Here is an 81,703-nt window from a genome sequence, read left to right on the forward strand (position 1 = left end):
TGCGGGCGGCGCGAAGATTTGCTTGGCGATGTCGATATTCGCGGCGAGGTAATACTCGGTGTAGCCGACCGCGGCATCGAGGTCGGGGAGTGCGCGCGACTGAGCGGCGAAGTCGAGAAGCCGGAATTTCAGATCGCGCGGATTGCCGGCAATATCGTCCTGCGTGGCTTTCCACTTGTCCACGCCGGGCTTAAGGGTGATGAGTCCCGCTCGTTCGAGTAGAGATAGCCCCTGTGCCTCATTGGCCGGATCCGAATAGAGCGAAACCGTTGCGCCAGTAGGAAGTTGGTTGATATCTCGGTACTTTTCCGACCAGATGCCAAAGCCCCAGCGGAACACGGGGGTGGCAGCGACCTCCTGGAAATCAGGGTTCGCGGCGAGCACCTGCGACAGCCACAGTTTGTGCTGATACACGGTGCCGGCCACCTCGCCGTCGCTCACCGCACGGTTGAGGGTCGTCGAATCGGCAAGTCCTTTGAACGCGACCTTGATTCCGTGGCGAGGAGCTACTTCCTTGGCGATGTAGTTGACGAGGGCCTGTTCGGCCGCGTTTCCTTCGGCAGTCACGATGGTGAGGGTGGCGCCGGCGATCTCGTTGGAAGACTTGGTATCCGAACCTGATACCCGCCATCCGATGAGCGCAGCGACGAGTATGGCGACCACCGCGAGCCCGGCAACGATGGGCCATCGGCGCTTAGTCCTCAGCTCAATGTCGTTGCCGCCCGGTGGCGTCGAATCGCTGGTGTCTTGGTCGTCTGCGGTAGTTGTGGACATAAGGAAGCTCCTTGATAGTTGGGAAGAGTGTGGAGTGCGGTGACTTTCGTCAGCGCCGGGCGAAGGCCGACGAGCGCTGGGGCGTGAGACGGCGTACCAATGCGTCGCCCGCCACTTGAATAATGGCAACGGTGATCACCAATGCGACGATCGTCGCGATCATCACGCCGTGGTCGAAACGCTGGTAGCCATAGGTGACGGCGATGTAGCCGAGTCCGCCGGCGCCGATAGTCCCGGCTATCGTCGAGTACTCGATCATCGCGATGGTGTTGATGGTAAGTCCGCCAACGATATTCGGCAGTGCCTCGGGAATCTGGGCGGCGGTGATGATCTGATAGGGCGACCCACCGGACGCCTTCGCGACGTCAATCACTTCGGTCGGCACCGACCTCAGCGAGTTCTCAACGATACGGGTGAAGAACGCGATGCCGGCGATCGACATTGGCACCACCGCCGCTGCTATCCCGATATTCGTTCCGGTCAACAACCGGGTGAACGGGATGATGGCGGTCATCAGGACTAGAAACGGCAGGGAGCGTCCAATACTGATCACCCAGGACAGTGGCGTATGCAGGGCTCGATTCTCGAAGAGTCCGCCCGGGGCCAGGTTATGAACGAGTGCGCCCAGCGGCAGCCCGACAACGAGTACCAGTGCCATCACGATGCCGACCATGATGACGGTGTCGAAGAACGCGGGAATCAGTAGATCGGGTATCTCGTCGACAGGAACCGAGATAGCCAGGATCGTCGGGGCGGTCGCTGCACTCATGCGGACACCCGCGCCAGTGTGTCGTGCGGGAGGTCAGTCCGCGCCGACAACGACTGTGCTTCCAACCCAAGCGATTTCGCGGATCGGAGAAAGTCGGTCTCGTTGATGGCTGCTATGCCAATCGTGACCTCACCGACGGCGATGCCATTCACCGACTGCACATTTGCGCCCAAAATTGATATGGGAGTGGATAATTCGACCGATAGGCGGTTGATCCAGTCCGCCGGTACCGCTGGTGAAGCATAGGTCACCGTGATCGGGACGGTGTTATGAGCTGCGGCCGTGGCCCGTCCGGGTGATCGGAGTTGGGCGCCCAGTGTTGACCGAGCGTCGAGTGCGATATCCACAACGTCGCCCTGCTCGACGAGAGTGCCGTGCTCGAGTCGCCCGACCCGATCGGCAACCGTCACAACGGTCTCCATTTCGTGGGTGATGAGCACGACCGCCAGGTCGAGTTCGGTGCGCAATTCGGCCAGGAGTGACAGGTAACTATCGGTCGCTAACTGATCGAGTCCCGACGTCGCCTCGTCGCTCAGCAGCACAGACGGTTTGAGGGCGAGTGCTCGCGCGATGCCGACGCGTTGGCGTTGCCCGCCAGAAAGCTGATGGGGGTAGAGGTTGGCCTTGTCGGCGAGTCCTACGCGCTCAAGTAGCTCGGCAACCCGAGATTTCGTGGCTGCGGCGGTAGCGCCGAGATATTCAAGCGGCAGTGCGACATTCGCCGCGGCGGTTCGTCGCGATAGCAGACTTGAGGATTGAAATACGGTGCCGATGCGACGTCGTGCTTGACGAAGGCCGTCTGAGGTGAGTTGAGTCAGACTGTCTCCGTTGACAATTACCTCGCCGAACGTTGGTCGCTCCAGCAAATTGATGCAGCGGGCCAGAGTGGACTTACCCGCACCCGACGGCCCGACGACGGCGAAAATCTCGCCCGATTCGACGCTGAACGACACGTCATCGAGCACCGTGGACGAGGTGTCTTTAGTGCCGAATATCTTCGTGAGGTTCCGAACCGTGATCGTCATGAGCGCGCACCACTGTCGATCAGCTTGTGCCGGACGGAGTCGTCGATCGTCGAGCCAACGCCGCCGACCCGAAAACTCGCGCCGCGATGAGACTCCGGAAGGAGATCGCCCCGCCCAAAGAGTTTGTGCCGCAACGTTCCCGGCGTGTACCCGGTAGGGTAGGCGTCACGCTCCTGCAAAGCGGGTACGACGTAACGAACGATGTCTTCGAATGAGCCGGGAGTGACGGCGTAGGCGATGTTGAACCCGTCGACGTCGGTGTCGCTGACCCAGTCCTGCAGGGTGGTGGCGATATCCTCCCCGGAACCGATGAACACTGGGCCCATCCCGCCGATGCCGCCCCACTGAGCGATATCGGTTACGCGCCATGGCTTTCCGGACTCATCCGCCTGCGCGAAGGCTGCGACCGCGGATTGAATCGCGTTCGATTCGACGGCACCGATCGGATCGTCGAGATCGTAGGCGGCAAGATCAATTCCCATCCAGCCGGACATAAATACCAGTGCACCCTGCTCGCTTGCATAGCGCCGGTACTCGGCTGCCTTGGCGAGTGCGGCCTCGGTCGTCTCATCGGTGATGATGGTGATCAAGGTGTAGATCTTGGCGTCATAGGGATCTCGGCCCACGGCGACAAGCTCTTCTCTGGTTCGCGAAACAACCTCGCGCAGAATAGTTTTGGTTGGTGCGGCGACGAAGATCGCCTCGGCGTTCTCGGCAGCGAATCGCCGCCCGCGCGGCGAAGCGCCAGCCTGGTAGATGACCGGAGACCCTTGGGGCGAGGGCTCAGACAGATGGATGCCGGGTACCTGGAAGTGTTCTCCGGCGTGTCCGATGTGATGAACCTTGGCGGGGTCGGCGAAGATCCCCGCCGCACGGTCCCGGCGTACGGCGTCGCGTTCCCAGGAACCCTCCCATAGCTTGTAGAGCACGGTGAGGTATTCGTCGGCGTGGTCGTATCGGCTGTCGTGGGCGAGATGGGAATCGTCGCCCATATTGCGCGCCGCAGCCGGCAGATAGCCGGTGACTACATTCCAGCCGATGCGTCCTCGGGTGAGGTGATCGAGGGTCGACAGGCGGCGGGCAAACGGGTACGGGTGCTCGAATCCGGTTCCGGTGGTTATCCCGAAACCGAGGTTCTCGGTAGCGTGGGCCATTGCTGAAACCAGAAGAAGTGGATCATTGACCGGAATCTGCGCGCCTTCGCGAATGGCCGCCTCGTCGTTGCCGGCATATACGTCGTAGGTACCGAGAACATCGGCGATGAACAGGCCGTCGAAATGGCCCGATTCAAGTAGTTTGGCCAGATTTACCCAGTAGTCGAGAGTGTTGTAATCCCACGAACGGTCTTCTGGGTGACGCCACAATCCGGGGGATTGATGGGCCACACAGTTCATGTCAAATGCGTTGAATCGGATATATCGAGACATCCGATCATCATCGATTCAGTCGGCTTGGGAGGCCAGCATTGCGCCCATGCTGGGCGAAATCGCTTGGGGCTGAATGGCATACCGACCGAAAGCAGTGGGAGCACAAGTATAATGTGATGTGATCTCGGTTACAAATTGTAAATTGTAGTGCCTTCGAATTAGATTCGATGTATTTATTGACTAAGGCTAATGACTATTGTTTGAGTGGGTTGGATCGTAAGAAGTCGGACATACACTCAGTGCGATTGAATTGTTGACCGATATCTTTCCGAGATCTTCCACCTGGTGGTTTTCTGAATGTGTCGCTGAATAACCACTTTCGGTTACCGCCTGTTTCCCTTTTGTTTCAAATTACTCCAGTATCGTTCGCCCCGATGTCGTCGCAGACGGCAACGAGACAAACAGCCCTGGAGGGAATTCATGAGCACGATCAAATCGCCCGTTCGACGCGGCGCGTTCGCGGGCGTTCTGGCGGGCGTGGCCGCCGCTGGCATCGCCGTAACAGGTGTTGCCCCGGCGCATGCCGACGCATTCGTCCGCCTGCCGAGCGGTTCACAGTCCGGCGATGGACTACAGCTGATCCGCAACGGGGAGTCGGCTCGCATCTCGCCGTCGCTGGCCGCTAACGGAATGGGCCGCACCGCATGGGTGACCGGCAACGTCGTCTTGAAGGCGCCAAACTTGAAGTCGTCGGACCCGGGACCGTCCGGAGGGTCGGCTGGCGAGGCGGGTATCCCCGGCACCAATGGAACCTCGAATGATGGTGCGGCAGCGACTCTTTCGGTCGGGTACATCGTTGGTTGCCAGGTGCAGATCGGCAACTTGAGCGCGGGTATCAGCGGCTCGATCAATCCGACCAGTGGTACACCGTCCGCATCGGGCACCATCAGCCTCCCGATTCAGCCTGGACAGGTCGTGTTCGCGCAGCTCGATTCCAAGGACATTAAGAAGAAGGGCACCTACTACTTCAGCTGGAAGAACACGCAGCTGCAGATTCAGAACTGCGCGGGTTACGCCCAGGCCCGCTCCTTTGTGACCGTTGAGACCTCCGGTGAAAACCACCAGAAGGTCAACCTGTACGGCAAGCCCTTCTCCATCGGCTGACCGCCCCAGACAAGAATTTGAGACAAGGAATCTCCATGAAGAAGATTAGTTCTGTTGCTCTGGCTGTAGCCGGGCTGTCGGCCGCGGCAGTGGCGATCAGCACGCCCGCCGTCGCCGGCGCCGATGTCAAGGTTGTGCTGCCCTCCCAAACCGCGACACAAACGCTTGGTGACGGCACCAAGGTGACCCTGACGCGCAGCAATGAGCGAGCCAACATCAATCCGTCGCTCGGCGGGACCCCGCTGCACCGCAACGCCTGGGTGTCGGCTACTTACAATGTCAAGACCTCGAAGAAGGTCAGCTCGATCAAGCTTCAGGTCGGCTATGTCGTTGGCTGCCAGGTCAGCGTCGGGTCGCTGTCGGGCTCGGGCGGAGCCAAGGGCAACGACACCGGCCCGACCGAGTTGTCCGCTGGTTCGACAATCTCGCTCGGTCCCGGCCAAGCGGTCAACTACTACGTCTTCGACTACGAAAAGGCCGACGACTTCGGTAACCAGAAGCACGACACCAAGATCAGCTACAAGAAGACCGATCACGGCCGCTTGAGCTACACCAACCAGACCATGCAGGTCAACGGTTGCGGTGGCTACGCGCAGGCGCGATCGATCGCCAACGTGTTCGTCGACACCGACAACGCTCGGCAAATCCTGACCTTCTACGGTCGTCCCTTCAGTCTCGGCTGACCCCTCTCCCCAGCCGACCGCACGCGGTGTGTCTCCATACCTGGAGGCGCACCGCGTTTGCGTTGTGCGACCATGGGTAGGTGACTGAGCGCGACGATTCCGCCGGTGGCGATTCGATGCTTACCGTCGTCATCGCCTTCGCAGTGAATATCCTTGTGGCCGTTGCGAAGACAGTCGCGGCTGCGGTTACCGGGTCAGCGTCGATGGTTGCCGAAGCAGCACACTCATGGGCCGACGCGGGCAACGAGATATTTCTCTTGATCGCTGAGCGCCGGGGTGGCCGTGGGCGCGACAGGCGCCATCCGTTCGGTTACGGCCGCGAGACCTACATCTGGTCGATGTTCGCCGCGTTTGGGCTATTCACCGTTGGCGCGGTGGTGTCGGTGATGCACGGAATCTCGGCGCTGAGCGAACCCGAAGCCGAGTCGGAGTATCTGGTCGGTTACGTCGTGCTCGGCATCGCCTTTGTACTGGAGGGTATTTCGTTCCTCCAATCAGCTCGGCAGGCGCGTTTGGACGCGGCCCGATGGTCATTACATCCGCTGCGCTATGTGTTGAATACGTCGAAGGCGACGTTGCGCGCGGTCTTTGCCGAGGACGCCGCGGCGCTGATCGGTCTGCTGATCGCGGCACTGGGGATGGTGCTGCACCAGATCACCGGGTCGGCGGTGTGGGATGCGCTGGGATCGATCGGCGTTGGCGTGCTACTTGGCGTCATCGCAATCGTCTTGATTAAGCGTAACGGGGAGTTTCTGCTCGGGCAGGTGGCGCGACCGCAGACACGGTCGCTCATGCTCGAACATCTGTTGGCGCACAACGATGTTCAGCGAGTCACCTACCTGCACGCCGAATTCGTCGGACCGGCGCAGTACTACCTGGTCGCTGCGGTAGACCTCGTTGGTGATGCACCCGAACACGATGTGGCGCGCAGACTGCGGCGTCTTGAGGAAGAGGTGGAGAATCACGATGCCATTGTCGAGGCGGTGCTGACATTATCCACCGATGACGAGGTCAGTCTGACGCGCTGACTTTGCCATGCACAGTATGGGCGAAAGTTGGGTAGGGTCGGTGGGCGTGGACTTGAGAATCTTCACCGAGCCCCAGCAGGGCGCTACCTACGACGATCTTCTCCGCGTGGCCAAGGCCACCGAGGAGTTTGGTTTCGATGGGTTCTTCCGGTCGGATCACTATCTGGCGATGAACGTCGACGGCGCTCCCGGCCCGACGGACGCATGGCTGACCCTGGCCGCGTTGGGCCGCGAGACATCTCGAATCCGGCTGGGCACGCTTGTTACCTCGGCGACCTTCCGATTCCCCGGCGCACTGGCCATCGCCGTCGCACAGGCCGACCAGATGAGCGGCGGCCGAATCGAATTGGGTATCGGCGCTGGTTGGTTCGATGCCGAGCACAAGGCGTATGGAATTCCGTTCCCACCGCTCGGCGAGCGATTCGACCGTCTGGAGGAAAGCCTCGCCGTCATCACCGGCCTGTGGGACACGCCTAGAGGCCAAACTTTCGACTATGCCGGCACCCACTACCAATTGGCTGACTCACCGGCATTGCCCAAGCCCACACAGGCTCCGCGGCCGCCGATTATCGTCGGTGGCATGGGGCGCAAGCGAACTCCCGCGTTGGCGGCTGCCTACGCCGACGAGTTCAATGTCGCCTTCGTCCCCGTCGACGATGCCGAGGCGCAGATCGAGCGAGTTCGTCAGGCGTGCACGGCCGCCGGCCGAAACGCCGATGAGCTCGTGTTGTCGGCCGCTCTGGTGCTCTGTGCTGGCCGCACCGATGCGGAATTGGCTTCTCGTGCCGAGAGTATCGGCCGCGACGTCGAGGAGTTGCGCGCCAATGGCGCAGCGGGCACACCTGCGGAAGTGGTGGCCAAGATCGAACAGTATCGTGCGCTGGGCATCAGCCGAATCTATTTGCAGACATTGGATCTCAGTGATCTCGACCATCTTGAGTTAGTGGCGTCGGAGGTCGCGCCGCAGTTGTGAGGTCATCGAGAATCCCTGTGGTACAGCATGATCGGCGGTGTCTGGGGTCTCGATACACCCGGCTCGGCTAGCGCCTCGCCGGGCACTCGACCATCGGGGTGGCGACCCCCCCACCGCTGGTCGAGGTCCACCACAGCTGGTCGAGTGCCGGGGAGCAGTAGCGACGAGGTCCACCACTGCTGGTCGAGTGCCGAGGAGCGCTAGCGACGAGGTGTATCGAGACCCGGTGAGACGTGAAACCTACTGTCCCACAACAACTACACGTCGAAACCGGCGTGCATCTCCCAGAATAGAATCTCGCTGTCATCGACGGCCTTGACTTCGATCGATCCGGCGTCGCGGAATCGTGCCGCGTCGCCTTCGGTCAATGCCGCTCCGTCAACACGGACTTCCCCGCGCGCGACGTAGAGATGCCCGAAGGGCGCGGGCGGCAGGCTAGTCGATCTGCCCGCCGGGAGTGCCGCGATATGCAGTGCCGCAAAGCGATTGGCGATACGCACCGCCGACGTCGAACGATCGCGGACCATCCCCGATGCCGCGACGAACAATTCGCCACTGCCAAGTTCGGCAGTGAAATCACGCTCTTCGTAGCTGGGCTCCAGATCGTCGGTGTCGGGGGCCACCCACATCTGGATCACGCGCAGCGCTACGTTGTCCGCGCGTGAGGATCCGTTGCGCTCGGAATGTGTGATGCCGCGCCCCGCGGTCATGCGCTGGATTACTCCACGCGTGATTTCTCCCTCGGTGCCCTGTGAATCGCTGTGCACCACAGAGCCATTGAGCACCCAGGTCAGTAATTCAGCGTTGTGATGCTGGTGGCGGTCGAGACCTTCACCGGCGAGCATCGTGTCGTCGTTATGCACCATCAACACGCCGTGAGCGTTCTCGTACAAGTTGAAGTTGCCCGTCGCGGGAAAGGATTGGCGTGAATCAAGCCATTCGTTGTTCCACTGGTGTCGATCGGCAGATCTAATGATGGTGGTAGTCATGACTCTTCCAATGCGGATGCGATACGACGTAGGGCTGTGGCTAATGCTTGACCGTCGTCGACGTCGAGTACGTCGACGAAAAGGCGTTTGACTGAACGCAGATGGACCTTGCCAGCGTCGGCGAGCGCCCGCAGCCCAGACGGCGACAACACGGCATAGCTGCCTCGCCGATCGGTTGGGACGGCCTCGCGTGTCACCCAGCCCTTCTTTCCCAACGAATCGATCTGATAAGACAGTCGCGACGATGAGAACACCATCGACCGCGACAGCTCATTCATACGCAGTCGGTGCGCGGGCGCCTTGGCCAGCAAGAGCATGACGTGATAGTCGGCCAAGCTCATTCCCGATGTTGTACGCAGCTCGTCGTCGAGAAGGGTTTGCAGATGGACGCTCGTTTCGATGAACGGTTGCCATGCGGCCCAGCGCGGGTCGACAATTTCGTCGATGGGCAGCGTCGCGCGCGCCGACGTCGTGCTGGTATTCATCAGCGGCTCGACGTATGCGGCATCAGCGCATCCGGTGGGATAACGCCGAGGCGTCCGGCATTGAAATCTTCGATCGCCTCGATGAGTTGCTGTTTGGTGTTCATGACGAACGGTCCATATTGCACTATCGGTTCGCGAATAGGTTTGCCGCCCAACAGGAGAACTTCTAAAGCCGGGCTATTGGCGTCCTGAGTCACGTCGGCGGAGACGGTCAGCGCGTCGCCCTTGCCGAAGACGACGAGGTTGCCCTGGCTGATCGGCCGACCTTCGGCGCCGACGCTGCCGTGGCCGGATAGCACGTATGCCAGTGCGTTGAAGTCAGCTCGCCACGGCATCGACAATCGACCGCCGGCCGCAATAGTCGCGTGCGCGAACGTAATTGGGGTATGGGTGGCACCTGGGCCGCCGTGACCGTCGATTTCGCCGGCGATGATGCGCACTAACGCGCCGCCGTCGGCGGATGCGACTAATGTCGACTGTTGCGCTTCGAGATTCTGGTATTTGGGCGCGATGAATTTGTCCGACGCGGGCAGGTTGACCCACAGCTGAATACCGTGGAAGGTACCACCGGATTCGACTAGTTCGGCCGGCGGAGTTTCGATGTGCAGGATTCCGGCGCCGGCCGTCATCCATTGTGTGGCACCGTTTTCGATGATGCCGCCACCACCGGTGGAGTCTTGATGCTGGAAGCGTCCGTCGATCATGTAGGTGACGGTTTCGAAGCCGCGGTGCGGGTGCCACGACGTTCCTTTGGGTTCGCCGGGCTCGTATTCCACCTCACCCATCTGGTCCATATGAACGAATGGATCGAGATCGGCTGCGCTTGCGCCCGCGAAGGCGCGTACTACGGGGAAGCCTTCTCCTTCGAAGCCGCGGGGACCTCGGGTTACTGACTTCACCGGACGCTCGACGGCATCGAGTGCGGTGGTGGCGATCCGCGGCAGAGTGAGAGTGTCGGCGGTGATGGCGGGCATGATAACTCCTTCACACTAAGTTGCTCAGATTTGAGCAACTCTTGCCTGTGACAACCCCGCCTATCTACGAATTATTCCGATCCCCGGCAGTCGGTGGAGCGATAATCGACGGCATGGCAGAAACAGGCGCACGACCACCCGACCGTCAGCGACTGCGCAAACTCGCGCAAGCTGCCATGAACGCCGACATGACCGTCGAGCAGGTGCAGACCATCCTGGTCGACATGGGCGAAGTCCTCGGCGGCATGGACTCGACGATGGGTGCGCTCGACACGACTCTGGGGACCTTCGACGAGTCGTTGACTCGGTTGTCGACGACGATGGATCGCGTCGACGGGATGGCGGAACGTCTCGATGCCATCCTCGGGCGGATGGAGGGGATTGTTGAGCGCGCCGAAAAGTTGGTGGTGATTGTCGAGGTCGCGCTTTCGCCGATCGGCGTGCTCGAATCAGCCGGGCGGCAACTCGCGTCGCGACTCGGTATCGCCAGCCGGCATTAGGTAACCAGCGATCCCAATCGCGTGAGCGCCCGGTCAGCGTAACCGTTCCACAGTTTGCCGAATACCGGCAGGATCAGGCCGGACACAACGTTTTTCGCGTGGATCTCCCACTGCCACGTGACGGTGGTGCCCGCATTCGACGGCTCGAATCGCCACTCACCGTCGATCGACGCGGCCAACGGCGCGATCGCCCCGGTCACGTCACTGAGCTGATAGCGGAACCGTGTCGGTTCACTCACTTCGATGAGCCGTTCGGTCATCTGCCCGCCACCGGACAGCTTTATGGTGCGAGTCTGTCCCGCGTGCTGCCAGTCTCCGGTCTGGTCGACGACTTCCCTGATCGGCGGGATGGGCCCGAACCACGTGGAGAATAACGCGGGCAACGGCAAGACCAGGGTCGGCGTGAATACCTCAGCGGGAGTGCGGGTCAGAATCGTCGAGCGCGTGAGCAGAATAGAGCGCGGCATAGGTTTGAGACTAGGCCAGATCAGCCGACGGCGCCGCTGGGTTGACGCCGGCTGCCGGGCTCCTGTTTCGGCATTCTGTTGGGCGGCACCGGATATGGGGCGCCCTTGTTGATATAGCCAGCGGCGACGTTGGGTCCGCATTGTGCGATCGCGGCGTCGACCTTGGGCTTCGTGTCGTGCAGATGTGGACGACGGGCGTTAGGTTTCCTGGCGAAGTCGAAAGCCGTACTCATGTCGCCGGTTACCGATCTGCGCCACTTCGTCAGATTAGGAACTTCCACGCCGAACCGCTTCTCGATCAGTCGCAACTGTGACGTGTGGTCAAAGATCGTCGAATCGACCAGCCCACCTCGGCTGTACGGCGAAATCACAAGTCCCGGAACGCGATAGCCGAGTCCGATTGGACCGCGGATTCCCTCCGAAGACGACACCTTGCCGATATTGGGCACGGTGACGTATTCGCCCGGGGTGCCTTTCGGAGCGGTGGGCGGGGTGACGTGATCGAAGAAGCCGCCGTTCTCGTCGTAACTCACGATAAGTGCGGTCTTCTCCCACACCGCGGGATTAGAGGTCAGGATGTCGAGAATTTGGACCAGCCCGACCGCGCCGAGTGCCGCGGGCAGTGCCGGGTGCTCACATTCGATGAGCGACGGAATCACCCACGACACCTTGGGTAACCGGTTGTTTTTGACGTCGCTTCGGAAATCATTCGGGTACGTTGGGTCGATTCCGCGGCGGTGGAGTTCGGAGTTGGGGTTCTGGGCTTGTTTGAAGCAACCCATCATGCCGTCGAGCAGTACCGACGACAATGGTCCGACGTCGCGGTTGTTGTAAATCTTCCAGCTCACCCCGGCGTCGCGCAGATTCTCCGGCATGGTGCGCCACGAATAGACGAATTTCGGTATGAGCGTTGGTGTTTCGAGGAGCGGACCGCCGTGCGAACCGTCGGGGTCGATGCTGGCGCTCATCCAATACAGCCGGTTGGGATCGGTCGGCCCGAGGACCGAGCAATGGTAGTTGTCGCAGATGGTGAACGCGTCGGCAAGGTCGTAGTGGATGGGGATATCTTTCCGCGTGTAGTACCCCATTAACGCAGGTGCGTTGCCCGGTCCGACCGAGTCGATTGACATCGGTAGCCAACCGTCGTTCTTCCCGCCATTCCACGCTTTGTGCATACCGCCCCAGGAATGGTCAGGGTCGTTGATGCACTCACCGTCGAGCGAGGGGCCGCGGGTGGTGTCGAGGCGGAACGGGACCGTGTGGCCAGTCTTAGTAGGGCCGATCCGCGGCGCCCAGCCCTTCTGTTTCCAGGCCGCGGAATTGTCGTCGAAGCCGCGTACGCCCGACAACGTGCCGAAGTAATGGTCGAAGGACCGGTTCTCCTGCATCAAGAAGACGAAATGTTCGATGTCACTGAGGGATCCGGTCCCGGCAGGATCTGCGGCGTACGCGCGCGAGATGATCGGGTCGGCCCAGGAGGCTAGGTAGGCGGTCCCACCGACGGCAGCGACCTTGGCAAAGAATTCACGCCGGGAAAGGCCGGCGAAGGGGCTAGATGGCACATCTGTTGATACCACGGTCTCGTCCGCGGCGCCCCCGGAAACCGCACCAGACGAAGCTGCCGGGGGCGCAATGCCCCCGGCAGGTCCAGACGGTGCGGTTTTCGCGGATGGAGGTTACGTGATGGTGATGCCGCCGTCGACGGCGATGGTCTGGCCGGTGACATATCCGCTTGCCGCACTGGCCAACCAGATAGCCGTCGCGGCGAGTTCTGCTGGATCGCCGGTTCGGCCGGCCAGCATCCGGGGAGCCTGGCTGTCCAAGTAGCCGTCGTTATAGTTGTCGGTCATTTCCGATTTGAAGAAGCCGGGCGCAATCGCGTTGACACGGATGCCTTTTCGGCCGGTCCACTGCTGAGCGAGGTCGCGAGTAAGACCGATGATGCCTGCCTTGCTGGCCGCGTAGGCCGCCTGTGGCAATCCAGCGGTGGTGATGCCCAGAATGGAGGAGATATTGATGATCGAACTACCCGGTTGCATCACGCGTCCGGCGGCCTGGGCGATCCAATAGGAGCCGTTCAGATTGAGGTCGATGACACTGCGGAACTGGTCGGGGGTTTCGCGCGTCGCCGGGACAGCGGTGCCCACGCCGGCATTGTTAATGACGACATCGACGCGGCCGAACCGTTCCATCGCGGCGTCGATGACGGCTTGGCATTGGGCAGGATCGGTGACGTCGGTGACCACCGACAGCGAAGCACGCCCGGTCGGTTCGATGGCCGCCGCGGTCTCGGCGAGCCGATCCTCACGTCGGGCCGCGAGCACCACATCTGCGCCCGCTTCGGCGAATCCGGTGGCGAAAGCTACGCCCAGCCCCGATGACGCGCCGGTGACGACGACGACTTTGTCCTCGACTGAGAACAGATCCAGTACTGACATGTATATCTCCTTGATCTTCGAAATGTCTTGTCGCTTATAGCCACGCGGGATCGGTGTCTAGGGTAGTGCGATCCAGGCTGGTGAGAAGTTCGAACTGCGGCCCGGTCTTCGGCAACTCGAAGCGAAAGAAATAGCGTGCCGCCGCTCGTTTTCCGTCGTAGAAGTCGCCGGCGTTCGAGCCGACGGCCAATAATTGTTCCAACCAGATCCAACTCACTACGACATGGCCGGCGGCCTCCAGATACACCGCCGAATTAGCCAGTGCCACTGCGGGATCGAGGCCCTTCCACAGGGTTGCGGTGGTTTCGGTCAGTCGCTGCAGGGCGTCCGCCAGGCTGGTGGCATAGTCGGCTGCCTCGCCACCCGCGTCCCTGGCACGGGAAATGGTGGCATCGATTGTCTCGGCGAGAACGGCCAGCCCCGCGCCGCCGCCCTGTACGACCTTGCGTCCCAACAGGTCTAGTCCCTGAATGCCGTTGGTGCCTTCGTGAATCGGATTGAGTCGGTTGTCGCGATAGTACTGCTCGACGTCGAATTCAGTGGTGTACCCGTAACCGCCATGGACCTGTATCGCGAGATTGTTCGCCTCTAAACACCATTGCGACGGCCAGGCTTTGGCGATGGGAGTTAGCACCTCGAGTAGGGTGTGGGCACGCGCGGCCGCGTCGGGCTCTGCAGTATTCTCGTCGTCGACGAGCTTGGCGCAGTAGAGTCCCAGTGCGAGAGCCCCTTCGACATAAGCCTTCTGTGCCAACAGCATTCGCTTGACATCGGGATGCTCGATGATCGGGACCGGCGCCGCCGACGGATCTTTCGACGCCGCGCTGCGCCCTTGGGTACGAACCTTGGCGTACTCGAGTGACGCCAGGTATCCCGCATAGCCGATCGCCGTCGCCAGGAATCCCACGCCGATCCGCGCTTCGTTCATCATATGGAACATATAGGACAGGCCGCGATGTTCTTCGCCGACCAGATAGCCTGTGGCACCGTCGAACTCGAGAAGCGTGTTGGTTGTGCCGCGGTTACCCATCTTGTGATTGAGTCCGACCAATGACACGCCGTTGCGCTCTCCGTCGAGAATCTTCGGCACGATGAACAGCGAGATCCCTTTCACGCCGGGGCCGCCGCCGGGTGCCTTGGCCAGTACCAGGTGAACGATGTTCTCGGTCAATTCGTGTTCGCCGCCGGAGATCCACATCTTGGTGCCCGAGATGCGGTAGGTGCCGTCGGCGGCAGGCTCGGCCTTGGTGGTGATGTCGGCGAGTGACGACCCGGCATCCGGTTCGGACAGGCACATGGTGCCGTAGTAGCGCCCCTCGAGCATCGGTCGTACCCAGGTGTCGACTTGTTCCGGGGTGCCGTGCGTGACAAGGAGATTCGCGTTCCCGATGGTGAGGAACGGATACGACGAGGTGCTTGGATTGGCGGCCTGGAACCATGCCATTGCCGCGCGATTGACAACGGTCGGCAGAGCGATGCCGCCGAGCGATTCGTCGAATCCGCAGGCGATAAGTCCGGCCTTGGCGAACTCGTCCAGTGCGAGTTTGACGTCGTCAATCAGGACCACTTTGCCGTCGTCGCCGACGTAGGGCTGGTTCTGATCTGCCTTTTTATTATGTGGCGCAAAGAGTTTCACTGCCATATCCGCCGCGACGTCCATGATGCCGTCGAAGGTCTCGCGGGAATGGTCGGCGAAGTGCTCGCGCTCGGTGAGCGCGGTGATGTTCAGCCAGTCGTGGAGGAGGAAGTCGATGTCGCGGCGAGACAGGGGAGCGGCCATCGGGTGAAAGATCCTTTGCGTCGATGTCTACTAAGCACTCGCTAATTTTGTGAGCACTTGCTTACAATGCCTGGTGATGGTCAACACGTCAAGCGAACGAACGTCTTCATCAGCCGCGGCAGCACGTATTCGACGCGCGGCGATCGAGGCATTCGCCGAGACCGGGTACGCGGGCACATCGACACGGGCGATCACCGGGCATCTCGGTCTGTCGGCGACAGCGATGTACCCGCATTATCGATCGAAGGAGGAATTGCTGTTCGCGATCGCCTCCGAGGGGCACCGGCTGGTTCTTGAGGCTATGCGCGCGGCCGACGCGCAGGCGCGGACGGAACCCAGCGTCACGTGGACTGATCGACTGCGCGCGGTTGTTGCCGCTTTCGCGCAATGGCAGGCGCGGGAGAGTCGACTCGCGCGGGTGGTGCAATACGAAATGCGTTCGCTATCCCGAGAGCATTTCCACGAAATCGCGGCTGTCCGGGCGGAGACCACATCCCTTGTCACAGATCTTGTAGAAGGCGGCATTGTCGCAGGTGAATTCGGCATCAACGAGGGCGGCGACGCGGTGTTGGCGATCATGTCGTTATGCGTCGATGTGTGCCGGTGGTTTCCGGCCCGCGGGTATCGCGATCCCGACGCCGTTGGCGCGGTCTATGCCAATCTTGCTGCGAGTCTGGTGGAGTCGCGACTAAGGTGACATCCGTGAGTTCCGGGAGGCATGATCAGATGAAAGCGACCGACATACTGGCGGACGGCTTCAGTCGAATCCACGAAAATGTGCATGCTGTGGTCACTGGGCTCGACGCCGGTCAGCTGACGTATCAGCCTGGGCCGCAAGCGAATACGATCGCCTGGTTGGTGTGGCATCTGACCCGTGTGCAAGATGACCATGTGAGCGACCTGCCGTTGGCCGGTGAAAAGCGCGAACAGGTCTGGCGCACAGGGGGATTCGCTCGACGATTTGCGCTGCCGTTCGACGAGTCGGCCACCGGTTACGGACAGAGTATCGAGGAAATGTCGGCAGTGCGGGCTTCGGCGCGCGACCTCGTCGATTACTACGACGCCACACATGCCGCTACCCAGGATTTTCTGGCGTCGATCACCGACGACGATCTCAACACCGTGGTCGATACGCGGTGGAATCCGCCGGTCACCATGGGCGCGCGGCTGGTCAGCGTCGTCGACGATGATGCGCAGCACATCGGGCAGGCGGCCTATATCCGAGGTTTGCTCTAGCGTTTGTCGGGAACAACGCCGCATCCTGTGCGGTTGACTATTCTGTGTCGCGAGGACGCGGCAGATGAATCGCAGGAGAAGAGTCACCGTAATGCAGGTCGAAGTCTGGACCGACATCAACTGCCCGTTTTGTTATCTCGGCAAAGCGCGGTTTTCCGCCGCGTTGGACGAGTTCGCGCATCGCGACGACGTCGAGGTGATTCACCGGTCCTTCGAACTCGATCCGGACCTGCCGTCGGGCACCAGCGGGCCGGTCGTCGCGAAAATCGCTGCCAAGTACGGCATTAGCGAGGCGCAGGCGCAAGCCAACGAGCGCGGTATCGCTGCCCAGGCCGAAGATGCCGGCCTCACCTACCGGACGTCGGGGCGTGACTACGGAAATTCGTTCGATATGCACCGATTGCTGCATTACGCCCTCGAGCAGGGGAATCAAGAATCTCTGCTCGACGCCCTTTACGCGGCCAACTTCGCCGACGACGCACCATTGTTCGGTGACACCGAACGCCTTGTGGCGGTTGCGATTTCCGCCGGATTCGACGAAGCCGCGGTCCGCGCCGTCCTCGACGATCAGACCGCCTACGCTGATGCCGTGCGCGCCGACGAGGCCCAAGCAGCGGCGTTTGGCGCCAACGGTGTTCCGTTCTTCGTCTTCGATCGAAAGTATGGCGTGTCGGGGGCTCAGCCGCCCGAGACTTTCGCCGAGGTACTGGAGAAGGCATGGTCGGAACGTGAACCCGCTGTCCAGCTCGTCGGGTCCGGGGACGACCAGTCCTGCGGACCCGACGGCTGCGAGGTGCCAGCACCTAACCGTTAGGGCAGGATCTTGTTCTGGTCACGGGAGATGATGAACCCGGGGCCTTCGTAGCAGGTGATTCCCTCGGTAGTTGATGTGCACGAATCACCTTGCACCATAATGGTTTGGCCGTAGTTGAGGGTGCGTGGGTTCTGTGCGACGAAGATGCCCTGCGTCGTGCAGAACTGGATAACGCGGCCGTCTTGGATTTTCACCGCGTATTCGTGACTGTTCGTATTGCGGCAGGTGACGCCTGATGAGCCGGGTACCGACCTGCGCGCTTGGCAACCGAAACGAGTCTCGCCGGCGTTGGAGTTGGTGCGAATGGCACACCATACGTTGCCTGACGGCGAGATGAAGTTGTATTCCCCCGGCGCGGTTTGGAAATCGCGCGCATCCACATTCGCGTCGTCGCGGCTCGGCTTGGTGGGAATGCCAGCCGTGGGGGCGGTATTGGTCGACGTAGGGGTGCCAGCGGGTGCCGGTTGGTCGGCTGTTCCTGTGGCGTTTGCCCCTTGGGACTCAGTAACTGTCACCGTCTGTTGCGGCGACTGCGCCGCTGGCGTCGACTCGGTGTTGCCGCACGCGGCAGCGGTCAGGATGAGCGGTGTAAAGGCGATGGCAGCCAGAATTCGGCGGTAATTCACGGGTACCTCCACGATCGGTGAGTGTTTGTGTTGCTCACAACCTATGTCGGCAGAGGTTGCGCCAGCGTTAGGCGAGTCGGAGGCGAGTCATTTGGGTGGCGGACGCCTGTGTGCCGCGCTTGCCGGACGGAATCCGCGACATCGGGACGGGCGAGGGGAGGGCTCCCTTCGCTGGCGTACAGATGCAGAATCGATCCGCACATCGACCTATCGTCGTGCACCATCTCCTGCACAGTGCCGAATTCGTCATTTCGCGCTCCAAAAGAATTGCGCCACTTGGGTAACGGCCCGAACACGATCGGTTGATGAAGGCGAAAGTGAGGGGCCTTTCGGCGTTAAGTTCGATAACCATGGCGACGAAATCACACCGCACGATAACTACCTTTGCCATCGCAGTCCTCGCTGGCGGGCTCATGTCCGGCTTGCACGCGGCACCCGCGCAAGCCGCGGGACCGGAGCTCTCCGTGACGACAGTCGCATCGGGGCTCTCGGTTCCCTGGAATCTAGTGGTGGCGCCCGACGGGACCATCCTGACCGGTGAGCGGGCGGGTCGTTTCGTCGCGGTGAGACCAGGTGGCGCGGCAAATCCGGTCGCTGCGGACCTATCTCGGATCTTCGCTGTGAAGGAGGCCGGGTTGATGGGGTTAGCCATAGACCCCGGATTCGCGACGACAAGGCGGGTCTACTCGTGCCAGGCCGAGAAGACAGCGAGTGGCAACGGCTCGTCGGTTCCGCCAGATATCGCCAATCTGCCTGTGCCGCTGCCGAATACCGGTCAGGTGATCAACGTCGTGTCCTGGCTGGTCAGCGCGGACTGGAGTCGTATGGTCCGTGAGCGAACGGTTCTCACCGGAATTCCGGTCAACTCCGGTGGTCGTCATGCGGGCTGCGGAGTCACCGCGGCCTCCGACGGCACCCTGTGGATCGGCACCGGCGACAACGCGGTGCGATCGATGCCGCAGGATCGAAAAGCATTGGGTGGCAAAGTGCTTCATATCAACACCAATGGAACGCCGGCCCGCGGCAACCCGTTTCCGGGAAGTCCCATCTACACACTCGGCCATCGCAACGTGCAGAACGTGGCTATCGCCCCGTCGGGCCGGGTGTACGCGATCGAGCAGGGAACCTCCGTCGATGACGAACTGAATCTGCTCCGGGCCGGACGGAACTTCGGCTATCGCCCCGACCGAGCCCCGTTTATCTACGACGAATCGGTGCCGATGACCGATCCGATCCGAGTACCGGGCGCGGTCGGCGCCGTATGGCGCTCCGGCTCACCCACGCTTGCCACTCCCGGCCTCCGCTTCCTGCCGACGTCGGGCTGGGGTGAGTGGAGCGGTGCCGCCGTTATCTCGGCGCAGAAGGGCAAGCGTTTGGTGTTCGTCAAGCTGTCGGCCGATGGCAACCGAGTGGTGCGGACCAGCGAGGTTCTGCACGAAAAGTATGGCCGGCTGCGTGGTCTGGCTATCGATCGTGACGGGTCGTTGTTGGTGACCACCGACAATGGCAGCAACGATCAGATTCTGCGGGTGCGATTTGCCGGCTAGCTCGCCTTACCGGCTTCGGTCGCGGTCGGGACCTCGATGAGCTTGCCCGACGCGACGTCGTAGATGTATCCGTACACGGGAATACGGGCCGGGACTAACGGGTGCGCTTTGATCCGCGCGACGTCGGCGGTGACGCTGTCGGCTTGATCGCGGATGGTCAGCCAGTCCACGTAGTCGGCCTCCGGTGAGCCAGGTCCCGCACCGACGTCGTGGAAGCCGTCCTCGCGCAGTTCCGCGGTGTCCAGGCTGCTGGCCAGTAACCCGCGGATCACCTCGTCGGTGAAGAATTCCATGCCGCAATTGCTGTGGTGGATGACGAACCATTCTTTGGTTCCGAGCAGTTTGTAGGAGATCACCAGGGAGCGGATCGCGTCGTCGCTGGCGCGGCCACCCGCGTTTCGGATAACGTGCGCGTCGCCTTCGGCGAGGCCGGCGTACTTGGCGGGATCGAGGCGGGCGTCCATGCAGGTGAGGATCGCGAAACCGCGGGCGGGTGGAAGGGCGAGGGATCCTTTGTCGCCGAAGGAGGCTACATAGGCGTCGTTACTGGCGAGAACTTCGGGAAGTACGGACATCAGGCAGATCCTTCGGGTAGGTGCGATGCGTGTATTCGAATAGGCGCATATGTCGGTATTAACCTAGGCGTCTTCGGTTCTGGCACCTACGTTTTGACCCACCGGGAGCGCAACGGTTACGCGGACTCGATTGGCGGCCAGCGAACGCTCAGGAACGAAAAGTACACTGCGCCGAGGTAAACATCTGATACGGAACAAGTGGGTAAAGTTGCGCAACAGCACGGTGGAATTGGGCACAGTCGACGTCGCGGCTGAGCGTAGAACTTCGCAGCCGCCGCGCGTGCGTGCCCACACCGCGGACTTTGTCCGAGTCGTGCTTTTCACGTGGGTTGTGGTTGCACATTGCGTCAATGGCATCAGTACGCCCGACGCAGCCCAACCGGCCGGACTGGTCGGCACTCTTTGTCATCTGACTCGTTACGGTTTTGTCGCGGTGACGCTGTTCGTGCTGGTACTCAGCACGCAGAACAAGAATGTAACGCCGATCGTGTTCTGGCGTAGACGTTTTGGTCTTGTCGTTGGGCCGTATCTGGCATGGACTTTGATCTACTCGATCACCGACCACGTCGTCATCGGGGGCAATCCATTCACGGGCCCCCGCGAGTATTTCGGCACCCTGGGTGCGCATCTGCTCACCGGCGATGGGAAGTATCAGTTGTACTTCCTGCTGATCTCGATGCAGATTTACCTGGTATTCCCGGCGGTCGGATATGTGTTGCGCCGGAACCGAAATCGACCGTGGCGGTTGGTAGTTGCTGGCTTTGTGGTGCAAACGGTGATGTTCGTTGTCTATCAATACCTGCCGCGACCGCGCGGCGCGGTGTGGGACGCGGTTTATGAGCACGCGTGGAAGACCCTGCCGATGTATGCGTTGTTTATCGCAATCGGTGCCGTCGGAGCCCAGCATCTCGACACGGTGCAACGCTGGTTGAGTGATCATGCCGTCGCCGTCGTTGCGGCAGCAGTTGGCGCCACGGCAATTTCGGTGACTGCCTACCTGTTGGCGACATCGCCTGGTGAAGTACCCGGTTCGGCAACCACCCCATGGAACTTGACTCTATTGCCTTGGCTAGTAGGCGGTTTCGCGATGCTTTGGCTAGTAGCCATGGCATGGAACGATCGACGTGGCGACGGTCGTGGCATCGTCGGGCGTGTTGTTGCCTATGCGACTCCGCGCGCGTTCGGCGTCTTCGCGGTACATCCGCTCGTAATCGACATTCTGGGCCGTATCGGCTTCCTCGATGGATTGTTCAGCTGGTTTCCCCATGCGGGCGCCACTCGCGCGATCGTTCTGGTGCTGACGGTTTTGGCTGGGTCGTTGCTTATGGTCGATCTGTTGTTGCGCACATCGTTGAGCCAGATCTTGGTGGCGCGCAAGAGGATTCCATTCGGGTGGCGACGGTTCTTAGTACGGCGACCGGCGGTGGGAGCGCTTGGTAGGTGACGGGTCATGGTCGGTCGAGTGCCGTCGTGTGAGCTTGGTTGGCGACGGGTCATGGTCGGTCGAGTGCCGTCGTGTGAGCTTGCGAGCTCGCCGGTGTATCGAGACCCGGTGAGCCGAATACCGTTATGCGGTAGGGGTGCTGGGTAAAGGCGCGCCCTCCGGAAATTTCTGTCAATTAGCAATACTGCTGGGGCAGCCTGCCCCAGCAGTCTCACTATTGCCATGATTTTGGGGACAGTTCGACACTGTACGTCGCGACCCGCAGGTGGGCTCTGTCGTTGACGCCCAGCGGCGTGCCCTTTACTCCACCTACTGTTCGCGGCCGCGTCGTCGAATGGCCTGTCGGAGAAGAGGGTTGGATGGTGCCGACCAGGTCGCGACGAAGCGCATCGGCCGCATTTCGGCATGAAGTAGCCTTTCGGTTGTTAGGCAACGGCTTTCGCCGGTTTCGGCCGGACGGCCATCAGGATGCATCCCGCAAGCAGATATGGCGTGGCGAATAGCGCGAAGGCGACGCCGTGCGAGGAGATCGCGAACGCAGCCGCGTAAAGCGGATAGGCTGCGGTCGAGGTGACGTCGACGCCGAGTCCCGCAAGTGAGGTGACCGTGGCGCGGCTTGGGCCGGTTATCTTGTTTTGCAGCCTGGCGTCGGCGACCACGCTGGCCGCCTGGCATGCGCCGAAGCCGGCCCCCAGTAGTATCCAGCCGACGGGTCCACCAAAGGTCGCGCCGCCGCCGATCGCTAGTGCGGCCAACGCCAGAAGCGCACCGAATACGTTGCGCGACAGTCGTTCCGCCGCACCAGCGAGCAGCCCGCCGATGGTGACGCCTGCCCAAATCGCGGCGAGCACGAGCGGGACAGTTGCTGACGTGACGCCGTCGTCGGATACCAGCAGCGGGACATATTCATCGAGCACTCCCCAAAATGAGGTGACGACTATGAGCAGAATGACTGCTCGGCGGACCTGGCGGTTGCCGCGCGCTTCAGCGACGCCTGCACGTAGTGCTGCCCGGTATTCCGTTGGCGCAGAAGCATTGTCGGGGTGGCGGCACGGAGGTGTCGTCGCGCGATGCTCGGGCAATGCCAGTCCCGCTATGGAGCACAAGGCGCATGCCGCGACACTGGCGATACCAACGGCGTCGAAGCCGCCCCATGACATCACGGGCACCGCGACGAGTGTTGCGGCACCGACAGCACCGACACCTAGTGCGCGGGTTATACCCATGATTGTCGCGTATCGATGTGCGGCGCCCCGATGGCTAAGTTCGGTGTGCACGAGCGCTTCGAGCGCGCCGGATGTCAACGATTCGGCGAGACCCCAGAGTGCGAATCCCGCTGCGAAACAGGCGTATCCGGGAAAGGTGAGCCAAAGAGCGTACCCGCAGCCGGTCAGTAGTGGTGCTGTGGCGAGCAGATACCTGCGTGGCACAACGTCGGCGAGGGCGCCTGCGGGAACGGTAGCGATTAGGCCGATGGCCGACCACAGTATGAACAGCGAGCTGATTTGAGCGACCGACAACCCGTGGTCGGTGAACAGCAGTGCGTACACCGGGTAGAGGAGGACGAATTCCTCGGCTGCGGCGTAGGTGTAGAGCGGTCGGGTGAGGCGTGAAGTGCGCGCGTCACTCACGCGCGACGAGATGAACATGAATGTCTTCCGGGTCGACAGGACGGGGGCACGTACCGGGTTTGCCGGAGGTGCCCGCTGTCGGGCCGGAGGGCGTCGGGGGAGTCATCGTCGCTTGCGCATGTGTTCAGGGTACGAGGGTAGCGATGAGATTTCGTACGTTAGGGGGATTTCCTTAGAACGACCGGTGGGCGGTGGTAAAGACGGCTCCGGGTATCGACGAGTCCACTCATTGGGGGAGGTGTAGGGAAGAGGCGAGGCCACTGCGACGAGCGCAATCAGGGGCTTCATGGTGGATTCGCTGGCGATAGCCCCGCGGATCGCAGTGGCGGATACCCGGATACTGCTACATCGGCGCTATGCCAAGATGCTCCTGTACTGCGACTTCTCTGTGCCCCCAGTCGGACTCGAACCGACACTGGGCGGATTTTAAGTCCGCTGCCTCTGCCAATTGGGCTATAGGGGCTTGCGGGTAACGATAGCGCCCCGCTTCGACCGATAGGCTCGGCAGGTGGCCCGAGAACCGATGACCGAGCGTCTGCTGGCATCGCTGCGGTATGCGCCGGTTGTGCTGGTGCCCTGCTTGCTGCTCGCAAGTACCTTCCCTGGCCGCTACAGCGTGCCCGTCCACTACTGGCTACTTTCGGCGGGAGCCGTCGCAGCGTTCATCGTCGGAAAGTGGTGGCCGACTACGGCTTGCGCGCTGCTGGCGGTCCTGGCGGTTCCGATGTTTGCCACCGAGGCGTGGGGGCTCTCTCATCTGGTGCCGTATCTCGGTGCGATCGCCGTGGTCGATGTCATCATGCGTGTTCGAGTCTGGGCGCGAGCAGTGTTGGCTGTGCTGCTGTGGGCGGCAGCAGTGGTGGTTGATGTGGTGATCGACGAGTATTCGGAGCTGTTTTCGGTGGCGACCGGGGTGAAAATACTTGCCTATGTTGGACTTCCGGTACTCCTCGGCCTCTACCTGCGCGGCCAACGGGATTTGGCTGCTTCCTACCGCGAACGTGCCATCGACGCCGAAACGAGACGAGAACTGGTACAGCAACAGGCTCGCACCGATGAGCGGATCGCGCTTGCACGAGAATTGCACGATCTCGTGGCCCACCAACTCGCGTCCATCATTCTGAGAAGCAGTGTGGCCCAGCATGTTCTGAAACCTCAGGACCAGGCTGTCCGAACAGTTCTCGACGACGTCCACGAAACGGCATCAGACGCGTTGGCTGATATTCGCACCCTGCTTGACGCTTTGCGGGACCCCGATCTGGCCGACGTCGCGTTTGTTGAAGCCGACCAGATTCTTCCCGAGATCATCACCGCGATCGACCGAGTACGCGTAGCGGGTTTCACAGTTACGGCGAACCTGCCCGCAGACGCGACCGAATTCGTAGGAGTCGACGCGCTGGGGCGACTCGCGGCTCTTCGTGTAGTGCAGGAGTCCCTGACGAACGTCGTCAAGTACGCAGACCCGGGTCAACCAGTGCACGTTGCCGTCGACGGTGGCGCCGGTGGGCTTCGCATGGAGATCAGGAATCACAGCAAATCCAGCGGTGGCGGTGTCGGACACGGGATAGTGGGCATGCGTGAACGCGTCCAGTTGGTCGGTGGCACCCTGACAGCGGGTGCGAGTGGCCCAGGACGCTGGCAGGTTCAGGCCAATATTCCGTTGACTGACAAGGAGATTCGCCGATGATTGGTCTTCTGATCGCCGACGACCAGAAACTGGTGCGGGCTGGGCTGCGGATGCTCTGTGACTCCGCGCCAGATATCAACATCCTCGGCGAAGCGGCCAATGGAGTTGAGGCGGTCGCACGATCGGCCGAACTAGATCCAGATGTCATCCTGATGGACCTGCGCATGCCTGGGCTAGACGGCATCGGGGCCACGGAGCAGATCGCTCGGGCTGGGCGTCACGGTCGAATCCTGGTCCTGACGACGTTCGACGATGACGATCACCTCTACCCCGCGTTGGCGGCTGGCGCATCAGGATTCGTCGTCAAAGACAGCGAACCAGCCGATCTGTTGGCCGCCATCCGTCGAGTCGCGGACGGCGAAATGGTCTTCTCGCCGACGCTATTGCAACGGGTAGTAGACCGGGCGATAAGCACTGGCAGCGCGGAAACAGTTGCCGCGCAGCAGGTTTCGCTCACCGACCGCGAAGCTGAGGTACTCGGCCTCGTCGCAGAGGGAATGAGCAATGGCGAGGTCGCCGAACATCTCCACATATCAGTCACGACGGTGAAGACCCACGTCGCGAATCTGATGTCGAAGACTGATTGCGACAATCGGGTACGGCTGGCGATCTATTATCTGCGGAGTCGGCGAGCGACTTAGTGCGAGTGCTTCGCGCCCATCCCCGGCATCGCGTCCATCGGCTCGGCCTTTTGACCGGGCCGCAAGATGAGGAATTGGCCCATCATGCCCTGGTCCTCATGCATCAGCAGGTGGCAGTGAAACATGTAGGGATACACCGGATCTGCATGGTCTGACCAGCGCAGCGCTAGCTGGACGCGGCTGCCGGGCGGTATATAGACGGTGTCTTTGCGGCCGGCGAGGTGTGCTGGGGGAGGGCTGCCGTCTATCTCGACAATCCGAAATTGCGCGTCGTGGACGTGGAAATTGTGTGGCCAGTTGTCCCTGTTTCGCACAGTCCACAGTTCAGTCGTGCCAACGCGCGCCTCAAAGTCTATGCGGCTCATATCCATTCGTTTTCGATTGATCATGAACCACTGCAAATCAAAGGACCGGCGCACGGCACCAGCCGTGTCGAGGAGTGCGGCGGGAACAAGCACGGCTGGTGTCGGGACATCCCGCGTCAACGTGGGGCGTGCCCGCAAGTGCAGGATGTCGAACCTGTCCAACATCCCAAATTCTCCAGCGTCAGACTTCTTCACCCCACCGTGGTCGTCGATCGGATCTGAAGTGAGAGTGACGTTTTCACCCGATGATACGCGCACAACAATCTCGGCGCGCTCGGCGGGGCTCAGCTGGATTCGTCGCATTGCTACCGGCGCGGGCAGTAGTCCGCCGTCGGTGCTGACGACATCGAAGGTGCGATTATCCGACATTCCGAGGTTGTAGATGCGTCCGGAAGATCCGTTGAGGATTCGTATGCGAATGGCTTTGGTGCCCACCGACAGGTAGGCATTGGCGATTCCGTTGGTAATGATGGTGTTGCGGAGGCTGCCGACATCGGAGTTGTCGGCTTCGTCGATCGCGTCGTCGGTAGTGAATCTGCGGTCTTGAATAATCAGAGGGATGTCATCCACCCCATAGTTTTTGGGGAGTTTGAGGGAGTCGGAGTCCTCATCGTCGATCAGGAATAGGCCCGCGAGGCCGCGCATGACATGCCGTTGTGTGGTCCCGTGTGGGTGGGGGTGATACCAGAGGGTGGCAGCTTGCTGCTCGATCGTCCAGCGCGGCGCGATGGACACGCCGGACGCGATCATCTGGTGGGGCCCGCCGTCGAATTCGGCTGGGATCGACATTCCGTGCCAATGCACCGTGGTCGGCTCAGGCAGGTCGTTGGTGATGGCGACAGCGACGCGCTTGCCCAGACGTGCGCGCAATGTCGGCCCGAGGATCGCGCCGTTGTAACCCCAGGTGGCAGTGCGCTTTCCGGCGATCATCTCGGAGTCTCCGGCAGCCGCACGCAACGAGAACCTTCGTATCCCATCGCTTCCGACTGTCGACGGCGCGAGCGGGGGGATCGGCAGAGGTCGCGGTGTGTTGGCTCTGACGGTGCGCGGGGCGGACTGAGTGGAGCATGCTGCCGCGCCCAGGATCGGGGCCGCTGCGAGGGTCTTGAGCATCGTACGTCGGGAGAGCATGCCTCCAGTGTTGGGCGCGGATGAAGCCGCAGGGTCCTCCGTAAGGGCCCCATTTTCTCCTCCGAAGGGATGATGTGAGAGCGGGCTATGGGAGTACTGCGGGCTCTACGATGCCACCCATAGCCCGTCGACGAAGCCGGCGGATCGTGTCGGCCAGTGTGTCGTGCTCGAACATGCCCCAACCGTTTGGTTTCGCACCATCATTGGTGTGTGGATGGTGCGACCGCAATCGCGGCCAACGTGTAGGGGCATCTGCTGATTCGCTCGATCATCATCGAAGCTGTCAGACAGATGGACAACCGTCTGAGTCTCGCCGCAGCGCACGGCGAAGAGGGCGTCCCTCACGCCGAGGCTCGGGTAGTTGAGGCTAGCGATAATTAGCAGATCGCCAACGTTGTTGTGTGCGTTGGGCCGTATAAGTTTCGGACGACCCCGGTGGCGTAATTGGTTGGGCCACTTGATGAATGGAGACCTAATCCAGTGCGGTGATCATTTGACGTTCTCCCAGTAGGTGGCGGTTAGCATCACCTCGAGGTCGTCAACATCTGGCGTCGGAGAACGATGGGTCCGCGGAAGTGAAAGTACCGGCTCGCCGGCTACGGCGCTGACGAGGACTGGTGGGAACAGGGGGAGTCGGGGAGGTGGCGCTTACTGTCTCGCATCTCCGGTCGAAGAAACTCTATCGGTTCTCTTAGACATGAGAACCGACTTCGGTCCTACAGTCGGAAGCGTGATCACATTCCGAATTAGCAATGGTAAAGGAACCCTCAGGAACAATGAATGAGATTGTTGATATAGCGTTTTATACCGTACCTGTCTTCATTCTGCTGATCGCAATCGAAATATTTGCGCTCAGCCGTGAGCGTAACGAAGAGAAAATGAAGCATAAGGGATATTCTTGGCGAGACTCTGCCACCAGCGTGTCAATCTATGGCATCGGACGTGTCGTCAACCCGCTCGGTGGTAGATTCATTGCCCTGCCCATTGTTCTCATTTTCTCAATGCTGACACCGATGCACCTTTCGCCTTCATCGCCCTGGGTGTGGGTCCTAGCTATTGTCGGTGTCGATTTGTCGTATTACTGGCAGCATCGCTTACAGCATCGGGTGCGATTTCTTTGGGCCGCTCATAGTGTTCATCATTCCAGTCAACACTTTAATATGACTACCGCGATTCGACTGTCCTGGCTGATTCCGGGATCGTTCTTGGTAGCGGTTGTTGATATCCCATTGGCCTTAATTGGCATACCGGCGTGGATGATCTTTCTTAGTCACACGATCGTCCTGTTGTTTCAATTTCCCATTCACACGGAAAAGATCGGTAAACTACCCGATTTCATCGAGTTTATATTTAACACCCCTTCGCATCATCGGGTGCATCACGGCGTGAATAACCCGTATCTGGACAAAAACTACGCCGGTATCTTGATTGTCTGGGACCGTCTATTCGGTACCTATGCTCACGAAATCGAACCTGTTCGATATGGGCTGACACGCAATATAGATACCCATAACCCGATAAAAGCAAACTATCATGAATTTGTGGCTATGGTTCGTGATGTGCGGAAAGCTCGTTCGTGGCGGGGTCGTGTGGCTTATATTCTCGGCCCTCCCGGGTTTTCGGAAACTCAGTCAGAGGTCGCTGCGGACGCTCATATTCGCGGAAGTGACAAAGTGTTGCAAGACAGCTGATCTCCAACAGTTACTCGCAGCCCACATATCTAATATAAGTCGCACCCTCGATCGGCGGGGCCTGCCGCCCTGGCTATGGCCTCGCCGATCGCGCGGTCGATTTGCGAATCATTTCAATAGATGCTCCGCATATCCGGCACTGGGAGTCGGAGTCAGGTCCCTACTTGCCGGACCCAAGGCGGATCTCCAGGCGCACCCCGCCGTGTTCTGAGTTCAGAATCCGTGCAGATCCGCCGTGGGTCTCCGCAACCTGCTCCACCAGTGCGAGCCCGAGTCCCGCCCCGGGGTGGATGGCGTTGCTTCCTCGTGAAAATCTGCCGAATACGCTCTGCTGCTCCGCGGCTGGGATTCCTCTGCCGGAGTCCTCAACCACAATCATCACGCCGTTTAGCGTTGCTTCGGTTGTGATGTTCACCAGCTCAGAATTGCCGTGAACGACGGCATTCGTGACCGCATTCCGCACGGCGGTCCGCAAACCGGGAGCGAACGCACGGATCAGTACCTCATCGGGCACAGACAAAACAATTTGAACTTTGGGGTACTGTCCGCGCATATCGGAGACGAGGCGGTCGAGCAATTCAGTTAGGTCGACTTGATCGAAGTCCTGTCCCGTAACTGACTGTCCGACTGCCAGTGCCTCAAGAGCGGCGAGAGTGTCCGCAATTCTGTCCAGACCGCCGCGTATCTCCCCGTGCAACACTGAGCGCGTTACCTCATCGTTTGGAGCGCTGGTGAGCACATCAAGATTTGTACGCATGGCCGTTAGAGGGCTTCGAAGCTCATGCGCAGCGGAAGCCGCGAAATCTCTGGATGCCTCCAGTGCTCGTGCTCGGGCGGCCTGTGCGGAGTCGATACGGCCCAGCATGGTGTTGAGAGCTTGCGCTAGTTCAGCAACCTCGCCCGTTCCGGTGTTGGAGAACACCGGCGGATTTTCGGGCGTATAGCGTCGTACTGTAGCAACAAGCCGACGAATAGGTACCGCCGCGTAAGTGCCCAACAGCCAGGACAAAATAACCGAGAGCAGGATGGCGCTACCGGTAGCGCCGACGATCCGGATCTTCGTTCGCTCAATCTGTTTCTCCACTGGGTCGGTTGCGAAAGCAGCCGACATCTCGACGATAGTTTTGCCATTGCGCTTTAAGGATCGTTGGCGCACGCGGTATTCCGCCCCGTTGATGGTGACGAATCCACGCGGCCCAGCGATATGAGGGATGGTCGGCCCCACGCTTCGGACGTCATCGGGTCCGATCCGAACCGTGATGAGTAGACCGTCTTTTGGCTCGGCAGAGATAGCGGTGGTGAGCGCCGCGATAGTAGCCGATGCCGCATCGAGCCGGTCATCGAGATTTCGATAGCTGTTTGTGCGTACATTGGCGATCAAACTGCCCGCAACCAGGACCGCGAGTAGCGACATTCCGGCGACTGCAGCGAGCATTACCCGTACACGGAGCGTCATTGCGGCCGTATCACGAAACCTACCCCTCTCACCGTGTGAATAATCGGTGGTTTCGCACCGGACTGAGCTAGCTTTCGCCGTAAATACCCCACGAAAACGTCGACTACGTTGGTGTCTGTGGGGAAGTCGTAGCCCCAAACGAATCTCAGCAGATCGGCTCGACTCACTACCTCTCCCTGACGCTCAACCAAGGTCTGAAGCAATTCGTATTCGCGCCGAGTGAGTTCGACGAGTCGATCTGACACATGTACTTGCCTCCCCGCAACATCAACAACGAGCGGGCCGCACTCCAATCTGCTCCGCACCGTCCGATTAGTTTGCTGTGAACGGCGTATCAGAGCATGGAGCCGGGCAACCAATTCGCCAAGATCGAAGGGCTTCACCAGGTAGTCGTCGGCGCCCTTCTCCAGGCATTGGATACGATCATCGACCGCCATCCGCGCACTGAGCACGCAAATAGGCACTGTCGATCCGCTTGCGCGAAGCGAGGAGATTACTGAAATACCGCCAGTACCTGGCATATTCAAGTCGAGGACCACACCATCGAACTCGATGGATCGGGCGAGATCCAGCGCGGCGGTGCCTGATTTTGCGGTGTCGACCCGGAAACCGGAAATCGACAAACCGCGCATAAGCGCCACCAGGATCGTGGGGTCGTCATCGACAACGAGTACCTTGGGTTCCGAAGCGGCGCACACCCAATCGATTATGCCCAAAGTTGTGGCACTGGCGAATCTTTGGAATCGAGAGCGGGGTTGGCAGGGGGACTACCCGGTATAGGGAAGTGTCCCACAACACGACTCATCGCGATACTGACGGTGTGGCCTAATTAGGCGCCACCGAGAGCCAGTCGGCGAAGCCCGACGGATCGTGTCTCCCCAGTGCTCCGTGTTCAAACATGCCCCAACCCTCGTGCGTCGCACCGTCATTGGTGTGGCAGATGACGTGGCCAACGTGGTCGACCACTCCAAAAGTCGATCGGCCAACGACACCAGGATCGGTCATGTCATAGGTGACCCGCTCGACGAACTTGTCGCCCTTCCACAATCCGTGCGTCCAGTCCGGGTCGCCGCCGTAGCCGCAGCCAACGTGTAATGGCATGGCCAGCTTGGATTCCACCTCGAATCGAATCGAGCTGCCGTCGGCGGCGGTGGCATCGATCGTGGCGCCGGTTGGCATCCGCGTACCGGAAAGATAGTGGATCTTCACTCGCGGCCAGCCGAGTTGTTCCACCCGGCCGTCGGCCCACACTCTCGTGCAATCGTTGAGCGTGCGGAATCCGTCCGGTGACTCTTGAATGATCATGACCAGCGCGAAATCGTCGAAAGCTATTGGGAGATAGAGCCACCACATCCCCTCGAACGGCGGGTCCGCCGGTCGCCCAGCAGGTTCCGGCTCGCCGACCGGCCGGATACCCCACGACCGATCGCGGGATCCGATCCACACCGACGGCTCGACGGTGATCTCTTGGCCGTCGATGACGATGTTCCCCGTCCACGACCCGAGTTGTGCGAACCGCTGTGCGTCGAGGGTCACTTTCGCGCCTTGGCGCATCAGATGGCGCTGCTCCTGGACCACATCGAAGAGTCCAGCCCACGTCAAATCCGCTGCGATACCTTCGGTTTCATCAAGGATCAGACGAAGTGACCGCAGCGGCTCGGACACCTCAATACGAAACCCGCCGACTCGCTGGTTCACTCGATCGCCGTCTATGCCGTCGGAGAGGTGCACCGCGGTCTGCGTGTTCCCGCGACGTAATGCGAAGAAGGCATCCTTCACTCCGAGATTGGGGTAGTACCCAAGTCCGGCGATCACAAACAGCTCGCCGCTGCGGTCGTGTGCGTTCAGGTAGGACCGGTCGTAGAAGTTTCGGTCCGACGATCCGGGCCAGGCAATCGGTTGCGGCACTTGATGAATCGGGAACTCATCCATTGCGGTGATCATTTGATGTTCTCCCAGTAGGTTCCCGCTAGCATTGCTTCGAGAGTGGTGCGGTGCAAGATCATGTCGTCGGGATCCGATGGCGGCTCGGCCTGGCCGAAATCTATTGCACGACATTGGATTCGGAACATGACGACCGCGTGAATGAGTGCGGAATAGGTGATGTAGAAATCGAGGTCGCGCGGCTGGTGTCCACTGATCGTCGCGTATTCGTTTGCGACGTCGTCTCGGCGCAGGAATTCAGGTAGTCCGCGGATACCTGCCAGCTCGGAGAGATCCTGAAAGAACCTGTGCAAGAAGACGAGCCATGCGACATCGAGTTCGCGCGGGCCGTATGCGGCCATCTCCCAATCAAGGACGGCTCGTGGGCGGAAGTCGGCGTAGATGACATTGCCGACCCGGGCGTCGCCCCAGGTGAGTACGGCATCGGACTCGGTCGGCAGATTCTCGGTGACCCAAGACAATCCGCGGTCGATCAGTGGGGAACTGTTGCGGCCCTTGATCGTCCACTCGTAGAACTCACGCAGCCGTCGAATATGTGCCTGTAGCGGTGTCTCGTCACCATGTGGCATATCCAGTCGAGCGGGAACCGGGCACTCGTGGATCCGTGCGAGCACACCGATTGTCTCGGTCTGCAGCCGGGCGCGCTGGTCATCGGATGCATCGGACAACCACGATCCGAAGGTGTACGGCATAACGTCGGGTGGTATCTCACCGTCAACGCGGCCCATCACGAAGAAGGGTGCGCCGAGAACGGCGGGATCGGGTTCGGACCAGTACAGCGGGGGGAGCGGAACCTCGGTGGACGCGGCGACATGCGCAATGACGCGATACTGCCGATCGAGGTCGTAATAGGGAAATACCGGATCGCTGTCAGGTTGCGGCGCGACGCGCGCGACGAGCTGATGCGAACCTCCGGCCCAGTCGGCGTCGATGAGGATCGTCTCACTCGACATCCCGTTCGCCGAAGGCAACTCGACGCGCGTGATGCGCGGTTCTTCTCCGACCTTGGTCGCGAGCCAGGCGGTGATCGCCTCTCGGAGGAGTTCGGGATCGCGTCGCGACGACGTCGGTCGCGCGAGTTCGTCGGCATTGGCTACACCGGGATTTTCAGCATTTTCGGGCATGCGGGTTCACTCTCAGATCGGACTTCGTGCCCAAAAGTAGAACACGTTCCATCTGGGATTTGGGCCGAAATAGCCGATCTACCTGCGGACATTCGTCCAAGTCGATTGACCGAAAGCGATGCTAATGATCATTGACCAGGGAACTTACGGGTGTTAACTTAACGCTGATAATATAAGTTGCAGTCAGTCGACTGGGGGAGTTTCATGCTTGTCCGCCTTACGCGCGTAGTTATCGGCGCACCCAAGATCGTGCTCATCGGCGCTCTGATCGTGCTGGTCCTCGCCGGCGTTTTCGGGGCTGGTGCCGCGAAAGGGCTTCTCGCCGGTGGGTATAGCGACCCGCATTCGGAATCCGAGCGCGCCAACACGATCCTCGACGAGGAATTCGCTCGCGGCGGCCTGCAGGTGGTGGTCAAACTCGACGCCGCGCCCAACGTCGATATGGCTACGGACCCGACCGCGCGTCGCGTCGGCGAGCAAGTGATCGGCGAATTGAAGAAGCTTCCGTATGTGCAACAACCAATCCTGTCGGTGTGGCACAACCCCGCTGCCGCCGGCGCGCTGAAGAGCCGCGAGGGAAACTCGGCACTCGTCATCGCAACCCTCGCCGGTGGTGAAGGGGAGGCTCCGGCGCATGCGGAGGAGATCGCCGATCGACTGACTGGTGAACGAGAGGGGATCAAACTTACGGTCGGCGGTCAGGGCCTGGTTTTCGGTCAGGTCAATTCGCAGACGTCCCGCGATCTCCTCATCGCCGAGGCCATCGCCATCCCAATCAGCTTCATCGTGCTGATCGTCGTGTTCGGGGGCCTCGTGGCCGCCGGTTTGCCCATTCTCGTTGGTATCGCGTCGATTATCGGCACGTTCGCATTGCTGCGGACCATCTCGCTGTTCACCGACGTTTCGGTATTCGCACTCAATCTGACGACGGCGATGGGCCTCGCGCTGGCGATCGACTACACGCTGCTCATCATCTCTCGCTACCGCGAGGAAGTGGCCGCCGGGCGAGAACGGCCGGACGCCATCGTCGCCTCGATGGCGACCGCCGGTCGAACGGTCATGTTCTCCGCGGTGACGGTCGGTCTATCGTTGTCCGCCTTGGTGCTCTTCCCGATGTACTTCCTCAAGTCATTCGCGTATGCCGGCATCGGCGTCGTCGTGGTAGCGCTGGTGGCCGCGCTGATCCTGACACCCGCATTGCTGATGCTCCTCGGTGATCGCGTCGATTCCCTCGATTTGCGCCGTCCGATCCGACGACGACTCGGCCTCACGGCGCCGACAATCCGCAACGCGGAGGAGACGTGGTGGTATCGCGCCGTGCAATTCGTGCTGCGACACGCGGCGCCCATTGCCATCGTCGTGGTGATCTTCTTGCTGGTTCTCGGCGCACCGTTCCTGTCGATGAAATTCGGCTTCCCCGACGATCGTGTGTTGCCGACGTCAGCATCGGCTCGGTCGATACAGGACGAGATTCGTCGCGACTACGCCGAAGATCTGTCGTCGACGGTGACTGTCGTGGTGCGAGGTGCTGCGCCGCAAGAACTTTCGCGCTACACGGCGGATCTGTCAAAGGTGAGCGGTATCAACTCGGCGTCGTCGTCGAGTGGAAGTTTCGTCCGAGGTGAGCCGAAGGCGCCGGGGGCTCCGGGCGACACGAGGGATGCACTGAGCATTATCACGTTGTCCACCAAGGCGATTCCGACGAGCGAGGCAGGCGAGAAGCAGTTGACCGCGCTTCGCGACGTCGCGCGGCCGGGTACCGAGGTGTTGTTCACCGGTCTAGGGCAGCGGAATATCGACACGGTCGACTCGATTTACGGAGCCTTGCCGTGGGTGCTCGCGTGGATCGGCATCGCGACGTTCATCCTGTTGTTCCTCTTCACCGGCAGCGTGGTGCTACCGCTGAAAGCGTTGGTACTCAACGTACTTTCGCTGACCGCCACCTTTGGCGCGATGGTGTTCTTCTTCCAAGAGGGACATCTGGGCGGGTTGGGAACCACGTCGACCGGCTACCTCGTCTCGACCATGCCGGTGCTGATGTTCTGTGTCGCGTTCGGCCTGTCGATGGATTACGAGGTCTTCTTGCTTGGTCGGATTCGGGAAAAATGGCTGGCGTCAGATCGCACCCGCGATGACAGCGATCATGCCGTCGCGTTCGGCTTGGCGAGCACCGGCCGCGTCATCACCGCCGCCGCGCTACTGATGAGCATTGTGTTCGCCGGGATGATCGCGTCGCAGGTGTCGTTCATGCGTATGTTCGGAGTGGGGTTGACTCTCGCGGTACTGATGGACGCGACGTTGATCCGAATGCTGCTCGTACCGTCATTTATGAAACTCGCGGGCCGCGCCAACTGGTGGGCACCGGGCCCACTTCGCCGACTACACAACCGGATTGGGTTGTCCGAGGAGGGGGCGAAACAGTGACGGTAGGTCGCCGCGCGCGCTCACCACGCGGTTCGGGAGAGCAGCTACGTGGTGAAATCATCACTGCCGCAATGGAATTGCTCACAGAGCACGGGTCACCCGAAGCGGTGTCGGTGCGTGCGGTGGCCGCGCGGGTCGGGGTAACTCCGCCGTCGATCTATCTGCATTTCGCCGACAAGGACCAATTGCTCGACGCCGTCACGGCAGCGTCTTTTCAGCAACTCGATGACGTCCTTGCGACTGCGGGCGAGGGGATCGATGATCCGCTCGAGCGGGCGCTCGCTGAAGGCATGGCCTACGTCCGATTCGCGGTCGCTAATCCGGTGCTCTACGAGTTGGCATTCGCGCAACCCGCGACATTCGATAACGGCTCGATGGTGGACGAGGTTCTGGCGACAGCGGCATTTCTGCGTCTGTCCCGCACGGTTCAGGCGTTGATCGACGAAGGCTTCTACCCGCCCGGCGACGTGGTGGCAAGCGCGTTAGAACTCTGGTCGGCGTCGCACGGCGTTGCGTCGTTGATGATTAGCAAGCCGCATCTGCCCTGGGGTGATGATCTGACACTCGCGGAGAATGTGTTGCGGGCAGTGTGTTTCGGTCGTGCATCGATCGCGATCTTGGGAGATCGGCCCGGCCACGACGACGCGCGGGCCGCGCTCGACGCGCTACGTGACGTCGCTCGAATGACACTGGACGAGCCCAAATAGTCAAGAGAAGGTAAAGTCGGAACTCAACAGCGTAAGACACCGTTGTCTGAGTAAGTGTTCGCCCTCAAATTGAACCTGAGCATCTACACCTAAGGAGTCAAGGTGCGAGAAAGTAGCAACCCGGTTATGCGCGGCGTCGTCCGCGATAACCAGACCGGCTACCAGCAGCCTGGAATGAACCAGGGTGGTTACGCCGGATTCGGCGCTGGCATGGCAGGTGCCGGTGCGATGGCCAATCAGTACGGCCAGATGCAGCAGCCATATCCTCAACAGCAGGCGCCTGCCGTCGGTCGTCAGCTGACCATTGATGACGTCGTGACCAAGACCGCGATCACCCTGGTGGTGCTCACGCTGTCCGCGATTGCCTCGTATTTCGTCGTTGACTCGAACAATGCGCTGGCGATGCCGTTGACCTTGGTTGGCGGTCTGGTCGGCTTCGTGCTGGTGATGGTCGCGTCGTTCGGCCGCAAGCAGGACAACCCCGCGATCGTGCTCGCTTACGCGGCGTTCGAGGGACTGTTCGTCGGTGCGATCTCGTTCGTCTTCGCCAACTGGGCGGTGTCCGGCGATACCTCGGCCGGAGCGATGATCGGTCAGGCCATCTTGGGCACCTTCGGAGTGTTCTTCGGCATGCTGATCGTCTACAAGGTCGGCGCGATCCGCGTCACGCCACGGTTCACCCGCATGCTGCTTGCCGGGTTGGTCGGTGTGTTGGTGCTGATGGTCGGCAACTTGGTTATCGGGCTGTTCAACGGTGGCGAAGGCTTCGGCCTCCGCAGCGGTGGCCCGCTCGCGATCATCTTCTCTCTCGTCTGCATCGGACTGGCAGCGTTTAGCTTCCTGCTCGACTTCGACTCGGCCGACCGCCTCATCCGTGCGGGCGCACCGTCGAAGGCGGCCTGGGGCGTCGCACTTGGTTTGACCGTCACCCTGGTCTGGCTGTACGTCGAGATCCTGCGACTGCTCAGTTACTTCAACTCCGACTAGTCGGTTACTACTTCAATGCCCCCACTCGCCCCCGGCGAGTGGGGGCATTGTCGTATCAGCAGAAAACCGCACGCAATCGGGCTGGCGGGGGCGGGCTGCCCTCCGCTGGCCCGACAGGTGCGGTTTTCAGCGGTAAAGAGGTCAGCTCAAGCGTTCGAGCACCATCGCCATACCCTGGCCACCGCCGACACACATCGACTCGATGCCGAGTGTCTTGTCGTGGGTCTGCAGGTTGTTCAGCAGGGTGGTGGTGATGCGGGCGCCGGTCATACCGAACGGGTGACCCAGGGCGATCGCGCCGCCGGAGACATTCAACTTGTCGTGGTCGATGCCGAGTTCGGCGGCCGAGCCCAGAACCTGCACTGCGAATGCTTCGTTGATCTCGGTGAGATCGATGTCGTTGATCGACAGGCCGGCGATTCGTAGCACCTTGCGAATGGCCTCGATCGGGCCGAGACCCATGATCTCCGGTGACAGGCCGGTGGCCGCGGTCGCGACGACTCGGGCCAGCGGTGTGAGACCCAACTGCTTTGCCTTGGTGTCGCTCATGATGACCAGTGCCGCCGCACCGTCGTTGAGGGGGCAGGCGTTGCCGGCGGTGATGGTTCCGTCGGGTCGGAAAACCGGCTTGAGTTGGCTGATCTTCTCGTAGGTGGTGCCGGCGCGCGGGCCGTCGTCGGTGCTGATCTGGGTGCCATCGGCAAGGGTGACCGGCTCGATCTCGCGGGCAAAGAAACCGTCGGCGATCGCCTTCTCGGCGCGATTCTGGCTCAGTACGCCCCAGCGGTCCTGGTCTTCGCGCGAGATCCCGGTGAAGCTCGCGACGTTCTCGGCGGTTTGGCCCATCGCGATGTAGACGTCGGGAATCAGGCCGTCTTGGCGAGGATCGTGCCACGTTCCCGCGCCACCCTCGGTGGCCTTGGCGGTGCGTGCCTCGGCGTCGGCGAATACCGGATTCTTCGAATTGGGCTGGCCGTCGGCTGCGCCGGATATGCCGAAACTCGACACACTCTCGACGCCGCCGGAGATGATGACGTCCGCTTCACCGGCTTTGATCGCGTGCAGTGCCATTCGAGTGGTCTGCAGCGACGACGAGCAATAGCGGTTGACGGTCACACCGGGGATGTGGTCGTAACCGAGTTCGACGGCGATGACGCGTCCGATGTTGTAGCCACCCTGGCCGCCCGGCTGTCCGATGCCCCAGTGGATATCCTCGATATCTTTGGGGTCGAGTTCGGGAACTTTGGCAAGGGCCGCCGCGACCATCTGGCGCGACAACTCGTCGGGCCGGACGTCCTTGAGGGACCCCTTTCCGGCGCGACCAATAGGCGAACGGGCATGGGCGACAATCACTGCTTCTGGCATAGCGGCAACGTTACTCGCGACTGGTGAGCGTCTGTCCGTGGGTTGGGATTTACCGGAGAACCCGGCGAGCCAACCGATTGACGATCTTGTTCTCCTCGACGGCTTCGGACACGACCGGTGGCTGTGGCAGCGGGCCGGGCCCCCATTCACCTATCGCCGCCAGGACTTCGGGTAATAGGTTGTCGGCGGCGAGCGCGTACCCAGCGGCGGACGGGTGGTAACGGTCGGGCGAAAACATCGAATCGGGGCGGGAAAGGAATTCTTTGGCGAGAAGATCGGCCATCGGAACCGGACGGCCGCCGTTGCTGCGGACTTCGCTGCGCTGTGCCGCGGCAAGGCGGATGCCCAACCTACGCAGCACGCTGCGCAGTGGCTGAGGAATCGCGGTGATGACGCCGAAATCGGGACAGGTCCCGACGATCACCTTGGCGCCGACCTCGACGAGTTGCGCTACCGCATCGCCAAGTCTTTTCGCGGATGCTCCCGGGAAATTCTTCGCGGTGACGTCATTGGCGCCGATAAGGATAACGGCGACGTCGGGGCGTTCGCGGGCGATGATGGTGGCGTCGATCTGGGCGGCGAGACCTTTCGACGTCGCGCCGACGATGGCTTTGTTGCTGTAGCGCACCGTCTTTCCGGTTTCGTCGACGATCCGTCGGGCCAATTGCGCCCCGGGTGTTTCTGATGCGGTCTCGACGCCGAGTCCCGCGGCAGTTGAGTCGCCGAAGACCATCAGACGCAGATCGATATCCATCCCTCGCGTGTAGCGGATCGGTCCTGGTCCGCGCGGATCGTCATGCGGGAGGTAGACACCGTCGCCGTCCGGGGCGTTGTCGGTGCGATGCGGGATCACCCGACGTGCCGCGGCGGCCTGACTGTTGAGGTAGTTCCACGCTGCCCACCACGCCCCGGCGCTGGCTGCCGCAGCTACGGCGGTTGCGCCTACGTCGCGTAGGACCCGCGTCTGTACCCGGCTCTGCTCATGCCCGTCTGAATGCGACACGAGGTTCAGAGTAGTAGGTGTGGGCGCCGATGCTTGGGCGGTGGCCGGTCAATGAAACCGTGTTGCGGTGGGTGATGTTCGATATTGTCGAATCCAGGTGCACTATTCGGCGGAGGCGGGGACGAGGAGTCACAAGAACAGTGGCGAAGGCTGTGGACGCGATATGCGGCCGCGATTGCTCGACGTCAGCGCGTACCGGTCCCCGATTTTCAGCGCCTCGACGTTGATGGGACGATAGAGGCATGCGCATCGCCAATCACGTGATCGATTTGGTCGGCAACACCCCCCTGGTCAAACTCAACTCGGTGACCGAGCCCGGATCCGGTCTCGTGGCAGCCAAAGTCGAATACCTCAACCCCGGCGGCAGCTCAAAGGATCGCATCGCCGTGCGGATGATCGACGCCGCTGAGGCGTCGGGTGAACTTAAGCCGGGTGGCACCATCGTGGAGCCGACGTCGGGTAATACCGGCATCGGATTGGCGCTCGTTGCGCAACAGCGCGGCTATAAATGCGTCTTCGTGTGTCCCGACAAAGTCGGTGAGGACAAGCGCAATGTGTTGCGCGCATACGGTGCAGAAGTCGTCGTGTGCCCGACTGCGGTACCGCCGGAACACCCGGACAGTTATTACAACGTGTCCGATCGACTGGTGCGCGAGATCGAGGGCGCGTGGAAGCCGAATCAGTACGCGAACCCGGCTGGCCCGCAAAGTCATTACGAGACAACCGGACCCGAGATTTGGGCCGACACCGAGGGCAAAATAACGCATTTTGTGGCTGGCGTCGGCACGGGCGGCACCATCACCGGTACCGGTCGATATCTCAAAGAAGTGTCGGGCGGCAACGTCAAGGTGATCGGCGCCGACCCCGAAGGGTCGGTGTATTCCGGTGGCACTGGCCGCCCGTACCTCGTCGAAGGTGTTGGTGAGGATTTCTGGCCGGACGCGTACGACCCGTCGATTCCCGACGAGATCATCGCGGTTTCCGACGCTGATTCGTTCGAGATGACGCGGCGCCTCGCGCGCGAAGAGGGGCTGCTCGTCGGTGGTTCATGCGGCATGGCCGTGGTTGCCGCGTTGCAAGTCGCCAAACGTGAAGGTCCCGACGCCGTGGTGGTCGTCCTGCTGCCCGATGGTGGCCGGGGTTATATGGCCAAGATCTTCAACGACGAGTGGATGAGCAGCTACGGCTTCTTGCGCAGCACCCTCGACGGCAAGCAAAAGGGGGAACCGCTGGTCGGCGACGTGTTGCGCGGAAAGTCCGGCGCGCTACCGGATTTGGTGCACACCCATCCATCCGAGACCCTGCGTGACGCCATCGAGATTCTGCGTGAGTACGGCGTTTCGCAGATGCCGGTGGTCGGCGCCGAGCCGCCGATTATGGCGGGCGAGGTAGCCGGTGCGGTCACCGAGCGCGACCTTCTGTCGGCGGTGTTCGAAGGACGTGCCAGCCTCGCTGATCCGGTGTCGTCGCATATGGGCGAGCCGTTCCCGCTGATCGGTTCCGGTGAGCCGGTGTCGGTCGCGACCAAGGCCCTGAGCGAATCCGATGCATTGATGGTCGTCGAAGAAGGCAAGCCCATCGGTGTGATCACCCGGCACGACCTTCTTGCGTTTGTCACCAGTCACCCGACGCCCCGCGCGAATTAGGTCGATGAGTCAGTCAACACTGATCGCGACTCGCACGGCGCCGAACAGTATCCCAGTGCCGCATACCGGATATGCGTCCTGGGGGCGGAGAGCCGCCGCAGCGCTCATCGACGACGGTGTGTTCATCCTGATCAGCTGGATTGTGACGGTGCTCTGGGTGATCACCACGATCGAGTGGATCGCAGACCTCGCCGATCAGCCGTCGCATTCATCTAATACTCCGCTATGGCCGCCGACGATGTTCTGGGGTTGGCTCGCCATCCTGCTACTCATGCTTCCTATCCAGCTGGCCGTCAGCTATTGGAACTTCGGCAAGCTGCAGGGACGAACCGGTGCGTCGTGGGGAAAGCGGATCGTGGGCATCATGGTGGTCGATGAGGCCACAGGGGCGGTGCTTGGTATTGGAAAGTCCTTCGGCCGTGATCTGTTGCATGTCATCGACGCAACAGGCTTTTATCTCGGGTATCTCTGGCCGCTGTGGGACGAACGCAATCGAACTTTTACTGACATCGTGTTGAACACCATCGTCGTCAACCAACCTCCGAAAGGATCGAATATCCATGAGTGAGCAGCGCAGCGCAGCGGATTCTTCTCGCTGGCAAGGCTTTTCGACCAAGGCGATCCACGCGGGCTACGACCCGGACCCGGCAACCGGCGCGGTCAACGTGCCGATCTACGCGTCCTCGACCTTCGCGCAAGACGGCGTCGGCGGGCTGCGCGGCGGTTTCGAATACGCCCGCACCGGCAATCCGACTCGACAGGCGCTCGAAGCCAATATGGCTGCGCTCGAAGGCGGTACCTATGGTCGTGGCTTCGCTTCCGGCATGGCGGCAACGGATGCTCTGCTGCGTGCGAGTCTACGTCCGGGCGATCATCTGGTCATCCCCAATGACGCCTACGGCGGCACGTTCCGGCTGATCGACAAGGTCTTTAGCCAATGGGGCATCACGTATTCCGTGGCGCCGATCAGCGATGTCGATGCAGTGCGTGCCGCCGTCACCCCGGCGACCAAATTGGTCTGGATCGAAACGCCGACCAATCCGTTGCTCAACGTCGGCGACATTGAAGCGATCGCGGGCGTCGCGCATGGCGCTTGCGCGAAGCTGGTGGTGGACAACACCTTTGCATCGTCGTACCTGCAGCAGCCGCTGGCGCTTGGCGCCGACGTTGTACTGCATTCGACGACGAAATACCTTGGCGGACACTCGGATGTGGTCGGCGGAATGCTGGTCGTCGATGATGAACAACTCGACGCCGACATCGCCTTCCTGCAGAACGGCGCGGGCGGCGTACCCGGACCGTTCGACTCCTACCTGACACTGCGCGGCATCAAAACTCTTGCGGTACGGATGGATCGGCACTGCGACAACGCGGAGAAAGTCGTCGAGTTCCTGACCGGTCATCCCAAGATCGATTCGGTGCTCTACCCGGGCCTCGAGTCGCATCCCGGCCACGAGGTTGCCGCGCGGCAGATGAAGCGGTTCGGTGGCATGGTGTCGGTGCGGGTGGCCGGTGGTCTGGCGGCTGCGCAGGAATTCTGCTCGCGGACAGAGGTTTTCACGCTTGCCGAGTCGTTGGGTGGCATCGAATCGCTGATCGAGCATCCGGGTGCGATGACGCACGCGTCGACGGCAGGCTCATTGCTGGAGGTCCCCGACGATCTGGTGCGTTTGTCGGTCGGCATCGAAGACATCGCAGACATCCTCGGCGATCTGGAAAACGCACTGGGATAAGTCGTTCGGTCGAACGGGGCGTGGTCTCGATACACCCGGCTCGGCTGGCGCCTCGCCGGGCACTCGACCAGCAGTTACCGTCGATGGTCGAGTGCGCTCGCCGAGCGGAGCGAGACGCGCGTGTATCGAGACTCGGTGAGACGACCTCGGGTGGCGACGACGACCGACGTACCACCGATCGCCTATCCGCCTATCTTTTGGCGAAGTGCCGCAACGTATCCGTCTCTACCGTGCCGAATGCCCCGCTCGATATGGGCGACGAAAGCCACGACGGCAGCGAGGTGCCGCCCAATTCGATGCCGAACAGCCACACTAGGCGGCAACCGTGTTCTGCCGGTGAGACTTCGGTCAACTCGCCGAAACGTTTCAAACCGGGCATCGAACCACGCACGCCGTGAAATGCGTGGCGGTAGGTGTGCTCATCGGGATTCTCGTCCCAGATGAAGAAGATCTCCTCCATAGTCGCGAATCCGGGTGCCAGGGAGATCGAGCGAGTGGTGCCGACGCTGTACGGCCGCGCCGAGGTGTAGGTCACCGATTTCAGTGCGCGGCACCAGTCGAGCGTGTTCTGTCGGGTGAACTCCGACCAGGCGTATTCGGGACTGACCGGCAGGTTCACATCGATTCGGTAGCGCATCGGAGCGGTGTCGAAAAAGGTCTCGTCAGCGATCGGTTCGAGGGAGTGGCGGTTGCTCATGACGCTCGAGTCTATGCCGCATTAGGCTAGTCGAGTGCCCGACGACCCAATTACCGCCCAGCAGACCGTCATCGGTCTGTTGGGGCCCGTCACGGTCGCCGGTGTCGAGGTCGCCGGAGTCCGCGCGAAACGCCTGCTCGTGTCGTTGGCGCTGGCCGGTGGCCGGGCCAGGTCCGCGGACCGTCTCATCGACGACATTTGGGGAGATTTACCTCCGAAGTCGCCCCAGTCGGCATTGCATACTCAGATTTCGCGACTGCGGCATCTGCTCGACGACGGGTCCATCGCCGGGGTGGGCAGCGGATACCGGCTTGACGGTGTCACCACCGATTTGGATCTCGTGGAAAATGCCCTGGCAAAGGGAGATTCGCTCACGGTCGACGAGGCCGCGTCACTGTGGCGAGGCGCCCCGGGCGACGACCTGGGAGCCGATGACGAACTCGCACAGGAGCTTCGACGACGCGCGCACAATCTCGCGGGCAAGCTCGACGACGTGCGCGGCGCGAGTGCCCTCCGTGAGCGCGACTATGTCACGGCCCGAGAACTCGCGGAAAAACGTTGCACCGCAGATCCTCTCGACGAATCCGCACATATCTTGCTCATGAAAGCCCTCGCTGGTGAAGGACGGCGAGGCGAAGCTCTCGCGGTATTTTCCCGACTGCGTCGCGCGCTCGCAACAGAACTCGGTGTTGATCCAGGAAGCGAGGCGACGGCTCTCAACGCTGAATTGCTTTCGGATGCTGATTCGCCGAGTTCGATGGGTCTCGCTCGCCGTGGCAAGACTTCCGGACTCCGTGCTGAGTCGACTCCGCTGGTCGGACGTGACGACGATTTGCGCACCATCATCGACCTCCTTGACGCCAATCGTGTGGTCACCGTTCTCGGGCCGGGTGGCGTCGGCAAGACTCGTATTGCCAACGCGGTAGGCAACGAGTATGCGGCGCAAGGGAAAACGGTCCATTTCGTTCCCCTTGCCTCCGTGCGAGACGACGCCGACGTGGTGGCCGCGTTGGCTACCGCCCTCGGTGTCGGTGAAACCGACATGAGTGCCAGCGGTCGACCACGGCTGGCTGTCGGCGAACTCGCGGACCGGCTGGCCGACGCCGTGCGCGGTCGCCCGACACTGTTGATCCTCGACAACTGTGAGCAGGTTATCGACAGTGTCGCACGGGTTGTCGCCGATCTCATCGCCACCGAACCTGAGTTGTCGGTGGTGGCAACGAGTCGCTCACCGCTGCTGATCGCCGCCGAGCAGGTCTACCCCCTGCCGGTGCTGCGCGTCGACGGTGCCAACTCGTCCGCGGTGGAATTGTTTGTGATGCGGGCACGTTCGGTGCGACCAACAGCAGATCTGCCGACCGACAAAGTCGCCGAATTGTGTACTCATCTCGACGGACTGCCGCTGGCCATCGAACTCGCCGCGGCACGGATCCGCGCGATGACCGTCGATGAGATCACCCAGCGACTCGTCGCGCGCTTCGACCTGCTGCGGTCGGGCGACCGCACGGCGCCGGACCGGCATCGCACGCTGCATGCGGTCATCGAGTGGAGTTGGGACCTTCTCGACGATGCCGCGCGCGGTGCCCTGCGTCGAATGTGTCGCTTCCCAGCGGGTTTTGGCGTGGATGCCGCTGCGACGGTGCTTGGATGTGACGGAGCGGAGCTCGACGACACGCTCGACGCGTTAGTCAATCAATCATTGCTCGAAGTGACCGAATCCGGTGGGCGCGTGCGATATCGGATGCTGGAAATGGTGCGTGAGTTCGGCGAGGAGAAGCTCCAGCAGACCGGCGAAGGTGGCAATGTCGATGATGCGATGGCGCGGTGGGCGAGGGCGTATTCCCGTTCTGCGCGAGCTCATTACGACGAGTCGGCTGATCGGGCGCTCATCGCCTCGATGGAGGAGGAAGCCGAAAACCTCGTCTGGGTCTTGCGCCGAGCGTGCGAGCCAAGCGGTGCGCCGGACGAGGTGACCATTGTTACCGTGTTCCCGGCCGTCGCGGTGTTTTGGGCAATGCGCGGTCTACATGCCGAAGTTCGTTCATGGGGTCTGCGACTGACTGATCTGCTGCCCGTGCCGCGACGAGACTTGCCCGACGATCTGCGCGAACTCTGGCAACTCACCTTGACTGCGGCGTGCGTACACCTCCTGTTGCAGCCGATCATGCGACAACTTGCCAAAGCACGGTGGTACCTGCGTAGACTGCATCGTCCTGATCGTCAGCTCGACCAGCCGATGGAGTTCTTGTCATCGATCCTGTTGTCGCGCAGCACCTATGCCGGCCTTCGTGCGATCGTACTGGCGACCAGATCAGCGAACCCGGAGGTGCGCCGCGGCGCCCTGGCTCTCCGGATGAACCTCCGGGAGAACCTGGGGAACCTCGATGGTGCGCTACGCGACGGCGCGACGTTGCGCGAGATCTCAAATCCGGGCGATCCGTGGCAAGCGATGATCGATGTGTCTACAGCGAGTATCTATGGGCAGCAAGCACATTGGCAGACCGCGCTGGGCTTCTACCGAAAAGGTATCGCACAGCTGGAGGAGATCGGGGCCGAAGAGGACCAGATGCAGGCACGCGGTTACGTGGTGGTCACCCTGATTGCGATGGGCGATCTCATTGGCGCACAACGTGAACTGGATGTTCTCTCGCGCGGCTGGGGACCCGAGGACCCGGACCCGCAGGGCAATCCCGAAGTCATCGCGGGAATGATGGTGTGCCATGGGGAATTGGCACGCACACGTGGCGAGTCGGCCGCGCAATTGTACTGGCGGGCAGGAGATTTGCTGGTTCGTGAACACCCGCTGGTGGCATCCGATCCCGGGGCGGTGATGGTCCTCAGTGTCATTGTGATCGGATTGGTCCTTAGTGGGGACGGCCAGCGTGCGTGGGAGTTTCTGTCGACCGTCGCGGAGGGCGTCGAGGCGACGTTCGCGCAAACCGGGTGGCATGACATGCCCCAGGCCGGTGCGATGGCTTTGGCTGCGGGACTGGTGGTTTCGTCGCAACGTGGCATGCCGGAGGACGGCGCGGTGTTGATGCTTGTCGGAAAGCGGTTGATGGCCCGGCAAGACTACCCAGCGCTGTGTGAGGTGCGAGCTCGGATGCGAGAACTGTCGGGACTCGACGACGCGCGGTGGGAAGCTGAATCGGCGCGCGTCGATTCGATGTCCCGACGGATGGCCATAGCTGAGCTACGTCGGGTGCTCGCGAAACATACTGGCGGAAATCGCAAAACGTCCTGAGTCAGCGAACTGACCCAGGACGGTTTCGGGCGATCGACTACTTCGCGTTGCGGATGTAGGCGCGTACGGCCAACGGAGCGAAGATCACGGTGATAATCGCGGCGCCGACCAGACTCCACAGCACATGGGTGCCGACGTGGCCGCTGTTGCACAGTTCACGGACTGCGGAGACCAGGTGGCTGACGGGATTGACTTTCACGAATCCTTGTAACCAGCCGGGCATGGTCTCAACCGGGACGAAAGCGTTGGACATGAACGTCAAGGGGAACATGATGAGCATCGAAATGCCCTGTACCGCAGAAGCTTTACTCATCAAGCAGCCCATTAGCGCGAAGATCCAGGACACGGCGAAGCTGCAGACCAACACCAACAGTGTGGAGCCGATGACGCCGATCGGGTCTGGGCGCCAGCCCATCGCGATACCGACGGTGAAGGTAATCAGCGTGGCGATCAGATAGCGCACAACATCGGCGAGCAACGCGCCCGCCAGCGGCGAGATCCGGGCGATTGGCAGCGAGCGGAATCGGTCGAAGACACCTTTGTCCATATCTTCGCGTAACTGAGTACCGGTCACGATGGAGGTGACGATGACGGTCTGCACGAGGATGCCGGGGATGATCACCGGCAGGTAGGCGTTGATGTTGCCGCTGATCGCGCCACCGAAGATATAGGTGAACATCAGTGTGAAGATGATCGGTTGCAGCACAACGTCGAAGAGCTGTTCGGGGTTGTGACGAATTTTCAGAAGGCCGCGATAGCCCATCGAAAATGATTGCCGCACAGTCTCGACAAGGCTGATCGATGTCTTCGCTTCGGCGCGAACGGCCGCGGTCGAGATGGAGGTGGTGGGAATCGGCTTATCCAGGGTGGTGGTCATGATTACTGCTCCTTGCCGGTGATGGTGAGGAAGACCTCGTCCAGGCTTGGCTTCTGGACGGATATCTCTTCGATGGCGATATCGTTGCCGCGCAACGCGATTAGCACATCGGGAACGAGGTCGGGACGATGAAGGTTGACGGTGACCCGAGATGCTTCCGGACTCAGGGCAGCCGTCTCGCCCAGAACCGACTCGGCGATACGCGCGACCTCGGCGGCATCGGCGCGGTCGGCCGGGGTTAATTGCAGTGTCGAGGATCCGACGGACTGCTTGAGCTCGTCGGCGGTGCCGTCGGCGATAACGATGCCGCGATCGATAACCGCGATACGGTCGGCGAGTTGGTCGGCTTCGTCGAGGTATTGCGTGGTGAGTAGAACCGTGGAGCCGTTCGCGACAAGTTTGCGGATGGTGTCCCACATCTGCGAACGAGTGCGCGGGTCCAGACCGGTGGTGGGTTCGTCGAGGAACAGCAGCGGCGGAGTGTCGATGAGACTGGCGGCCAGATCAAGTCGTCGGCGCATACCGCCGGAGAACTCCTTGAGGGGCCGACCGGCCGCTTCTTCGAGGCCGAAGTCGTGAAGTAGTTCTTCGGTGCGCTGGCGGCATTGTGCCCGTGACTTGCCGAGCAGACGACCGAACAGGTTGAGGTTCTGACTGGCGGTGAGGTCTTCATCGACCGACGCGTACTGCCCGGTGACGCCGACCAGTGAACGAACGGCGACAGCATCCTGGACGACGTCGTAGCCGAAGACCTTCGCTTCGCCGGCGTCGGGGCGTAGGAGGGTGGCGAGCATGCTGACCGTGGTGGTTTTGCCCGCGCCGTTCGGGCCGAGTACGCCGTAGACGGAACCGGTGGGCACCGCGAGGTCGACGCCATTGACGGCCTTGGTGTCGCCGAAGTGTTTGACCAGACCGCGCGCGTCGATGGCGAGGTCCGTCGATGGTGAATCGGAGTGAAAAGCGCTGTGGGCGCTATCGGTGACTGTCATGACGCACACTCTGCCGGGCCGCTCTTGCATGAGGCTGTCGTCGGCTTACGTGACGAGGTGACCAGGTTGATTCTGCTGTGAGCAGAGTGCCCGACCTGGCCATTCAACGATCGCTAGGCTGCCAAGTATGGAACCTGTGACGCGGGACTTGCCGGAAGTGCTGTGGCGTGAAGTGCTCGGTGACTATCTGCGGACCGAGCGCCGCAAGCAGCGCCGAATTCTGACCGAGGTCGCGGCCGTGGCTGGTGTGTCGCCGCAGTACTTGTCTGAGATCGAGCGGGGGCGCAAAGAACCATCGTCGGAGATTCTGGCCGCGGTGACAGGTGCGTTGGGGCTGACGTTATTCGATGTGACGGCGGCAATCGCCGCGACGCTGGCGGTCGCTGCGCGCGTGCCGACGCTGATATCGGCCGCTGACGCACCGGTGTCGCGCCCGGAGCCGTCGAGCGGTCGCGCTCAGTTGCACCTTGTCGCCTGACAGCCCGACCTATCTCGTCGTCATCACCTCGTCCGCCAATCCGTAGGCGACGGCAGCGTCAGCGGGCAGGATGAGGTCCCGATCGGTATCGCGTCGCAGGGTCCGCGGGTCCTTTCCGGTGTGTTTGGCCAGAATCTGCTCGAGCTGGCCGCGGATTCGCACCACTTCATCGGCGTGGATGATGAGTCCCGGGATTGTGCCTTGACCTTCCACCGACGGTTGATGCAAGACAACTCGGCCGTGCGCCAGGATCGATCGGCGACCAGTTGCGCCGCCGGCGAGCAGAACCGCCGCGGGACCGGCCGCCTGACCGACGCAGGTAGTCGTCACCTGAGCCCGCATGTACTGAATGGTGTCGTATACGGCGAGCATCGCAGACGGTGAACCACCCGGCGAGTTGATATACAGGTTGATCGGGAGGTCGGGGCTGTCTGATTCCAGATGAAGCATCTGGGCGATGAGCGCATTGGCAACACCATCGTCGATCTCGGTGCCGAGGTAGACGATGCGATCAGACAGCAGACGACTGTAGACGTCGAGCGAACGCTCGCCGTTGAGAGTGCGTTCGGTGACGTAAGGAATTGTGTAGCTGGTCATTTCGCAGGTCCCATCATGGCTGTCGGTCGGTGTGCGCGTGGATAGATTGCGTCGATGTCGGACACGATCTGATCGGCGAATCCGTAGTCGACTGCTTCGGTGGCGGTGTACCAGTGGTCGTGCTGCGAGTCGGTGATGATGCGGTCGAGTGGCTGTCCGGTGAATCGTGCGATAAGTGCGAGAACGGTATCTCGCGTATGACGTAGATCGGCTGCCTGCACTTCGACGTCCACCGCGGTTCCGCCGATGCCGGCCGAGCCTTGATGCATGAGGATGCGCGCGTGCGGAAGGACGTAGCGTTTGCCCCTCGTGCCGGCCGAGAGTAGGAATTGTCCTGCGCTGGCAGCGGTTCCGAGCGCAACGGTAGCGACATCGTTGGGAATGAGGGCGATGACGTCGGCGATCGACAACATGGCGGCCACCGAGCCGCCGGGGGAGTTGATCCATAAGCTGATGTCCTTGCGCGGGTCCTGCGCGGACAGCAGCAATAGCTGGCTGGTGAGTCGGTTACCGAGATTCGTATCGAGTTGATCAGGGAGGACCACCACGCGTTGGTGGAAGAGGTTAACGCGCAAGTCGTCGTCGAGAGTTGTTCCGTCGTTTTGGCTCATGACCGCAGTCTGCCCGAAAAGTCTTGTGCGGCAAAGGTTTACTGCTGTCGGCGGATCTGCTCCCAGCAGCGGTGAATCAGCGTGCCAGAACGTGCGCGATCGGGTGGATCGTGACGGCGAAAGCGCCAGTGTCGACCCGTATCGGTCGAAGAGGAGTCCCGGCACCTGCGTGGTGACCATCGGTGAAGTCGCAGTGACCGTTGGGATTGATCACGACAATGCGCTTGCTGACCGGGTCGACGAAGGTTACGCGAGCCGCGCCCCGAAGTTCCAATGGCTGGCGCCCGATGGCGTTATGCAGCCAGGAAGCGAGATAGGGGTATGCCGTGTAAACGATTGTGCGACTGCGGCTGTCGGCAGGCGAGACCAGGGGTTTTGGTACCTGAATCGGTGAATAGGCCGGCGTGACGGTGTTGTCTGAACGGTATGCCGGGGCGGCGGCGCCGTTTGCTGGCTGGTGTGGATCAGGTTCGAGTGGCGTCGCGGCGGCATGGGCTGAGCTAGTCAGTACCACGGTTAGGGCGGCCGTCGCGACGACAGCGGCGCTGACGCCGCGGTGCGATTTCGTCATGCGCTGACTGTGGCAGTGTGCGTCGAGTGCCGACAGGTTCTGGCGCGGCCTGAGTATTAAGCCGCGCCGACGTTGAGGCTCGTCGATGCGTCGAGCAGTGCAGCTCTGTACATCAATCAGTATCGAATATGTTCTCCGTGAACCCCAACGTGTCCGCGTTCTCTCGGATGACGCGTTGCCGCGACCGATCGAATCCGTTGGGTGCGGTGGCACGTATCGCTACGCGAACCTCGACGGAGACGCCCGATGCGGATAAGTGTTGCAGCACTTCCCGCTGGATAGTGGAAAAGTCGCGAACAGGGAGGTCGGGGTTGAGCTCGACGGAGCCGAAGTATCGAGTCTGTGGAGTGAGCGTGGGTTCGGGCGGTCCGTCATCGGCCGCCCGGGTTGCGGCGCGGGGTTGACCAGTCGTGGCCAGTTCGTCGGCTAACCATTGTTGCTCAGCGAGCGCGACATCAGGTTTGACGATCAGCGCACTGTCGACCAGATAGGGATTCTCGGAGGCTCCGGGCAGAACGAGCCCGACATAGTGGCCGGTGGACTCGTCGTATGCGTCGGCGAACGCGAAACCGTTTGTGCTCCAGGCGGTGTCGTTGTAGACCGACAGGAGCCCATCGATCAAACTATCCCGATCGCGCAATCGGGTCAGGTAGGGATAGGTCGCGTAATAGGTATAGAGCTGGCCGACGGTGACGTGGCCGCTTTCCCAGGCCGGAGCGAGTGTGTTATCCAGGTCCATCCGAATGAGAGCGGCTGATCGGGACCGCGCGATCGCGTCGTCCAATTTGGTTGCCGTACGAGCGATAAGGTCGTCGGTGGTCCCCGCGGTGGAGGACATAGTCATCTCGTACGTCGCCTGTCCCGCTTGCTGTTTCGGATACACCGCCCAGACGAAGGTTTCCAGCAGACGAACATTCACGATTTCGTCGGCGCGTGCCATCCGGTTCTTCGCCTGCTTTGTTTGCTGGCTACTGAGATTCAAGTCTTCCGCGTTCTCGGACACATATCGCCACGCGATGAAATCGCGGACAGCCGAGCCCAATTCCGGTGCGCGCTTGTCATCGGCGGTAAGGAAGACGAGCGAGTTCTTGTAGGTACGGTTTATCGCGCCCCGATGTTCGACGACGTCGGCGGCCCAGGTTCGGGCGGTGCTGGCCCCACGCGCCGAATGTGTGTACTTCATCGGGACGATGACCAGACGCGTCAGTTGTTCGTCGGAAACCTCGGCGGATGAGGTCGGGAAGACATGAATGCCGCCGAAGGTGTTGTCGCGCGTGTGTTTTCGTGCCCGATTCAGACGGTCTTCGACCTCGGTCCAGACGTCGGCGTCGGGAAGGTTCGCCGCGTGATCGCGTGCGGTCCGCGTTGTGTTCGCGTGGGTGTCGTACCAGAAGCGCGATGCCTCGGTGTAGAGATATGTCGAGCGATTGGTGAGGTGATCGAGTGCGGAATGAAAGTTGCCGGGTACATCACCGGGAATGGCCGTTCCCAGGAAGATTCGCGGTTTGTCGACGCCCTTGTGCGCGGTGTGCAGGGCGGGCGTCGCGGCCATAAATATTGCGCGGGCTAGTCTTTCGGCTATTCCGCGTTTGCCGAATAGGTCGTGGTCTTTGTCGACCTGGCGCGGGATCGCCCGTTTGCCCGCGACGTCGGTGTCGATGATGGGACGCCACGGATCGTCGAGGTAGTGGGATATCTCGGTGACGAAGTCGGCGCTTTCCAACGGGATTCCGCCCGGCAGGATCAGTGGTGCCTTGTCTTGCTCCTGCCATAGCGTCCCGACGATCTGATTCATTACGCGCAGGACACCGCGAGTTCGCTGGAACCGGTCCAGCGTCGACCAATCCTCGTAGAGACGATCGAATAGCTCTGGATGAATCGGGTAACACTGCTTGATGCGGTCGATATAGGCGTTCTCGCGGACCTCGTTCGGGAATTCCGTTGCGTGCGAACGGTAAAACTCGACTACCGCCTTCGCGATCGCACTGATCGTGGTCATCGTTGTACCGTCCGGAGTAGCGAAGATCCGTCGTCGGACGATCTCGAAACTCTCCTGCGCGTTCGCGGGCTGCCACTGGTCGGCCGTGCGTCCGACGATCTGTCGCAATCGAGCGAGGGCTTCGCGGCCGTGCTCGCCGCCAACTTCCTCATCACTGATCGCGTCCTGGCCGTCGGCCGGATTCGATGACGCCGGGATGGAGATGACTACCTGAACTCCCGCAGTCGCGTTGGCCGCTTCGGTGAGTGTTTGGGCGAAGGTGAATTGGGTGTCGAAGTCGCCGGCGGGGAGGTTGTCGGCGTTGATCAGTTGACGTGCGTACGCGACCCATTCGTCGATCAGGATCACCGCGGGGGAGTACAGCGCGAGGAGGTCGCGTAACTCGGCGCCCGGACTTGTCGAGGTCCGGTCGGAATCAGCTACGAGGTCGAAGGCTTCCTTACCTCCGAGCTGCCATGCCAATTCGCCCCACACCGTGCGAATTCCCGGTCGGCCATCGCGGGTATCAGCCCTGGCCGGCACCAATTGGTTGCCGACGAGCGCTACCCGGCGAACGCCGTTGGTGAGTTGGTCGAGTGGTTTGGCAAGTGCGGCAACATCATCGGGATAGTGGTCGCTTGACGTGCCGCTCGCCAGATGCCACAGTGCGAGCATCGAGTGGGTCTTGCCGCCACCGAAGTTGGTTTGCAGATTCACCACCGGCGACGCGTTCATATCACCGGTTAGGCGCCGAACGTTCCGGTTGATCAAGTCTCGAAGGCCATGTGTGAGGTAGGTGCGCTCGAAGAAGGATGCGGGGTCGGAGTATTCGGTGTTTTTCTTGGTGTCGGACGTCGGATTGGCGACGGAGTAGAGGTCAGCGGCGAATTCCGCGGCGTTGAAATTGCCGCTCGCTACGTCGGGATGTGGGGATAACACCTCTCGCCACGGCGGGAGATTGTCCGAGCCGACGGCCAGGTTTGGATTCGATCGTGCGGCGCTGGCGTCTTCGCGGTCGTGCGCGATCCGTACGACGTCGTTGCGGAGAGTGCGGACTTCCTTGGCCTCGTCCGGGGCGCCGATGGCGTCGAGGAACCGCTCGGCGGTGTCGAGGGCGCGCTGGGCGTCTTCGTTCACGAATGCTTCGCCGTGAGCGAGGCTGTTACGCGCTTCGCGAAGTTCGACCGCCCAACTTAGCTGTACCCGTGACAGCCGTCCGTTGAATGGGTACCAGCCCTTCTTGGCCGCGTTGGGGATGTTCTCGGTGAGCATCCGCAGGCCGGTTTGCGGGTCGTCCGGGTTGTACTTCTTGTCCGGTGGAGCGCCTTTGCTGTTGTCGCGCAATCGGATCATGTCTACCCACGCAGTGTCGCCGATCTCTGGTGCGACGGCGACCGTGATGAAGCGATTGAGGGCAGGTCCAAGTAGATCCATCGCCTTATGGATGCGGTCCCGGTTGTTCATCGCCATGAGGGTCTCTTTCAATTGCACAACTAATTGGTTAGTCGTGAAGATGGTAGCCCGTCGGCGGTGCGTGATGTTCGGATGGATCAGAGTAGAGCGGTCTGGTGGCCCCCCGCACCTCGTGCGATGTCATTCCATGCTGCTCCGAGGGAGTTGAAAGTGATCGCGAGCTGGGTCATCTTCTGTTCTTCGGCGAGTTTGAACATGAGATGGGCGAGTTCCTTGCACAACTCGCGATCGACCGTCGAAGGGGCCTGTCCGAGGAGCGCTGAAGCGCTCGGGATTCCATGCCTGGTCAAGACCCGAGTGAGTTGCATGACCACTTCCCATTCACTGATCGCTCGGTCGACGGCCGGGTCATAGTCGCCGGGCATATCCTCGGGCGCGATGAGCGACACCTTTCCGCCGCCTTTGACCAGGATGCCGGCCCGTGCGAGGTGATCGAGCGAGACGCCGCGAGCATTGGCGATGGATTCGGCGTCGCTGAAAGTGCCGGTACTGAAGCCATTTTGACGGAACCAGGCCAGAGCGAAGCGGGTCTCGGTGTCGAAGTCATTTTCCAGCTCGGTCGTGACTTCATCGAGTATCGAGTTAATGCGTTGCAAGGCAGTGCGAACGGTCATTGTGGATCCATCGTCCTCTAGGACCGCGCTATAGCGGGAGAACACGGCCATCCCGGGGCCGATGGCGGCCTGCGGTAGGTCAACAGGGGCGATAGAGCCTTGCTGAAGCTCGCGAAGCTTCTGGGGGAGTTCGGATTTCAACACGGAGAGAAAGCCGCGACGATCGATGCGGGATGTCGTTTCCGGGCGTGGACGGAGCGCCAGAACTATCGAGGAGGCCAGAGCGTTCGTGCCGTGCGACAACATGCGATTACCTAGTTCCGAACGCATCGGCCAGGTGGCGGTGATCTGCCAGCCCGCGCGAATCATGCCTTCTAGCAAGGTTTCCCATCCGGTAGATGCTTGCCCGCCAACGGAAGAGTCTTGCTGCTTGAACGCGTAGTACACGGTGATTGGAAAGTCTGGCAGGGCGGTCTCGCGAGCACGGAGGAAAACTTCGTGAAAACCGTCTTCAAAGAATCGATGCGCTCCGTCTCTGCCTTGGTGCCGGTACGGATTGGCAACGAGTTCTTCGGCTTTCGGTACGAGCATGGTGGACATGATCGACGGGTGGACGTCGTGGAGTGCGCGTCGTAGCCAGATGTAGAAGAAGTCGGAGAGATCCGAATAGCCGATATTGTCGTAGTAGGGAGGATCGGTGGAGATAAGCAGCGACGCTGTGTCTCGGGCTGACGCGGATACCTGGTCGGCGAGTGCCGACGGATAGGCCCGCGAACGGTCGAGGCATTCCGCCGGCCAGTCGACTTGACCGACGAAACTCCCGGTCGAGTTCGAGAAGATATTGCTCTCGCAGAAGTCCCAGTTCATCGGGATCGCCTGCCGCCCAAAGGTATTCCGAATCTTCGACGCCGAACTGTCCCAGCTCGCGATCGCCGACGAGCGATCCGCCGTTCGGCTTACCGCCAATGCTAGATATGTGGCTATCGCATCCGCGTACGCCGCCGCGCCGTCACCGCCAGCGTCCAGGCGCTCACCCACTTCGATGCCGGCCGCCACGGCATCCCGGTGAACTCGATCACGCACCTCCCGCACCAGATCGGTCAATGTGATGAGGGCCATCAGTTGGCGTGGTGTGAAAAGCGATGCCCACGTTGCCATGCCGTAATTCGGAGTCTTGAAATCACGAGGATTGTCGGGCAGATCGCCTTCGGGCGAATTCACTGGCGGCGGTACATCCGCAGCTTTTGTGTGCTCTGCGGTGGGGGCCAGGTAAATCCGTTGCCGGTGGCCTTCGGCTACTGTCGCCATCAACTGAGTTCCGAGTCGACCGGCCTTGCCCTGCGCTCGAATGTACTTCAGCTCCACGGCCGTGCCGCATCGCAGACATGTCGCACCACTGCGTCCCACGGTCCCATCGGACTCGGCTGTTGGCGCAGAGGCCGCGTCACGTCCGATCTCGAACGTTACGGTTTTCCCATCGATCTTCGGCGTGACATACGCCCAGTTGCCCTTCTTCTTGCTGAGCCACCATGACCGCACCAGTGGCATTGCGATACGGCACTCAGGGTTGGGGCATGTCACCGTCCGCGTCCAGATCCACGCGATCGCAGTAGCTTTCGATCCCCCCTGGAGGGGAACTTGGGGATACAGGTGCCCGATCAGAGTCTCCGCTTCATCGCGCATCCATCGGCCGTAGCGTCGTACGTCTTCGGCGAGACCGGTTGCGCGAGGCCACGATTGGATCTTCTCCGCCGCAGCGTCGGGAAAAATCGGTGGGCGGCCCGCGAACTTCGGCGGGATCTCGATCAACGCCTTATTGATCAGGACCGCAACGGGATTCAGGTCCGAAGCCTGCGTATCGAGTCCGAGACGCTGTGCCTCCAATGGAATGGTACCGCCGCCCGCGAACGGGTCGAGAATGGCTGGCGGATGCCCATTTGTCGACTCCAGGATCTTCTGGTGGGCTTCGTGAAGCAACTGGTCATCGTTCGAGTTCTCCCACACGACGAGACGCTCGATCAGTTCAAACAAGCGCTTCCGTTCCAGATCTTGGTCTCCGTCGGTGGGATAGAGATCGGGCCGCGACGATGGATCGTCGACGAGCTGCGCGAACAACACCGCCCTGGCGGCCGCAAGCGGCCGCCGCGCCCACCACAGGTGAAGCGTCGACGGATGACCGTGGCGGATCGACTTCTCTCGTGCCGATTCTTCGTTGATCTTCTGCAGGGGAATGCTGACTTCGATCAGCTTCCGTCGAGGAAGAGTGGGCGATGCTGCATGCGTAGTCAATGAAACCCCGTCGTCGGCAGATGGAACGTCCAGAGTCTAACGCACAACGAGTTGTGTATAGCTGATCGAGAATGCCGGGCGGTGACCGGTCGTATGGGACTTTCCCCTCCGAAGCATGTGGTTCGTGATGATTGGCCGGGTAGGCAGCCGTGGTGTGCCCCCCGGGGCTGGCATAGCGTCTAGATGCCCGGTGGCGGCGAAGCCGCCGGCAGCCCAAGGTCAACTGTGCGATACCGAGATGAATTAGGTTGTGGCTCAGCCTAATTCATATTATCGCGTACGTAATGTGTTACTGCCCTATTAAGTTCGCGTTCGTCACCTAACGATTGGTCGTTGGCCGACGATGGAGATCGCATCATTCTTGGCCGCGAGGGCGTTTACTCGCAGGCGTCACGGTCGGCGGCATCAACAACAATCGGCACCGCGTGTGGTGATGGCCACAGTCGCCGCATGCGCCGCCGACGGCGGACTATCCGATCGTCCGACGTGAGGTGGGCGAATGCCGTCGGCATGGCGATTCTCCGGGGTCGTTTCTTGGCGTGGAGTCGAATGGCTTTATCTCACAGCACAACACGGTGGGCAGACAATTAGTTGTGGTTCAGAAAGATTGGTGTAATGCCCGACCGAGTCCGCGGATCCCTGGAGTGGGATACCTATGCGTTCTCGTTCGGTCATCGGCTGGCAACCGTCCGGCGCGAGCGGGGGCTGTCTCAGGAGGCATTAGCCTTCGCATCGGGAATGCATCGCAATCAGGTGTCGAATCTTGAACGGGGAGTTAGCAATCGGGAGCCTGGCATCTCAGATCCGTTGCTATCAACGGTTTATCGGCTGGCGCGCGCACTCAACGTGCCGCCGTCGTACCTGCTGCCCGACATCGACCAGGCGGTGCAGGAACGTTCGCCCGAGCAGGGGAGGATGTCGAGGTCTCGCGGGTAGAGACTGAGTTGAAGGCCCGGATAGCCGAGTTGTAGACGCCCGGTGTGCCGCCCTAGGCCGCGGTGTGTGTCCCATGTGGCAGGTCGGTCGAGTAGCGGACCACATTGTGAACGCGGCCGATCCTCTTCTCTATCAACACGATAGCTTCGGCGAGCTGTGCCGAGTCGTCGATGTCGGCGACCAATGCGACCGTGTGGCCGTTGTTACCCAGCATGAACGGGACAATGTCGGAGTAACTGTCGCTGACGACACCGAACGGGGTGCCGACGGCGAACAGATGGCGAGCGTAGTCCGCCACGGCAGGGTCTGAGCCGATAACGATCAGCGGCACTGGAGCGTCATGTGCATTGGAATGAATGGTGCGGTTGAGTCGAAGTTTCATAACTCATACGATGCTCGCCGAATCTGCTGTCCGACTTGCCAGAGTCTGTGAAGTTGATGAGTCCCGAGGCTATCGATTGGGCGGCTGATGAATACTTCGCCGCAAAACGACTTACGGCGACCTGCGCTTGCTCGACAATTCTTGAGCATGCACAGGCCGCCGCGCAACCGGGATTAGGGGTCAGTCGTGGTAGGGCTCCGCGCTCACCAGGGTCACCGAGAACTCATTCCCATTGGGGCCCTTGTATTTCCGCGTATCGCCGACCTTGGCGTCGATCAGCGCGCCGCCCAGCGGTGAGCTGGGGGAGTACACCGAAAGCTCGCCGTCCTGTGCGCCGGCCTCGCGAGTGGCGATAAGGAAAGTTTCGGTATCGGACTTGTCGCCGTCGAAATAGACCTTGACGACCGATCCGGGCAGCGCGACGCCCGACTGTGTGGGCGCTTCGCCGACCTTGGCGTTGTTCAACAGTTCTTGCAACTGACGGATGCGGGCTTCCTGCTGGCCCTGCTCTTCGCGTGCGGCGTGGTAGCCGCCGTTCTCCTTGAGGTCGCCTTCTTCGCGGCGCTCGTTGATCTCGGCGGCAATGACCGGGCGGTTGGCGATCAGCGAATCCAACTCGGTCTTGAGCCGGTCATGCGATTCCTGCGTCAGCCACGTCACCTGTGTGTCGGTCATCGGTACTCCTTTGCGGTTGAGCACGCTGTGAGTTAATCCAGCATGCGTCGGCGACCCGAAGAGTGCCCTTGCGGACCCCCGTCGGGTGCGCCCCAAATGCAGCAACACGACCCCGAGCGGAGTCGTGTTTCCGTCCAGGATACCAGTGCGTGTGCTTTAAGGCACATCCGTTACCGAGTCGTTGCCTGCGCGTAATGCTCTCTGGTAGGACGGCTCGGCACGTTTGAGCCAGCTGACGACGCGGTAGGTCAGTGGCATCACCATGAGTTCGACCAGGGTCTTCCAGACGAATCCGATAATCGTGTAATTCCAGAAGTCCGACCAGGTGGAAATGCCGAGTGCGGTAGCGGCGATGGAACAGAAGATGAGAGTGTCGGCGAACTCGCCGACGACAGTTGACGAAATCAACCGAGCCCACAAACGACGCTCGCCCGCCCGCTCCTTCATTTTCACCAAGACGTATGAATTGAGAAATTCGCCAACCATGTAGCCGGCTAGACCTGCGAGCAGGAACTGCGGAACGACGCCCGCAACGGTCCGGAAGGCCTCCTGGCCCTCGTAGAAGTCGGCTGCCGGCAACTCGATGGTCAGCCAAAAGCACAGGGACGCAAGGAGAAGCACCGCGAAGCCGGCAAAAATGGTGCGCCGCATCGCACGGAAACCGTAGACCTCGCTGATCACATCACCGAGGACGTAGGCGAGTGGGAACAGGTAGAAGGCGCCGTCGGTGACCAAGCCGTTGAGATGGAACGGACCGAAATCCAGGTGTAGCCAATTGTCGAAGAGCACGACACCCTTGGTGCCGGTGATATTGCTGATGAGCATGACTCCGACGAACAGTGCCATCAACATCGGGTAATAGCGGCCCGATGCGTCGGCGAATACTACGCGCGGCTTCGTCGGCGCGGCATTGTTATTGGTCCAGGACGTCATCGGGTCGGCTCTATCAGATAGGGCGGCACCGTCGTCGTGCAGCCGAAGACCTCGCCGATCACCGGCGGTCGTGACGTGATGACCTGACTCCCGGCGCCGACCTGCGTCGACTCGCCGGCCGGCACGAGCACTTCGCGCCGGCCGACCTCACTGCCGTCTTTAGCTCGCGCGCGCACGACGCACGCGACAGCGGTTCCCGGGTCTTGTCGGGTGACAGTGAACTGGACGTCGATGGAATTGCTGCTTTTGATCTGGTAGCCGGTTGCCTGTCCCGACACTGTGGGATCGCCGAACTGGCGATATCCGATAAACGCGATGGTCAGGCCGGCAGCGACCACCACAATCGACAACGCATAGAACCAGCGCTTGCGGCTCGACTGCGAACGCTCCACGGGGTAGGTGGCGCGGGGGCCGCTGCGCGGTTTGGAGTCCTCGGTGGCGGGCCGCTCGGTGCCCCCGTCTGAACTGTTCACGCGTCAATACCTACCATGAGGTGGTGAGATTGATGGCAGTGCATGCGCACCCGGACGACGAATCCAGCAAGGGTGCCGCAACGACGGCGCGATATGCCGCGGAAGGCCACGAAGTTCTGATCGTCACGCTGACCGGCGGCGAACGGGGCGACATCTTGAATCCGGCGATGGACCGGCCAGGTATCAAAGAGAACATCAGTCAGGTGCGCCGCGACGAGATGGCCGCCGCGGCCAAGGCGCTGGGCGTATCGCAGCGCTGGCTCGGGTTCGTCGATTCCGGCTTGCCCGAAGGAGATCCGCTGCCTCCATTGCCGGAGGGGTCCTTCGCCGCCATTCCGATCGAGGGCCCCAATCGCGCGCTGGTCGAGGTGGTCCGCGAGTTCAAACCTCACGTGATGATCACATACGACGAGCACGGCGGGTACCCGCATCCGGACCACATTCGATGCCATGAAGTGTCGATGGAGGCGTACGAGAAGGCCGGTGATCCTGACGCGTATCCAGGCACGGGCGAACCGTGGGATATCTCGAAGGTCTACTACACGCATGGCTTCATTCGGAACCGGATGCAATTGTTCTCCGACGAGTTCGAGAAGAACGGGATGGACAATCCATTCAAGGAGTGGCTCAGTCGCCTGGACGAGCGTGGTGCGTTCGGCGATCTGATGGGTCGGATCACCACCCAGGTCGAATGTGGCGATTATTTCGGCCAGCGTGACGACGCCTTGCGCGCGCACGCCACGCAGATAGATCCGAATGGTGTCTTCTTCGCAGTACCCTTGGAGTGGCAGCAACGACTGTGGCCCACCGAGGAGTTCGAGTTGGCGAAGACACGGGTGAAGACGTCGATCCCCGAGACCGACCTCTTCGCCGGGATCGAGGAGTAATGAACGGCACGCTCGAGACGGTGGCTGTGCTGGCGGTCGACCCGAAGGGACCAGAATTCGGCAAGGCATCGCCGCTGGGATTGCTGATCATCCTGCTGCTGCTCGCGGGTACCGCGTTCTTGATCTGGTCGATGAACAAACAACTCCGCAAGCTGCCCGAGACATTCGATACCGAACACCCCGAGGCTGATCAGGCATTCGACGAGGGCACAGATTCGGTGAGCGACGAGCCGCCGGCGTCGGTGCCGGATCTACATAAGAGACCGTCGGACTGACTCGGTCGCGCCGGTAGTCGGGCCGATCGCCCCGTGAGATGGTGGAGCGATGAATCGGCTGACTAATTCGACCAGTCCTTATCTTCGTCAGCACGCCGACAACCCGGTCCATTGGCGCGAATGGAGCAACGACGCCTTCGCCGAGGCGGTAGCACGCGATGTTCCAGTGCTTTTGTCGGTCGGGTATGCGGCCTGTCACTGGTGCCACGTGATGGCTCACGAATGTTTTGAGAATGAACAGATCGCGGCCCAGATGAACGCCGAGTTCGTCTGTATCAAGGTCGACCGGGAGGAACGTCCCGACATTGACGCGATCTACATGAATGCCACGGTCGCGATGACCGGCCAGGGCGGCTGGCCGATGACCTGTTTCCTCACTCCGGCGGGTGAGCCCTTCTACTGCGGAACCTACTTCCCGCCCAGCCCACGCAACGGCCAACCGGGTTTTACCGAGTTGATGAGTGCGATCACCGATACCTGGATCAATCGGCGCGATGAAGTGACGAGGGTCGGCAAGGAGTTGACCGGGCATCTGAGCGCCGCATCTGGTGGCCTGCCCGATGCCCAATTCGTTCTCGACGATGCGTTGGCGATCCACGCGTCGAACGAGCTAGTCGCGCAAGAGGACCGTGCCCACGGCGGATTCGGTGGCGCGCCCAAGTTTCCGCCGTCGGCTCAACTCGAAGCACTGTTGCGGCACTACGAACGGACCGGCGACAGGGAAGCGCTCGGGGTCGTCGAACGGACCGCGCAGGCGATGGCGCGCGGCGGTATTTACGACCAACTCGGCGGTGGGTTCTCGCGATATGCGGTCGACATCGCCTGGGCGATACCGCATTTCGAGAAGATGCTGTACGACAACGCGCAGTTGCTGCGCGTCTATGCACATCTAGCCTGTGTGGCCTCGGATGCTTCGGCTATGGCGGCTAGGGTCACGGCGGAGACTGTCGATTTCCTGGCCACCGACCTGCGCGTGGAGGGCGGTTTCGCATCGTCGTTGGATGCCGACACCGACGGGGTCGAAGGCGCGACCTATGTGTGGACTCGGCGTGAGTTCGACGAGTTGCTCGGGAGCGATTCCGATTGGGCCGCAGAACTTTTCACCGTCACCGAGACCGGGACCTTCGAACATGGCACCTCTACGTTGCAGCTGCCCGTAGATCCCGACAATGTGCAGCGGTTCGCGGCGGTCGTTGATCGGTTGCGTGCGGCCCGCGAAAAACGGCCACAACCGGGGCGCGACGGCAAGGTGGTTACCGCGTGGAACGGTATGACGATCACCGGACTAGTAGAGGCCGGGACCGCGCTGAACCGCCCCGAGTGGGTTGACCTGGCGGCGTGGTGCGCGGACGAACTTCTATCCCGGCACATCGTCGAAGGTGAGCTGCGTCGAACGTCGCTTGATGGCGTCGTCGGGACGACACCGGGCATGCTCGATGATCACGCTGCCTTGGTTACCGGCTTGCTCGGTTTGTTTGCCGCGACCGCGCAGGAGCGTTGGTTGGATGCGGCGATAGCATTGTTAGACAAGGCGATTGGACTATTTGGCGATCCGGATGCGCAAGGTTCCTGGTTCGACGCGCCTGCTGGAGCGACCGGACTGATCACGCGGCCGAGGGATCCCGCTGACGGCGCGACACCGTCGGGTGGATCGCTGATGGCTGAGGCGCTATTGACTGCTTCGATGTTGGCGGCGCCCGAGAAGGCCGGAAGCTACCTCGAACTCGCCGATGCGACGCTACGACGTGCCGCGGTACTAATGGCCAAGGCGCCACGCGCGGCTGGGCACTGGTTAACGGTGGCACAGGCTCGGCTCAGCGGTCCGATCCACGTGACAGCGACGTCGGGCGAACTACTTTCCGCGGCCAGATCGTTGGGTCGAGGCGGAATGCTGGTTACCGCCGCGGGCGCGGGGATCTCGGCCGATCAGCCGGACGGGACCGTGATGGTGTGTAAAGGCACAACATGCTCATTGCCAGTGAAGTCGATCGACGAGTTGGTGGCCTTGCTGTAGGCGTTCGGGCGTGGGCGGTCTCGATACACCCGGCTCGGCTGGCGCCTCGCCGGGCACTCGACCAGCGGTGGGTTGTGGCTGGTCGAGTGCGCTCGCCGAGATGAGCGGCACGTGATGTTTGCAGGTGGTCGAGTGCGCCCGCCGAGCGGAGCGAGACGTGCGTGTATCGAGACCCGGCGAGTCGAATGGTGTTGTGCGGTAGGGTAAACGGCACCACTACCCCGACAATTCGTCCAACGTGCGGTTGGGCTCGGCGTCGGAAAGTAGCGCGGTACCGGCCGGGGAAAACGTCAGACATGCGCCGAAACCTATTGGCTGACCGAGGAATCGGGCGATAAATGACCGCGAGAAGTGGCCGTGCGACACCACGATCACGTCGCGCTCTACCAATGCTTTGGTGATCCGGGTGATCGTGGCATCGACGCGAGAGGTCATGTCCGACAGTGATTCTCCGCCCGGCGCTCCGTGAGTCCAGATGGTCCACGACGGTTCCAACTCCGCCTGGATATGTAGGCGGGTGAGTCCTTCGTAATCGCCGTAATCCCACTCGGCGACCGATTCGGTGACCTCATCGACGCTCAGTCCCGCGAGTTCGGCGGTGCGCAGTGCGCGCAGTCGCGGCGAGCAGATGACGAGCGGGTGATCGAGTCCGTGCCGGGCGATCTTGGGACCCAGTGCGCGCGCTGCGGCTTCGCCGATAGGTGTGAGATCGATGTCGGTCCGGCCGGTATGCCGCCCGCTCAAGGCCCATTCGGTCTGTCCGTGGCGGATGAGCAGGATGCGACGACCGGTTCGAGACTCCATTCTGGTGATCGTAGTAGTGCGTGCTAGCATGTTCGGCGTGACCAGCACAGTGCGCGCGTATTGGCGCTTTATCGAGGCTCCGGGTGAGCCGACGATGAAGCGCTGACAGGCGTACACACAAACCCGGAGCCTCAAGCAGCGACCATTCGGTTGCTGCTTTCTTTGTTTCCGGGCTACCAGGGGAAGATTCTCGCGGTGACACCGGAAACCGACTCAAGATCCGGTACAACCACGAAAGGTTTTTCAGTGACCACCACCTCAGATGCATCCGGCAATTCGCCTGTGACGACCCTAGACGCGGCGTCGACCTCCGACCGGCGTATCCGCTCCTTCCGGGCGATACCGTCTCCCGACGCCCTTCGTAACGAACTTCCATTGACCGTGCGTCGAGCCCTGGCCGTCCAGCGTGACCGCGATGAGATCGCCGCGATCCTTGCCGGTCACGACGACAGGCTGCTTGTTGTCGTTGGACCGTGCTCGGTCCACGACCCGATTGCTGCCCTCGACTACGCGCGCCGCCTTGCCCCATTGGCTACCGAATACGCCGACAGCGTGAAGATCGTGATGCGCGTGTACTTCGAGAAGCCCCGCACGACTATTGGGTGGAAGGGGCTGATCAACGATCCCGGTATGGACGGAACCTTCGACGTCGAACGAGGTCTGCGTACCGCCCGCTCGCTACTGCTCGACATCATCGACCTTGGCCTGCCGGTCGGCTGCGAGTTCCTTGAGCCAACCAGTCCCCAGTACATCGCCGATGCCGTGGCCTGGGGAGCGATCGGCGCGCGTACCACTGAATCTCAGGTACATCGTCAACTCGCTTCTGGTCTGTCGATGCCGGTCGGCTTCAAAAATGGCACCGACGGAAATATCCAGGTTGCCGTCGACGGCGTGAATGCGGCTGCCGCACAACATGTCTTCTTCGGAGTTGACGACTTCGGCAAAGGTGCCGTCGTAGAGACCGCGGGCAACGAAGACTGCCACGTGATCCTTCGCGGCGGAACATCGGGCCCGAATTACGACGTGGAGTCCATCGCGCAGGCCGTCGCGGTGATTGCGAAAACCGATCTGCCGCAACGGGTTATGGTCGACTGCTCGCACGCCAACTCCGGCAAGGATCATCTCCGGCAGGCGGAAGTCGCCGGAGAAATCGCTGACATGCTCAGTGCCGGAACCACTTCGATCAGCGGCGTGATGTTGGAGAGCTTCCTTGAGGCGGGAGCGCAATCGCCGGACGCGCAGCCGCTGATCTACGGTAAGTCCGTTACCGACAAGTGCATGGACTGGGATGCGACGACCGTTGTGCTTCGAAAGCTGGCACGGGCGGCGAGTCGCTAGTTATCCACTCACGGTGCCGAAATGCCATTCGGAGAACCCTACACCGCTCGCCGAAACATTCACCCCCCTTTCCTCGCATTCACCTCATCCGCGGATGAGGTGAATGCGAGAAAAAGAGGTGAATTCGGCGGCGCCGCAATGGGACCCAGGCGGCTACATCACTCGTCGGGCCACGCGTGTTCCGGCGTCGAGTACCAGAAACGCTAGTAGCGAGATGCCGAGTAGAGGGATGAACCAGCCAACGAGCACGGCTATCCCGACAATGCCGATGACCGCCCACAATGGGGCGTCCCGCCAGGCTCCCGCGCTCGGAGGTGCGCCGACGGTGCCGCGAATTATGTTGTCAGCGTTAGCTTTCCCGGTCGGCCGACGTCGCCACCACATCACGTAGCCGCGGATGATCACCGTCAGCAATGCGATACACAGTGCGAACAACGCGAGTTGACTCGCCAGGCCGAACAGAATTCCCATATGCAGCTGAATTCCCCATTCAGCCAGTTTGGCGGCAAACGGCCAGTCCGCGAACCGAGAGATATCGGTGACGGTGTCCGTCGCTCCGTCGATCGCTACGACATCGCGCGAGAACACCCACGGAACCCGTGACTGCTTGACACTGAAAGCGGTTGTCGAGTCGGCGGGGATGGAGGACTCCACAACACCATCGAGGCCAGCCGCGCGTGCTGTAGCAAGAACTTCGTCGAGTCGGGAAATGTTGGTAGACAGCGTCTCCGACGACATCCTCGTTCCGTCCGGCATTGTCATTCCGCCGTGTTGATCGTGCGCGCTCGTCGACGGCGTCGCGGCACCGCTAAGGTCGGTCTCCACCGATGGGGCGGTCCAGCTCAACGAGGCTCGCATGTCGGAGACATTCTCGCCGGCGAATCGCGACCAGGTAAGGCCGGTGGCTGACAAGAAGACCAGTCCGACGACGAGCCAAATGCCAACGAAGCCATGCCAATCGAGGGTCCGTTTGCGCTTGGCGCCTGGCGTCGACGTCGACGCTGAGCGATCGATGGTGAGTAGTCGTGCAGCGGCGCCCGCACGTCGCTGTTTGCGGTATCGACTGACCCACAACGCCAAACCACCCAGCGCGATAACCCACAGCCAAGAGGCGGCTAGTTCGCTGTAAATGCGACCAGCCTCGCCGAGGTGCAGATTGCGATGCAACGTATCGATCCAGGCCCGTGTCGGCAGGGCGCCGGAGCTTCCGTACACCTGCAGCGTGCCTTGCGGTTTGGCGGTTGCCGGGTCGATGAATACCGACCAGCGAAACGATTCGCCGAGCGATGGATCGGTGAAGAGCACTCGGGTGGTGTGTCCGTCATTGCCAGGCTGAACCGCGGTCGGTGCGAGATGTGGCAGGACACTCTGCGCGGCCTGAACTTGGGCCGCAACAGATTTGGCCGGTCCGTCCGAGTCGGCCTGCAGATAACTTCGATAGGTCAGATTCTCCAGCGTCGGAGCAACCGCATATATCGCGCCGCTGATAGTCGCGACGACCAGAAACGGTGCTATCAGTATCCCGGCGTAGAAGTGGAGCCGGCGCAAGAGAGGCGTGAATGAACTTTTTCGCGACACTTGCGGCGGAGCTGAATCAGATTGCGTCGAACCGGTTTCCGGGGTCGACGGTGAAACAGGGGGTGAAGACATGGAGTAACTCATTTCGCGAATGGGCTGATAGCGCGCCGACGTATGCCGGGCGCGCAAGGGAATTCAGTGCGAGATGAGAGCTTGAGGTGGTCCGCGAGTGACACTCGCGGCGGCAATGAGCAGACCGTAGGCGGTCTGAGTGGGTGTGGAGGAGACCACCCACATCGGTGTGACTGTCTGCGTCGCGTCCACATCGTCGACAATCAATCGATGCAGAAGTGAAAGTGCCCAGGTGGCAGCCGATTCCGCCAACCAAATCAGGGCGATGTCGAGTATCGCGATGGCGCAGTGGAAAGCGAGCATGCCTGGAGTCAGGCTCTCGACCAACCCGGTGTGACTGTGCTCGGCGCCGAGCATCAAAGTAGTGTGGCCGATCGCTTGCCCAGCGAAGATAGTAGCCAGTAAGGGCGCAAGAGCGCCCCGGTCAACCTTCACCGCTGAAACGGTCGCGCCAAAAGCCGCACACGCCACTACGAGCAGTGCGATCGAGTTTCCTGATGGCGGCTCGCCGCCGCCAGCCAGACCGTGTGCGGTGATACTCGTGGCACCCGACAAACCGCCGGCAACGCAGCCGCGCACACGGCGCAGCGTCATTCCGGTTGAGGCGGGCACCGGGTAAGAATAACTGTCCGCTAGCCCATGACCTGCATCAGGTTTACGAGGCGATCAGGATCCAGGCCGCGATGTAATGCGTGACGGCGGCGATCGCGGTACATGCGTGGAACACCTCGTGATAGCCGAAAAATTCTGGCCAGGGATCCGGCCAACGCATCGCGTAGAGGATGCCGCCGACGCTATAGAAGACGCCACCGACCGCGAGTAGCACCAGCACGGCGACGCCACAATGCTCGATAAGCGCCGGTGCCGCGCCCACGATGACCCACCCGAGAACGATGTAGAGCGTGACGCCCAGCCAGCGTGGCGAGCCGGGCCAGACGACTTTCACCAACACGCCGGCGATCGCGCCGGACCAGACGATGCCAAGCACCCACCACCGTGTCGGGTCGGGCAATCCGACCACGCAAAATGGGGTGTAAGTGCCGGCGATGAAGACAAAGATCATGGAGTGATCGGCGCGCTTCATCATCGTGCGTGCTTTGACGGTCTTCCAGGTCACCCGGTGATACGTGGCGCTGACGGTGAACAGACCGACAACCGTTAGCGCGTAGACGCCGCATGCGAGTGCGGCTCCGGCACTGCGGAGTACCGCCGCGCCAATGACCAGCGCGATTCCCGCCGCGACCGCGACGAAAGCCGAGTAATGGTGGATGATCCCTCGTAATCGGGGTTTGACGAGCGTCGTCGATTCGTCCGGGGGAGTCAACACCATGAACCTACGGTACCGTAGGTTCATCCGCCGGGGCGGAAAAGCCGGTTGTCAGTCTGCTCTCAGCTTGGCGCGTAAGGTGTCCAAGGTGACAGTTACGCTGCGTTCGCGGGAGTTGAAGTAGGTGCAGATTCTTCCGACCCGGCTGCGGCGGCCGCTGTACCAGATTTATGAGCGGCGGCTCGTCCAACTGATGGACCCCACTCAAAACCCCCGACATGTCGCCATCATTTGCGATGGCAACCGCCGGTGGGCACGCGAGGCGGGGTTCGAGGACGTCAGCGCGGGACATCGTGTCGGTGCCGCACGAATCGCCGAGATGCTCGGCTGGTGTTCGGAGCTCGGGATCGAGACGGTCACCATCTATCTCCTATCCACTGAGAATCTGCAGCGGACATCGGACGAACTCGACGCGTTGCTGGAGATAGTCCCCGACATCATCGACGAGATATCCGGCCCGGAAGGCAACTGGCGGGTGCGAATCGTGGGCACGCTCGATGAGCTGCCTGACGTGGTGGCTGAACGGTTGCGTACGGCGTCGGCGCGTACCGACAGCCGCACGGGGATGAATGTCAATGTTGCGGTGGGGTATGGCGGCCGGCAAGAGATCGTCGATGCGGTGCGGTCGTTGCTTACCAAGGCTGCTGCCGAAGGTTCCTCGCCACAGGAGATGATCGAGGCGGTCACCGTCGATGCGATCGATCGCAATCTGTACACGCAAGGTCAGCCGGACCCCGATCTGGTGATCCGGACGTCGGGCGAGCAACGACTATCGGGTTTCTTGCTGTGGCAGAGCGCCTACTCGGAGATTTGGTTTACCGACGCTTACTGGCCGGAGTTTCGCCGCGTCGACTTCTTGCGAGCATTGCGCGACTACGCCGCTCGCAGTAGAAGATTCGGGAAGTAGCGCCAGCCCGCGACGCGGTATGCCAGCCCGGGACTTCATCTGAACCTGGCGAGCAGGTTGGCCAGCGCGTCGACGTCGGCGGCGAAATTCGAGTCGGTTGGTGAGCCGAAGCCGACGACGATGCCGCCGCGGCCGTCCGGTGATGCGGCGGGGTGACGAAATTGGCCGAGGCCAAAGACCAGAAATCCAGCCGACCACGCCGCGGCGAGGATCGACTCCTCGGCATCAGGCCGGCAGGGGAGAACGATATGAAGTCCGGCGGATACGCCACCGGCGTCCACACCGACGTCGCGTAACCGAGCCACCAGATGATCGCGCCGCTTGCGATAGAACTGGCGGCTACGACGGATATGCCGGTCATACGCGCCGGTTCGAATGAGCTGTGCCAGTACGAGTTGGTCGATAATGCTGGCGTCGGGTTCGCGTGGCCCTTTGGCGGCGACCAACGGCTCGACGACGGCGTCGGGCACCACCAACCACGCGATACGAACCGCGGGGGACAGGGATTTGCTGACCGAACCGGTGTAAATCACGCTGTCGGGCGCCAGTCCCTGCACCGCGCCGATCGGCTCACGGTCGTACCGAAGTTCGCCGTCGTAGTCATCTTCGATGATGTACCCGCCGCGCGACCGAATATCTGCGACGACGGCTGCACGGCGAGCCGGACTGAGTGCGACGCCGGTCGGGAACTGGTGGGATGGAGTCAGCAAGACGGCCTTGGCGTCGCCGTAGGCGTCGCTGGTGAGTGCGCCGACGTCGGCGCCGTTGTCGTCGATCGGAATTGGCAAGGTCAACGTGCCCGCCGCTTCGATGGAGGCGCGGTGAAACGGCAGACTAAAGGATTCGACTGCCAGCGCGCCGTCGAATGCGCGTCCGCACAATGACACCAGCGCCGTATGAACCGAGGTGGTTAGCACGATGTTGTCCGGCGTGGTGCGGACTCCGCGCACTCGTGCCAGATATCGCGAAAGTTCCTCGCGCAGTTCATAGTTGCCCTGCGGATCGCCGGGACCGAATGCGCTGTGCGGGGCTTCGGTGACCGCGACGCGCGTTGCCGCGATCCAGTCGGAGCGGGGAAACAGGGATGACGTTGGCGCGCCCAGACTGAAATCGTGTGTTGGTCCGCTGGGTTTATGTCGAGCGGTTACCGGAGCCGACGGCGTCGAGGTGTGGGCCACGACGGTACCCGAGCCCTGTCGTGCGGTGAGCCATCCTTCGGCGATGAGTTCGGAGTAGGCCGCCGATACCGTCCCGCGTGCCACGCCAAGGTCGGCGGCGAGTGATCGATAGGGAGGCAGTCTGGTCCCGGCCGGAAGTCTTCCATCGCTGATCGCTGTGCGTAATTCGGAAGTCAGGGACCGGCGCAGTTGCGCGCCCCGGCCGTGAGCCGACAGCGTCGGATCAGGTTGGAGGTCGAGAAACAAGTCGGTGCCCAGGCGTTGGGCGACGGCGGCCCAATGGTCGGTCGGTGTCACAGGTGCGCTCCAATTGGCCCAAGTTTCGGTCGTCAGATTGCACTGATAATACGTGCCAATCTGGCGTTACGGTGGCCTAGGAAGCGACAACAATCGAGAAGAAGGTCGGATATGAAAATCTTGGTGATCGGAGCCAGTGGCGGCATGGGGCGGTTGGTCGCCGACGAGCTGGAAGGTCGCGGCGTCGACGTCGTGCGGGCCCACCGGGCAGCAGGTGTTGACGCATACACCGGTGATGGGCTGGCAGAAGCCGCACGCGGTGTCGACGTCATCATCGAATGCGCGAATGTCGTCACGCAGAGCGCCGCCAAGTCGATCGACTTCTTCGGTACTGTCGCGCGCAACGTCAGCAAAGTCGCCATCGACGCCGGCGTGAAGCGCGTGGTGTGTTTGTCGATCGTCAACGCGGCTGATCCGGAAGTCAACGCGAAGATGGGCTACTACCAAGGCAAAGCCGAGCAGGAGAAGGTCTACCGGCGCGAACTCGGCGATCGTGCCATCCTGTTCCGCACCGGGCAATGGTTCGAGCTGGCGCGGACGCTGACCGAGGCGATGAGTGTCGGTCCGATCGGCATCTCAGCACGTATGCTCTCTCGCCCGCTGGCCGCCGCCGACGGAGCAAAACTGTTGGCGGACACGGCAATCAACCCGGCCGCGACCGAGATCGACGTCGCCGGTCCGGCAGATCTGGATATGCTCGACGTTGCTCGTGCGATCGCGAAACGCCGCGGCACACCGAAATGGGTTCTGGGAGTTAACTACGGCGGCAAGGCGATTCGTTCGGGGGCATTGACTCCACGTGGTGAATTCGAGCAGACACCGACGACGTTCGCGCAGTGGCTCAATGCGACTTATCCGGCCGGCTCAGCGAAGGGAGCACGCGCATGACCGCGGCGCCAGAGGGCACCCGGATGTGGATGCCGTCGTCGAATCCCGTCGTGTACAAGGCACTTGTCGCCCTGCAGCGCGCATCGTCGAAGGATCTTGACGCCGGGCTGGTGGCGTTGATCTACATTCGCGCCTCGCAGATCAACGGCTGTGCCTACTGCTTGCATATGCACACCAGCGACGCGCTGGAATCGGGCGCCGATCCGGTCAAACTCGGAGTGATCGCTGCGTGGCGTGAGTCGACCGGTATCTTCGATGACCGCGAGCGCGCCGCGTTGGCGTTGACCGACGAAGTGACTCTGATCGCCGAAAGTGGAATCGCAAGTGAGGTTTTCGAAGCGGCGCGCGCTGTCTTTGACGAATATGAACTCGGTCAGGTGCTGGCGAGTATCGCGATGATCAACACGTGGAATCGGATCGCCATCACCGGCGGTTACCCGACGTCCTTCGACGAACGCGCCTCCGGTTAGCCAGGCAACGCCGACTACAGCTTTCGCAGCCGCACCCGGTTGATCGAATGGTCAGAATCCTTGCGTAACACCAGGGTTGCCCGGGGGCGTGTCGGCAGGATGTTCTCGATGAGGTTGGGGCGGTTGATCGACGTCCAGATATCGCTGGCGGCGGCGGTGGCCTGTTCGTCGGTCAACCCCGCATACGAGTGGAAGTGTGAATTGGGATCAGCGAAGGAAGTGGTTCGCATCTGCAAAAACCTTGAGATGTACCACTTTTCGATATCACGGATCTTCGCGTCGACGTAGATGGAGAAGTCGAACAGATCAGACACCATCAGGGTCGGACCGGTCTGCAGCACGTTGAGGCCTTCGACGATGAGGATGTCGGGCTGACGGACGTAGTGCATGACGTCGGGCACCCGGTCGTAGGTCAGATGGGAGTAGACCGGAGCGGTTACTTCCCGCGCACCCGACTTAACCTCGGTGACAAAGCGCAGCAGCGCGCGCCGATCATAGGATTCGGGAAACCCCTTGCGGTGCATGATCCCTCGCCGCTGGAGTTCTCGAGTGGGCAACAGAAATCCGTCCGTGGTGATCAGATCCACCTTCGGATGCGAATCCCACCGCGCGAGGAGCGCGGCGAGCACACGCGCCGTCGTCGACTTACCGACCGCGACACTGCCGGCGATACCGATGACGAAGGGGACCTGGCGGCTGGTTTGTAGTTCACCGAGGAAGGTCGACGTCGCGGCATATAGCCGTTGCCGTGCGGCGACCCGTAAGTGAATCAGACGAGAGAGAGGTAGGTAGACGTCGGCGACTTCATCGAGGTCTATTTGCTCACCGAGTCCGACGAGGGAGTCGAGTTCAGTCTCATTGAGCACCATTGGCATCGCCTGGCGCAGATCACGCCACTGTTTGCGGTCGAGTTCGATGTAGAGGCTCGGGTCGCGCCCGGTGGCGTCGCGTGCCATCAGCGCATCCGCGGGGTCAGCGGACAGATCGTCGATGCGAACATCGTCCTAGCTTAGGCACGGGGAAGGTGAACTGACTCATCGGCGTCGCTATCGTGGTGAGCTTATGGAGGCATCTGTGGTGGAGGAGTACCTGCGTCTGGGCTTGGCATTCGACCGTCTGGAGCCGGGGTTCGTCGACGCGTACACCGGTGATCGGAGACTGCGAGCCGACGTCGAGTCGGGGCCACAGCCCGATCCGGCGGAACTGGCCGGTCGTGCCAGGACACTACGAAAACAGCTACCTGGTGAATTGTCTTCGGCGCGTGCGGCATTCATCGACTCGCACCTGGTGGCACTCGAGTGCTCGGCCCGCAAAATGGCCGGTGAGCAGATCAACTTCGTCGATGAGGTGCGTGCGTATTTCGACGTCGGCATCGAGATGGCCGATCCGCAGGGATATCGGGACGCCCAGACCGAACTCGCCCGCGTTCTCGGCGTGCCCGTGACCGGTGTCGCGGACGCATATGCCGACCACCGGCGTCGGGATGAGATTCCGGCCGACCGGGTCGACGAATGCGTACAGGCATTCGCCAGCGCCTTGCGCGACCGCGTGCGCAGTACATATCCGTTGCCCGACAACGAGATTGTGGACTTCGAGGTGGTGTCCGACCAGCCGTGGTCGGGTTTCAACTATTACTTGGGGAACTACTCGTCGCGGGTGGCAATCAACGGCGACCTCACGCAGTACATGTCGTCGTTGCCGCATCTCATCGCGCACGAGGCTTATCCGGGGCACCACACCGAGCATTGCCGGAAGGAGCAATTTCTGGTTGGAGCGGGCCAGCACGAGCAGTCCATCTTCGTGGTCAACACTCCGCAGTGCCTGATGGCCGAGGGACTGGCCGATCACGCGCTGGTCGCCGCCGTCGGGCCGCAGTGGGGCGTGTGGGCCCAGGAAATCTACGCCGACCTGGGACTACGATTCGACGGCGAGCGTGCTCAGCGTGTGGGGAGTGCGACTGCTGGACTGCTCTCGGTGCGGCAAGACGCGGCACTATTACTTCACGATCGGCACGCCGACGAGGACACCGTCGTGCAGTTTCTCCAGACGTGGCTGCTCGCACCACCGGCTCGCGCGCGACAGATGATTAGATTCCTGACGTCGCCGTTGTGGCGGGCCTACATCAGTACCTATGTCGAGGGTTACCGCTTGCTCGGGACGTGGCTCGATGCGGCTCCGACGTCGCAGCGGCTGGAGCGGTTCGGACGACTACTCGACGAGCCGTTGACGCCGGCCGTGCTGCGTGCCGAACTCGCCGGATGAGTCGCCCCCGATAGCAGTCACGATCATCGGCCACCATAAACTTGGGCCCATGAGTGACGCCGACTCCGCACAGTCCGTGAATTCCATCTCGCTGGCCGAGCTTGATCCCGACGTCGCGGCTGCGATGAACGGCGAATTGAGCCGTCAGCGCGACACGTTGGAAATGATCGCATCGGAGAATTTCGTTCCGCGCGCGGTCCTGCAAGCGCAAGGCAGCGTGCTGACCAACAAGTACGCCGAGGGCTATCCCGGCCGGCGGTATTACGGCGGTTGCGAGTACGTCGACGTCGTCGAAGACATCGCGCGGGATCGGGCCAAGGCACTATTCGGCGCGGATTTCGCTAACGTGCAACCACATTCGGGTGCGCAGGCCAATGCCGCGGTGTTGCAGGCATTGATGGAGCCGGGGGAGACGTTGCTCGGTCTGGACCTCGCGCACGGGGGGCACCTCACGCACGGCATGCGTCTGAACTTCTCCGGCAAACTCTACGAGAACGCTTTCTACGGAGTCAGCAAGGAAGACTTCCGTATCGACATGGACGAGGTGCGCAAGATCGCCCTCGACACCAAGCCGAAGGTTATCGTCGCCGGGTGGTCGGCGTATCCCCGCACCCTCGACTTCGAGGCGTTCCGCTCGATCGCCGACGAGGTCGGCGCGTACCTCTGGACCGACATGGCGCATTTCGCCGGTCTGGTCGCGGCGGGGTTGCATCCCAGCCCGGTTCCGCATTCCGACGTCGTGTCCTCGACCGTGCACAAGACTCTGGGGGGACCGCGATCGGGCATCATCCTGGCCAAGCAGGAATGGGCCAAGAAGCTCAACTCGGCGGTATTCCCGGGCCAGCAGGGCGGGCCGCTCATGCACGTCATCGCCGCGAAGGCCGTCGCGCTGAAGGTGGCGGGTACCGAGGAATTCGCCGACAAGCAGCGTCGCACCATCGAAGGCGCCAAGATTCTGGCCGACCGACTCACCGGCGCCGACGTCGAGAAGGCCGGTGTTTCGGTCCTGACCGGTGGCACCGATGTCCATCTGGTCCTGGTTGATCTGCGTAACAGTTCGCTCGATGGCCAGCAGGCCGAGGACCTGCTGCACCAGGTCGGCATCACGGTCAACCGCAATGCGGTGCCGTTTGACCCCCGCCCGCCGATGGTCACCTCCGGTCTGCGCATCGGCACGCCTGCCCTTGCGACGCGTGGTTTCGGCGCCGAACAGTTCACCGAGGTCGCCGACATTATTGGAACCGCGCTGGCCGCTGGGCAATCGGCGGATGTTTCGGGCTTACGTGCGCGGGTATCGCAGCTGGCATTGGACTTCCCGCTCTACGACGGGCTGGAGTCCTGGGGCCTGATGAGCCGTATCTGACTTTCGGCTGCGTACCTTCCGGCCAGACCTGGGTTGAATCCGCGGTTGGCCGGCTAGTTTCTGCGCGCTCAGGGCCAGCGAGGGCAATGTTCCCTCGGCGGCGGCCCAGGGGGCGGATTTCGGTACCCGGCGCGCTAAGGCGGTGGGGTCGTGCGCTCTCAGGTGTGAAATATCGTCCCCCTCAGCGGTATCGAAGGGCATATTGCCCTCCGAGCCCACTCACGGGGACGAGAATTTTCAGTCGCGGCGGATCACTCCTTATGTGACGAGTCGCATAGCTACACGTGCCTTCCCGCGGGAATAGTTGCGCTATGCAATCGGTTGCTTTCGTCAGGTAATTATCTAAAGAGGCGATTCGATGACACTCACTGATTCCTCAGTGGCGGCACTACTGGACGAACTTATGCTGCTCGGCCGTACGGTCCGCGCCGACGTCGCGCGAGCTGACGGTGCGGCCGATGGGCTGGCGGCTCCGCTCGTCGGCGTGCTGTGGGCATTGGATTCGGCCGGGCCGGTCCGGCAGAACTGCCTCGCCGACAAGCTCTTCGTCAGCGAGTCGGTGCTGAGCCGGCAGATATCCAAGCTCGTCGCCGCCGGTCTGCTGGAGCGCAGCCGCGACGGCCAGGACGGCCGCGCGACTCAGGTTGTCATCACCGACGCCGGGCGCGAGGCGCTCAGTGCTGCCATGAGGCGCCGGTTCGACTGCATCGCACCCAAGTTGACGCAGTGGTCCGATGCCGATGCGGCCGCTGCACTCGGCGCGCTCAGAAAACTGAGATCGTCACTGTCTCAATAGATTTCAACGTCGCCGCGAGATTATGCGGCGGCGTGACAACACTATTTCTTCAATCACGTAAGGAAGTCAGATGTCAGCTGCTCCAACCGAGGTGAGTGCGTCCAGCCCACCCGCGATGTCGCACCGCGAGGTGCTGCAGGCGATGACTGGCCTGCTGGCCGGCTTGTTCACGGCGTTGCTGTCGTCGACGATCGTGGCCACTGCTCTGCCAACCATCATCGCCGACCTCAAAGGCACTCAGACCGAATACGCCTGGGTCATCACGGTGGCGCTGCTGGCGAACGCGGCGTCGACGCCGATCTGGGGAAAACTCGCCGATCTCTTCAATAAGAAGCTGTTGGTACAACTGTCGCTGGTGATCTTTGTGGCCGGCTCGCTGATCGCGGGTATGGCGCATAACGTGCCGGTGCTGTTGGTTGGTCGTGTGGTCCAAGGCGTCGGCATGGGCGGTCTGACCGCGCTGGCCGTCGCGATCATTGGCTCTATCGTGTCGCCGCGCGACCGCGGCCGCTACTCCGGGTATATGGGTGCGGTGATGGCGGTGTCGATGTCGGGCGGCCCGATCCTGGGCGGCGTCATCGTCGACAGTCCACTCGGGTGGCGCTGGTGTTTCCTGGTTTGCGTTCCGCTGGCGCTCATCGCGCTGGTTCTATTGCAGAAGACGCTGCATATCGCGACCATCCGCAAGGAAGACGTGTCCATCGACTGGCTTGGAGCGATGCTACTGACGGCCGGTGTCAGCGTGTTGTTGATCTGGGTCTCGTTCGCCGGATCGAGCTATGACTGGATCTCGAAGGAAACCGCGATGTATGTGGGCGGTGGCGTCCTGCTACTTATCGCGACTGTATTCGTCGAGTCGCGGGCGGCATCGCCGATTATCCCGCTGCGCATTGTCTCCGAACGCACGACCGCGTTGGCAATCCTCGCGTCGGTAGCCGTTGGCGTCGGGATGTTCGGTGCCACGACGTTCCTCGGCCAATATTTCCAGACCGCACGTCACTACTCGCCGACCGAGGCCGGCGTTCTGACCATCCCGATGGTCGTAGGCATGTTCGGCGGCTCGGTCGTCTCGGGGCAGCTGATCACCCGGTTCGGCCGGTGGAAGCCCTTCTTGATCGGCGGCGCGACATTGTTGATCGCCGGATTCGGACTGCTGGGCACGATCGATCACCTCACGTCGCTGTGGCTCCTGGGCATATTTATGTTCCTCGTCGGCCTCGGTACGGGCATGCTCATGCAGAACCTCGTGCTCGCGGTGCAGAACACGGTCAGCGTGCAGAACATCGGCGCGGCGTCGGCGAATGTCGCCTTCTTCCGTACGTTCGGCGGTGCCATCGGTGTTTCGGTGATGGGATCCATCCTCGCGACTCGGGTCACCAATCTAACTACTGAAGGTTTGGCGAAGATCGGCATCACCGGAGCGCACGCGAGTGGTGACTCGCTCGACCTTTCAGCGTTACCCGCACCGGTGGTCGAGGTGGTTCGCGGGGCCTACGGTGATGCCACTGCTGCAATCTTCCTGATTGGCGCGGTGTGTGCTGTTGTCGCGCTGCTCGCGGTCGTTTTCATTCCCAACCGCCCGCTGCGCACGACCGTCGACATCGAAGAAGTGCCCTTTGCCGAAGAGGCAGCTGTCGAGGTGGAAGCGGCGGCCGCGAATACCGGCGCCGTCGCTCGTGCGCGCACCGCCGACAAGGCGGGGATTTAGGCAGCGAGGTGGTCGGCTTGTATTCTTTCGTGCGTGACTGTATTGCCGGAAGACGAGCTGATCATCGCACTGGAGAAAGCGCTCCCCGAGATTGCCGAGGAGCATGCGGAGATCGCGACCCCGTGGAATCCGCATGACTGGGTGCCGTGGGATTCGGGCCGCAACTTCGCTTTCCTCGGCGGTGAGGATTGGGATCCGTCGCAGGGCACCATGTCCGCGGAGGAGCGGGCGGCGACCCTCGCCCTGCTGTTGACCAAGGACAATCTGCCGTCGTACCACCGTGTTCTCGCGATCCATTTCCCGGCGTTCTCCGACTGGCGCCAGCTGGTCGGAGTGTGGACCGCCGAGGACAACCGGCACGCTATCGTCTTGCGCGACTACCTCGTAGTGACCCGCGCGATCGATCCGCTCGACGCCGAGGAACGTCGGCTGCACCACGTCACACAGGGCTACCGTCAGCGGACCGACAAGGTGACCGGCCTGAGTCCGCTAGACACCTTGGCACTGATGGCCGTGCACGAGAACCAGTGCGTCGCCTTCATTGAGCGCCTCTCGTCGGTGGCGACCGACGACGCCTACAAGCAGATCCTCGCCAAGATTGCCGGCGACGACGGTGCTCAGGCGACGACCTTCGGTTCATTCCTGGCTGCCGGTTTGGTAGCTGACCAGGAGGCAACGGTCATCGCCGTCGACAACGCACTGACAAAGCTCGAGCAGATCGGTGCTGATATCGCGGACTTCGACGACGAGTGGGCATTGATCGCCGACTACGAGAATGACGAAACCAAGGGCAAGATCGCCGCGACACTCGTTGATCAGCTCAAACTCAATTCGGTACACGGACTGTCCGACGATGCCGAGGCCGCGCGTCAGCGCATCCTCGCACTCGCCGCGCAGTAGTTGGGATTCGGTTAACCCAGATTTCACGCCGACACGCCCCCTACGAGGTCAACTCGTAGGGGGCGTCGGCGTACCTTGAGCCTTGATGGACTGCGGGGAAGCGGTCCATCCGGAAGGTTCGAATCGTGGTAGCGAAATGCGCAGCGAGAGGACCGGCCCCGGTCCTCGCCCTTCCCGCCTGGCGGTGGGAAAGAGCCAGAACCGACCGGTCACCGCAAAGCGTGTGTGCGGGTGCCGTACACACTAGGAGCCCTGACGTGACCATTCGCACCTATGTCCTCGACACCTCCGTGCTGCTGTCCGACCCTTGGGCCGTAACACGATTCGACGAGCACCACGTCGTTCTGCCGCTGGTAGTGATCAGCGAACTCGAGGGCAAACGCCATCACCACGAACTCGGCTGGTTCGCGCGTGAGGCCCTTCGTCTGCTCGATGATCTTCGCCTCGAACACGGTCGTCTCGACTTGCCGATTCCCATCGGTTCGGAAAACGGCACCCTGCAGGTGGAGCTCAATCACACTGATCCGTCCGTATTGCCCGCTGGCTTCCGGACCGACGACAACGATTCGCGAATCTTGGCCTGCGCGTTGAATCTTCGCGCCGAAGGCAAGGATGTGACGCTGGTGTCCAAGGACACGCCGTTGCGGGTCAAGGCGGGTGCGGTCGGGTTGGACGCTGACGAGTATCACGCGCAGGACGTCGTAGTGTCGGGATGGTCGGGGATGACCGAACTCGACGTCGAGCCGGCGGCGATCGATGCGCTTTTCTCCGACGGAGTGATCGACGTCGATGCCGCGCGAGAACTGCCGTGCCACACCGGGATTCGGTTGCTGGGTAATGGTTCGTCGGCCTTGGGGCGGGTGACTCCCACGAAACAGGTGCAACTGGTGCGCGGCGATCGCGAAGCTTTCGGGCTGCATGGGCGATCGGCCGAACAGCGCGTGGCGTTGGATCTACTGCTCGACGACAGCGTCGGCATCGTCTCCCTCGGCGGAAAGGCCGGTACCGGTAAGTCCGCGCTAGCGCTTTGTGCCGGACTGGAAGCGGTGCTGGAACGTCGAACACAACGCAAGGTGGTCGTGTTCCGGCCGCTGTATGCCGTTGGCGGACAACAGCTTGGCTATCTACCTGGCGGTGCCGACGAAAAGATGGGGCCGTGGGCGCAGGCCGTGTACGACACCTTGGAGGGACTTGCTTCGCCAGAAGTGATCGACGAGGTATTGAGCCGCGGGATGCTGGAAGTGTTGCCGCTCACGCATATTCGTGGTCGGTCGTTGCATGATTCGTTCGTCATCGTCGATGAGGCGCAATCCTTGGAGCGCAATGTGTTGCTGACGGTGTTGTCCCGCTTGGGAACTGGCTCGCGAGTGGTGCTCACGCACGACGTAGCGCAACGTGACAATTTGCGCGTCGGGCGGCACGATGGGGTGGCCGCGGTGATCGAAAAGCTTAAGGGCCATCCGCTATTCGCGCATGTGACGCTGACGCGAAGTGAGCGGTCGGCGATTGCGGCGCTGGTCACGGACATGCTGGAGGAATTCGCGCCGGGAGCATAGTTGCCGGTGTGGTGGCGGTCGTGGGCGTGGTGGTCTCGATACACCCGGCTCGGCTGGCGCCTCGCCGGGCACTCGACCAGCGGTGAGGGCTCAGTTGGTCGAGTGCGCTCGCCGAGCGGAGCGAGACGCGCGT

General features: G+C 61.7%; 74 protein-coding genes and 1 tRNA gene (1 of these 75 cut by a window edge). 35 read left to right on the forward strand and 40 right to left on the reverse strand.

Features of this window, described 5'->3' with window-relative positions; translation table 11 throughout:
* The 4 genes in view from GOEFS_RS19890 to GOEFS_RS19905 are tightly spaced (at most 49 nt apart) and all read right to left on the reverse strand, a layout consistent with a single transcriptional unit that may run on beyond the window.
* On the reverse strand, positions 1-774 hold the 5' portion of the coding sequence (locus tag GOEFS_RS19890; protein ID WP_007319751.1) for a MetQ/NlpA family ABC transporter substrate-binding protein. 150 nt of this gene lie to the left of the window's left edge; only the first 774 of its 924 coding nucleotides appear in the window; its start codon is at positions 772-774; its stop codon lies beyond the left edge, outside the window.
* Between the two features lie 49 nt (positions 775-823).
* Entirely contained in the window at positions 824-1,543 is a 720-nt protein-coding gene (locus tag GOEFS_RS19895; RefSeq protein WP_007319752.1) for a methionine ABC transporter permease, read from the reverse strand.
* Complete coding sequence (locus GOEFS_RS19900) at positions 1,540-2,568, reverse strand: methionine ABC transporter ATP-binding protein (protein ID WP_007319753.1); 1,029 nt, start codon at positions 2,566-2,568, stop codon at positions 1,540-1,542. Before GOEFS_RS19900 ends, GOEFS_RS19895 begins: the two co-directional genes overlap by 4 nt.
* On the reverse strand, positions 2,565-3,995 hold the full coding sequence (locus tag GOEFS_RS19905) for an LLM class flavin-dependent oxidoreductase (protein ID WP_007319754.1): 1,431 nt from the start codon (positions 3,993-3,995) through the stop codon (positions 2,565-2,567). Before GOEFS_RS19905 ends, GOEFS_RS19900 begins: the two co-directional genes overlap by 4 nt.
* Positions 3,996-4,415: 420 nt before the next feature.
* Between GOEFS_RS19905 and GOEFS_RS19910 the strand changes: the two genes are divergently transcribed.
* The 4 genes from GOEFS_RS19910 to GOEFS_RS19925 all read left to right on the forward strand — a co-directional run bounded on the left by GOEFS_RS19910 (position 4,416) and on the right by GOEFS_RS19925 (position 7,783).
* On the forward strand, positions 4,416-5,099 hold the full coding sequence (locus tag GOEFS_RS19910) for an MspA family porin (RefSeq protein WP_007319755.1): 684 nt from the start codon (positions 4,416-4,418) through the stop codon (positions 5,097-5,099).
* 35 nt (positions 5,100-5,134) lie between these two features.
* A complete protein-coding gene (locus GOEFS_RS19915; RefSeq protein WP_007319756.1) occupies positions 5,135-5,782 on the forward strand; it encodes an MspA family porin in 648 nt (215 codons plus the stop codon).
* A gap of 116 nt (positions 5,783-5,898) precedes the next feature.
* The gene (locus GOEFS_RS19920; RefSeq protein ID WP_007319757.1) at positions 5,899-6,810 is read left to right on the forward strand and encodes a cation diffusion facilitator family transporter; all 912 of its coding nucleotides are present in this window, start codon (positions 5,899-5,901) and stop codon (positions 6,808-6,810) included.
* Positions 6,811-6,856: 46 nt separating this feature from the next.
* Complete coding sequence (locus tag GOEFS_RS19925; protein ID WP_040525740.1) at positions 6,857-7,783, forward strand: LLM class F420-dependent oxidoreductase; 927 nt, start codon at positions 6,857-6,859, stop codon at positions 7,781-7,783.
* 257 nt (positions 7,784-8,040) lie between these two features.
* Here the strand turns inward: GOEFS_RS19925 and GOEFS_RS19930 are convergent, their stop codons facing one another.
* The 3 genes from GOEFS_RS19930 to GOEFS_RS19940 are packed head-to-tail and all read right to left on the reverse strand — an operon-like array spanning position 8,041 to position 10,231.
* Positions 8,041-8,772: a pirin family protein gene (locus GOEFS_RS19930; protein WP_007319759.1), complete on the reverse strand. Its 732-nt coding sequence runs from the start codon at positions 8,770-8,772 to the stop codon at positions 8,041-8,043.
* The gene (locus GOEFS_RS19935) at positions 8,769-9,257 is read right to left on the reverse strand and encodes a MarR family winged helix-turn-helix transcriptional regulator (protein WP_007319760.1); all 489 of its coding nucleotides are present in this window, start codon (positions 9,255-9,257) and stop codon (positions 8,769-8,771) included. The genes GOEFS_RS19930 and GOEFS_RS19935 overlap by 4 nt, the downstream gene beginning before the upstream one ends.
* The gene (locus GOEFS_RS19940) at positions 9,257-10,231 is read right to left on the reverse strand and encodes a pirin family protein (RefSeq protein ID WP_007319761.1); all 975 of its coding nucleotides are present in this window, start codon (positions 10,229-10,231) and stop codon (positions 9,257-9,259) included. Before GOEFS_RS19940 ends, GOEFS_RS19935 begins: the two co-directional genes overlap by 1 nt.
* A gap of 113 nt (positions 10,232-10,344) precedes the next feature.
* Here GOEFS_RS19940 and GOEFS_RS19945 point away from each other — a divergent pair, with 113 nt between their 5' ends.
* On the forward strand, positions 10,345-10,731 hold the full coding sequence (locus tag GOEFS_RS19945) for a hypothetical protein (protein ID WP_007319762.1): 387 nt from the start codon (positions 10,345-10,347) through the stop codon (positions 10,729-10,731).
* Here GOEFS_RS19945 and GOEFS_RS19950 read toward each other — a convergent pair.
* The 4 genes from GOEFS_RS19950 to GOEFS_RS19965 form a co-directional block, all read right to left on the reverse strand.
* Positions 10,728-11,198 (reverse strand): SRPBCC family protein, encoded by a 471-nt coding sequence (locus GOEFS_RS19950; protein ID WP_007319763.1) that lies wholly within the window; start codon positions 11,196-11,198, stop codon positions 10,728-10,730. The two genes, GOEFS_RS19945 and GOEFS_RS19950, sit on opposite strands and share 4 nt — an antisense overlap.
* 20 nt (positions 11,199-11,218) lie before the next feature.
* Positions 11,219-12,760, reverse strand: a complete 1,542-nt coding sequence (locus tag GOEFS_RS19955) for a phospholipase C (RefSeq protein ID WP_040525701.1) — start codon at positions 12,758-12,760, stop codon at positions 11,219-11,221.
* A gap of 114 nt (positions 12,761-12,874) precedes the next feature.
* The gene (locus GOEFS_RS19960) at positions 12,875-13,636 is read right to left on the reverse strand and encodes an SDR family NAD(P)-dependent oxidoreductase (protein ID WP_007319765.1); all 762 of its coding nucleotides are present in this window, start codon (positions 13,634-13,636) and stop codon (positions 12,875-12,877) included.
* 34 nt (positions 13,637-13,670) lie between these two features.
* Complete coding sequence (locus GOEFS_RS19965; RefSeq protein ID WP_007319766.1) at positions 13,671-15,416, reverse strand: acyl-CoA dehydrogenase; 1,746 nt, start codon at positions 15,414-15,416, stop codon at positions 13,671-13,673.
* A gap of 76 nt (positions 15,417-15,492) precedes the next feature.
* Here GOEFS_RS19965 and GOEFS_RS19970 point away from each other — a divergent pair, with 76 nt between their 5' ends.
* The 3 genes from GOEFS_RS19970 to GOEFS_RS19980 all read left to right on the forward strand — a co-directional run bounded on the left by GOEFS_RS19970 (position 15,493) and on the right by GOEFS_RS19980 (position 17,466).
* On the forward strand, positions 15,493-16,113 hold the full coding sequence (locus GOEFS_RS19970; protein WP_040525703.1) for a TetR/AcrR family transcriptional regulator: 621 nt from the start codon (positions 15,493-15,495) through the stop codon (positions 16,111-16,113).
* Between the two features lie 29 nt (positions 16,114-16,142).
* Positions 16,143-16,652: a mycothiol transferase gene (locus tag GOEFS_RS19975; RefSeq protein ID WP_007319768.1), complete on the forward strand. Its 510-nt coding sequence runs from the start codon at positions 16,143-16,145 to the stop codon at positions 16,650-16,652.
* 91 nt (positions 16,653-16,743) lie between these two features.
* Complete coding sequence (locus GOEFS_RS19980; protein ID WP_007319769.1) at positions 16,744-17,466, forward strand: DsbA family oxidoreductase; 723 nt, start codon at positions 16,744-16,746, stop codon at positions 17,464-17,466.
* Here the strand turns inward: GOEFS_RS19980 and GOEFS_RS19985 are convergent.
* Positions 17,463-18,104 carry a hypothetical protein gene (locus GOEFS_RS19985; protein WP_050949981.1) on the reverse strand — a complete coding sequence of 214 codons (642 nt, stop codon included), beginning with the start codon at positions 18,102-18,104 and terminating at the stop codon, positions 17,463-17,465. The two genes, GOEFS_RS19980 and GOEFS_RS19985, sit on opposite strands and share 4 nt — an antisense overlap.
* 338 nt (positions 18,105-18,442) lie before the next feature.
* Here GOEFS_RS19985 and GOEFS_RS19990 point away from each other — a divergent pair, with 338 nt between their 5' ends.
* Positions 18,443-19,639, forward strand: coding sequence for a PQQ-dependent sugar dehydrogenase (locus GOEFS_RS19990; protein WP_007319771.1), 1,197 nt, complete (start codon positions 18,443-18,445; stop codon positions 19,637-19,639).
* On the opposite strand, the gene GOEFS_RS19995 is transcribed toward GOEFS_RS19990, so the two are convergent.
* Positions 19,636-20,214: a beta-class carbonic anhydrase gene (locus GOEFS_RS19995; RefSeq protein ID WP_040525705.1), complete on the reverse strand. Its 579-nt coding sequence runs from the start codon at positions 20,212-20,214 to the stop codon at positions 19,636-19,638. The two genes, GOEFS_RS19990 and GOEFS_RS19995, sit on opposite strands and share 4 nt — an antisense overlap.
* 223 nt (positions 20,215-20,437) lie before the next feature.
* On the opposite strand from GOEFS_RS19995, the gene GOEFS_RS20000 reads away from it, so the two are divergent.
* Positions 20,438-21,658: an acyltransferase gene (locus GOEFS_RS20000; protein ID WP_245549917.1), complete on the forward strand. Its 1,221-nt coding sequence runs from the start codon at positions 20,438-20,440 to the stop codon at positions 21,656-21,658.
* 425 nt (positions 21,659-22,083) lie between these two features.
* On the opposite strand, the gene GOEFS_RS20005 is transcribed toward GOEFS_RS20000, so the two are convergent.
* Both GOEFS_RS20005 and GOEFS_RS20010 read right to left on the reverse strand, forming a co-directional pair.
* A complete protein-coding gene (locus tag GOEFS_RS20005; protein WP_245549918.1) occupies positions 22,084-23,289 on the reverse strand; it encodes an MFS transporter in 1,206 nt (401 codons plus the stop codon).
* A 389-nt stretch (positions 23,290-23,678) separates the two neighbouring features.
* Positions 23,679-23,752: transfer RNA gene (locus GOEFS_RS20010), tRNA-Leu, on the reverse strand.
* Positions 23,753-23,797: 45 nt separating this feature from the next.
* Here GOEFS_RS20010 and GOEFS_RS20015 point away from each other — a divergent pair.
* Both GOEFS_RS20015 and GOEFS_RS20020 read left to right on the forward strand, forming a co-directional pair.
* Positions 23,798-24,976 carry a sensor histidine kinase gene (locus GOEFS_RS20015; RefSeq protein ID WP_007319776.1) on the forward strand — a complete coding sequence of 393 codons (1,179 nt, stop codon included), beginning with the start codon at positions 23,798-23,800 and terminating at the stop codon, positions 24,974-24,976.
* On the forward strand, positions 24,973-25,617 hold the full coding sequence (locus tag GOEFS_RS20020; protein WP_007319777.1) for a response regulator: 645 nt from the start codon (positions 24,973-24,975) through the stop codon (positions 25,615-25,617). Before GOEFS_RS20015 ends, GOEFS_RS20020 begins: the two co-directional genes overlap by 4 nt.
* Here GOEFS_RS20020 and GOEFS_RS20025 read toward each other — a convergent pair.
* The gene (locus GOEFS_RS20025) at positions 25,614-27,113 is read right to left on the reverse strand and encodes a multicopper oxidase family protein (protein ID WP_007319778.1); all 1,500 of its coding nucleotides are present in this window, start codon (positions 27,111-27,113) and stop codon (positions 25,614-25,616) included. The genes GOEFS_RS20020 and GOEFS_RS20025 overlap by 4 nt on opposite strands.
* A 776-nt stretch (positions 27,114-27,889) precedes the next feature.
* Here GOEFS_RS20025 and GOEFS_RS20030 point away from each other — a divergent pair.
* Positions 27,890-28,804, forward strand: a complete 915-nt coding sequence (locus GOEFS_RS20030) for a sterol desaturase family protein (RefSeq protein WP_007319779.1) — start codon at positions 27,890-27,892, stop codon at positions 28,802-28,804.
* 160 nt (positions 28,805-28,964) lie between these two features.
* Here the strand turns inward: GOEFS_RS20030 and GOEFS_RS20035 are convergent, their stop codons facing one another.
* The 4 genes from GOEFS_RS20035 to GOEFS_RS20050 form a co-directional block, all read right to left on the reverse strand.
* On the reverse strand, positions 28,965-30,260 hold the full coding sequence (locus GOEFS_RS20035) for a sensor histidine kinase (protein ID WP_007319780.1): 1,296 nt from the start codon (positions 30,258-30,260) through the stop codon (positions 28,965-28,967).
* On the reverse strand, positions 30,257-30,958 hold the full coding sequence (locus GOEFS_RS20040) for a response regulator transcription factor (protein ID WP_007319781.1): 702 nt from the start codon (positions 30,956-30,958) through the stop codon (positions 30,257-30,259). The genes GOEFS_RS20035 and GOEFS_RS20040 overlap by 4 nt, the downstream gene beginning before the upstream one ends.
* A 127-nt stretch (positions 30,959-31,085) precedes the next feature.
* Positions 31,086-32,204 carry an Rv3169 family protein gene (locus GOEFS_RS20045; protein ID WP_007319782.1) on the reverse strand — a complete coding sequence of 373 codons (1,119 nt, stop codon included), beginning with the start codon at positions 32,202-32,204 and terminating at the stop codon, positions 31,086-31,088.
* On the reverse strand, positions 32,201-33,328 hold the full coding sequence (locus tag GOEFS_RS20050; protein WP_007319783.1) for a phosphotransferase family protein: 1,128 nt from the start codon (positions 33,326-33,328) through the stop codon (positions 32,201-32,203). The genes GOEFS_RS20045 and GOEFS_RS20050 overlap by 4 nt, the downstream gene beginning before the upstream one ends.
* 204 nt (positions 33,329-33,532) lie before the next feature.
* On the opposite strand from GOEFS_RS20050, the gene GOEFS_RS20055 reads away from it, so the two are divergent.
* From GOEFS_RS20055 to GOEFS_RS20065, 3 genes are all read left to right on the forward strand, one after another.
* Positions 33,533-35,752, forward strand: coding sequence for an MMPL family transporter (locus tag GOEFS_RS20055; RefSeq protein WP_007319784.1), 2,220 nt, complete (start codon positions 33,533-33,535; stop codon positions 35,750-35,752).
* Positions 35,749-36,459: a TetR/AcrR family transcriptional regulator gene (locus GOEFS_RS20060; protein WP_007319785.1), complete on the forward strand. Its 711-nt coding sequence runs from the start codon at positions 35,749-35,751 to the stop codon at positions 36,457-36,459. Before GOEFS_RS20055 ends, GOEFS_RS20060 begins: the two co-directional genes overlap by 4 nt.
* 102 nt (positions 36,460-36,561) lie before the next feature.
* Positions 36,562-37,446, forward strand: coding sequence for a Bax inhibitor-1/YccA family protein (locus tag GOEFS_RS20065; RefSeq protein WP_007319786.1), 885 nt, complete (start codon positions 36,562-36,564; stop codon positions 37,444-37,446).
* A 141-nt stretch (positions 37,447-37,587) separates the two neighbouring features.
* Here GOEFS_RS20065 and GOEFS_RS20070 read toward each other — a convergent pair whose 3' ends face one another.
* Together GOEFS_RS20070 and GOEFS_RS20075 are read right to left on the reverse strand one after the other, a co-directional pair.
* The gene (locus GOEFS_RS20070) at positions 37,588-38,811 is read right to left on the reverse strand and encodes an acetyl-CoA C-acetyltransferase (RefSeq protein ID WP_007319787.1); all 1,224 of its coding nucleotides are present in this window, start codon (positions 38,809-38,811) and stop codon (positions 37,588-37,590) included.
* A 49-nt stretch (positions 38,812-38,860) separates the two neighbouring features.
* Positions 38,861-39,814 carry an SGNH/GDSL hydrolase family protein gene (locus tag GOEFS_RS20075; protein ID WP_007319788.1) on the reverse strand — a complete coding sequence of 318 codons (954 nt, stop codon included), beginning with the start codon at positions 39,812-39,814 and terminating at the stop codon, positions 38,861-38,863.
* 242 nt (positions 39,815-40,056) lie between these two features.
* Between GOEFS_RS20075 and GOEFS_RS20080 the strand changes: the two genes are divergently transcribed.
* From GOEFS_RS20080 to GOEFS_RS20090, 3 genes are read left to right on the forward strand one after another with little or no spacing between them, the layout of a single operon-like run.
* Entirely contained in the window at positions 40,057-41,460 is a 1,404-nt protein-coding gene (locus tag GOEFS_RS20080; protein WP_007319789.1) for a cystathionine beta-synthase, read from the forward strand.
* Positions 41,461-41,464: 4 nt separating this feature from the next.
* Entirely contained in the window at positions 41,465-42,028 is a 564-nt protein-coding gene (locus tag GOEFS_RS20085) for an RDD family protein (RefSeq protein WP_007319790.1), read from the forward strand.
* Complete coding sequence (locus tag GOEFS_RS20090; RefSeq protein WP_007319791.1) at positions 42,021-43,193, forward strand: cystathionine gamma-synthase; 1,173 nt, start codon at positions 42,021-42,023, stop codon at positions 43,191-43,193. The genes GOEFS_RS20085 and GOEFS_RS20090 overlap by 8 nt, the downstream gene beginning before the upstream one ends.
* 190 nt (positions 43,194-43,383) lie before the next feature.
* On the opposite strand, the gene GOEFS_RS20095 is transcribed toward GOEFS_RS20090, so the two are convergent.
* Complete coding sequence (locus GOEFS_RS20095) at positions 43,384-43,890, reverse strand: SRPBCC family protein (protein ID WP_007319792.1); 507 nt, start codon at positions 43,888-43,890, stop codon at positions 43,384-43,386.
* 34 nt (positions 43,891-43,924) lie between these two features.
* Here GOEFS_RS20095 and GOEFS_RS20100 point away from each other — a divergent pair, with 34 nt between their 5' ends.
* Positions 43,925-47,134 (forward strand): AfsR/SARP family transcriptional regulator, encoded by a 3,210-nt coding sequence (locus GOEFS_RS20100; protein ID WP_007319793.1) that lies wholly within the window; start codon positions 43,925-43,927, stop codon positions 47,132-47,134.
* Positions 47,135-47,171: 37 nt separating this feature from the next.
* On the opposite strand, the gene GOEFS_RS20105 is transcribed toward GOEFS_RS20100, so the two are convergent.
* Both GOEFS_RS20105 and GOEFS_RS20110 read right to left on the reverse strand, forming a co-directional pair.
* Complete coding sequence (locus GOEFS_RS20105) at positions 47,172-48,011, reverse strand: ABC transporter permease (protein ID WP_007319794.1); 840 nt, start codon at positions 48,009-48,011, stop codon at positions 47,172-47,174.
* Positions 48,012-48,013: 2 nt separating this feature from the next.
* Positions 48,014-49,000, reverse strand: a complete 987-nt coding sequence (locus GOEFS_RS20110; protein WP_050949984.1) for an ATP-binding cassette domain-containing protein — start codon at positions 48,998-49,000, stop codon at positions 48,014-48,016.
* A gap of 127 nt (positions 49,001-49,127) precedes the next feature.
* On the opposite strand from GOEFS_RS20110, the gene GOEFS_RS20115 reads away from it, so the two are divergent.
* Positions 49,128-49,478 carry a helix-turn-helix domain-containing protein gene (locus GOEFS_RS20115; protein WP_007319796.1) on the forward strand — a complete coding sequence of 117 codons (351 nt, stop codon included), beginning with the start codon at positions 49,128-49,130 and terminating at the stop codon, positions 49,476-49,478.
* Between the two features lie 9 nt (positions 49,479-49,487).
* Here the strand turns inward: GOEFS_RS20115 and GOEFS_RS20120 are convergent, their stop codons facing one another.
* From GOEFS_RS20120 to GOEFS_RS20140, 5 genes are all read right to left on the reverse strand, one after another.
* Positions 49,488-50,075: a ClpP family protease gene (locus GOEFS_RS20120; protein WP_007319797.1), complete on the reverse strand. Its 588-nt coding sequence runs from the start codon at positions 50,073-50,075 to the stop codon at positions 49,488-49,490.
* Complete coding sequence (locus tag GOEFS_RS20125; protein WP_007319798.1) at positions 50,072-50,686, reverse strand: ClpP family protease; 615 nt, start codon at positions 50,684-50,686, stop codon at positions 50,072-50,074. Before GOEFS_RS20125 ends, GOEFS_RS20120 begins: the two co-directional genes overlap by 4 nt.
* A 76-nt stretch (positions 50,687-50,762) precedes the next feature.
* Complete coding sequence (locus tag GOEFS_RS20130; protein WP_007319799.1) at positions 50,763-51,257, reverse strand: hypothetical protein; 495 nt, start codon at positions 51,255-51,257, stop codon at positions 50,763-50,765.
* 112 nt (positions 51,258-51,369) lie between these two features.
* Positions 51,370-54,699: a DUF499 family protein gene (locus GOEFS_RS20135; protein ID WP_306304953.1), complete on the reverse strand. Its 3,330-nt coding sequence runs from the start codon at positions 54,697-54,699 to the stop codon at positions 51,370-51,372.
* A gap of 86 nt (positions 54,700-54,785) precedes the next feature.
* The gene (locus tag GOEFS_RS20140) at positions 54,786-57,551 is read right to left on the reverse strand and encodes a DUF1156 domain-containing protein (protein ID WP_040525710.1); all 2,766 of its coding nucleotides are present in this window, start codon (positions 57,549-57,551) and stop codon (positions 54,786-54,788) included.
* A 615-nt stretch (positions 57,552-58,166) separates the two neighbouring features.
* On the opposite strand from GOEFS_RS20140, the gene GOEFS_RS20145 reads away from it, so the two are divergent.
* Positions 58,167-58,487 carry a helix-turn-helix domain-containing protein gene (locus GOEFS_RS20145; RefSeq protein WP_007319802.1) on the forward strand — a complete coding sequence of 107 codons (321 nt, stop codon included), beginning with the start codon at positions 58,167-58,169 and terminating at the stop codon, positions 58,485-58,487.
* 52 nt (positions 58,488-58,539) lie between these two features.
* On the opposite strand, the gene GOEFS_RS20150 is transcribed toward GOEFS_RS20145, so the two are convergent.
* From GOEFS_RS20150 to GOEFS_RS20165, 4 genes are all read right to left on the reverse strand, one after another.
* Positions 58,540-58,869, reverse strand: coding sequence for a hypothetical protein (locus GOEFS_RS20150; RefSeq protein ID WP_007319803.1), 330 nt, complete (start codon positions 58,867-58,869; stop codon positions 58,540-58,542).
* 180 nt (positions 58,870-59,049) lie between these two features.
* Positions 59,050-59,544, reverse strand: a complete 495-nt coding sequence (gene greA, locus GOEFS_RS20155; protein ID WP_007319804.1) for a transcription elongation factor GreA — start codon at positions 59,542-59,544, stop codon at positions 59,050-59,052.
* A 156-nt stretch (positions 59,545-59,700) separates the two neighbouring features.
* Positions 59,701-60,477 (reverse strand): queuosine precursor transporter, encoded by a 777-nt coding sequence (locus GOEFS_RS20160; RefSeq protein ID WP_007319805.1) that lies wholly within the window; start codon positions 60,475-60,477, stop codon positions 59,701-59,703.
* Positions 60,474-60,950 (reverse strand): DUF4307 domain-containing protein, encoded by a 477-nt coding sequence (locus GOEFS_RS20165; protein WP_007319806.1) that lies wholly within the window; start codon positions 60,948-60,950, stop codon positions 60,474-60,476. Before GOEFS_RS20165 ends, GOEFS_RS20160 begins: the two co-directional genes overlap by 4 nt.
* A gap of 32 nt (positions 60,951-60,982) precedes the next feature.
* Here GOEFS_RS20165 and mca point away from each other — a divergent pair, with 32 nt between their 5' ends.
* From mca to GOEFS_RS20180, 3 genes are read left to right on the forward strand one after another with little or no spacing between them, the layout of a single operon-like run.
* Complete coding sequence (gene mca / locus GOEFS_RS20170; protein WP_007319807.1) at positions 60,983-61,837, forward strand: mycothiol conjugate amidase Mca; 855 nt, start codon at positions 60,983-60,985, stop codon at positions 61,835-61,837.
* A complete protein-coding gene (locus GOEFS_RS20175; RefSeq protein WP_007319808.1) occupies positions 61,837-62,112 on the forward strand; it encodes a hypothetical protein in 276 nt (91 codons plus the stop codon). Before mca ends, GOEFS_RS20175 begins: the two co-directional genes overlap by 1 nt.
* A 49-nt stretch (positions 62,113-62,161) precedes the next feature.
* The gene (locus GOEFS_RS20180) at positions 62,162-64,126 is read left to right on the forward strand and encodes a thioredoxin domain-containing protein (protein ID WP_007319809.1); all 1,965 of its coding nucleotides are present in this window, start codon (positions 62,162-62,164) and stop codon (positions 64,124-64,126) included.
* Positions 64,127-64,342: 216 nt separating this feature from the next.
* On the opposite strand, the gene GOEFS_RS20185 is transcribed toward GOEFS_RS20180, so the two are convergent.
* Positions 64,343-64,930: a histidine phosphatase family protein gene (locus GOEFS_RS20185; RefSeq protein ID WP_007319810.1), complete on the reverse strand. Its 588-nt coding sequence runs from the start codon at positions 64,928-64,930 to the stop codon at positions 64,343-64,345.
* A 246-nt stretch (positions 64,931-65,176) separates the two neighbouring features.
* On the opposite strand from GOEFS_RS20185, the gene GOEFS_RS20190 reads away from it, so the two are divergent.
* Positions 65,177-66,268, forward strand: coding sequence for a 3-deoxy-7-phosphoheptulonate synthase (locus tag GOEFS_RS20190; protein WP_007319811.1), 1,092 nt, complete (start codon positions 65,177-65,179; stop codon positions 66,266-66,268).
* Positions 66,269-66,421: 153 nt separating this feature from the next.
* Here the strand turns inward: GOEFS_RS20190 and GOEFS_RS20195 are convergent, their stop codons facing one another.
* The 3 genes from GOEFS_RS20195 to trhA all read right to left on the reverse strand — a co-directional run bounded on the left by GOEFS_RS20195 (position 66,422) and on the right by trhA (position 69,248).
* A complete protein-coding gene (locus tag GOEFS_RS20195) occupies positions 66,422-67,918 on the reverse strand; it encodes a PepSY-associated TM helix domain-containing protein (RefSeq protein ID WP_040525713.1) in 1,497 nt (498 codons plus the stop codon).
* A gap of 63 nt (positions 67,919-67,981) precedes the next feature.
* Positions 67,982-68,530 carry a hypothetical protein gene (locus GOEFS_RS20200; protein ID WP_007319813.1) on the reverse strand — a complete coding sequence of 183 codons (549 nt, stop codon included), beginning with the start codon at positions 68,528-68,530 and terminating at the stop codon, positions 67,982-67,984.
* Positions 68,531-68,573: 43 nt separating this feature from the next.
* The gene (trhA, locus tag GOEFS_RS20205; protein ID WP_007319814.1) at positions 68,574-69,248 is read right to left on the reverse strand and encodes a PAQR family membrane homeostasis protein TrhA; all 675 of its coding nucleotides are present in this window, start codon (positions 69,246-69,248) and stop codon (positions 68,574-68,576) included.
* Positions 69,249-69,369: 121 nt separating this feature from the next.
* Between trhA and GOEFS_RS20210 the strand changes: the two genes are divergently transcribed.
* Positions 69,370-70,152 carry an isoprenyl transferase gene (locus tag GOEFS_RS20210; protein WP_007319815.1) on the forward strand — a complete coding sequence of 261 codons (783 nt, stop codon included), beginning with the start codon at positions 69,370-69,372 and terminating at the stop codon, positions 70,150-70,152.
* Between the two features lie 35 nt (positions 70,153-70,187).
* On the opposite strand, the gene pdxR is transcribed toward GOEFS_RS20210, so the two are convergent.
* A complete protein-coding gene (gene pdxR / locus GOEFS_RS20215) occupies positions 70,188-71,627 on the reverse strand; it encodes a MocR-like pyridoxine biosynthesis transcription factor PdxR (protein WP_007319816.1) in 1,440 nt (479 codons plus the stop codon).
* Positions 71,628-71,738: 111 nt separating this feature from the next.
* Between pdxR and GOEFS_RS20220 the strand changes: the two genes are divergently transcribed.
* Both GOEFS_RS20220 and GOEFS_RS20225 read left to right on the forward strand, forming a co-directional pair.
* The gene (locus GOEFS_RS20220) at positions 71,739-72,515 is read left to right on the forward strand and encodes an SDR family oxidoreductase (RefSeq protein WP_007319817.1); all 777 of its coding nucleotides are present in this window, start codon (positions 71,739-71,741) and stop codon (positions 72,513-72,515) included.
* Complete coding sequence (locus GOEFS_RS20225; protein ID WP_007319818.1) at positions 72,512-72,985, forward strand: carboxymuconolactone decarboxylase family protein; 474 nt, start codon at positions 72,512-72,514, stop codon at positions 72,983-72,985. Before GOEFS_RS20220 ends, GOEFS_RS20225 begins: the two co-directional genes overlap by 4 nt.
* A 14-nt stretch (positions 72,986-72,999) precedes the next feature.
* Here GOEFS_RS20225 and coaA read toward each other — a convergent pair whose 3' ends face one another.
* Complete coding sequence (coaA, locus tag GOEFS_RS20230; protein WP_007319819.1) at positions 73,000-73,941, reverse strand: type I pantothenate kinase; 942 nt, start codon at positions 73,939-73,941, stop codon at positions 73,000-73,002.
* Positions 73,942-74,047: 106 nt separating this feature from the next.
* Here coaA and GOEFS_RS20235 point away from each other — a divergent pair, with 106 nt between their 5' ends.
* The 6 genes from GOEFS_RS20235 (at position 74,048) to phoH2 (ending at position 81,570) form a co-directional block, all read left to right on the forward strand.
* Positions 74,048-75,247, forward strand: a complete 1,200-nt coding sequence (locus GOEFS_RS20235) for a hypothetical protein (protein ID WP_040525716.1) — start codon at positions 74,048-74,050, stop codon at positions 75,245-75,247.
* Positions 75,248-75,296: 49 nt separating this feature from the next.
* The gene (gene glyA / locus GOEFS_RS20240; RefSeq protein WP_007319821.1) at positions 75,297-76,610 is read left to right on the forward strand and encodes a serine hydroxymethyltransferase; all 1,314 of its coding nucleotides are present in this window, start codon (positions 75,297-75,299) and stop codon (positions 76,608-76,610) included.
* Positions 76,611-76,968: 358 nt separating this feature from the next.
* Positions 76,969-77,406, forward strand: coding sequence for a MarR family winged helix-turn-helix transcriptional regulator (locus tag GOEFS_RS20245; protein WP_007319822.1), 438 nt, complete (start codon positions 76,969-76,971; stop codon positions 77,404-77,406).
* Positions 77,407-77,476: 70 nt separating this feature from the next.
* On the forward strand, positions 77,477-79,114 hold the full coding sequence (locus GOEFS_RS20250) for an MDR family MFS transporter (RefSeq protein WP_007319823.1): 1,638 nt from the start codon (positions 77,477-77,479) through the stop codon (positions 79,112-79,114).
* A gap of 33 nt (positions 79,115-79,147) precedes the next feature.
* Positions 79,148-80,014: an acyl-ACP desaturase gene (locus GOEFS_RS20255; protein ID WP_007319824.1), complete on the forward strand. Its 867-nt coding sequence runs from the start codon at positions 79,148-79,150 to the stop codon at positions 80,012-80,014.
* A gap of 257 nt (positions 80,015-80,271) precedes the next feature.
* A complete protein-coding gene (gene phoH2 / locus GOEFS_RS20260; RefSeq protein WP_007319825.1) occupies positions 80,272-81,570 on the forward strand; it encodes an RNA 5'-3' helicase PhoH2 in 1,299 nt (432 codons plus the stop codon).
* Positions 81,571-81,703: the final 133 nt, after the last annotated feature.

It is taken from the genome of Gordonia effusa NBRC 100432, from assembly GCF_000241305.1.
Classification (GTDB): Bacteria; Actinomycetota; Actinomycetes; order Mycobacteriales; family Mycobacteriaceae; genus Gordonia; species Gordonia effusa.

Coding starts and splice junctions, on each gene's coding strand:
- GOEFS_RS19895 (WP_007319752.1), bottom strand. CDS start 1,543: ATGAGTGCAGCGACCGCCCCGACGATCCTGGCTATCTCGGTTCCTGTC.
- GOEFS_RS19900 (WP_007319753.1), bottom strand. CDS start 2,568: ATGACGATCACGGTTCGGAACCTCACGAAGATATTCGGCACTAAAGAC.
- GOEFS_RS19905 (WP_007319754.1), bottom strand. CDS start 3,995: ATGTCTCGATATATCCGATTCAACGCATTTGACATGAACTGTGTGGCC.
- GOEFS_RS19910 (WP_007319755.1), top strand. CDS start 4,416: ATGAGCACGATCAAATCGCCCGTTCGACGCGGCGCGTTCGCGGGCGTT.
- GOEFS_RS19915 (WP_007319756.1), top strand. CDS start 5,135: ATGAAGAAGATTAGTTCTGTTGCTCTGGCTGTAGCCGGGCTGTCGGCC.
- GOEFS_RS19920 (WP_007319757.1), top strand. CDS start 5,899: ATGCTTACCGTCGTCATCGCCTTCGCAGTGAATATCCTTGTGGCCGTT.
- GOEFS_RS19930 (WP_007319759.1), bottom strand. CDS start 8,772: ATGACTACCACCATCATTAGATCTGCCGATCGACACCAGTGGAACAAC.
- GOEFS_RS19935 (WP_007319760.1), bottom strand. CDS start 9,257: ATGAATACCAGCACGACGTCGGCGCGCGCGACGCTGCCCATCGACGAA.
- GOEFS_RS19940 (WP_007319761.1), bottom strand. CDS start 10,231: ATGCCCGCCATCACCGCCGACACTCTCACTCTGCCGCGGATCGCCACC.
- GOEFS_RS19945 (WP_007319762.1), top strand. CDS start 10,345: ATGGCAGAAACAGGCGCACGACCACCCGACCGTCAGCGACTGCGCAAA.
- GOEFS_RS19950 (WP_007319763.1), bottom strand. CDS start 11,198: ATGCCGCGCTCTATTCTGCTCACGCGCTCGACGATTCTGACCCGCACT.
- GOEFS_RS19960 (WP_007319765.1), bottom strand. CDS start 13,636: ATGTCAGTACTGGATCTGTTCTCAGTCGAGGACAAAGTCGTCGTCGTC.
- GOEFS_RS19965 (WP_007319766.1), bottom strand. CDS start 15,416: ATGGCCGCTCCCCTGTCTCGCCGCGACATCGACTTCCTCCTCCACGAC.
- GOEFS_RS19970 (WP_040525703.1), top strand. CDS start 15,493: ATGGTCAACACGTCAAGCGAACGAACGTCTTCATCAGCCGCGGCAGCA.
- GOEFS_RS19975 (WP_007319768.1), top strand. CDS start 16,143: ATGAAAGCGACCGACATACTGGCGGACGGCTTCAGTCGAATCCACGAA.
- GOEFS_RS19980 (WP_007319769.1), top strand. CDS start 16,744: ATGCAGGTCGAAGTCTGGACCGACATCAACTGCCCGTTTTGTTATCTC.
- GOEFS_RS19990 (WP_007319771.1), top strand. CDS start 18,443: ATGGCGACGAAATCACACCGCACGATAACTACCTTTGCCATCGCAGTC.
- GOEFS_RS19995 (WP_040525705.1), bottom strand. CDS start 20,214: ATGTCCGTACTTCCCGAAGTTCTCGCCAGTAACGACGCCTATGTAGCC.
- GOEFS_RS20020 (WP_007319777.1), top strand. CDS start 24,973: ATGATTGGTCTTCTGATCGCCGACGACCAGAAACTGGTGCGGGCTGGG.
- GOEFS_RS20025 (WP_007319778.1), bottom strand. CDS start 27,113: ATGCTCTCCCGACGTACGATGCTCAAGACCCTCGCAGCGGCCCCGATC.
- GOEFS_RS20030 (WP_007319779.1), top strand. CDS start 27,890: ATGAATGAGATTGTTGATATAGCGTTTTATACCGTACCTGTCTTCATT.
- GOEFS_RS20035 (WP_007319780.1), bottom strand. CDS start 30,260: ATGACGCTCCGTGTACGGGTAATGCTCGCTGCAGTCGCCGGAATGTCG.
- GOEFS_RS20045 (WP_007319782.1), bottom strand. CDS start 32,204: ATGATCACCGCAATGGATGAGTTCCCGATTCATCAAGTGCCGCAACCG.
- GOEFS_RS20050 (WP_007319783.1), bottom strand. CDS start 33,328: ATGCCCGAAAATGCTGAAAATCCCGGTGTAGCCAATGCCGACGAACTC.
- GOEFS_RS20055 (WP_007319784.1), top strand. CDS start 33,533: ATGCTTGTCCGCCTTACGCGCGTAGTTATCGGCGCACCCAAGATCGTG.
- GOEFS_RS20070 (WP_007319787.1), bottom strand. CDS start 38,811: ATGCCAGAAGCAGTGATTGTCGCCCATGCCCGTTCGCCTATTGGTCGC.
- GOEFS_RS20080 (WP_007319789.1), top strand. CDS start 40,057: ATGCGCATCGCCAATCACGTGATCGATTTGGTCGGCAACACCCCCCTG.
- GOEFS_RS20085 (WP_007319790.1), top strand. CDS start 41,465: ATGAGTCAGTCAACACTGATCGCGACTCGCACGGCGCCGAACAGTATC.
- GOEFS_RS20090 (WP_007319791.1), top strand. CDS start 42,021: ATGAGTGAGCAGCGCAGCGCAGCGGATTCTTCTCGCTGGCAAGGCTTT.
- GOEFS_RS20095 (WP_007319792.1), bottom strand. CDS start 43,890: ATGAGCAACCGCCACTCCCTCGAACCGATCGCTGACGAGACCTTTTTC.
- GOEFS_RS20105 (WP_007319794.1), bottom strand. CDS start 48,011: ATGACCACCACCCTGGATAAGCCGATTCCCACCACCTCCATCTCGACC.
- GOEFS_RS20110 (WP_050949984.1), bottom strand. CDS start 49,000: ATGACAGTCACCGATAGCGCCCACAGCGCTTTTCACTCCGATTCACCA.
- GOEFS_RS20115 (WP_007319796.1), top strand. CDS start 49,128: ATGGAACCTGTGACGCGGGACTTGCCGGAAGTGCTGTGGCGTGAAGTG.
- GOEFS_RS20120 (WP_007319797.1), bottom strand. CDS start 50,075: ATGACCAGCTACACAATTCCTTACGTCACCGAACGCACTCTCAACGGC.
- GOEFS_RS20125 (WP_007319798.1), bottom strand. CDS start 50,686: ATGAGCCAAAACGACGGAACAACTCTCGACGACGACTTGCGCGTTAAC.
- GOEFS_RS20130 (WP_007319799.1), bottom strand. CDS start 51,257: ATGACGAAATCGCACCGCGGCGTCAGCGCCGCTGTCGTCGCGACGGCC.
- GOEFS_RS20135 (WP_306304953.1), bottom strand. CDS start 54,699: ATGAACAACCGGGACCGCATCCATAAGGCGATGGATCTACTTGGACCT.
- GOEFS_RS20145 (WP_007319802.1), top strand. CDS start 58,167: ATGCCCGACCGAGTCCGCGGATCCCTGGAGTGGGATACCTATGCGTTC.
- GOEFS_RS20150 (WP_007319803.1), bottom strand. CDS start 58,869: ATGAAACTTCGACTCAACCGCACCATTCATTCCAATGCACATGACGCT.
- greA (WP_007319804.1), bottom strand. CDS start 59,544: ATGACCGACACACAGGTGACGTGGCTGACGCAGGAATCGCATGACCGG.
- GOEFS_RS20160 (WP_007319805.1), bottom strand. CDS start 60,477: ATGACGTCCTGGACCAATAACAATGCCGCGCCGACGAAGCCGCGCGTA.
- mca (WP_007319807.1), top strand. CDS start 60,983: ATGGCAGTGCATGCGCACCCGGACGACGAATCCAGCAAGGGTGCCGCA.
- GOEFS_RS20175 (WP_007319808.1), top strand. CDS start 61,837: ATGAACGGCACGCTCGAGACGGTGGCTGTGCTGGCGGTCGACCCGAAG.
- GOEFS_RS20180 (WP_007319809.1), top strand. CDS start 62,162: ATGAATCGGCTGACTAATTCGACCAGTCCTTATCTTCGTCAGCACGCC.
- GOEFS_RS20185 (WP_007319810.1), bottom strand. CDS start 64,930: ATGGAGTCTCGAACCGGTCGTCGCATCCTGCTCATCCGCCACGGACAG.
- GOEFS_RS20195 (WP_040525713.1), bottom strand. CDS start 67,918: ATGTCTTCACCCCCTGTTTCACCGTCGACCCCGGAAACCGGTTCGACG.
- trhA (WP_007319814.1), bottom strand. CDS start 69,248: ATGGTGTTGACTCCCCCGGACGAATCGACGACGCTCGTCAAACCCCGA.
- GOEFS_RS20220 (WP_007319817.1), top strand. CDS start 71,739: ATGAAAATCTTGGTGATCGGAGCCAGTGGCGGCATGGGGCGGTTGGTC.
- GOEFS_RS20225 (WP_007319818.1), top strand. CDS start 72,512: ATGACCGCGGCGCCAGAGGGCACCCGGATGTGGATGCCGTCGTCGAAT.
- coaA (WP_007319819.1), bottom strand. CDS start 73,941: ATGGCACGCGACGCCACCGGGCGCGACCCGAGCCTCTACATCGAACTC.
- GOEFS_RS20235 (WP_040525716.1), top strand. CDS start 74,048: ATGGAGGCATCTGTGGTGGAGGAGTACCTGCGTCTGGGCTTGGCATTC.
- glyA (WP_007319821.1), top strand. CDS start 75,297: ATGAGTGACGCCGACTCCGCACAGTCCGTGAATTCCATCTCGCTGGCC.
- GOEFS_RS20245 (WP_007319822.1), top strand. CDS start 76,969: ATGACACTCACTGATTCCTCAGTGGCGGCACTACTGGACGAACTTATG.
- GOEFS_RS20250 (WP_007319823.1), top strand. CDS start 77,477: ATGTCAGCTGCTCCAACCGAGGTGAGTGCGTCCAGCCCACCCGCGATG.